This window comes from Streptomyces sp. NBC_01214, from assembly GCF_026340975.1.
Classification (GTDB): Bacteria; Actinomycetota; Actinomycetes; order Streptomycetales; family Streptomycetaceae; genus Streptomyces.
The window spans coordinates 1887291-2002006 of record NZ_JAPEOS010000002.1 but is presented as its reverse complement, the minus strand read 5'-3'; the positions used below and the strand labels follow the sequence as shown (position 1 = coordinate 2002006).

Sequence of the window (114716 nt, the reverse complement as noted above, 5' to 3'; positions counted from 1 at the left end):
GGAGGACCTGCACGCGCAGCCCGACCGGCTGTCCACCGCCGTCCTGGGAGCCGGCTTCGGCATGTCGGCCGCCCGGATCTCGCTGCCCGCCTGATCCCGCCGGCCGGGTCGGCGGCGGGCGGCACGCGGCACGCCCCGCCGACCCGGCCGTACGTCAGAACTCGTCGCCCGTGTGCGGCAGTACGGCCGTGCGCAGGGCCGCGTCCAGCGCCGCCGCCGCACCGGGCGTGTGCTCCCGTACCAGCCCGGCCGCGACGAGTTCCTCGACCCGGGTCCCACCGAGGTAGCAGGCGGCCAGTTCGCGCACGTCCAGGGCCAGGTCGGCGGCGGAGTCCGCGTGCTCGTACGCGGCCCCGCCCGGCCCGGCCGTCAGCCGGAACCGCCCGGCGTTGGCGGGCATCCGTACGTCGTGCACCTCCAGCACCACCTCCACCGGCGCGGCCCAGGACCGCCGCATCAGCGCCGCGCGCACGTCGACCAGGCGCAGCCAGAGCGCCGGGAACTGGGCGGTGATCCGCACCTGGTCCCGGTCCGCGGCGAAGTGCAGCAACGGGTCGTCGACCGGACGACCCCAGGCACGGACCGTGCCGGTGAGGTCGAGGGAGGCCACGCACTCCCACAGCGCGGCGGCGACCGCAGGGGTGTCGGCCTCCAGCTCGTCGACCCGGACCAGGCCCGGCACCCGGGTGCGTCCGGCCCCGGCGCCGCCGTCGTCCTCCGGCTTCGTGCGGTAGAGCACGTACCCGGCGATCGGCCTGTCCGCCTCGCCCAGGACGATGATCCGCGGCGGGCTCAGCTCCTCGTCCTCCTCGTCCTGTTCGGCCAGCCACTCCTCGGACCAGCGCTGCGCGCTGCGGGTGGGGCGGCCGGCCCGTCCGGCCCGGGCGGCCTCGTGGAAGGGCCCGATGACGCCGACGGCCTCCTCCGGGTCGACGAGCCGCAGCGGGCGCCGGTCCGGGTCGATGCGCAGGGCCAGCGGGCGGGTGGAGTCGATCTCGATCGTGACGCCGGTGGTGGCGCTGCCGTAGCCGAAGCGGCCGTAGATCGCGGCCTCGGAGGCCCAGAGGGCGGCGAGCGGGCTGCCCGCGTCGGCGGTCCGCCGCAGCATCTCGTCCATCAGCCCGGTGAGCACGCCGCGCCGGCGGTGGGTGGGGGCGACGCCGACGAAGGTGAGCCCGGGGCAGGGCAGGTCCGCCCCGGGCACCGAGAGCCGGAAGTCGTGCGCGGCCATGAAGCCGGCCAGGACCGTGCCGTCGTAGGCACCGATCCGGTCGCAACTCGCGAGGAGGGCATGGTGTTTCTCCCGGACCTCTTTCTCGGGCCGATCGTGGAAGACCAGGTACGCGAGCTCCAGAGCACGGTCGATGTCGGACTCGGGTACCTCGCGGATGTCCACCATGATCGCGAGACTAATCGGTCATCAGCGGACTGGTCACCTCATATTGGCCGGTTCGGCACGTCCGGCCGGAACGCGCGCCTCCTGGCCGGAACGCGAGCGCCCGGCCGGCACGCGGACCCCGGCCGGTACGCGGACCTCGTGCGGACTACCGCGCCGCGGGACCGGTCCAGCCGGCCGGGACGTGGCCGAGCCGGACGCGCTGCGGGTGGTCCCCGACGGGGACGGACACCCGCTTGGTGCCGGTGGCGAAGTCGATGGCCGTGACCCGGTCGGCGCCGCTCTCGGAGATCACGCAGGCGCTGCCGTCGCCGGAGACCGTGGCCCAGTACGGCTTGGCGGCGGGCACGAGCGGGCCTTCGGCGAGGGTGGCGCGGTCCACGACGGTCGCGTAGTCGTCCATGGTGCCCGCGATGCAGAGCTTCGCCCCGTCGGGGCTCATGGACATGCCGTGGTGGCGGGAGTCGTTGACCCAGGTGGTGCGGTCGGTGCTGGTGGCGGGGTTCATCGGGAGGGTCTTGAGGCGGGTGATCCGGTCGGAGGGGACGTCGTACTCCAGGAAGCCGTTGAAGAAGGACACCTGGAAGTAGAGCTTCGACTCGTCGGGGCTGAAGGACACCGGGCGGACGGCATCGGACAGGTCGCGGCGGCCGAAGGCGTCCAGCCGCTCCCGCATGTCGATCACCCGGACCGTGCGGAAGGTCTGCGCGTCGACCACGGTGATCTTGCGGTCGCCCTTCGTCCAGTCCAGCCAGGGCGCGTCGAGGGCGGTGTTCACCTCGCCGATGGAGCTGTTCCAGAGGAAGCGGCCGTCGCGGGTGAAGGTGTTCTCGTGCGGCTTGTCCCCGGTGCCGAAGGAGCCGACCTGCCGCCCGGTGGTGATGTCCAGGACGTGCACGGTGTTGGAGGTGGAGGCCGAGACGGCGACGCGGGTCCCGTCCGGCGAGACCGCCATGTGGTCGGAGCGGTACCCGGACACCGGGAAGCGCCAGTTGACGCGCCCGGAGGCCACGTCGATGGAGACGACGTCGGCGAAGCTGGGGCGGGAGACGACGACCGCGGAGCCGTCCGGTGTGGTGAACATGTCGTCGACGAACTGGTCGTGCCCCTCGCCCGCGCTCTCCCGGATGCCGAGGAAGAAGGCGAGCTTCACCGGGTTGAGGTAGATCTCCCACAGCCGCTCCGCCTTGTCGGGGACCACGTCGATCCGGCCGATCTTGGCGAGGTCGCCGGTGGAGGCGAGGACGTCGGCGGTCCCCTCCCAGTTGTTCCCGACGAAGAACACCTCGCGCAGGCCGCCGCCCGGAGCGGCGCCGGGAGCGGCACCCGACGGGGCCGGCGTGAAGGCGGTGAGCAAGGTGGCCGCGGCCAGCAGGCCCAGGGTTCGCACGGTACGCAACATCCGCTCAACTCCGGTACGGGGAAGGGATGGAGAGGGTGCCTCCTATTACCGGCGGGTAAAATAGGGGGAACGGCACGAGGGCGCAACCCCCACGGGGTGCGCCCTTTCCTCACGTCCGGCTTCTCACGTCCGGCTTCTCGCGTCCGGCCCGTCGGGCCGTCACGCCTTCAGGCGACGGAACCGATCCGGTCGAGCATCGTGTGCGCGATGTCCGGGTGGATCGGGATGTGCGCGCCGGTCAGGGCCGCGCCGGTGCCGCCGCGGCGGTTCGCGACGATCTCGGCGGCGATGGACAGCGCGGTCTCCTCCGGGGAGCGGGCGCCGAGGTCCAGGCCGATCGGGGAACGCAGCCGGGCCAGTTCGAGCTCGGTCACCCCGACCGCGCGCAGCCGCTCGTTGCGGTCCTCGTGGGTGCGGCGGGAGCCCATGGCACCGACGTAGGCGACGGGCAGCTTGAGCGCCAGTTCGAGGAGCGGGACGTCGAACTTGGCGTCGTGGGTGAGCACGCACAGGACGGTCCGGCCGTCCACGACCGTGGTCTCCAGGTAGCGGTGGGGCCAGTCGACGACGATCTCGTCCGCCTCGGGGAAACGGGTCTTCGTCGCGAAGACGGGCCGCGCGTCGCACACCGTCACCCGGTAGCCGAGGAACTTGCCGATCCGCACGAGGGCGGAGGCGAAGTCGATGGCACCGAAGACGATCATCCGCGGGGGCGGGACGCTGGACTCGACCAGCACCTTCAGCGGCTCTCCGCAGAGCCTGCCGTCGGCGCCGATCTCCAGCACGCCGGTCCGGCCGGCGTCGAGCATCGCGCGGGCCTCCTCGGCGATGGTGCGGTCGAGCTCGGGGTGGCCGCCGAAGCCGCCCTGGTGGGCGCCTTCGGTACGGACGAACACGGCGCGACCCATGAGCTCGGCCGGGCCCTGCGCGATCCTGGCCACGGCCGCGGCCTCGCCGCGAGCGGCGGCGGCCAGCCCGGCCGCGAACACCTCCCGGGCGGGAGAGCCCACGCGGACCGGGGTGACCAGGATGTCGATGATTCCGCCGCAGGTCAGACCCACGGCGAAGGCATCGTCGTCGCTGTACCCGAAGCGCTCGTGGACGGTCTCGCCGTCCTCCAGCGCCTGCCGGCACAGCTCGTACACCGCACCTTCCACGCATCCGCCGGAGACCGAGCCGATGGCCGTGCCCTCGCTGTCGACGGCGAGTGCGGCCCCGGGCTGCCGGGGCGCGCTCCCGCCGACCGCCACGACGGTGGCGACGGCGAAGTCACGCCCCTGCTCGACCCACCGGTTCAGCTCTTCGGCGATGTCCAGCATGGGGGCCTCCTCGGAGAGGTTCGGTTCCAGTATCTGATACGTCGATCTGATGCGTGCATCGGATACGTGGAGGTGCGGGTACGTGATGATCAGGCGGTTCGGGGTCAGCCGACCCCGAGCCAGTGCTCGATCGGGTTCAGGGCGAAGAACACCAGGAAGATCCCGGTCAGCGCCCACATGAAGCCACCGATCTCCCGGGCCTTGCCCTGAGCGATCTTGATGGCGACGTAGGAGATCACACCGGCGGCGACGCCGGCCGTGATCGAGTAGGTGAACGGCATGATCACGACGGTCAGGAAGACCGGGATCGCGGTCGCGCTGTCGGCCCAGTCCACGTGGCGGGCGTTCTGCATCATCATCGCGCCGATGACGACCAGGGCCGCGGAGGCGACCTCACCCGGGACGATCTGCGTGATCGGGGTGAAGAAGAGGCAGGCGGCGAAGAACAGGCCGGTGACCACGGAGGCGAGACCCGTGCGGGCACCCTCGCCGACGCCGGTCGCGGACTCGACGAAGACGGTCTGGCCGGAGCCGCCCGCGACGCCACCGATGGCGCCACCGGCGCCGTCGATGAAGAGCGCCTTGGACAGGCCCGGCATGCGGCCCTTGTCGTCGGCCAGCTTGGCCTCGGTGCCGACGCCGATGATGGTGGCCATGGCGTCGAAGAAGCCGGCGAGCACCAGCGTGAAGACGATCATGCCGATCGTCATGTAGCCGACGTCGCCCCAGCCGCCGAAGGAGACGTCACCGAAGAGCGAGAAGTTCGGCATCGAGACCGCGGAGCCGTCAAGCTCCGGCGGGCCGTTCTTCCAGGCCTTCGGGTCGATGTCCACGACGGCGTTGAGGATCGCGGCCAGGACGGTACCGCCGACGATGCCGATCAGGATGGCGCCGGGCACCTTGCGGGCCTGGAGCATGAAGATGGCGACGAGGGTGATGCAGAAGAGCAGCACGGGCCAGCCGGACAGCTCGCCGACCGCGCCGAGCTGGACGGGAGGACCGAACTCCGGACCCTTGCCGACGAAACCGGCCTTGAAGAAGCCGATCAGGGCGACGAAGAGGCCTATGCCCATGGTGATCGCGTGCTTGAGCGCGAGGGGGATCGCGTTCATGATCATCTCGCGGAGGCCGGTGACGACCAGGAGACAGATCACGACACCGTAGACCACACACATGCCCATGGCCTGCGGCCAGGTCATCTGGGGGGCCACCTGCGAGGCCAGCACGCCGGACACGGAGAGACCGGCGGCGAGGGCGAGCGGCACCTTGCCGACGAAGCCCATGAGGAGCGTGGTGACGGCCGCGGCGAACGCGGTGGCGGTGATGATCGCCGACCCGTCCATCACCGTGCCGGCGACGTCCTTGCCCGACAGGAGCAGGGGGTTGAGCAGGAGGATGTACGCCATCGCCATGAAGGTCGTGATACCGCCACGAACCTCGTTGCCGACGTTTGAGCCTCTGTGCGTTATATGGAAATAGCGGTCGAGCCAGGACCGTCCGGCGGGCGGCTGAGAGCCGTCGCCGGCCTCCTCCGCGGTGGTCTTGGGCTCTACTGACGACTGGGTCATGGTGCCTAACTCCCAAGGTTCAAAGGGGCACCCGCTTGGAGATTGGAGACGCGGGATTTGGGATGCTGCGTTTGGCTGCACGACCCGGGGTGACGGCCCGAGGCGACGCGAATGTTCACTGCGTTTACTGCGGGTAGTGCGGGGTGACCGCTGGTACCACGGGGGGGTTCTTGCAGGGGTACTGCCAGGTGAAGGGACCGCGAGCGGTGCGGTGCTTCGTACGTCCTCCGGACGGTGTGGCGCGAAGTGTGACGTTCCCATGCACACCGCCCGGAGAGTCTGAGGGGGTCCGGGGGCCTCGCGGCCCCCGGACCACGCCGTCCTAGAGGGTCCCGGTAAGGGCTTCCGGACGGATCGGCGTCTTGTTGATCTCCAGACCCGTCGCCTGCCGGATCGCCGCGATGACGGCCGGGGTGGACGAGAGGGTCGGGGCCTCGCCCATACCGCGCAGGCCGTAGGGGGCCTTCGGGTCGGCGAGCTCCAGGACGTCGACCGGGATGGTCGGGGTGTCCAGGATGGTCGGGATCAGATAGTCCGTGAAGGAGGGGTTGCGCACCTTCGCGGTCTTCGGGTCCACGATGATCTCTTCCATGATCGCGACGCCGAGGCCCTGGGTGGTACCACCCTGGATCTGGCCGACCACGGACAGCATGTTGAGGGCCTTGCCGACGTCCTGCGCGGTCGCCAGCTCGACGACCTTGACCAGGCCGAGCTCGGTGTCCACCTCGACGACCGCGCGGTGCGCGGCGAAGGTGTACTGGACGTGGCCGTTGCCCTGGCCGGTGACCAGGTCGAAGGGCTCGGTCGGCGCGTGACGGAACTCCAGCTCGAGGTCGATGGCCTCGTCGCCCAGGATGTCGGCGATGTCCGCGAGGACTTCGCCGCCGTCGGTGACGACCTTGCCGCCTTCGAGGAGCAGCTCGGCCGTGGCCCACGCCGGGTGGTACGAGCCGTTCTTGCGGCGGCCGATCTCCAGGAGGGCCTCGCGGACCGCCTCACAGGTGTTCTTCACGGCGCCACCGGTCATGTACGTCTGCCGGGAGGCGGACGTGGAACCGGCGGAGCCGACCTGCGTGTCGGCCGGGTGGATGGTCACCTGCGTGACGCCCAGCTCGGTACGGGCGATCTGCGTGTGGACGGTGATGCCGCCCTGGCCGACCTCCGCCATGGCCGTGTGGACCATCGCGACGGGCTCGCCGTTGATGACCTCCAGCCGTACGCGGGCGGTCGAGTAGTCGTCGAAGCCCTCGGAGAAGCCGACGTTCTTGATGCCGACCGCGTAGCCGACGCCGCGGACGACGCCCTCGCCGTGGGTGGTGTTCGAGAGGCCACCGGGCAGCGCGCGGACGTCCGCGCTCTCGCCGGCGGACTCCCACTGGCGCTCGGGCGGCAGCGGGCGGGCCTTGACCCGGCGCAGCAGCTCGGCGACCGGCGCCGGGGCGTCCACGACCTGGCCGGTGGGCATGATCGTGCCCTGCTCCATGGCGTTCAGCTGGCGGAACTCGACCGGGTCCATGCCCAGCTTCGCGGCGAGCTTGTCCATCTGGGCCTCGTAGGCGAAGCAGGCCTGGACGGCGCCGAAGCCGCGCATCGCGCCACAGGGCGGGTTGTTCGTGTAGAGCGCGATCGCCTCGATGTCCACGTCCTCCAGGACGTAGGGCCCCACCGAGAGGGAGGAGGCGTTGCCCACGACCGCCGGGGAGGCGGACGCGTACGCGCCGCCGTCCAGGACGATCTTGCACTTCATGTGCGTGAGCTTGCCGTCCTTGGTGGCGCCGTGCTCGTAGTAGAGCTTCGCCGGGTGGCGGTGCACATGGCCGAAGAAGGACTCGAACCGGTTGTAGACGATCTTGACCGGCTTGTTCGTGGCCAGGGCCAGCAGGCAGGCGTGGATCTGCATCGAGATGTCCTCGCGGCCGCCGAAGGCACCGCCGACGCCCGAGAGCGTCATGCGGACCTTCTCCGGCGGCAGGCCCAGGACCGGGGCGATCTGCTGGAGGTCCGAGTGCAGCCACTGGGTGGCGACGTAGAGCTCGACGCCGCCGTCCTCGGACGGCACGGCCAGACCGGACTCCGGGCCGAGGAAGGCCTGGTCCTGCATGCCGAAGGTGTACTCGCCCTCGACGATGACGTCGGCGCGCTTGCGGGCCTCTTCCACGTTGCCGCGGATGATCGGCTGGCGGTGCACGATGTTCGGGTGCGGGACGTGACCGATGTGGTGGTCGGTGCGGCCCTCGTGGATCAACGGCGCGTCGGGGGCGAGGGCGGAGGCCTCGTCGGTGACGAGCGGCAGCTCGCGGTAGTCGATCTTGATCTTGGCGGCCGCGCGGCGGGCGGTCTCCGGGTGGTCGGCGGCTACGAGGGCGACCGGCTCGCCGTGGTGGCGCACCCGGCCGTTGGCGAGGACCGGGGTGTCCTGGATCTCCAGGCCGTAGTTCTTCATCTCGGCCGGCAGGTCGTCGTAGGTCAGCACCGCGTACACGCCGGGCATGGCGAGCGCCTCGGAGATGTCGATGGAGACGATCTCGGCGTGGGCGACGGTGCTGCGCAGCGTCTGGCCCCAGAGCATGTCCTCGTGCCACATGTCCGAGGAGTACGCGAACTCACCGGTGACCTTGAGGGTGCCGTCCGGGCGGAGAATCGATTCGCCGATGCCGCCCTTGGTGTGCTCCTGGGTGACGTTCGTCGGCGTACCGGCGGGCACGGTGCGGGTGTTCTGCGCCATGGTCAGACCGCCTCTGACTGACGGGCGGCCGCGAGGCGGACCGCGTCGAGGATCTTCTCGTAACCCGTGCAGCGGCAGAGGTTGCCGGACAGGGCCTCACGGATGTCCTGGTCGGACGGGGAGGAGTTCTCCTCCAGGAGCGCGTCCGCCTGGATCAGCAGACCCGGGGTGCAGAAACCGCACTGGACGGCGCCGGCGTCGATGAACGCCTGCTGGATGGTGGAGAGCTCCACGCCCTCACCGGTCTGCGAGTCGCCCGCCCGCGGGCGGAGCTCGCTGTGGGGCCCGTGCGCCTGCCACTGCTTGGCCGCGTCCAAGGACACGCCCTTGCTACCGCAACCACCGCCGGTACCGCAGGCACCGCCGTGGCCGTGCTCGTCGCGCTGCTTGGCGAACTCCGCCAGGCCCTCGACGGTCACGACGTCGCGACCCTCGACCTGACCGGCCGCCACCAGACACGAACAGACCGGTACGCCGTCGAGACGGACGGTGCAGGAACCGCACTCGCCCTGCTCACAGGCGTTCTTGGAGCCCGGCAGGCCCAGGCGCTCGCGCAGGACGTAGAGGAGGGACTCGCCCTCCCAGACGTCGTCGGCTTCCTGCTGACGGCCGTTGACCGTGAAATTGACGCGCATGATTACGCAGCCCCTTCAAGCGAGCGGCCGTTGCCGGTACCGCGGTACTGCTCCCAGGTCCAGACGAGCTGGCGGCGAGCCATGATGCCGACCGCGTGACGGCGGTACTTCGCCGTGCCGCGGACGTCGTCGATCGGGTTGGCCGCACCGGAGGCGAGGTCACCGAACTGCTTGGCGATCGACGGGGTGATGACCTTGCCCGACTCCCAGAAACCGCCCTCTTCGAGCGCGGCGTTCAGGAACTCCTCGGCGGCCTTCGCCCGGATCGGGGTCGGCGCGGCCGAACCGATGCCGGTACGGACCGTGCGGGTCTCGGGGTGCAGCGCCAGACCGAACGCGCAGACCGCGATGACCATCGCGTTGCGGGAACCGACCTTGGAGTACTGCTGGGGGCCGTCCGCCTTCTTGACGTGAACGGTCTTGATGAGCTCGTCGGCGGCCAGCGCGTTGCGCTTCACACCCGTGTAGAACTCGTCGATCGGGATGAGGCGGGAGCCGCGTACGGACTCCACCTCGACCTCGGCGCCCGCCGCGAGCAGCGCGGGGTGGGAATCGCCGGCCGGCGAAGCGCAACCGAGGTTGCCGCCGACACCGCCGCGGTTGCGGATCTGCGGGGACGCGACCGTGTGCGAGGCGAGCGCGAGTCCCGGGAGCTCCGTACGGAGGTTCTCCATGATCTGGGTGTACGGGACGGAGGCGCCCAGGCGAACCACGTCCTCGCCGACCTCCCATTCCCGCAGCAGACCGATGCGGTTCAGGTCCAGGAGGTACTCCGGCCGACGGTGGTCGAAGTTGATCTCGACCATCACGTCGGTGCCACCCGCAATCGGCACAGCTGAGGGGAACTCGGCCTTAGCGGCGAGCGCCTCCTCCCAGCTGGCGGGGCGAAGGAAGTCCATGAGCGGCTCTCTTCTTCTTCATCGTGTCGTTTACTTCAAGCCAGGAGGCCCGAGAGTCCTCGACTGGTCGTTCACGTGCTGTTAACGCGGTGTGGACCCAGTACACAAGCCGCTCGCCGCCCGGTGCAGTCACTGAAACCATGAAGGAGTTGGCTGACGGCCTCCCCCGTCTTGTAGATTCGTATGAAAGGCAGGATGCGACGACCTGCCCGATTTCCAACGGCAACATTCGAGACAGATCGGCGGCGACATCATGCGGCTGCGCGCACTGCTGGAAACCGAGGCGCTGGGGCTGCGGCTGCTCGGCGGCGAGGGTGAACTCGACCGGACGGTCCGCGGGGTCATGACGACCGACCTACGGGATCCCAGCCGGTACCTGTCGGGGGGCGAACTCGTCCTGACCGGCCTGGCATGGAGACGAAATTCAGCCGACTCCGAGCCATTCGTACGAATCCTGGCGAGTGCGGGCGTCGCCGGGCTCGCTGCGGGTGAGGCGGAGCTGCAGGCCATTCCGGATGATCTCGTTTCGGCCTGTGTGCGCAATCGGCTGCCGCTGTTCGCCGTGAACGAAGACGTTGCATTCGCCACGATCACCGAGTACGTCGTCCGACAGGTTTCGGGCGAGCGCGCCGGAGACCTCGCGGCCGTCGTCGACCGACACCGTCGGCTGATGACCTCGGGTCCGGCCGGCGGCGGCCCCGACGTGGTGCTCGATCTGCTCACCACCGACCTCGATCTCCGGGCCTGGGTGCTGTCCCCCACCGGCCGGCAGATCGCCGGGGCGGGCGAGCCGCTGGCGCCGGGCGTGTGCGCAGCACTGGCGGGCGAGCACCTTGCGGCGGTCCGGACGGGCCGTAGGGGGCCGCATCGGATCTCCATCCAGGGTATTACCTACTCGCTCTTCCCGATCAGGGGACACGGGCGCGGGGCCGCCGGTCCGGGGGCCCGCGACGTGCGCGAGACCGTGCTCTCGGACTGGCTGCTGGCCGTCGAGGCGGACGCGGGCGACTGGCCCGCCGAACGCCTCGACCTGCTCCAGGGCGTCACCCAGCTGATCGCCGTGGAGCGGGACCGGCGCGACGCGGCCCGCACCGTGCGCCGCCGGCTCGCGCAGGAGGTCCTCGAACTGGTCCAGACGGGTGCCCCGCCCGCGGAGATCGCCGCCCGCCTGCGGGTCGCGGCCCCGGTGCTGCTGCCCGGACTGGGCGCCGCCCCGCACTGGCAGGTCGTCGTGGCCCGGGTCGACTGGGAGGGCGGGGACATCCCGGGCGGCCCGGTGGCCCAGTCGCTGCTGGAGGAGATCCTCGTCGACCCGTCCGTCTCCGGGCCCGAGCCCTCGGACCGGATCGCCGTGGCCCATGCGGGTGACGAGGCCATCGCCCTGGTACCGCTGCCCTCGCTCTCCGGGGACGCCGGGGAGGACAAGGGCCCCGACTCCGCCCTGCACGCCGACGAGCTGCTCGCGGCCGTACGGGACCCCCTGGCGGCCGGTCTGGCCGACGACGGCCGGCTCACGCTGGGCGTCAGCGCGGCCGTGCACTCCGCCGAGGGGCTGCGCGGGGCGCTGGAGGAGGCCCGGCACGCCCGCCGGGTGGCCGCGGCGCGCCCGGGCCGGGTCTGTGCGGCGGGCCACCACGAGCTGGCCTCGCACGTGCTGCTGCTGCCGTTCGTCCCGGACGACGTCCGCCGTGCCTTCACGGCCCGGCTGCTGGACCCGCTGCGGGACTACGACCGCCGCCACCGCGCGGAGCTCATCCCGACGCTGGAGGCGTTCTTGGACTGCGACGGTTCCTGGACCCGCTGCGCGACGCGGTTGCACCTGCACGTCAACACGTTGCGCTACCGCGTCGGGCGAATCGAGCAGTTGACGGGGCGGGACCTGTCCCGGCTGGAGGACAAGCTCGACTTCTTCCTGGCACTGCGGATGAGCTGAGGAGATCCGCCCCGGGGCCGCCGGGGTTCGGCGCGGGGCGGCTGATGATCCGTCCGGACTTTGTGAAAGAGTTCACCCAACCCCTTGGCCGATGCCGTAGATCCGTGCTCTCATTTCGCCCCAGGGCTCAACGATGTGCTGCTTGCTTGCTTTGGGGAGGGCAATGTGGCGGACACCGCCATGTCGGGTGCCGGAACAAGCGGAGGAGACGACCCCCTCCAGCGGGCGATATGGCGGCTGCGCTCGCGCGGCTGTTGGACGGATGCGGCGGCGCTGCTGACGCCGCACATCGGTAGGGCCGGCAGTGCCGGGGCGGCCGTGCAGCGGACCGCGCTGCTGGTGGAGCGGTGCCTGTTCACCGGACAGGGCTGGGCCGAGGCCGAGGACGCGCTGCGGATCGCCGAGGCGGTGTCCCAGGACGACGACGACCGGGGTGCGGCCGCGTGCGAACGGGGCCAGCTGGCGTACGCCGCCACCGTGCTCGGCGTGCGCGACCGGGCCGACGAGGCCCGCTCCGCGCTGGGCCGGGCCGCCGCCCTGCTGTCCCCGGAGTCCCGGACCCGTCCGCTGCTGGACTTCCGGCGGGGGCTCGTCGCCGAGCACCTGGCGGACGCCCCGCAATCGGCCCGGCCGGCGTACCACCGGGCCCACGCGGGGGCGGAGGCGCACGGGGACACCCTGCTGCTGTCCTTCACCTGGCGGCACCTGGCCGCGCTGGCCCTGCGGGACGGGGAGGTGGCCGAGGCCCGGAAGGGCTTCGCGGAGTCCCTGCGCATCCGGGAGGACCTGGGCTTCCTGATCGGCACGGCCCCGGCCCTGGCCGCCCTGGCCGAGGCCGAACCGGAACCGGAGGCCACCCGGCTGCGCGCGGAGGCCCGCCGCCTGTTCCACCTGCTGGGCGGCATCCCCACCTGGCTGGCGGACCAACTCCACCCGACCCCTTCGCCCGCGGCGTAGCTTCCGGTACCCACACGGCGCCCCCTCGCCTGCGGCGTGGCTTCCGGTACCTACACGGCGCCCCTCGCCTGCGGCGTGGCTTCCGGTACCTGTACCTACACGGCGCTCCGCGCCCGCGCCTCAAACGCCGGCGGGGCTGGGAGTACGCGGCGCAGCCGATTCCCGCCCCGTCGGCGACCAATCCAGCCCCGCCGGCGTTTGAGGCGCGGGGGCCGGGGCGGAGCCCCGGTCTTTCAGCCTCGCCGGCGATTGAGGCGCGGTCAGGCGGGGGAGCCTGCGAAGTGTTCGCGGACCAGCGACTCCACCACCGCGAGGTCCCGCCCGATCAGGGCCTCCAGCAGCGCCGAGTGCTCCGCCGCGTCAGCGACGAGATCCGCCCGCCGAACCCGCGGAGCGCCCGGCAGGGGCCACTGGGCCCGGCGGTGGAGCTCCTCCGCCACCTGCACCAGCTGCTCGTTGCCGGCCAGCCGCAGCACCGCCCGGTGGAAGTCCCGGTCCGCCGCCGCGTACCCCGGCAGGTCACCGGCCGCCGCCGCCTCGGCCGTGGCGGCGGCGGCCGGACGCAGGGCCTCCCAGGTGGCCGCCGGAACCGTGCGGGCCAGCCGGATCATCACGGGGACCTCGAGCAGCGCCCGTACCTCGGCCAGCTCGGCGAGCTCCTTCGGGGTGCGGGAGAGCACCCGGAAGCCCCGGTTCGGGAGGCACTCCACCGCCCCTTCCACGGCCAGCTGCTGCATCGCCTCGCGCACGGGGGTCGCGGAGACCCCGAAGCGCTCCCCGAGCGCCGGGCCCGAGTAGATCTCCCCCGGCACCAGCTCTCCGTCGATCAGGGCCGCGCGCAGCGCGTCGAGCACCTGACCGCGCACCGAATGGCGCAACACCTTCTGCCTTTGTGCCGGCACCCGGGCCTGGGCCGTTTCGTGCACGCGGTCCTCCTCCGGGTCTCGACCTGTCCTGAGAATAAGTGACGGGCGCGCGCGGGGAGGGGTGCGGATCGATCCGAATCAGGTAAGGTAAGGCTAACCTGTTAACGATCGTGTGATTCTGTGATTCGGTGGCCCGTCATGACCGTCACGCCCTTCCCGGCCGTCACATCCGCCCCGCCCGGCTCTGCGGTGACGGATGCGTTCGCCCGGCTGGCCGAGGCGTACGGCGGACTGCGGGTGGTCGAGCGAACCGCTGACGAACCCCTCCCCCGCGGTGTGGGATGGGTCGGCGCGGACGAGCTCGCGGCCGGCGGACCGGCCCTCGACGCCTTCCTCGCCTGGGACAACGCCCAGGTCCTGAGGGACTACGGCACCCAGGCCCGCCCCGACGTGATCGCGGGCTTCGGACTGCACCGGTACGCGTGGCCGGCCTGCCTGCTGATCACCCTCCCGTGGTTCCTGCACCGGCGGGTCCCCCGCCTCCCGGTCACCGAGGTGGCCTTCCACCGGACGCTGGGCCGGATGAGCGTGCACGTCGGCGAGTTCGCCTGCCTGCCGGACGATCCCGCGGCCGCACTCCCGGGGGCCCGTGTCGTGCCCGACGAGGAGGCGCTGCGCGAGGAGGTGCGGGCAGCGGTGGCCCAGCACCTCGGACCGCTGCTGGAAGGTTTCGGCCCGCGCATGCGGCGCGGCCGCCGCGCCCTGTGGGGCATGGTGACGGACGAGGTCGTCGAGGGCCTCTGGTACGTCGGCGACCTGCTCGGCGAGGAACAGCGGGCCATGGCCGAACTGGAGGCGCTCCTGCCGGGCTCCACCGCCCCGTACACCGGCGGCGCGGGGTTCCGTACGCTCACCGGCCCCGCCGGTGAGGAGCTGCCCACCCGGGACCGGGCCGGCTGCTGCTTCTTCTACACCATCCGCCCCGAGGACACCTGCGTCACCTGTCCCCGGACCTGTGACGCCGACCGGATCGCCCGCCTCGCGGCGACCGCCGCCTGAACCCACCCCGTACGACTGACCGTTTTCGAACACAACTCAGTCCGTACGGGCGTCAGTTCGAGCTACAACACCCTATCCGGCGGGCCCCGCCCCCCGATGGCGTCCACTTGCCCCGAAACCTGCGTGCACGGCTCACCGGCTACGCCACTATGGCGCCCGGAAAGCCGTACAGCCGCATGGCCGCACACGCGAGGCAAGGGACATTCGCATGAGACTGACCGACATATCGCTGGACTGGCTGCTGCCCGGCAGCCTGCTGATCCTGGGCGTACTTGCGGCAGTTGCGGTGCTGGCCCGTGGCAAGCGGGAGAGCGAGAAGGCCGCGGCCGAGGACAGCTGGGAGCGCAGCGAGGAACGGCGGCGGCGCAAGGAAGCCGTCTACGGGACCGCTTCGTACGTTCTGCTGTTCTGCTGCGCGGCGGTCGCCGCCGCGCTCTCCTTCCACGGGCTGGTCGGCTTCGGCCGGCAGAACCTCAACCTCACCGGAGGATGGGAGTACCTCGTCCCGTTCGGCCTCGACGGCGCCGCGATGTTCTGCTCGGTGCTCGCCGTGCGCGAGGCCAGCCACGGCGACGCGGCCCTCGGCTCGCGCATGCTCGTCTGGCTGTTCGCGGGCGCGGCCGCGTGGTTCAACTGGGTGCACGCCCCGCGGGGCCTGGGCCACGACGGGGCCCCGCAGTTCTTCGCGGGGATGTCGCTCTCGGCGGCCGTGCTCTTCGACCGCGCCCTCAAGCAGACCCGCCGGGCAGCGCTGCGCGAACAGGGCCTGATCCCGCGGCCGTTGCCCCAGATCCGGATGGTCCGCTGGCTGCGGGCCCCTCGGGAGACCTTCGGCGCCTGGTCGCTCATGCTGCTGGAGGGGGTACGCACCCTCGACGAGGCCGTGGACGAGGTGCGCGAGGACAAGAAGCAGCGGGAGCAGGACCGGCACCGCAGGCGCGATCAGAACCGGCTCGACCGGGCGCGCATCAAGGCGCTGGGCCGGCAGAACCGGGCGTTCGGGCGTTCCCGCGGCCGCCAGGTCGAGCTCCCGGAACTGACGCAGGGAGTGGGCTCCGCGCCGGTCGGCGCGGAGCCGGCCATACCGGAATCAGGACAACTGCCCCTGCGAGGCCGGCCCTCCCTGCAGGCCGTCACCCGAACCGAATCCCTTGACGTGACCGGCACCCGGACGGTGGACCTCACCGCCGAGGACGACACCCAGACCATTCCCCGGCTGGACTCGCTGGAGCGCAAACTGAAGGACCTGGAGCAGCAGTTCGGCTGACCCGGTCCGCTCGTACGGGAGAACCCCCACGGGGCCCGCCTGCTCAGGCGGGCCCTTCGTCGTGCAGCACGTCGTCCGGGCCCGCGCTACGACGCGTCGTGCCGTCCGTCGAGCTCGAACCACACCACCTTGCCGCTGCCCAGGGCGAGCGCGTCCACGCCCCAGTCGTCGGCGAGCGCCTGCACCAGCACGAGTCCCCGGCCGTGCGTACCGTCGTCGGCGGTCGGTACGTACGGCCGGGGCCGGCGTGCGGCGTAGTCCCGGACCTCCACCCGTAACCGGGTGGCGGCGAGGCTCGCGTGCACCTCCGCGCCGCGGTCAGTGTGGACGAGCGCGTTGGTCACGAGCTCGGTGATCAACAACTCGGCCACCTCGGCGGCATCGGTATGGCACCGGTGGCGCATCAACTCCCGCAAGTCCCGGCGGACTTCGCCGATCGCCTTCAGGTCGGCCCGACGTACGCTCCGGGTGATCCGCAGCGTGTCCGCCGCTTCCCCGTCCCCGTCGGCGGACGGCTCGCGCGGCACCGGCCTCCCTCTCCCCCACAGCTTTCCGGTCTTCGCCCCCACCCGCACGGCGATGTCCCTCCCGTGTCCTTGCTCTCGAACAGGTCTACGGGATGCATGCCCCCCGGGCGGTTCCGCACTCCTGCGGGCTCAGGGGCGGGGCGTGTCGGGGAGGTCGGATCGGGCCATCCGGATCACGCGGCCGACCACGCGGTCGCACACGATCTTGCTGGCGGACCGTGCGAATCCGGCCACGGTTTCGGTACTGGTCTTCGGAGGAACCCACAAGGCGGCCGGGTCCGTCGCCCCGCCCACCCGAACGGGTCCCCGATGCCGGAAAGCGTCCTGCACAGCCCCTGTGAGCTGCTTGGGCTTCGCCGAGCCGCCCTCGTACGCGCCCACCGCGCGCACGAGGGCGGCGACGTCGGGGGCCTGGTCCGTCGTCCCGTAGGAGGACAGGCCGGAAACCGACGCCTTCCACTCGGCCTTTCTGTAGGGCGAGTTGTCGAAGAGGACCATTTTGACGGGCAGGTCGTACTGCACGAGGGGGAGGAAATCTCCCCACAGCATTGAGGAACCACCATCGCCCGCCATCGACACCACTTGACGGTTCCGATCGGTGGACCGTGCGCCGCCCGTCGCTCGGGGAAGGAAAGATAGCGCGCCAGCCGCACCTTGCGCATGCCCCTCGGACACGGCGATCCGTCCGCCGCTCCCGCGGCGCTGAACGTGCGCGCGTGGGCCTGCTCCTCGGGGCGGCCCTCAGACCCCCTGACGGAGTGTCGAGACGCTGCACCGGCTGCGGTTCAACGGACTGGTCGACCGGCAGGCACACGCACCCTCACGGGTCGAGTACCAACTCACCGCCCTTGGGCAGAGCTTGCTCGTTCCCATCGACGCCATCGGCGCATGGGCCTTCGAGCACGGCGACGAGGTGATGACCGCCCAGGAAGCCTCGCCCCCCTCAATCGGACGCCGCCGCTGCACGTGACGGGCAGCCGTGGCTCGTCGGCCGGCAAAGGGAGTTGACGTCCCAGGAGTACTCGGGTCTCCTGCTTCGATGCCTGACCTTCGCTTCCGAGAGCCCGACTGCGATGCCGCTCTCAAAGACTGGCAGCACGTCCACAACGTGATCATCCCTACCCACGTCTTGTCGTTGGAGGAGGTGCGGGAACGTTCCGAGCGCCACTGCCTGGAGATCTTGTACCTCGGTGACACCCTCGTGGGCTGCAGCACCGTGCGCCCGCCGACTGATGACACGGCGACGGCGACGGTGATCGCCAGGGTGCTCGCCGCGCACCGTGGACGGGGATTCGGGGAAGCCCTTTATGCGCGCGGGCTCCACCGGGCGCGGGAGCTGGGCGCCCGGGTGATCGAGACCGTCGTCCTGTCATCGAACGATGACGGTCTGCGGTTCGCACTGAAGCACGGGTTCGTCGAGACCGAGCGCTACCTGCTGCCGGGGGACACCGTCCCCTGGATCGACTTGCGGCTTTCCTGACCGGTGGCGCCTCAGTCGCACAGGACTGCCGTCTGGGCCTGTTCCAGCGCACGGGTGAGCGGGACGGGCACCTCGTTCTTCAGTTCCGCGCCGAGGTCGTAGAGATTGGCGGCGAAGACCAGTTGGCGTCCGCCGTCGGCGGTGGTGAGGGACATGCTGGTGAAGCCGGGTCCGCTGCCGTCGGTTCCCCAGGCGCTGACCTGCTTGCTGCCCGGTCCCGAGCCGCACGTCACGTCGACGGAGCGCACACCGAGTCCGTACGCCGGCTTGCCGCGGCTCCCCGTCAGGAGTTCACGCTGCTGGGCGGGGCGCAGCAGCTTGCCGGTGAACAGGGCCCGGTGGAAACGGGCCAGGTCGCCGACCGTGGAGATCATGGCGCCGGCGGTCCAGTCGTACGACGGGCTGAACCGGGTGACATCGCGCCCCTTGAGGTCGTAGCCGTGCAGGTGGGGGCCGCGGATGTTCGGGTCGGTCACCGGGAAGGAGGTGTCCTTCAGACCGAGCGGAGCGATGATCCGCCGATGGATTTCGGAGGGTGCGCTGCGCTGCGTGACCGTCTCGATCACCAGACCCGCGAGGAGGTAGTTGGTGTTGGAGTACGCCCAGCCCTCCTTCTCCGTGAACGTCGGCCCGTTCCGTACCGCGCGGGCGATCACCTCGCGGGGCGTGTACACGTAGTCCCAGTCGTGGCGCTCCAGGTAGGGCGCGAAGAACTCCGGCTCGTTGGTGGGGTCGTAGATGGCCGAGGTGTGGTTGAGCAGCTGCCGGACGGTGATGGCCCTGCCGTCGATGCCCTTTCCCCGGACCACGCCGGGCAGCCACGTGTCCACGCTGTCGTCGAGCGAGAGCCGCCCTTCGCCCTCCAGCTGCAGGAGCACCGTCGACACGAACGACTTGGTGTTGCTCGCGATCCGGAACCGCTGGTCCGGCCGGGCCCGCTCGCCGGTCGCCGTGTCCGCGAGCCCGGCCGCCGTCCGCCACTCCCGCTCCCCGCGCCTGGCGTAGGCCACGGCACCGGGGAATCCGTCGGCGACCGTCTGCCCAACGGCCTCCTCAAGGCCGGCGGGCGGTGCGGCCGGCCCCCGCTCCGCCGCGGTCGCGGTCGCGGTCGCGGGGAGCATCCCCACCACCACCGCGCAGATCCCCATCCATAACCCCGCGGCCCGTGCCCGTGAATTCACCGATCAGTCCCGTTCCTGTCGCCTGTACCGTTCCCTCCCCAGCCTGCCGGGCCGCCGCACCACTCGCCCATCCTGCTGCCCCCCGGACCGGCACGGGGGCTGTCCCCACCCCTGGTCCGAGGCGGTCGTCAATCCGTGAAAGGGAAACCGCATGCGCATTCGACGGATCCTCGCCGCCGTCATCGCCACGGCAGCCCTCGCCGGACTCGGCCTCACAAGCGCCGCCACCACGACCGCCGCCGTCACCGGAGCCCTCACTCCGGGTGAGTGCGAGAAGGGCGGCGGAACGGTCGATTGGGCGACCAACACTTGCAAGGGCGGTACGGGCGACGGGCAGCCGGTCGACTGAACCCCACGGGGCGCCCCGCAGCCCCGCGCCGCGGGGCGCTCCGGCGGGAGCATGCTGCAACTTCACCGTTACACCGAAATACGTACCTTCTGCTTGGCCATGAGGGGGGCGCCTTCCCGGTCTCCGGTCCGGTTCTGCGACGCGTGTGCCTCCCATCCAGCCACGGGTGCGCCGGTTACGCCTCCCAGACCGCGGCGGCCGTGCGGTCATCGGCGTACCCCTTGAGGCGGAGCTGGGTGTCCGCGAGGAAGGCCGCGAGGCCCGGCGGCTCCCGCTCGGCCCAGCGGGCGGCGAGCTCCGCCGGGAGCGCGGCCTCCTCCCGCATGGGCTCGGCGAGGCCGCCGGAGCACAGGAGCAGGGTGTCCCCGGGCCGGGCCACGGCGGCGCGGAACCGGAAACTGCTCTCGGCCTCGTCGGCCGGGCCGGTGGCCCCGGTGGCCCCGGTGATCCCGGTCGCGTTCCCGGTCCCTCCGGCGCCGGGCGGTCCGGCCTGTTCCAGGTCCTGCCAGCTGCCCGACCGGAGCCGGAACAGGCCGCCCGCGCCCGCGCCGAAGCACACCCGGGTGCGGCACTGCGGGTCCACCGGGAGCAGGAGCCCGCGGAGCCCTGCGGTGTACGCCGCTTCCGCGTGCCCCAGCTCGGCGGCGCGGGCCCGCAGTCGCCCGTAGCCCCGGTCGGTGAGCCGTTGCAGGCCCGAGCGCAGGGCGTCGCGGCGCCCGGCGCGGATGTCGTCTGCCAGCCGCTCCTGGCTGCGCCCGACGGCGGAGGCGACGGTGCGGCACAGTTCGGCGGCGGCTTCGGCCGCCCCGGGGGCGGCCCGGTCCCCGCCCGCGAGGGCCACTAGGACCAGCGCGTCGTCGCCGCTGCCGAAGCGGGCGGTGAGCAGGAAGTCACGGCGGACCTCACCGCGGTAGCGGGCGGAGTCCCCGCGCAGGGAGGCGGCGCGCAGGGTGTAGGTGCCGTAGCGGGCCCCCTCCAGGACGGTGTCCGGGGTCAGTTCCCCGATGGCGGCCGGGTCGGCGGGCGGGAGGGCGCCCGGTTCGGCGGCGTAGGTCGGAGCGCGGTCGCCCAGGTGGGAGACCGCGGGCCGGACGGCCTCCGGTCCGGCCGCCACCGGCTCGTCCCCGGGCCCTGGCTCGGGCTCGGAACCCGGCCCGGACTCGGCCGCGGGCGCCGGCTGCGGCTGCGGGGCCGGATCGAACCAGGCGTCCGGGCTCGGTGCCTCCGGGTGCCGCACCGGCAGCTCGGGCCCGCGCACCGGTGGTACGGCCACGCCCCCGAGCGCGTACCCCGTGGCGTCGCCCGCCCGGGGATCCCGCGGCGGCGGGAAGTCGGGCAGGGTCGGGGTGGGCGCCGGCTCCCCCTGCCGGGGGCCGGGCAGCAGCGGCTCCGGGGCGCGCGCAGGTTCCGGCGGGCCCGGATCCGGCGCGACGTCCGGTGCCACGTCCGGCGCGGCGTCCGGCGCGAAGTCCGGTGCCGGTCCCGTGGCAGGAGCCGCGGCCGGTGCCGGCGCCGGGTCCGTCGTCACGCCCGCCGCCGAGCGGAACCGCTTGTCCAGGGTGTCCCCCGGGTCGGGTTCCGCTCCCGCGTCCGGGCCCTCGTAGAGCTTCTGCCACCAGTCGTCCGCACCCTGCTGACTCATGGCTCCATTCTCGGCCCCGCACGGGGGCGGAAAACGCCGAATGCACGAAAAGGGTCCGCCGGAGCACCGTCCGCCGGACCCCTCCCGTTCCAGCCGTACGGGTCAGCGCACGTCGTACGCCCGCACGACCGTCTGGGTGACCGTGGCACCCTTCGCGTCGGTCAGTTCGACCTTCAGCGAGACGGGCTTGCCGGAGGCACCGGCGTGGTCGACGACCGCGCTCCACCGGCCGCCGCGCTCGCTCACCTTCGCCCGGGTCCAGCTCTCACCACCGTCGTAGGAGTACGACAGCTCCGCCGACTTCAGGGCGCCCGGGGCGTAGCCCGCGTGGCCGGTGACGCCGAGCCCGATGCTCTGGCCGTCCGCCGCCGCGACCGTCTTCATCCCGTCCAACGGGACCGCGTACCGCGGGAAGAGGATCCCCAACCCCTGCGAGTACGCCGCGGCGTCGCGCTTCGAGGAGAAGCCCCAGGTGGTCCGCACCGCGGTGGAGCGCTGCCAGACCCGGGCGGGCGGGCCGATCTTCTCGATGGACTGGGTGAGTTCGTACCGGCCCTCCTCGGCGGGCACCTCGAAGACCCCGAACGGGTACCAGCTCTCCCCGACGACCTCGCCGCCCCGCTCGAGCACGAGCGAGCCGATGTCACCGAAGGAGCCCGGCTGCGCGGCGTGGCCGCTGTCGCCCCACAGGGCGGGGGCGAAGCCGATCAGGTCGCCCTGCCGCTCGGCGGCGAGGGTCTCCTTGCCCGCGGTGTCGCGCGGTGCGACCGGGCCGGTGATCCCGTCGTACCACGTGGCCTTGTTCTGCTGCCCCTTGGTGTACGTGCGCTGCTCGCCGACCATGAACTCGCCCCAGGGGAAGCTGCTGGAGAGCAACTGGTCCCAGGCGGTGTCCCCGGCGGAGTGGTACTCGGTGCGCGTGCCCGGAACGGCGACGGTCTCGATCCCGCCGAAGTACACGGCGGTGCCGATCGGCCGGTAGGCGCCAGCCATGTCGATGAAGTCGGCGGCCACGCCCATGGAGTGGTACGTGGACTCGGTCCGTCCGAGGTCGCGGTCGCGCACCCGGTGGGTGCGGCCGCCGCCCGTGACCTCACCGGTCTCGGGGAGGGCGAGGGAGTAGACGTACGGGCTCTGCGACTCTGCCTTCCAGGACAGGGTGACCCTGCCGGTCGCGAGCCCGGCCAGCAGCGCCTTCGCCTCCGCGGTCTCGATGGTCAGCGTGGGCAGCGCGCCGCCCGCGTACCCGGTGAAGGCGGTCCAGCGGCCCGGGGCCGCGCGGTGGGCGAGCACCGCCGTGGCGCCGGCGGCCCGTGCGTTCTGCGCGACCTCGTGCAGTGCCGCGTCGGCGGCCTTCACGAGGACGACCGCGCCCTCGGCGCCCGCCGCGGCGAGTTCGTCGGGGCTGCCGGAGCCCGCGTCGACCAGCGGTGCGCCGCCGGTCCCGTCGAGGTTGTCGCTGCCGGTGGCGCGGTGATCGGGTGGAGCACCGGGCCGCCGACGACCTTCAGCTCGGAGACGAGCGGGGCGGCCGCCCGCCAGTAGGAGGCGAACTCGAAGTCGCCGTCCTCGGCGCGGCCTTCGACGGAGGCGTAGAAGCCGCGGATGGTGCGGCCGCCCATGGCCGTGCCCGCGTGCAGCCACGCGTCGTCCCAGCTGCGGGCGAACCCGAGGGTGGTGTTGCGGGCCTCGACCGGCCGGTCGGCGGCGATGTCCAGGCGCCCGGCCCTACGGGCGTCCAGGACGACGGTGGTGTCCTTCTTGAGTTCGACCTGGGGGCGACCGAGGTAGGTGAGGGAGTCGAGCAGTCTGTCGCCCTCTCCCTCTCCCCCGTCGGGGGTGGCGACGAAGGCGGAGAGGAAGTACGCGCCCGGGCGCACCCGGTAGACCTGGTCCACGGAGCCCTCGTTGAAGCGGCGCTCGCCGGTGGCGTCGTCGGTACCGATCACGTCCAGCGAGGAGGGTCCGGCAGCGGGCCGGCCCGCGCGGTCGACGAGCTTGACGCGCAGGGTCACGGTCTCGGGCTCGACGTAGAGCGAGAAGGGGGTGGAGACGCGCACGCCGTTCGCGGTGGCGGCGGTGCGGCCGGCCGCGTCGGTGGACACCAGGATCCGGTCGCCGGTGACCAGGGTCACCGTGACGGGGGCCGCGGGCTGCTTCCGGCCGCCTCACCGCCGACGAGTGGTCTCTTCCCCGCTCCGGGCGCCCCGTCGGCCGGCTGCGCCGCCGTCGGGCCGATGGCGGTCACGGCCAGGACGGCCGCGCTGGCCGCCCCGAGTGCCGTACGCGATATCGGACGCATCGCTCTCCCCAGGTGAATTCCGGCCAACTGCTGCATTGCACGGCGAAAGCGCCGCGTAAATGGCTTCTGGCCGGCGGATGTTGGTGCTGCGGTGGCGTCACCTTGGCAGAGTGGCGTCGGGTGCGGCGATGATGTCCGCGGCGGGTTTGCGCCGTGGCCGCTTCCCGCCAGGCGCGTGTCGAAGGGTGGGTGGACGGGGTGCTGGGTGCCATAGGCCTGGACGAGGGCCAGGAGTCGGCGTACCGCGCGCTGGTCGCGCTGGGGGCCGCGGAGGTACCCGACCTCGCGCACCGGCTGACGCTGCCGGTGCCGCACACCGAACGGGCCCTGCGCCACCTTGAGCGGCACGGACTGGCGGCGCAGTCCTCGGCCCGGCCCGGACGCTGGGTGGCGGCCCCGCCGGGGGTGGCCCTCGGGGCGCTGCTGACCCAGCAGCGGCACGAGCTGGAGCAGGCGGAGCTGGCGGCGGCGCTGCTGGCCGAGGAGTACCGGGCGGAGGCCACCGAACCGGCGGTGCACGACCTCGTGGAGGTGGTGCAGGGCGCGAGCGCGGTGGCGCACCGCTTCCACCAGATCCAGCTGGGCGCGGAGAAGGAGGTCTGCGCGCTGGTCACCGGCCGGCCGCAGGTGGTGACGGGGACGGACAACGACGCGGAGGACCGGGCTTCGGTGCGCGGGGTCGACTACCGGGTGGTCATCGAGCGGGAGGTGCTGACCCTGCCGAGCGGGATCCGGGAGGCGTCGACGGCGCTGGCACGCGGCGAGCAGATCCGGGTGACGGCCGAGGTCCCGACGAAGCTGGTGATCGCGGACCGGACGCTGGCCATGGTCCCGCTGACGGCCCGCGGGGCGGAGCCGGCGGCGCTGGTGGTGCACGCGTCGGGGCTGTTGGAATCCCTGACCGGCCTGTTCGAGGCGGTGTGGCGGGAGTCGCTGCCGCTTCGGCTGGGGGCGACCGGTTCGGCCGAGGAGGCCGGGGGCAGCCCCGACGCCACGGACCTGGAGATCCTCTCGCTGCTCCTGGCGGGCATGACGGACGCGAGCGTGGCGAAGCACCTGGAGCTGGGGCTGCGGACGGTGCAGCGGCGGGTCAAGGGCCTGATGGAACTGTCCGGGGTGACGACGCGGCTGCAACTGGGCTGGCACGCGTACGAGCGGGGCTGGGTGGCCCGATAGCCCCTGGTCGGTCAGGCTGAGCGCATGGATCTGCCTCAGCTGCTGCTGGTGGGGCTGGTGCTGCTGCTCGGGGTGGTCGGAGTGCTGATCCCGGGTGTGCCGGGCACCTGGCTGGTGTGGGCGGGGCTGTTGTGGTGGGCACTGCACGTGCGCTCGGCGTCGGCGTGGACCCTGCTGGTCGCGGCGACGGCCCTGCTGTTGGTGGTCCAGGTGGTGAAGTGGCTGCTGCCGCCCCGGCGGGTGCGGGGTCTGGGCATCACCTCCCGGATGGTGGTGTTCGCGGGGGCCGGGGCGCTCCTGGGCTTCGTCCTGGTGCCGGTGGTGGGGGCGGTGCCGGGCTTCATGGGCGGCATCTACCTGTGCGAGCGGCTCCGCCTGGGCACCCACGGCGAGGCCTGGGCGTCGGTGCGGGCGGTGATGCGGGCGGTGGGGACGAGCGTGCTGGTGGAACTGTTCGCGTGCCTGGTCCTGGTGGGGGCGTGGGTGGGGGCGGTGGTGGCGCAGTAGGCGCCCGTCGGCCGGCGCGGGAATCCCGGGGTGCGGCCCGTCCGATCGGGGGATACGCTCTCAGCCCCTGACTCGCTCGGTCGTGGAGGCGCCATGGGCACGTCCGTTCCGGGCCCGCCGGCGTTCCCCGCCCCGCAGCCACCGGCGGAGGGCGGCGAGCCGGCCTGCCTCCTGCACCTCGTCTGCGACGCGTGCGGACGCCTGGACACCGCGCGCGGGGCGCACTGCTGCACCCGGTGCAACACCCCGCTCGATGACCCGGGTGCCGTACGCGGAACTCCTGGAGCGGGCCCGCCCGCCGTCCGTGGTGACCTAGGTCCGTAGCCCGATGCGGGGACCGGCCGCGGCTGCGAGGCTGGGCGGTATGACGGACTTCAAGGGTTTCAGCGAGGCCGAACTGGCTTACCTGCGTTCCCAGCACTTGGGCCGCCTGGCCACGGTGGACGCGGCCGGGCAGCCGCAGGCGAACCCGGTGGGTTTCTTCCCGCAGGAGGACGGGACGATCCTGGTGGGCGGAATGGCGATGGGCACGACGAAGAAGTGGCGCAACCTGCACGGGAACCCCCGGCTGTCGCTGGTCGTGGACGACCTGGTGAGCACCCGGCCGTGGCGGGTGCGCGGCATCGAGATCCGGGGCCGCGCCACGCTGGAGACGGGCCCGCACGGGTTGGGGCCCCATTTCAGCCCGGAGGTGATCCGGATCCACCCGGAACGCGTCCACGCGTGGGGGCTCTGACCGTCCCGGGAGCGCGCTCCGCCGGTGTGCGGGTGGCCGGCCGTCGCCGTCCGGCTCCCGGTGCTGACGCTCTGTTTAGGGGCTGAGCAGCGACAGTGGGGGTCGGGGCTTGTGACGCTGTGAGGGGGAGTACCGGTGCCGATCCGGATCAGGGGCCGCGTCATCGTCGATGCCTTGGGGAGTGCCGTTTCCGCGGCCTCGCACGCCATGGCGCCGCAGCGGCGGTCCGTGACCCGCTTACGTCTCACCTGCCTCTACGGCGGGGTGTTCATGGTGGCCGGGACGGCGCTGCTGGCCGTTGTCCACCTGCTCGCGGTGCAGGCCGTGAGCAGGGGCAACGATCCGGTCCTCGAAGTGCGTTCGGAGTACGCGATCGTACTGGCGCCCGCCGGCTGTCCGGAGCCGTCGGACGGCGGGCCGGCCCCCTGTCCGGCCCCCTCGCGGCAGCAGCCCCAGGACTCGCTGGTGGCGGCCACCGCGCTGGTCCTGGCCGCGCTCGTCCCCCTGTCGGCCACCGCGGGATACGTGACGGCGGGGTACGCCCTGTCGCCGCTCCGGCGGATCACCCGCAGCGCACGACGGGCCTCCTGCGAGTCCTCCTGAGGGGTGTCCGGGCGGGGGCGGGGTCCCGGGCCCGCGGCACCCCGCCCCGGCTGCGCGTCAGACGCGGCCGCCCCGCTTCGCGGCGTGGTTGGCCCGGCCCTCCGCCGACTTCAGGCGCCAGTCGCGGCGGATCTCCGACCGCAGCCGGGCGTCGGTCTTGGCGACGATGCGCTGGTTCTCCCGCAGGAGCTTGCGGTAGCTCTCCAGGCGGCGGTCCGCGAGCTCGCCGGATTCCAGTGCGGCCAGCACCGCGCACCCCGGCTCCGCCTCGTGCGCGCAGTCGTGGAAGCGGCAGTGCTCCGCGTACTCCTCGATCTCCGAGAAGACCTGGCCGACTCCGGTCTCGGCGTCCCAGAGCCCGACGCCGCGCAGTCCGGGGGTGTCGATCAGGACGCCGCCGCCCGGCAGGGCGAGCAGGTTGCGCGTGGTGGTCGTGTGCCGGCCCTTGCCGTCGACCTCGCGGGCCGCCTGCACCTCCATGACCTCGGCGCCGAGCAGCGCGTTGGCCAGGGTGGACTTGCCGGCGCCCGAGACGCCGAGCAGCACGCTGGTGCCGTCGCCGACGATCGCGGCCAGCACGTCCGTGCCCTCCCCCGTGAGGGAGGAGACGGTCAGTACCTGGACGCCGGGCGCGGTGGCCTCCACGTCCTGGACCAGGTGCCCGAGCGTCGCCGCGTCCGGGACCAGGTCCGCCTTGGTGAGGACGACCAGCGGCTGCGCGCCCGATTCCCAGGCCAGGGCCAGGAAGCGCTCGATGCGCCCGAGGTCCAGCTCGACGGCGAGGGAGACCGCGATGATGGCGTGGTCGACGTTGGCGGCGAGGATCTGCCCCTCGGACCGCTGGGAGGAGGTGGACCGTACGAAGGCGGTCCGGCGCGGCAGGTACGCCTTCACGTAGCGGGGGTTGCCGGCCGCCTCCACGGCGGCCCAGTCGCCGGTGCAGATGACCCGGAGCGGGTCGTGCGGGGTGACGAAGGCGGTGTCGGCGCGGACGATGCCGTCCGCGGTCATGACGTCGCACTGGCCGCGGTCGACGCGTACGACGCGGCCGGGCAGCAGGCCCTGCTCTGTGTACGGGGCGAACTCGGCCTCCCACGCATCGTCCCAGCCGAGGGGGGCGAGGGCGTGCTGTACGTCGGAGGGAGCGGACGTGTTGAGCGAAGCGTTGAACAAGGGGAACCCTTCGAAGGGTGGCCCCGGCGGCGCGCTCTGCGCGCGGAGGATTCGAGTGGGTGTCAGCCGGAGACCACAGGGGTGGGAACGATGAACTCCTGAATGCGGGCAGCGCCCGTCACCGTGACAGTCATCAATGTCCTCACCTCCTGCTTCTTCTCGACGACCAACACCGCTCGCTCCGGAACGGATGAGCAGAACAGTAGCCCCGCCCCGGGCACGGCGCCACCGATTAAATTCGGGTCCGCACCCCCGCGAGTCGTGCCCCAGTACGCGGGGCGGCTCGATTGGGTTTCGCACACGGGCGCCGTACGGTGACGGGGTGCACCGGCGTGAGGTGAACGGCATGTGGAGGAGCCATGGACCAGCGAGCCGAGGACCGCGGAACGGCGCACGAGACGGCCGGACCCGACCGGCTTCCCGACGGCGACTGTCCGTTCTGCCGCATCGTGGAAGGCGCCGCACCCGCGCACATCCTCCGTGACTGGGCAGGGGCACTGGCCATCAGCCCGCGGGGCGGAGGAGTCACGCCGGGACACGTTCTCGTGCTGCCCAAGACGCACGTCCCCGATGTTGCGGCCGATCCGGCCGTGTCGGCGATGACGATGCGGCACGCGGCCGAAGTCGCCGCGGAGGTGGGTGACTGCAACGTGATCACCTCGCGGGGTGCTGCCGCCACCCAGACGGTTGCCCACCTGCACGTGCACGTGGTGCCGCGCCGTCACGGAGACGGGATCGTGCTGCCGTGGACGAACTCGCCGGCCGGGAACGGCCCTCGGCGGCCGGGCCGGGAGGGGCAGCCCTGGACGGCCCCCCGCCCCGCCGGGCGCTGAGCGGGGCCGCAGGGGGTCAGCTGAGGAAGCTGATCAGCAGACTGGCGGCGGTGGCGAGCACCCCGTAGCAGAACAGCATCGGTCGGGACAGCAGCACGGGCAGCCAGGGTGTTTCGGCGCCGTAGCGGTGGGCGTCCATCGTGAACCGGGGCGGGGGGTCCTGCCCGCCGGCGGCGATCTTCTCGTACAGGCTGCGGAACAGCCGCTCCTGTCGCAGGTAGTAGCCGTCGAGCAGCCAGAACCCGATCGCCACGGCCACGACCACCGGAACCGTCCTCCAGTTCGGGCGGCCGTGCGCCACGGCGATGAGCACGCTGTTGAGCGTGATGCACCAGCCCTTGACCAAGAAGGAGTTGTTGCTGAGCCGGGAGATCACGCTCTGCACCAGCTCGAGGTGCTTGAGGTCCTGCTCGCTCAGGTCCGGCTGCCGGGTCATCCTTCGGGCGCCGTTCCCCGAGTGAGCGGTGCGGGCCCGCCCGGGATGTGGAACTGGCGGTGCAGCTCGCCGACGATGCCTTCCAGCACCTCTTCCAACAGGTGCGGGGAGTACCAGTCCAGCAGATCGGCGTAGTGGTCCAGGACGTGCAAACGCAGCCTGGGCGTGGCGCTTCCGCCGTGTTCCTCGTCGACGGGCAGGACGTACTCCCGTAGCGGCAGCTCCAAGGTACCGGCCAGCCCGGTGTCGGCCCGTTCGTCGATGATCGCGGCGCAGGCGTCGTCCACCACACGGCAGGCGTCGTCAGCGGTCTGCTCCATCGCGGCGAACAGCCGGCCCCAGGAGGCGCTGTGCGCGGTGATGAGCTTCCTCGCCGCCGGCACCACCTTCCGCACCTCGTCCTCGGCGTCGGACAGGGCGCCCTTCGACTCCTTGTGGCTCTCCGCGTACGGATTGTGCGCGAGGACCGTGGTGGTGAGGGTGGCGAGGCTGAGCGCGATGAGGACGAAGACCGCCATGAGGTAGCCGTTCTCCCCGAACGTCTCGGTGACCTGCCCGCTCTGCTTCGCACGGCTGTGGGCGGTCGCCGCGAGCAGGCCGATGAGCAGCGCGTTGGCGAGCGCAGGCAGGGCCAGGCCGGGCCAGGGAAGGGCGTCGGGCTGCCGGGTCTGCGCCTGCGGCCCGTCCAACCGCCACAGATGCCACCACGCCGCCCGGGGGCTGCGCCGGGTGCGCTCGGTGCGACGGCCCTGGCGCACCCGTCGTCGGAACAGCGAACGTGCGAGGACGGAAGCCAGGGCGAACTGCAGGCAGGACACCCCGATCGCAGCCAGGTAGCCGAACCCGCGGATCACGGTGGTCCAGAAGCCGTCCGAGTCCTGCAGGTCCAGGAGCCGGACCACGGCCTCCCCGACGAAGGGCAGCTCGAACAGCACGCTGAGCACGAGCATGACCCACTGGAGCCACACCCAGGGCTGCCGGCCGCCGCGCAGGCCCTCCGGCCCGTCCGCGGCGTGCCGGTCCTGCACCTTCTTGACGTCGTCCCGTGCCCGGCCCGCCGAGCGGTGGGCCGTGAACCGTTCGACGACGTCGATCGCTTCCAGCGCGGAGTGGAACGTTTCGTGGAGTGCGGTGCCCATGTCGCCGAGGGAGGGCTGGGCCGCGGCCAGGCCGGCGTTGCCCCGCGTGAAGGCGCGCGTCAGCGCCGCGCGCTCCTGGCTGTCCACGGGGTCCACCGGACGTCCGGCCGGGCGGTGCCCGTTGCGGTCGACGAGCGGGAGGAGGGGCCTGGAGCAGGGTATCGGCGACTCGCGCGGACCCGCCCGTCCAGAACCGTTGCTGCCGTTGACGTTCATGGCTGGAGGTCCGACCTCATTTCCAAAAGATGCGGATGTCCACGCGGCGGTCGCACTGCAACCGCTCGTGGGCGGACACGTCCCCGGTGGGACGGTCAGAGGGACACCCCGGGGACACGCCCCGGCCGTACGCCGCGACGCTCGACCGGGGTACCCCGCGCTCGACGAGCACCTCGGCCACGGCGTCCGCGCGGCTCTGGGAGAGCGACCGGTCGTTGCCGGATCCGCCGCGCAGGTCGACGTATCCGTCGACCTCGACGCGGTCGAGCCCCGGTGTGGTGCGGGCCCGGACGGCGATGTCGGTGAGCGGCTCCACGGCCGCCGGGCGCAGCCGTGCCGAGTCGGTGTCGAACAACGCGGCGCCCGGCAACGCATACGTCTGGGAGCGACCGTCGCGGTACGGCACCACGGGGTCGGCCGGGACCGGGCCGGTGGCGGCCGGAGCCGGCGCCGAGCCGACCGGGGCATCGCTGGTGGTGCAGGACGCCCCGGTGGCGCCCGCGCGCTCGCAGAGCGATGTCCACAGGCGACTGAGCCAGGCGCGCTGGGCCTGGTTCGCCGACGGCTGTGCTCCGGCCGAGTGGCCCAGGCCCACGAACGTGACGTTGACGCCGCCCAGGTCGGGCAGTTCGGAGAACTCTCCCTTGGTGGCGCACACCGACGCGATGGCCTTGACCTCGGTTTCGGAGTCGAAGGTTGCCTGACGCAGGTCGGCACAGCCGCCTGTGGACAGGCCGTCGCTCAGCACCACGAGCCGCCGCGGTCCCTCGACGTCCTGCAACAGGCCGGCGCCCGTCGTCAGGGCGGCCAGGACATCGGTGCCGCCGCGGGCGGGGACCACGCGCTGGGCGGTGGTGACGTCCTCGGCGAGGCAGCGGATCGCAGCGTCCCGGTTGGCCTTCTGGTTGCCGGAGTTCCGCGCGCTCTCCTTCCAGTTGGCGGACCGCTTCTGGACGGTCCAGTCGACGTCTCCGGGAGCGCCCGCGAAGGTGCCGACGGAGAAGGTGTCGCCCGCCTCGACCCTCTCCTCCAGCAGGGCGTCGACCGCTCGGGCGTAGTCGGGGCCCCCGGTGCCGGACGCGGCACCGCGCACGGACGCCGAGCCGTCGACGAGGATCACGGTGCTGCCCGCGCGGGGGGCGGGGTCCTGGTCCTCCATCCAGGTGCAGCCCGTCCTCGGGTCGTCCGTGCCGCAACCGGTGAGCAGGAGGGCGAGCAGGCCGACCGGGGCCAGGGATCCGACCGCGCGGGTGCCGGCGGACGTCCTCACAGCTCGGACCCCTCCGACATGACGACGTCCTCGACCCAGGAACCCGGGCTGAGCCCCATCTCCCTGCGGAAGGCGTTGATCGCCGTGTCGTACGCGGCGGCGAACTCGTACATGCCGGAACGCTGGTGCGCGCTGCTCGCGCCCTCGAGCGCGTGCAGCAGCGCCTCGACGCTGGTGAGCCGGTCCTTGCGCAGCGCCGACATCACCACATGGAACCCCTCGTCGGCGAAGGTGGCCGCGAACGGCACCAGCAGGCGCCGCTTGTGCGCGTCGAGTTCGCCGAGCAGCTCCAGGTCCCTGATCACTTCGAGCCAGGTCTCGGTGAGCTGCTGCGCGCGTTTCGCCCTGCGCTTACCGACCCGCAGCGTCTCCTTCAGCGTCAGCTCCTCCAGGTGGTGCTTCAGCATGTGCTCACGCACCTCCGGGTCCACCCGCACCCGGACCGACGGCGTACAGCGGATGAGGCCCTCCGCGTCGTCGAAGCACCAGTTGCCGTCCGTCGAGAGCTTGGTGTTGATCGCCTGCTCGGCCGCGACCGGGTCGTCAGGAGCGCAGGCACGCGCGGCCGTCCAGGCGACCCGGAGCAGCTCCTCCCGCGCCGTCGCCTCGTGCGGACCGACACGGGTCTTCAGGGTGTCCCGGGGCATCTCCCTGCTGCTCCACCGGAAGGTGGGAAAGACCTGGAAGGAGAACACGTCGCCGTGGGCCGCCATGGGGAGCGGCTTCTCCTGCGGCGACTGCACGGACACCCTCTTGCGGGGTCCCGCTCCGTCGGTGTCGTGGTCGGACCCGACGTCCTCCACCTCCGGCTCGCTGGTGTCGTCGTCCTTCGAACGCCACCACCTGCGTAGTGCTTCGCGCACGGTGGCGAGCAGGCCCTTGGACCGTCGTCGCATGGCTGATCCTCCTGTGATCGGTTCGAGTGCGGGATGGTGCCCGAGCGGGCGGTGGATCGGCGCTCAAGGTCGACGCCGGCGGATCGCGCGCAGTACGCGTCGTACGCACGGGGCGGCCGGGTTCCGCCGCGCCATGCGGGCGACGTGGAATCCGGCTCGGTGAAGGAGCTCGTCGGATGCGGCGCGCGGCACGAACCCCGCCAGGAACAGGCCCAGTTCCCCGTCCCTGTCGCCGGCCAGGAGCCACTGCTCCAGCAAGGCCCATGCCAGCCCCGAGTAGGCCGGGTCGACCAGCGCGTGCCGCCACAGGAGCAGCAGGGACGCCTCGCGTTCGGGGTTCTCCATCGCTTGGTGGGCGAGCTTCGGCCGGGACGGCAGCTCGGGCCCGACGGTGTACGGGCCGAGCACGATCAGGGTCCCCACGGCATGCCGGAGCGGGGACGCTTCGTTGTCCGGACGTCGGACCCACCGGCCGAGGGCGTCGGCGACCGGTTCGGCGCCGTCGGGCGTCAGGAAGAGCGCGGCGGTCGCGTAGGCGACGGAGGCGTAGCGGACGGGCGTGCGCCGGCTGCCCAGTGCCTCCAGCGCCTCCAGCGCGCCCGGAACGTCCCGGGTGCCCACCAGCGTGCCGTAGGCCCGGGCCGCGCTGTCCTGCAACTGCGGTGCGGGGCTGCGGGCCCAGTCGACGACCTGCCGGTCGATCCGCGCCGTCAACCAGGAGTCCCCGGACCCGACGGCCACGGCGAGGGCCAGGGCGGCGTACTGCCGGTCCCGTGCCGACCTGCTGCGGGCCCAGATCTGCACGAGGTCCCGGTAGACGCTGTCGAAGTCGAGGCGCAGGAGAAGGCCGGCGATCACCGCGGCCCGTGACCGGACCCGCTCCAGCCGGTCTTCGGCCAGCTTCTGCAGCCACCGCAGCAGCGGGGCCCGCAGCCACCCGGGCCCGTGCCAGACGACCTCGATCACGGTCGACATCAACTCCGGTTCCGCGAGCCGGACTCGGCGCGGATTGCTGGGCGGGCCGGCGTCCGGTGCCGCAGCGACGCCCGCTCCGGTCTCGACCAACTGGTCGAGGATCAGATCGAAGACCCGGCGTTCGGGAGCGGCTTCGCGGGTCTCGGCCCGCTGCACCTCGTCACAGAGCAGCGTCCCCACCCGGATGAAGTCGGACAGCGGCAGGCCGTCGCACAGGACGTAGGCGATGCGCAGGGGCTGCTGGTGGGGGTCGAGGACCGCGTCGGTGGCCGGGGCGGTCAGACCGATCAGGGTCCTGGCCATGGTGCGCAGCCGGTTGCGCCAGGCGCCGAAGGCCTGGCCCAGTTCCTCCGGGGGACGGTGCAGGAAAGTGGCCAGCGTGCCCGCCAGGGACACCGCCTCGCGAACCGGCAGGCCCGCACCGAGTTCGTCCTCCACGCGCGGGTCCCGGAGGACGTCCCGCAGGTACGCCTCCAGGGCGTGCTGCGGGCAGTCCCCCTCCTCGTGTCCCTGGGCACGGTGCTTCTGGAGCTCGTGCTCCAGATGCGCCTCGAGCACCTTCTTCAGGTCGGGCCCGGTGTGCCGGAACGCGTACGGTGACAGCGCGTCGAGCTCGGCTCCGAGGTTCTCCGCGATCAGTACCACGTGCGCCCCGATCGTGCCCGCCCGCAGCGCCAGGGCCTCCAGCGCGGCCGGTGCGGGCAGCTCGGTGCCCAGGTCCAGCACGATGCCGTGCCCCCGGGTGAGGTGTCGATCGGCCTGCTCGGCCAGGGCCTGTGCCAGCCCGGCACCCCCGCTGTACAGGACGGCGACCCGGTCACTGCCGCAGGCGTCGGCCAGGAGGACCCGGGCCGTGGTGTCCCGCCCGCTGCCCCGCGCCCCGATCAGGACGACGAGGTGATTCCTCGTCAGACAGTCGGCCATCGGCTGGTGATCGGGAACGGGGGCGCGCTGGTACAGACGGTGGCGCTGCTGGACGTCCCGGGCGTCCAGGGGGGTCTGCTGGAACTCGACGGGCTGCGGTCCGCCCAGGTTGAGTGACAGGGCGGTGTTGTGGTGCCCGCCGTAGGTGTTCGCGTTGCCGGTGGACTGGCGGATGAGGAAGGAGAACTGGTCACTGGAGATCAGCTCGGCCGCATCGCCCTCGTCCTGTCCGGCTCGGGGTGGACGCGGTCCCGAGGGCTGCGCGTCGTCGAAGTGCGGGACGCCCGTCGCCCCCTGGCGGTCGTCCCGGGCGCCGCCGCCCCCTTGAGGTCCGGGGGGCTCGCCGGGGTACGGACCCTCGGCAGGACCCCCCGGCGGGGCGGTCGGGGGCGCGCCCGGGACGGCGGGGCCGTCGTGCTGGTACGGGGCCTGCGCGGGGAAGTCCGTGTCGGAGGCGGCAGGGCCGGCACCGTCGTGGCGGTCCTCCGCCGGAGGGTCTGCTGTCGTGCTCACGGGCGCTCCTGGTCGTCGTCCTCGGGGTCGGGTGCCGGGACCGCGGCGGTGCCGCGATAGTCGTTGATCGTGTTCTGCCGGCCGCCGAAGACGGCGTTGACGCCGTTCATCCGATCGATGGTGAAGGTGGTTCCGCCGTCGGCCCCCGCGCCGCCGTCCTCGCGGCTGCGCCGCACGGGACGCAGCTCGGGGACCTCCGCGCGGATCGCGTCGAAGAGCGGCGGGAAGTCGATGTGCTCCTGGTGGGGGCGGAAGTAGACGGCCTGCTGATAGCTCAGGGACCGGATGTCGTCCGGCAGTTCATCGATGCCCGGGAGCTTCGCGCCGTCGACCAGAACGGGCATGACGGGCAGCTTGTACGCGAGGGCGAGGGCGATCTCCTTGCGGACCCAGTCTTCTTCGCGGTCGATGCAACGGCGGCCGGCGTCGTCCCGCACGGATGCCCAGTGGGCTCCCATGACCACGAGCAGGAGGTCGCACTTCCTGATGCCTCGTTCGAGCTGCTCGCGGTAGTCGCGGCCCGCGCGGAGGCTGCGCTGGTCCCGGAACGCCGCCTGCCCGCCGAACTCGTTGCGGAGGGCGGTGTCGATGTGCGGGCCGGTGGCACCGGTATCGGCGCGACGGAAATTGGTGAAGACGTAGGGGGCCATCTTGGTCCTCGTTCTGCGATGGAAGAGACGGGCGGTCCGCGCCTTCGCCCCGGGCGGGCGCAAGGGTCGCCGAGCGACTGGGAGCGGTGCGTAAACCTGACGTTTTCAGTCACCCGGAGGGTGGTCAACGGTGTTGCCTGGGGACACTTCTGCCGGCAACAGGACACGAGCGGTGCACGGAGGTGCGCACGGATGCGCGATGTTGTTGGCGTCCGGTGGCGTGCGGAACTTCCGCGTGCGGTGGACCTGTTGGGCTCTGAGCGGCGACGTCGTGCAGGTGGGTCAGTCTCCTGAGCTGCCGGATGCGTGCGGTACGAGGTTGCCGCTCAGGCTGGCGGCGATGACGGGAAGGACGTCGCGGACCACGGCGCGCCTGCTCCGGCTGGTGAGCACCGACCGGAGCTGTCTCACGTCGGTCCGTACGGTGGCCGAATCGGTCGTCACGACGTCGCGAGCGGCGGACTCGGCCACCGCACAGCCGCGCTCGACCTCGCCGGCATCGATCAGGGCGAGGGCCAGGCGCGCACTGTGGCGGGCCCTGGCGCGTGCCGCGTGCGGCGCGATGGCGTCCCGGCCGGTGTCGAGCAGGGCGACCGCCTGCTCCGGTCGGCCGAGTTCGCGCAGGCACCAGGCCGTAACGAAGGCGGTGAGGTCGGGAAGGTGCGTGCCGCCGAGGGCCGGAGCGCCGTCCGCCCGTGCCCACGGCTCGTGCACGAGGTCGGCGCCGCGGTCCAGAGCCCGGCGGCAGGCGTCCTCGTCACCGAGGAGTGCGTGCCCTTGAGCCTCGCGCTGCGCGGCCAGCGCTTTGATGCGCAGGCCCTGGGCCCGCGCCCCCGCCGCACGGGCGAGTGCGATGGTGGCGAGCGAGTCGTCCTGGTACAGGGCCAGTTCGGCCCTCCGCAGCAGCGCGTACGCCACGAGCTCCTGGTCCCCGCCGGCCTCGGCGAGCCCGGCCGCATGGTCAGTCCAGCACTGTGCGGCCCGATCGTCACCGGCTTCCTGCCACATCCAGCCGGTGTATTCGGCGAAACGCGCGGCGAGCCGCAGGGCGGCGCCCCGGTGCGCGCGCGGCGCGCCGCGCCCCAGACCCCGGAGGGTGGCGGTCGCCGCGGTGCTCAGCGGGATCACCGCGCCCGGACCGGAGAACTGGCCGAGCCGGCGGTACTCGCGGAAGAGGGTGTGGAACACCGGGAGCACCGATTCCTCCAGCGCGCCCTGCGAAGCGGGGGTGATGACGCTGCGCGCCACGACCGCGGGCGCTCCTGCCGGCGGCAGCTGGGTGAGCGAGCCGTGGGACGTGAAATCGCCTTCTCCGCCGTCGTGCAGGAGGAACGACCAGGGAACCGCGTCCAGGTGCGGTGAGGGGGGTAAGTCCCCGTTCCGCTCCTCGGCGGGTACGGGTGCCAGCAACGCGGCAAGCTCGCCCTGCGCGTGGAGCTTGACGTCGAGCGCTCGGGCGATCCTGCCCTTGGGCGTGGCGAGTCCGCGCTCGATCTTGCTCAAGTACGACTTCGAGATGTAGACCTCGCCGGCCAGTTGGTCCAGCGACTTCTCGGACTCGTGCCTTCTACGGCGCAGTTCTGCGCCGAAGTCCGACCGGGCTGGTGACATGGTGGCTCCCCGCCTTGCTCCGTTGCTGAGCGGATTTTGCCACACCTCGGATGAAGATCATCTATTTAATTGACATGTGCGATCATATGTCCGAATGAAGGTACTTCATTCGGCAATTGGTTCGATCGAGCCCTGCGCTATCCGCCGTCTCCCGCCCAGGGCCCGTCCGGGTACGCCGCCCGGGCGCGGCCGACGCCGGCCTCGATGTCCAGGCTGTGGGGCGACGTGGCGTCACGCAGGGCGTCCGGTACCTCGCAGCGGCCGGCTCCGGCCTCGCAGCGGACCTTGAAGCGGGTGGCCTCGGGCACGGTGAGGGCCAGGCGGCCGGAGCCGACGCGGGCCGTCACCTCGTCGGGCGGGGTGACGAAGGTGGCGACGGCCCGGCCCGAGCCGACCCGTATCTCCGCCTGGGGCGAGGCCAGGCCGGTGGCCTGCAGCTGGCCCGAGCCGACCTTGGCGCGCAGGGCGCCGCGCAGCCCGACGATCTCGACCCGGCCGGAGTCGACCTCCGCGTCGACGGCGCCGCCCAGCCCGCTGAGCGCGATCCGGCCGGAACGGGTCGTCACCTTCACGGGGATGTCCACGGGTACGGTCACCGCCAGCCGGACCGAGCAGCCGACCCCGGCGCCCGGCCAGAAGCCGTCGCCGGGGCAGTGCGGGGTCAGCCGCAGGGTGTCGCCGAGCCGGCTCTCCTCGATGGTGGGCGCCTTGAGGGACCAGCTGACCGTGGCCCGGTAGCCGACCTCGTGGTCCGCGCGGGGCGTGAGGGTGATGTCCGCGTCGCCCCCCACGATCTCCAGCGCTGTCACCGGGCGGCCGCCGCTCCCACCGCTCAGGGTGTCGCTCCGGGCGCCCGCGCTCCCCCAGGACCACACCTGCCAGGTTGCCGGTACCACCACGAGGACCGCGCTGAGCGCGGCGGCCGTGATCCAGGCCAGGCGGTGCCTGCGGCGGGACCCTTCGGCTGCGGCCGGGGTCACGGCGTACCGTCCAGGAAGCGCAGGACCGCGAGGACCCGGCGGTGGTCGCCGTCGGCCGGTGGCAGGTCGAGTTTGGCGAAGATGCTGTTGATGTGTTTGGCCACCGCGCTCTCGCTCACGACGAGTTCGGCCGCGATCCCGGCGTTCGAGCGACCTTCGGCCATCAGGGCCAGCACCTCGCGCTCGCGCGGGGTGAGCCGGCCCAGCGGGTCCGGGCCGCCGCCGCGGCGCAGCAGGAGCTGGGCGACGACCTGCGGATCGAGCGCGGTGCCGCCCGAGGCGACGCGGCGCAGGGCGTCGATGAACTCCTCGACGTCGGCGACCCGTTGCTTGAGCAGGTAGCCGATGCCGGCGCCGGTCTGGGTGGCCAGCAGATCGGCGGCGTAGCGTTCCTCCACGAACTGCGAGAGCAGCAGCACCGCCGTGCCGGGGCTCTCCTGGCGGATCATCAGGGCCGCCCGGACGCCCTCGTCGGTGAAGCTGGGCGGCATCCGTACGTCCACGAGGGCCAGTTGGGGGCGGTGTTCTGCGACGGCGGCGAGCAGGCCCTCGGCGTCGTCGGTTTCGGCGACCACCTCGAACCCGGCCATTTCGAGGACTTTGACGAGTCCTATGCGCAGCAGGACGGAGTCCTCGGCGATCACAGCCCGCACGGCAGCTCCACGGTGATGACGGTCGGGCCCCCGAGGGGGCTTTCGATCTTGATGGTTCCGTCGACCGACCCTACGCGTTTGTGCAGCCCCACCAGACCGGTGCCGCGGGCGGGGTCGGCGCCGCCCACCCCGTCGTCGGTGACGGTGATCCGCAGCAGGTCCCCGCCGCGGGCGGACGGGACCGGTGCCGGACCGCGGACGACGTGCACCCGGCAGTGGTCCGCCCGGGCGTGCTTGGCAACGTTGGCCAGGGTTTCGGAGACCACGAAGTAGGCGACGGCCTCCACGGTGGCCCCGGGCCGCTGCCCGATGTCCACGCTCAGTTCGACGGGGAACGGGGCCCGGGCGGCGATCCCGGAGAGCGCGGCGTCGAGCCCGCGGTCCTCCAACACGGCCGGATGCAGGCCCCGTACCAGGCTGTTCAGCTCCTCGATGGCCTCCTTCGCCTCGCGGTGCGCCTCGTCGATGACGGCCTTGGCCTCGGCCGGGAGGTCGGGGAGGGTGGCGCGGGCGATGCCGAGGTTCATGGCCAGGGCGACCAGCCGCTGCTGGGCTCCGTCGTGCAGGTCCCGTTCGATCCGTCGGCGTTCGAGGTCGGCGGCGTCCAGCACCCCGGCCCGGCTCTCCGCGAGGTCCTCGACCCGCCGCTCCAGTTCGCGGGCCCGGTTCGGTCCGAGGAGGGCGGCCGCGGCGGCAGCGTCCAGCCGGGCGAAGAGGGCGGCGAGCCAGGGCGCGGCGAGCAGCAGCAGGGCGCCGCCGCAGGTGATGGCGTCGTAGTCGTTGCTCCAGCCGGCGGTTCGGGTCTCCGTGGGCAGGATCCAGATCCAGCCGTAGATGCAGGCGGCGGCGACGCCGAAGGCCCAGGCGAGCACCACCAGCGCGCCGGCGACGGCGGCGAGCGGGCTGACCAGCAGGTGGTAGCCGTACTGCCGCCAGGTCGCCTCGGAGCGCATCCGCCGCACCAGTCCGAACGGGGTGAGCCGGCCGCCCTCCCGTTCGACCTTGGGGACCTCGAGGCCGAGCAAGGCCCGGAACCGGCTGCGTTGGAGCCGGGTGAGGAGCGGGCCGAGCAGCAGGACCAGCAGCGGCGGGATCGTGCCGGGCCCGGGACCGGGCGCCGTGACGGTGCACGTGAGGCCGAGGAGCACGGGCAGGGCGGCCGGGATCGCGGCCGCGGTGAAGGCCGTGTTGCGCCAGGCCCATGCCGACCACGGCGCGTGCGCCGTGATCCAGGTGTACGTACGCCTCGGCGCGCCCCCGCGAATTGCCATGTCCGTACGGTAATCGCACTGATCAGGGGCATGCCATCACGCGGGCACCCGTACGGGGGTGTACCTGGTGCCACCCCCGATCCGGATCATGGGGCTACTGATTCCGCGGGCCCGGCCGACGAGGCTGGTGGTGTGCCCGGGGACGGACCGCCGGGCCGGAAGGAGATCCTCGTCATGGCCCTCGTCACCCCGCAGGCCCGCGCCTGGCGCACCCCGCGAGCTCCCCGCGCCGCCCGCATCCTCCGCGCAGCACGCACGTCCCGCGCCCCCCTTACGGCCACCGTGCTCACCGGCGCCGGCCTGGTGTTACTGCCCTGGGTCGTGGTGCTGGCGAAGACGATGCCGCAGACCAGCGAGGTCTCCAACTGGTCCACCGCGTGGATCGGCCTGGACCTGATGCTGGCCGCCGGGCTGACCGGCACCGGGGCGCTGCTGCGCCGGCGGGATCCCCGCGCGTCCCCGGTCGCGGCGGCGACGGCCGCGCTGCTGGTGATGGACGCCTGGTTCGACGTCACGACCTCGGCCGGGACCGGTGGTCAGGGGATGGCGCTGCTGCTGGCGGCGGGCGCGGAGCTGCCGCTCGCGGTCGCCTGCGCGGTGGTGGCGGCGCGCCGGCCGCGCTGATGCCGGGGCGTGACACGGCGCGGCCGGTGTCCGATGCGTTCAAGACGGCCGCCCGGTGCCCGCCTAGCCTGTTGCCATGACTCCTCGATTCGACCTCATCGGCATGGTGGTCTCCGACATGGCCGCCTCGCTCGCCTTCTACCGCCGCCTCGGGCTGGACGTCCCGGCCGAGGCCGACGGCCTGCCGCACGTGGAGGCCGTCCTGCCCGGGGGCCTGCGGATCGCGTGGGACACGGAGGACACCGTCCGCTCCTTCGACCCGTCGTGGACCCCGCCCACCGGCGACGGCCGCCGGGACCTGGCCTTCCTGTGCGACTCCCCCGCCGAAGTGGACGCGCTCTACGCCGAACTGACCGCCGCCGGGCACACCGGACACCTGAAGCCCTGGGACGCCTTCTGGGGCCAGCGCTACGCCGTCGTCCTCGACCCGGACGGCTGCGGGGTCTCGCTCTTCGCCCCGTCGGCTCCGGCCGCGTAGGCCCGCAGGGTCTCACGGGCGAGGTGCGCCTGGTCGGCGTACCCGGCGACGCAGGCGAAGTCGGCGTACGGCAGGCCCCCGCGGGCCGGGGCCGGGGCGCGGCGCAGCCGCAGGATGCGGCCGGGCGTCCGGGGGCCGTACCCGAAGGCGTCCAGCGAGCGCCGGTGCAGCTGCCGCTCCCTGAGGAGGTGTCGTGTCGGTCGGGCCGGATCAGGGAGCGGTGTCCGGTGCCATGGGGTCTCCCCAGGCCCGCAGGGCCGAGGGGAAGCATCGCGAGGCGGACGAGGGAGGCGACGCGGAGCGTCGCCGACCGAGGACAGCGCGGCAAGGCGCGGTGCCGGGGCCCGCGAGCCCGGCCTGACCGGCAAGACACCCCCTGGGCCGACGGCGCGGGCGATCGCGGCCACCGCCTCCCCCGCGCGGCGCCGGGCCACGACCTCGGCGGTCAGCAGGTCGGGCGCACCGGCACCGGCATCGGCGGCGCGGGCGCGGGCCAGTGCCTCGAGTCTCGCGCGCACGTCCCCGTACCCCTCGTCCCCGTACCCCTCGACCAGGGCGGACGCCCGCCGGACCGCGCGGGCGCAGTGCCCGGCGCGCGCCGGATCCCCGCGAAGGCGCCGCCGGGGACCTCCCCGGCCGGATGCGGCCCGGTGTCGGGTCCGGCCACCAGCAGCCGCCCGTCGACCCACAGCAGGTCCGTGCAGCCGTCGGGCAGCGCCATCGAGCCGCCGCCCGCGGTGGCGCGCCACCGCACGGCTCCGGGGACGGCCCCGGACACCGCTTCCTCGTACACCGCTCCAGGTTACGGACCGGGCGTCTCTTTCGGATCAGGCCCGGCGCGCCTCGGTGGGGCGGGAGGGCGCCGGTGGAGGATCGGTGGGGCCGGCGGATGCGACCGATGCGGGCCGCATCCGCCGCGTCCGCCGCATCCCCTTTCCCCGCCCCCGTGAAGAGGTCCGGACGTGAACCTGCCCGACGACGACCCGCCGCCGCGTCCCGAGGCGGAGGCCGGCGGCCGCTACGGCGAGGCGGTGTTCCGGCCGGAGCTGGCGGGCGAGGACGACCGCATCGACCTCGGCGCGCTCGCCTACGACGACTTCACGCTGGCACGGCTGCGCGCGCTGGGTGCCGGGCCGGGCTGGCGCTGCCTGGACGTGGGCGCGGGCACGGGCACGGTCGCCCGGCTCCTGCTGGAGCGGGCCGGGGTCTCGGAGGTCCTCGCCGTCGACCGGGACACGGCGTTCCTCAGGGCGCACCCGGCGCCCGGGCTCACTCCGCTGGAGGCGGACGTCACCGCCCTGGACTTCAGTCCGGGACGGTTCCAGCTGGTGCACGCCCGGTTCGTGCTGATGCACCTGCGGAACTGGCCGCGGATGATCGGCAAGCTCGCCTCCCTGGTCGCCCCGGGCGGTGTCCTGGTCCTCGGCGACGCGGTCGACCTGACCACCCCCGCCGCGCCGACGACCACGTACGGGCGGGTGATGCGGGCGATGTGGCAGGGGCTCGGGGACAGCCTGGGCACCGACGTCTCCTGGGTACCGGAGTATCCCGAGCACCTGCGGGAGGCCGGTCTGCTGTCCGTGGGGGCCGAGATCCTCGTCCCCCCGCTGCTGCCCGGCAGCCCCATCAGCCGGTTCTGGGCCGGTACGTGGGAACGCGCGCGGGGGCCCATGACGGCCACCGGGCTGGTCGACGACGCGGCGATCGACGCGGCGATCCGCTACCTGGACTCGCCGGACTGCGCCGCGCTCTCCCCCGGCCTGCTCACCGCCTGGGGCGTGAAGGGCCCGGCGTAGCGTTTCCCCGCCGTCCCGCGGCCCCTCAGTGCTTGCGCAGCCGGGAGTGGTAGTCCTCGGGCGGCAAGAACTTCGACCACCGCTCCGGGAACTCCGACGGCATCCCGTCGTCCTCGTCGTCCTCCGACTCGCCCTCCGCCATCGCCCGCCAGGCGGCGGCCCGCGCGATCAGCTGGGCGGCCTCCGCCTCCCGGGCCCGCTCGTTCGCCTCGCGCGCCGCCGCCGTGGCCACGGAGGGCCAGACCCGGTCGATCGCGGCGTTGACGGCGGCCCCGACCAGCACCGCGAAGGCCGAGATGCCGATCCACAGGAGCACGGCCACGGGCGCGGCCAGTGACCCGTAGATCGTCGGCCCCTCCACCGTGTTGGTGAGGTAGATCCGCAGCAGGAACGAGCCCAGCACCCACATGGCGAGGGCCACCAGTGCCCCGGGCACGTCCTCGATCCACGGCGAGCGCACGGGCACGGACACGTGGTAGAGCGTCGTGAGGAAGGCGATGGACAGCAGGGTCACGGTCGGCCAGTACAGGACCGCGATCACTTCGGTGCCCCAGGGCACCAACCGGACGACCGCGTCCGGCCCCACCACCATCAGCGGCAGCACGATCGCGCCGATCAGCAGGGCGATGATGTAGAGCAGGAAGGCCAGCAGCCTGGTCTTGACGATGCCGCGCTGGCCGTCGAGCCCGTACATCACGGTGATGGTGTCGATGAAGACGTTGACGGCGCGCGATCCCGACCACAGGGCGAAGGCGAAACCGAGCGAGATCAGGTCGGGTCGGCCGCTGCGGGTGACGTCGTCGAGCAGGGGCCGCGCGATGTCGTTGACGCCCCGGTCGGACAGGACCGTGCCGACCGCCGCCAGGATGTTCTCCTCGATGCTTTCCACCGTACGGGTGTCCGTCCAGCCGTCCACGTAGCCGAGCAGACCGAGCAGGCCCAGGAAGAGCGGGGGCAGCGAGAGCAGCGTGAAGAACGCCGCCTCGGCCGCGAGCCCGAGGATCCGGTACTCGATGCACGAGTTGACGGTGTCCTTCAGTAGCAGCCAGCCCATCTTCCGCATCGAGACGTTGCGGTAGAGGGCGCGGGCCCGGTGGAGCCGTCCTGGGATCCGCTCGGGTGTTTCTTTTGCTGGCTGCACGTCCTTACGGTATCCGCATGGCAGCCACCACCCACACAGTCAGCAACCAGGCCCCGCCCCTGGTGGGGTACGACGTCTACGGCGGCGATCGGGCCCTCACCGAGGGCGTCGAGCGTCACCTCGCCTCCGCGGATCCCGAACTCCTCGGCGAGGTAAGGCAGGAGCTCACCGACCTCGGTCGGGCGGCCGGTTCCGCGCAGGCCCAGGAATGGGGTGTGCAGTCGAACGAGAATCCGCCCAAGTTGAGGACGCACGACCGGTACGGGAACCGGATCGACGAGGTCGATTTCCACCCGTCCTGGCACCGGCTGCTCGGGCACGCCGTGACGTCCGGGCTCACCGACGCCTGGGGGCGTCCGGCCGGCCATCTGCGCCGGGCCGCCGGTTTCTTCATCTGGTCGCAGGCCGAGGCGGGGCACGGCTGCCCGATCTCGATGACGCACGCCGCCGTGCCGGCGCTGCGCGCCGATCCGGAGCTGGCCGCGGAATGGGAGCCGCGGCTGACCTCGCACGTGTACGAGCAGGGGCTGCGGCCGGCCGCCGAGAAGGGCGGCGTCCTCTTCGGCATGGGGATGACGGAGAAGCAGGGCGGCAGCGACGTACGGGCGAACACGACGGCCGCGGTACCGCTGGACGCGTCCGGCGAATACCTGTTGACCGGGCACAAGTGGTTCTGCTCGGCGCCGATGTGCGACGGCTTCCTGGTGCTGGCGCAGGCCCCGGGCGGGCTGACGTGCTTCCTGGTGCCGCGGGTGCTGCCGGACGGTACGCGCAACGTCTTCGCGATCCAGCGGCTGAAGGACAAGCTGGGCAACAAGTCGAACGCGTCGAGCGAGGTGGAGTTCGACGGGACGTGGGCGCGGCGGGTCGGTGAGGAGGGCCGCGGGGTGCGGACCATCATCGAGATGGTCGCGGCGACCCGGCTGGACTGCGTCATCGGCTCGGCCTCGCTGATGCGGCAGGCCCTGACGCAGGCGGTGCACCACGCGGAGCACCGCTCTGCTTTCGGAGCACCGCTCATCGACCAGCCGCTGATGCGCAACGTGCTCGCCGATCTCGCCCTGGAGTCGGAGGCCGCCACCACCTTGACCCTGCGCCTGGCGGCCGCCAACGACGCCGCGACCGAGCAGGAGAAGGCCTTCCTGCGCCTCGCCGTGCCCGCCGCCAAGTACTGGGTGACCAAGCGCTGTACGCCGATGGTGGCGGAGGCTCTGGAATGTCTGGGGGGCAACGGCTACGTAGAGGAGTCGGGACTGCCCAGACTGCTGCGCGAATCCCCGCTGAACTCCATCTGGGAGGGCTCGGGCAACGTGCAGGCGCTGGACGTACTGCGCGCCCTCCAGCGCGAGCCGCAGGCGCTGAACGCCTTCCTCCAGGAGGTCGGCCTGGCCCGGGGCGCCGACCACCGGCTGGACTCGGCCATCAAGGACCTGCTGACGGATCTCGCCGATCTGGAGGGCATCGAGGCGCGCGCCCGCCGCGTGGTCGAGCGCATGGCGCTGGTGCTCCAGGGATCGTTGCTGGTGCGGTGGGCCCCGCCGGAGGTCGCGGACGCCTTCTGCGCCTCGCGGCTGGGCGGTGACTGGGGCGCGGCCTTTGGCACGCTGCCGCACAGCCTGGACCTGCGCGCGGTGGTGGAACGGGCGCGGATCGCGGGCTAGGAGAGAGCCCCCGTCGGGCTCCACGGCGGTCCCCAAACCGCTCCCAGCCGAGATCCGGGCCCATCACCGGTACAGGGGTGGCGCCGCGCCGACTCGGCACCACCCCTGATCCGAAGCCCCGAGGAGGAGCCGGCACGCCGCTCTGCGGCGTCCGGACAGTTTCGGTCGACCGACCGGGACTTGGCGAGAGTTGCATACCGTTGCAACCTTTGGAGTCGGCAGCCGTCCGCCGGGGTGCCGGGGGAAGCGGCACGCGCGGACCGCCCGGGCGGCTCGCGTCGTACGTCCTGTTCGCACGGGGAGGTTCCGGTGGCCGACACCACAGGCAGCACGGTCGATGCGGCACGCATCTCGGCCATGGACGCGCGGGCCGCGGCACGTCTGCTCAAGGGCGTGCGGGCGGCGGCTCTGGCCGGGGACCGGCCCCCGGCCGCGCCCCGGCCGGAGATCGCGGAGTCCTGGCGCCGGATGCTGGCCGGCGGGGTGCACCCGGACCGGGACGCGCGCTCGCGGGTGCTGTCGGCCACCGAGACCGAGGAACGGCGGCACGTGTCGCCGTTGCGGGAGGTCCTGCCGGTGCTGCGCGAGGGGCTGCTGCCGGCCCTGGACGAGGCCCTGCACATCATGGTCGTCGCCGACGCGGACGGACGGCTGCTGTGGCGCGAGGGCCACTCCTCCATCCTGCGCAAGGCCGACCGGCTCGGCTTCGCGGTCGGGGCGGACTGGGACGAGGCCGTCGTCGGCACGAACGGGGTGGGCACCGCCCTGGTGGCCCGGCGCCCGGTGCAGGTGTTCTCGGCTGAGCACTTCGTCTCCAGCCACCACGACTGGACCTGCGCCGGGGCGCCCGTACGGGATCCGCGCGACGGGCGGCTGCTGGGCGTGGTCGACGTCAGCGGTCCGCTGGCCACCATGCACCCGGCGACGCTGGCGTGGGTGAGCTCGGTGGCCCGGCTCGCGGAGCGGGAGCTGCGGCTGCGGCACCTGGAGTCGCTGGAGCGGCTGCGGACGGTGGCGGCCCCGCTGCTGGCCCGGCTGCCGGGGCGGGCCCTGGCCGTGGACGCCAACGGCTGGACGGCGGCGGTGACGGGGCTGGCCCCGGCGGAGCGGATCCCGCTGCCGAAGGACTTCGGACCGGGCCGGGTGTGGGTACCGCGGCTCGGGGAGTGCGTGGTGGAGCCGCTGCCCGGCGGCTGGCTGTTGCGGGTCACCCAGGACCGGCACAGCACGGCGGTGACCCGGATCGTCCTTGACCTCAGCCGGGCGGGATGCTGGTCGGTGACGGTGTACGGACCCTCCGGGAGCTGGTCGCAGGAGCTGAGCCCGCGCCACGCGGAGCTGCTGTTCCTGCTGGCGCAGAGCCCGCGGGGGCGCTCGGCGGCGGAGCTGGCCGGCGAGCTGTTCGGGGATCCGACGCGCACGGTGACGGTCCGCGCGGAGCTGTCCCGCGTACGCCGCCACCTCGCGGGCGTCCTCACCCACCGGCCGTACCGGTTCGCGGAGGACGTGGAGGTGGAGCTGATCCGCCCCGAGGACCCGGCCGCGCTGCTCCCGCACTCGACCGCGCCCGCGGTGGTCCGGGCCCGCCTGGGCCGCACGGGGCCCGGCATGATTCCCTGAGCTGCATGAGCACCATCACTCTCACCACCTGGTCGCTGGAGATGACCTCTCCGGCGGACCTCGTCCCGGCGGCTCCGACGGGCCCGGAGATATCCATCGCACGGGCGGAGGTCCCCTCCCCCGAGTTCAGCCGCTTCCTCTACGCCTCGGTGGGCGGCGACATCCACTGGACGGACCGGCTCTCCCTGACCCGCGCGCAGTGGGTGGAGCAGCTGGACCGGCCGGGGGTGGAGACCTGGGTCGCGTACGACCGGGGCACGCCGGCCGGGTACGTGGAGCTCGACCCGCAGGACGACGGCGTGGTGGAGATCATGTACTTCGGCCTCCTCCCCGACTTCCGCGGCCGCCGCATCGGCGGGCACCTGCTGTCGGTGGGCGTCGCCCGCGCGTGGTCCCTCGCGGAGCGCTGGCCGGAGCGGGAGCCGACGCGGCGGGTGTGGGTGCACACCTGTAGCCAGGACGGCCCGACGGCGATGAGCAACTACGAGCGGCGCGGCTTCAAGGTCTTCAAGACGGAGACGGAGTCCAAGGTGGACACCCCGACCCCCGGCCCCTGGCCCGGCGCGTAAGCCTGAGGCCCGGCTCCGCCGGCGAGGCTGTATTTTCCAGCCTCGCCGGACTTTCCAGCCTCGCCGGCGTTCGAGGCGCGGGGGTTCGGGGGCAGAGCCCCCGCAGCGGCGCCGCAGGCGGGCACGGAGGCAGCGCTCCCGCCGGCTTCGGCACGTGACCCCCGTCACGTCGTCCCATCATGCGGGACGAGTTCGTCCGGATCGTGGACAGTAGTGGACTCCTCCAATCGGCACATGACACGCTTCCGCCATGAATGGAGCTGGAATTGCCTTGGTGAGTCGGCGGCACGTCGACCTCGGCCGCATGTCCAGCGCCATCTGTCCGGCGCGCTGACGGAACCAGCCACGCCGCACATCGCCGTCGTCCCCGCCGCCGCGGACGCGCCGATCACCCGCTAGCCCCCTGAGGCCGTAGTACCGCCCTGCCCGCCGGCAACCCCGGCGCGGAGCGGGAATCAGCCACACCCGCTCGGAGCCGCCGAGCCCGCAGGGGAGCGCCGCTGCCTCCCCCTGCCCTTGCCTCGAGCCGCCGAAGAAGGACGTACCGCCATGGCCGCCACCCCCGAAACGCCCGCAGCCGCAGCCGCCGCGCGCCGCAAGACCGGCCGTCACCGCGGCGAGGGCCAGTGGGCCGTCGGACACCACACGCCCCTCAACGGCAACGAGCAGTTCAAGAAGGACGACGACGGTCTCAACGTGCGGACACGCATTGAGACGATCTACTCCAAGCGCGGCTTCGACTCGATCGACCCCAACGACCTGCGCGGCCGCATGCGCTGGTGGGGGCTCTACACCCAGCGCAAGCCCGGGATCGACGGCGGCAAGACCGCGATCTTGGAGCCGGAGGAGCTGGACGACGAGTACTTCATGCTGCGCGTCCGCATCGACGGCGGCCGGCTGACCACCGAGCAGCTCCGCGTGATCGGCGAGATCTCGCAGGAGTTCGCGCGCGGCACCGCCGACCTCACCGACCGCCAGAACGTGCAGTACCACTGGATCCGGATCGAGGACGTCCCGGAGATCTGGCGCCGGCTGGAGGCCGTGGGCCTGTCCACCACCGAGGCCTGCGGTGACACGCCCCGCGTCATCCTCGGCTCGCCCGTCGCCGGCATCGCCCAGGACGAGATCATCGACGGCACCCCCGCCATCGACGAGATCTACCGCCGCATCGTCGGCAACAAGGACTTCTCCAACCTGCCCCGCAAGTTCAAGTCCGCGATCTCCGGCTCGCCGCTGCTCGACGTGGCGCACGAGATCAACGACATCGCGTTCGTGGGCGTGGAGCACCCCGAGCACGGTCCCGGCTTCGACGTCTGGGTCGGCGGCGGCCTGTCCACCAACCCCAAGCTGGGTGTGCGCCTGGGCACCTGGGTCTCGCTCGACGAGGTCCCGGACGTCTACGAGGGCGTCATCTCGATCTTCCGCGACTACGGCTACCGCCGGCTGCGCAACCGCGCCCGCCTGAAGTTCCTCGTCGCCGACTGGGGCCCGGCCAAGTTCCGCCAGGTCCTGGAGGACGAGTACCTGAAGCGCAAGCTGACCGACGGCCCCGCGCCCGCGCAGCCGAGCGGCCAGTGGCGCGACCACGTGGGCGTCCACCAGCAGAAGGACGGCACGTTCTACGTCGGCTTCGCGCCCCGCGTCGGCCGCGTGGACGGCGCCACCCTCACCAAGATCGCGGACGTGGCCCAGCAGCACGGCTCCGGCCGCCTGCGCACCACGGCCGAGCAGAAGATGATCGTGCTCGACGTCGAGGCCGACCAGGTCGATTCGCTGGTCGGGGCGCTGGAGGCGCTGGACCTGCGGGTCAAGCCGTCCCCGTTCCGCCGCGGCACGATGGCCTGCACCGGCATCGAGTTCTGCAAGCTGGCCATCGTCGAGACGAAGGCGCGCGGCGCCTCGCTGATCGACGAGCTGGAGCGCCGCCTGCCGGACTTCGCCGAGCCGCTCACCATCAACATCAACGGCTGCCCGAACGCCTGCGCCCGTATCCAGGTGGCGGACATCGGTCTCAAGGGGCAGCTGGTCCTGGACGACGACGGCAACCAGGTGGAGGGCTACCAGGTCCACCTGGGCGGCGCCCTCGGCCTGGAGGCCGGCTTCGGCCGCAAGGTCCGCGGCCTCAAGGTCACCTCGGCCGGTCTGCCCGACTACGTCGAGCGGGTCGTCAAGCACTACGAGGAGCAGCGCGAGGACGGCGAGCGCTTCGCGGCGTGGGTCGCCCGCGCGGACGAGAAGAGCCTCTCGTGAGCGAGCGCGCCGCACCGTTCTACTGCCCCTACTGCGGCGACGAGGACCTGTTCCCCAACGAGACGGGGCACGGCGCGTGGGAATGCAGGGCCTGCAACCGGGCCTTCCAGCTGAAGTACCTCGGGCTGCTGGCCCGGGGCGTTCCGTCGGATTCAGCGGGAGGGGACGGGATATGACCACCACTCAAGACGCAGGTCTCACGACCGGAGAGCCCGAGGCTGCGGCACTCAAGGCTGCGACGCTCAAAGACCTGGCCGAGCGTGCGGGCCGGGACCTGGAGGACGCTTCGGCGCTGGACATCCTGCGCTGGGCGGTCGACACCTTCGGCAAGGAGTTCGCCGTGACCTCCTCCATGGAGGACGCGGTCGTCGCGCACCTGGCCTCGCGGGTCCTCCCCGGTGTGGACGTGGTCTTCCTCGACACGGGCTACCACTTCGAGGAGACCATCGGCACCCGTGACGCGGTCGAGGCCGTGATGGACGTCAACGTCATCACGCTGACCCCGCGTCAGAGCGTCGCCGAGCAGGACGCCGCGTACGGGCCGAAGCTGCACGACCGGGACCCCGACCTGTGCTGCGCACTGCGCAAGGTCAAGCCGCTGGAAGAGGGCCTGACCGGGTACACCGCGTGGGCGACGGGCCTGCGCCGCGACGAGTCCCCGACCCGGGCGAACACCCCGGTGGTCGGCTGGGACGAGAAGCGGCAGAAGGTCAAGGTCTCCCCGATCGCGCGCTGGACCCAGGACGACGTGGAGGCGTACGTCGCCGAGCACGGCGTGCTCACCAACCCGCTGCTGATGGACGGCTACGCCTCCGTCGGCTGCGCCCCATGCACCCGGCGCGTCGCCGAGGGCGAGGACGCGCGGGCCGGCCGGTGGGCCGGGCGGGGCAAGACCGAGTGCGGACTGCACGGCTGATGACGACCGTCGAAGAACTTGTCGAAGAACGTACGGAGACAGAGCAGATGAGCGTGAGCGACCAGGGCGCCACCGTGTGGCTGACCGGGCTGCCGAGCGCGGGCAAGACCACCATCGCCTACGCGCTGGCCGAGCGGCTGCGCGCCGAGGGCCACCGGGTGGAGGTGCTCGACGGGGACGAGATCCGCGCGTTCCTCTCCGCGGGCCTGGGCTTCACCCGCGAGGACCGGCACACCAACGTGCAGCGGATCGGCTTCGTCGCCGAGCTCCTCGCGAGCAACGGGGTCAAGGCGCTGGTGCCGGTGATCGCACCGTTCGCGGACAGCCGTGAGGCCGTCCGGGGGCGGCACGCCGCCGAGGGCACCTCGTACCTGGAGGTCCACGTGGCCACCCCGGTCGAGGTCTGCTCGGAGCGTGACGTCAAGGGCCTGTACGCCAAGCAGGCGGCGGGCGAGATCTCCGGTCTGACCGGGGTCGACGACCCGTACGAGGCGCCGGACTCCCCGGACCTGCGGATCGAGTCGCACACGCAGTCCGTGCAGGAGTCGGCTTCGGCCCTGCACGCGCTGCTCACCGAGAGGGGTCTGGCATGACGACGACCGTCGCACACGTCCACGACGAGACGGATGCGCCCTACGCGCTGTCGCACCTCGACGCCCTCGAGTCCGAGGCCGTGCACATCTTCCGTGAGGTGGCGGGCGAGTTCGAGAAGCCGGTGATCCTGTTCTCCGGCGGCAAGGACTCCATCGTCATGCTGCACCTGGCGCTGAAGGCGTTCGCGCCGGCGCCGGTGCCGTTCACGCTGCTGCACGTCGACACGGGCCACAACTTCCCCGAGGTGCTGGAGTACCGGGACCGCACGGTCGCCCGGCACGGCCTGCGCCTGCACGTGGCCTCCGTCCAGGAGTACATCGACGCGGGCAAGCTGCGCGAGCGTCCGGACGGCACCCGCAACCCGCTGCAGACCGTGCCGCTGACCGAGGCGATCCAGAGCCTGAAGTTCGACGCCGTCTTCGGTGGCGGCCGCCGCGACGAGGAGAAGGCCCGCGCCAAGGAGCGGGTGTTCAGCCTCCGCGACGAGTTCTCGCAGTGGGACCCGCGCCGCCAGCGCCCCGAGCTGTGGCAGCTCTACAACGGCCGCCACGCCCCCGGCGAGCACGTGCGGGTCTTCCCGCTCTCGAACTGGACCGAGCTGGACGTCTGGCAGTACATCGCCCGCGAGGGCATCGAGCTGCCGGAGATCTACTTCGCCCACGAGCGCGAGGTGTTCCTGCGGAGCGGCATGTGGCTGACGGCCGGCGAGTGGGGCGGCCCGAAGGAGGGCGAGACGCCCGAGACGCGTCTCATCCGCTACCGGACCGTCGGTGACATGTCCTGCACCGGCGCCGTCGACTCCGACGCCGCCACGCTCGACGCCGTGATCGCCGAGATCGCCGTCTCCCGCCTCACCGAGCGGGGCGCGACCCGCGCCGACGACAAGATGTCCGAGGCCGCGATGGAAGACCGCAAGCGCGAAGGGTACTTCTAGACATGAGCAGCACCACCGATCAGGTCGCCCATCTGGCCGACCTCGCAGCGACCACCCTGCTGCGCTTCGCGACCGCAGGTTCCGTCGACGACGGCAAGTCCACCCTGGTGGGCCGGCTGCTGCACGACTCCAAGTCGGTCCTGACCGACCAGATGGAGGCCGTCGAGGCCGTCTCCGCCCAGCGCGGCCAGGAGGCCCCCGACCTCGCGCTGCTGACCGACGGCCTGCGGGCCGAGCGGGAGCAGGGCATCACCATCGACGTCGCGTACCGCTACTTCGCCACCGCGCGCCGCCGGTTCATCCTCGCGGACACCCCCGGGCACGTGCAGTACACCCGGAACATGGTCACCGGCGCCTCCACCGCCGACCTGGCCGTGGTCCTCGTCGACGCCCGCAACGGCGTGATCGAGCAGACCCGCCGGCACGCGGCCGTGGCCGCGCTGCTGCGCGTCCCGCACGTGGTCCTGGCCGTCAACAAGATGGACCTGGTGGGCTACCAGGAGTCGGTCTTCGCGGCCATCGCCGAGGAGTTCACCGCGTACGCCTCCGACCTCGGCGTCCCGGAGATCACCGCGATCCCGATCTCGGCCCTGGCCGGCGACAACGTGGTCGACGCGTCCGCCAACATGGACTGGTACGGCGGCCCCACGGTGCTGGAGCACCTGGAGACCGTCCCGGTCAGCCACGACCTCACCGCCTGCCCGGCGCGTTTCCCGGTGCAGTACGTGATCCGTCCGCAGTCCGCCGAGCACCCCGACTACCGCGGCTACGCGGGCCAGATCGCCTCCGGCGTGCTGCGCGTCGGCGAGGCCGTGACCGTCCTGCCGTCGGGCCGGACCTCGGTCATCGAGGGCATCGACGCGCTCGGCGAGAGCGTGGACATCGCCTGGGCCCCGCAGTCGGTGACGCTGCGGCTGAGGGACGACATCGACATCTCGCGCGGCGACCTGATCGCGCCGTCCGCGAACGCGCCGGCCACCACGCAGGACGTCGAGGCGACGGTCTGCCACGTGGCCGACCAGCCGCTGGCCGTCGGCGCCCGGGTGCTGCTCAAGCACACCACGCGCACGGTCAAGGCGATCGTCAAGGAGATCCCCTCGCGGCTGACCCTGGACGACCTGTCCCAGCACCCGGACCCCGGGCAGCTGGTGGCCAACGACATCGGCCGCGTCGTCGTCCGTACCGCCGAGCCCCTCGCGCTCGACGCGTACGCCGACTCGCGCCGCACCGGGTCCTTCCTGCTGATCGACCCGGCGGACGGGACCACCCTGGCGGCGGGCATGGCGGGCGAGTCCTTCGCCTCCACGGCCGACACGACCGTCCAGGCCGACGAGGAAGGTTGGGACTTCTAACCATGCTCCCCGACGTCTACTCCACCTTCGCGAAGGAGGGCGGCCGCGTGGGCAGCGGCGCCCTCGGCAGCGGCCAGGGAGGGGTTGCGCGATGTGCGCGATGACGTACGCGCACCGCACGCGCGCCCACACCCCCCACCAGCCGTACCCGCCATCGCTCCACAAACGAAGACGTGCGTCATGAGATGACGCCGTCACGAGAGGAAGTCCTCCCGTGCCTGCCACCGGTAACCGCACCGCCTCCCGCTCCACCCTCCGCCGCGGCATCGTCGCCGCCGCCGCCCTGCCCCTCCTGATCGGTGCGCTCGCTTCCTGCGGCTACGGTTCCGAGGCCAAGAAGGACGAGCCGAAGGCCGCCGACGCGGCCGACGCCGGCAAGAAGCTCTCCGCCCCCGAGGTCCGCATCGGGTACTTCCCCAACCTGACGCACGCCACCGCGCTGGTCGGGCTCCAGGAAGGCCTGATCGAGAAGGAACTGAACGGCACCAAGATCAAGCCGCAGTCCTTCAACGCCGGCCCGTCCGAGATCGAAGCCCTCAACGGCGGCTCTCTCGACATCGGTTTCATCGGCCCCTCGCCCTCGATCAACGGCTACGTGAAGTCCAAGGGCTCGAACCTGCGGATCATCTCCGGTTCTGCCTCCGGCGGCGTCAAGCTCGTCGTGAACCCGGACAAGATCAAGACCCTGGACGACCTCAAGGGCAAGAAGATCGCCACCCCGCAGAAGGGGAACACGCAGGACGTCGCGTTCCTCAACTGGATCTCCGAGAAGGGCTGGAAGGTCGACCCGGAGTCCGGCAAGGGTGACGTCTCCGTCGTCCGCACCGACAACAAGGTGACCCCGGACGCGTTCAAGCAGGGCTCGATCGACGGCGCCTGGGTGCCGGAGCCCACGGCCTCCAAGCTCGTCTCCGACGGCGGCTCCGTCCTCCTCGACGAGACCAGCCTGTGGCCCGACAAGAAGTTCGTGATCACGAACATCATCGTGTCGCAGAAGTTCCTCAAGGAGCACCCGGACGTCGTCGAGGCCGTGCTGCGCGGCACGGTGAAGACCAACGAGTGGATCCACGCCAACCAGGACAAGGCGAAGGCCTCCGCGAACGCGCGGCTCGAGGCGGAGGGCGGCAAGCCGCTCGACGCGAAGGTCATCGACCCGGCGTGGCCCAGCATCGCCATCACCGACGACCCGCTGGCCTCCACGCTGAAGACGCAGTCGGAGTGGGCCGTCAAGGCCAAGCTCATCGAGCAGCCCGACCTGACCGGGATCTACGACCTGACGCTCCTGAACAAGGTGCTGAAGGCCGCCGGCAAGCCCGAGGTCTCCGACGCCGGTCTCGGCGCCAAGTAACCCCGCAATCCAGCAATCCCAGGAGGTGACGACCATGGCCACCACGCTTGCCAAGGCTGCCGAGGGCTCCGCTGCGGAGCGCACCCACGCCGCCCGCATCGAGCACGTCTCGAAGTCCTTCTCCGGCCCGGCCGGATCGCAGCTCGTCCTGGACGACATCAGCCTCGATGTCGCTCCGGGCGAGTTCGTCACCATCCTGGGTGCCTCGGGGTGCGGAAAGTCCACGCTGCTGAACCTGGTCGCGGGGCTGGACAAGCCGTCCGCGGGGTCCATCGAGACCCCCGGCGGCCGTCCGGCGCTGATGTTCCAGGAACACGCCCTCTTCCCGTGGCTGACCGCGGGCAAGAACATCGAACTCGCCCTGCGCCTGCGCGGGGTGGCCAAGGCCGACCGCCGCCTTGAGGCGGAGCGGCTGCTGGAGCTGGTCCGCCTCGGCGGCTCGTACGGCAAGCGCGTGCACGAGCTGTCCGGCGGCATGCGCCAGCGCGTGGCCCTGGCCCGGGCGCTGGCCCAGGACAGCCGACTGCTGCTGATGGACGAGCCGTTCGCCGCGCTCGACGCCATCACCCGGGACGTGCTGCACGGCGAACTCACCCGCATCTGGGCAGAGACGGGGCTGTCCGTCCTCTTCGTCACCCACAACGTGCGCGAGGCCGTCCGCCTCGCCCAGCGCGTGGTCCTGCTCTCTTCCCGGCCCGGCCGGGTCGCGAAGGAATGGACCGTGGACATCCCGCAGCCGCGCCGCATCGAGGACGCGGACGTCGCGGAACTGTCCCTGGAGATCACTGAACACCTGCGTGGGGAGATCCGCCGCCATGGCCAGCACTGACATCACTTCGAAGGCCACGGGCAAGACCGACGACCTGGCCGGCCTGGAGGCGGGCCTCGACGCCCTCGACGCGGTCCAGACCCACCGCACCCCGATCCGGGAGATCCTCGTCAAGAAGGTCTTCCCGCCGGTCCTGGCCGTGAGCCTGGTGCTCCTGGTCTGGCAGGTCCTCGTCGCGACGCACGTCACCGAAGAGACCAAGCTGCCCGCACTGTCCGCGGTGTGGGACAGCCTGTCCGACATGTGGCTCAAGGGCACGCTGCTGGAGGTCATCTGGACCAGCGTCTCCCGCGGTCTGCTCGGCTTCCTGCTGGCCCTGGCCATCGGTACGCCGCTCGGACTGCTCGTCGCCCGGGTGAAGTTCGTCCGCGCCGCGATCGGCCCGATCCTGCAGGGCCTGCAGTCGCTGCCGTCGGTGGCCTGGGTGCCGCCGGCCGTCCTGTGGTTCGGCCTGAACGACGCGATGATGTTCACGGTGATCCTGCTGGGCGCCGTCCCCTCCATCGCCAACGGCCTCGTCTCCGGCATCGACCAGATCCCGCCGCTGTACCTGCGGGCCGGCCGCACCCTCGGGGCCACCGGTCTGGCCGGCGCCCGGCACATCGTCATGCCGGCCGCGCTGCCCGGCTACCTGGCCGGTCTGAAGCAGGGCTGGGCCTTCTCCTGGCGCTCCCTGATGGCCGCCGAGATCATCGCCTCCTCGCCCGACCTGGGCCTGGGCCTGGGCCAGCTGCTGGAGAACGGCCGCAACAACATCGACCTGCCGGGCGTGTTCCTCGCGATCATCCTGATCCTGGTCGTCGGCATCGCCATCGACCTGCTGATCTTCAGCCCGGTCGAGCGGTGGGTGCTGCGCAGCCGCGGCCTGCTGGCGAAGAGCTGATCGCCGTGTCCCCGACACTCCTGGTCATCGCCCACGGCAGCCGCGACCCGCGGCACGCGGCGACCGTGCACGCCCTCACGGGGCGCGTGCGGGCGCTGCGGCCGGGACTGCGCGTGGAGACGGCCTTCCTGGACTTCAACACCCCGTCGGTGGCGCAGGCACTGTCCACGCTCTACCTGTCCGGCGTACGGGAGGTCGTGGCGCTCCCGCTGCTGCTGACCCGCGCCTTCCACGCGAAGTCCGACGTCCCGGCGGCGCTCGCCGAGTCGACCTCGCGCCTGCCGGGGCTGTCGGTGCGGGTGGCGGACGTCCTCGGGCCGTCCCCGCTCCTGCTGACCGCCCTGGAACGCCGGCTCACCGAAGCCGGCCTCACCCCGGCGGACCGCGCCACCACCGCCGTGGTGCTCGCGTCCGCCGGCTCCTCGGACCCGGAGGCGATCGCAGCGATCGCTGAAACCGCGCGGGAGTGGCGGCGCACCGGTTGGTGTGCCGTGCGGCCTGCGTTCGCCTCCGCCGCACTGCCCCGTACGGAGGACGCCGTACGGGCCCTGCGTGCCGAAGGCTTCGAGCGGGTGGCGGTGGCTCCGTACGTCATCGCCCCCGGCCGCCTCCCGGACCGCATCGCGGCCGGCGCCGGGGCCGCGGGCGCGGACGTCGTCGCGGACGTCCTGGGCGCGGCCCCGGAACTGGCCCGGCTGCTGCTGCGCCGCTTCGACGCGGCCGCGTCGGCGCCGGCCCGGCTGCCGGCCCTGACGGCTTAGCGCAGGCCGTCGCCGCACCGCCGGGTCAGGGCAGGGTCCAGATCTGGGTGGTCACCAGGTAGAAGACCACGACCCAGAAGGCCAGCAGGACGGCGACGATCCCGATGCCGACGAGGTTGGTCCTGGCCGGCGGTTCGTCCGGCGACGGGCGCAGCCACCGCCCCAGGAGCGGGTTCACGTAGTAGGGCATCGTGAAGAAGCTCATGACGAGGCTCGACAGCAGGTTGCCCACGAGCAGGCCCAGCCAGAGCGGCATCTTCAGCGGTGACGTGGCGAGCGCCAGGAGGACGACGGTCGGGTACAGGCCGACCCAGACCGCGATGGCGGTCTTGGTGACCGACGGCGGCGGCGCTTCCCTGCCGTTCTCCTCGAAGGCGAACCAGCTGCCGAAGGAGTTGTCGATCGTGCGCAGTTTGAAGTCGAAATCCTTCCCTTCGGCGAGGACCTTGTGCCTCCTGTCCGAGGTCAGCCAGGCGTCGAGGTGCTCGGCGTTGTCGAACCGGTACAGCGTGGTCCATTCTTCCTGGACCCCTTCGATGGGCGGGAAGAACTCGCTTCCGCGGAATCCCTCGAACTTGCTCTCCTCCTCGGTCATCCGGCGCTGCCACGCGAGGAAGTCCTCGACGTGCTCCGGGTGGACGCGGTGGGTGATCACCACGGTCACCAGCGGATCCTGTGCGGGTGCGTGGCCGCTGACGACCTGCTGGGTTCCGGGGCCGTCGAGGTACTCGTCGCCGACTTCGAGGAGTCCCTGCCGGGTCGAGCTGTTGATCCACGCCTGGAGGTGGGGTATCGAGTCGTACCGGTAGACCACGACCCATTCGGGTTGCAGGGGTGTCGGCGGGGCGACCTCGACGCCGAGGTACCCGTCGTACTCGGCGGCGGCGGCGTTGACGTCCTGCTGCCACGTCTCGTACTCCCGCTCCCGTCCGGGCAGTACCTTCTGGGCGATGATCGCCGTGGCCTCGGCGTCTTGTGGGTGCTTGTCGGTGTCCATGGGCTCAGGCCTTCGAGTGCGACCGCTTCTCGCCGATCCGGTCGTAGATCCGTTCCGGTGTCAGCGGCAGCGACCTGTAGCGGATTCCCGTGGCGTCCTGGAGCGCGTTCGCCAGTGCGGGGGCCACCGGGTTGACGCTGCACTCCGCCATGCCCTTCGCCCGCATCGGCCCGACGGAGTCCGCCGAGCCCACCAGGAGCACTTCGGTGCGCGGGACGTCGGCGAAGGTGGGGATGCGGTAGTTGCGCAGGTTCGGGTTGACCACGGCGCCGTTCGCGTCGAGCCGGTGGTTCTCGGTCAGGACGAAGCCGATTCCCTGGGCGACGGCGCCCTCCACCTGTCCCCGTACCTGCGCGGGGTTGATGACGACGCCGGCGTCGTCCGCCTGGATGCTGTTCAGGACGCGGATCTCACCGGTCACCCGGTGGACCGCGATCCGGAACCCGTGCGCGTTGGAGACGGCGCTGCGGGGCGATCCGTAGGCCTTGCGGGCGGCGGTGAAGCGGATGCCGCGCGCCCGTGCCAGCGCGACGAGTTCGGCCAGGGACACCCGGTGGTCCCCGCAGACAACGCCGTCGTCGTCCATCGAGCACATCACGGGGTGGATTCCCGTGTGGGCGGCGGCGAACTCCAGGATGCGGTCGCGCACGGCGTTGCTCGCCCGCAGCACCGCGTTGCCCGCCACGAAGAGGCCCGCGCTCGCGAAGGCTCCGGTGTCGAATCCCGTGCGGTCGGTGTCGGACTGCACGAGGCGGATCCGCGACGGTGTGGTGCCCAACTGGTGGGCGGCGATCTGGACGTGGGCGGTCGAGGTGCCCTCGCCGAATTCGACCGTGCCGACGGCGAGCTCGTAGACGAGGTCGTCGCCGAGCGTCACCCAGGCCTCCGAGATGTGTTCGGTCGGGGGTGCGGTCTCGTGCAGGGAGGCCGCGGCGCCCGCCCCGATGAGCCAGTCCGGGCCGAGGTGCGGGTCCCCGGCCGTCCGGGCCAGGGCCCGGTCCACCAGGTCGATGCACTGCGCGAGGCCGTCCTCGCTGAACGTCACGTCGTCGGGGCCGTCGTGCAGGGCGACGAGCGGGTCGCCCGGCCGCACGATGTTGCGGCGGCGCAGTTCGAGCGGGTCCATGTGGAGGGCGAGGGCCAGTTCGTGCATCGCCGATTCCACGGCGAAGGCCGGCTGGGTCATCCCGTACCCGCGCAGCGCGCCGCTCGGAACGGTGTTGGTGTAGACGGAGTAGGCGTCGTACTTCTTGTTGGGGCAGCGGTAGATCATGACGGCCGCGCCGCCCGCGAACAGGGTTTCGCCGCCGTGGTTCCCGTAGGCGCCCGTGTTCGACACGTTGCGGACCTGGAAGGCGGTGAGCGTGCCGTCCGCCTTCGCGCCCAGTTTGACCGTCAGCGTCATCGGATGCCGTGGCGAGGCCGTGGTGAACTCCTCCTCGCGGGTGTACTCGAAGCACACGGGCCGCCCGGTGTCCAGCGCCGCGAGCGCGGCCAGGTCCTCCGAGATGACCTCCTGTTTGCCGCCGAAACCGCCGCCGACGCGCATGCAGAACACGCGGAGCTGGTCCGGGCGCAGCGCGAACAGGTGGGCGAGTTTGACCTTGGCGATGGAGGGCGACTGCGAGCTGGTGCGGACGTGCAGGCGGCCGTCCTCCATCCAGGCGATCGAGCCGTGGGTCTCCAGGTGCGCGTGCTGCACGCGCGGTGAGGAGTACGTGCCTTCGTGGATCACGTCGGCCTCGGCGAAGCCCGCGTCCACGTCTCCGATGTGCGAGTGGATCTCGAGCAGGACGTTGTGGACGGGGTCGCGGACGAAGGGGTCGTCCGCCCCGTGGATCTGCGGGGCCCCCTCGGCCATGGCCTCCTCGGGATCGAACACGGCGGGCAGCGGCTCGTACTCGACGACGACGTTCCGGCAGCCCTCCTCAGCGGCGCCGGGCGTGTCGGCGACGACCGCGACGACGCGCTGGCCGGCGAAGCGGAGCGTCCGGTCGAGGATGAGGGTGTCGTCCGGGTCGACCAGGTGGTCGGTGTGGATCGCCGTGGTGAAGCGTCTGCGGGGCACGTCCTCCCAGGTGTAGACCCGCCGTACGCCGGGGACCGCGAGGGCCGCGCTCTTGTCGATCGACAGGATCCGGGCGTGGGCGTGCGGGGAGTGCAGCACCTTGAGGTGCAGCATGCCCTCCATGTGGGTGTCCATCGTGAACTCGGCGCGGCCCGTCACCACGTCGTTGGCCGCAGGGGCTCCGACGCTCGTTCCGACGGCCTTTCCCGGCCCGGCGCTCTCCACGCCGACGACGCCCCGCACGGCGTCCTCGATCCCCCGGTAGCCGGTGCAGCGGCAGAGGTTGCCCTTCAACGCCCGTGGCAGATCGGCCTTCTGGGACTCGGTGAAGGTCGCCGAGGTCATGATCATTCCGGCGGTGCAGAAGCCGCACTGGAATCCGGGGGCGTCGCGGAACTGCCGCTGCATCGGATGCAGGTTGCCGGGCGAGCCCAGCCCCTCGATGGTGGTCACCTCACGGCCGTCGGCGCGGAAGGCGGGGGTGATGCAGCTGTGCACGGGGCTGCCGTCCAGCCATACCGTGCAGGCGCCGCAGTCTCCCGCGTCACAGCCCTTCTTGACGCCGTAGTGGCCGAGCGAGCGGAGGAAGGTGCGCAGGCACTGTCCGGGCGCCGGCTCCTCGCCGAAGCTCCTGCCGTTCACGCGGTACGTCATGTCGGGCTCCCGGACGCGAGTTCACGGCGGATCTCCTCGGCGAAGTGCTTCGTGAGATGGCGGCGGTGGCCGGGAGTGCCGTTGGGGTCGTCGAACCAGACGTCGGTGGGGATGACGTCGATGCTCTGCTGCAAGGTCGGGGGGTCGGGCATGGTGTCGAAGACCATGCGCACGGGTCTGGTGGTGCCGGCGGTGACGGTGAGCAGCAGGTCGTCGTGCCCGGGCGTGCGGGTGCCGACGAGGAACACCGTCGAGCGGCCGAGTCGGGTCAGGGTGAACCGGCGGTGCACGGCGCGTTTGCGCAGGGCGTGCACCGGGATCTCGATGCGTCGCAGGATCTCCCCGGGGGCGAGGACGTTCTCGTGGTTGCCGGTCACGAAGTCGAGGGCGTCGACGGTGCGCGTCGTCCCGTCGGGGGCCCACAGTTCGTAGCGCGCTTCCAGCGCGACCGTCAGCGTGATCATCGGGCCGGCCGGCAGCGACATGCAGATGTTTCCGCCCACGGTGGCCGCGTTCCAGACCTTGAACGAGGACAGGAACGCCTCGCACGCCGTCCCGATCAGGGGGCCGGCGGTCCAGTCGGCCGGGGGCCGGAAGGCGTAGAACTCGCGGATGGTGCAGGTGGCACCGATCTCGAGGCCCTTGTCGGACGGGACGAGGGTGTCCCACCGCAGGGTGGTCAGGTCGACCAGGCGGCGCAGGTCCGGCTGTTCCACCGAGAACAGCCATGTCCCGCCCGCGAGCCAGGCATCGCCCTCGCGCCAGTCCGCGCCCGGCCGGTCGGAGGGACGCCGGACGACTTCGGTGATCGTGTTGAGGTCCACGGGGATCGCGCTCCCTCACGACGGCAGCCGTGTGACGGGCCGTCCACCGGCCTCCGGTGCGCGCGGGCGGCGTCACGACCTCGGGCGGCCGCATCGCATGCGCGTCGAAGCCCGGGGTCGGCCACGGGGCACCGCCGGTTCGGCCCCGGGTCACGTCCCGGTTCGGATCCGGTTCGACTCCGGCCGCTGCGGTCGGTCACTTCGACGAGGACCGGCGGACGTAGAGACTTCCTCTCAGCGTATCCCCGACCGGCCCGGCACCGCCAAGCGCAGCGACCGGGCGCCGCCACCGAAGGAGACGGCCCGGGCCGTCTCCTTCGGATCTCCCCGGGCCCGCAGGGCCGGGGGAAGCAGGGCGAGGCGGAGGAGCGCGCCGCGTACTGGACTTACTCGGGCGCCCCGACGACGCGGCCCGGTGCGGTGCCGGGCGTCGCGGGCCGGGCGGGACTTCGACGACGGGGCCCGCCCAAAGGTTGTTTCACGAGGCTGACCGGCTCTGCACCGGGTCCGCTATGCGCCGGTTTGGTCTCGGCGCTTGCCGGCCGGAAACATGGCCAAAGCCTCCCGAGTCGAGCTCGCGCTAGCCCATCGCCCAGGACCCGACCCCGTTGTGAAACAACCTTTAGGCGCGGGCCGCCGCCTCGTCGGCGAGTGCGGTCAGGTCCTCCACGGACATCGCGCCCGGCGGCAGGCCCTCCCGGGCGAAGATGTTCGCCGCGTGCCGCAGGACGTCGTTGACCGGGGTCGGCACCCCGTGCAGCCGGCCCAGCAGGGAGATCTCCCCGTTGAGGTAGTCCGCCTCCACCGATCCCGTGCCCCGCGCCAGGCTCTGCCAGGACGAGCCGCCCCGCACCCCTGCCGGTTGGTCCACCTTGCCCTCGCGCGCCAGCGCCTGCTCGGCGTCCGAGGCGTAGGCGATGCCCGCAGCGACGAAGGCGGCCTTGCCCTCGCGGACGGCGCGTAGGAGCAGCGCCGCCTTCGCCGGGTCCGGTTCCGGTCCGGTCGTCGCCTGGATCGCGTTGCCCAGGTTCCCGAGCAGCTTCGCGTACTTCCACCGCATCACGTCCTCGGTCTGCGGCGCCCCGAAGCCGGCCTTGCCGAGGTCCGCCGCGACGGCCCGCGATACGGCGTCGGTGCCGCCCGCCGCCCGGCCCACGTGCAGGACGCCGGTCAGCGGCGCGCACAGCGCCGAGACCACGCCCGGCTCCAGGAAGGTGGCGGGCAGCCATACGCACACCCCGTACACGCGCGCGAAGCGCCGTAGCGCCAACCGCTCGCTCTCCACCCCGTTCTGCGCGCACAGCACCGGGAGCCGCTGCGCGGCCGTGCCGCCGCCCGCGACCTCCGCGTCGCCCCACGCGTCGAGCGCGGCGATGGCGTCCTGGGTCTTCACGGACAGCAACAGCACGTCGTCGGGGCGCAGTTCACCCAGTTCGTCCGGTCCGGTGGCCACGGGCAGCCGGTGCACCCGGGTCCCGTCGGCCGTCGTGAGCCGCAGCCCCTCGGCCCGCAGGGCCTGCGCGTGTGCGCCGCGGGCGACGAGTACGACCTCGCCGCCCGCCTCCGCGAGCCGCCCGCCGATGGTGGCGCCGACCGCGCCCGCGCCGATGATGATGTAACGCATGCCACGAGCCTGGCACATCCGGCCCGTCGGGTTGCCGCCGGGTTGCCGTCGGGGCACGATGAACTGCCGCGCCGACGGGAAGGACCTAGGCGTATTGACCCGGGGCGCACATCTGTTCGCGCGATCCTGCGGGGGCCTCGGACCCGGGGTCAGACCGCGGTCAGCTCCACGAGCTTGGCGACGGTGTTCCAGTTGCGGGTGGTCACGTCGATGCCCTTGACGACGGCCGGCTTGGCGAGGGCCTCGGCGAGCTTGGAGCGCCCCAGGCCGTCGGGGACGTAGAGGTAGAGGACGCGCTCGCCGATCCGGTACTCCTCGGGGAGGTACGCCGCCCCGTCGAGCGCGGCGAACCGCTCCGGGCCGGGCTGTTCGGAGCAGAAGGTGACGTGCAGCTGCTTGCCCTCCAGCTCCGCGGCCGGGAACGGACAGGCCTCGGCGACGGCGCGCAGGTACGCCCCGTCCAGCACCAGGCACGCCACGCGGAAGCCGAAGTGGGCCTCGATGGCCGCCTCCAGCTCCCGGGCGAGGGCCGCCGGGTCCTGCTGTGCGCTGCTGAAGACGGCGTTGCCGCTCTGCAGGTACGTCGCCACGTCGCCGTGGCCGAGCCCCTCCAGCAGCGCGCGCAACTCCGCCATCGGGACCTTCTTGTTCCCGCCGACATTGATCCCGCGCAGCAGGGCCGCGTACTTCTTCGTCGTCGCCTTCTTCGTCATGGGCGCACCTTAGGACCCGCCTCCGACAATTCGGCCTCGATGAGGTCGGCCGCACCTCGCGTGCCGCCTTCGGTCGCCATCTGCGCGCGGACGGCCGCGGCGCGGGCGGCGACCTCGGGGTCGGCGACCAGGTGGAGGACCGCCTCGCGCAGGGTCGCGGCGTCGGCGTCCGCCATCGGGACGTGGCGGGCCACACCGAGCGAGACCAGCATGTCGGCATTGGCGAACTGGTCGACGGCCTGCGGGACGGCGACCATCGGGGTGGCGGTGGCGAGCCCCTCCTGGCTGCCGCCGGCCCCCGCGTGGGTGATGAAGGCGTCCGCCTGGCGCAGGACGTCCAGCTGGGGGACCCAGCGGTGGACCTCGACGCCGGCGGGGACCGGGCCCAGGTCGGCCTCGTCGGTGAACTTGCCGATCTGGAGGACGAGGTACCAGTCGGGAAGGTCCGCGAAGGCCTCGATGCAGGCGCGGTAGAAGGCCGGCTGCTTGGTGAAGGCGGAGCCGAGGGAGACGAGCGCGATCTTCTTGTCCTCGGCGGCCGGGGGCCGCTGCCAGGTGCCCTGGGTGGCGCTGCGGTCGCCCTGGCAGGCGCCGACGAAGGTGTACACGGACCCGTCGACGCGATCGGCGTGCGGCTGGAGCGCCCGGGGGATGAGGACGATGCTGCGCCGCGGGCGGCCCTGGAAGCGGTCGACGTCGTCGCCGAGGCCGTTCTCGGTGAGCCAGGCCGCGAACGCCGCGTAGTACGCCCGGCCGCGCTCGGACGCCTTCAGCTCGGCGAACATCGGCTCGGCCACCTCCTGCTCGTATCCGTCCCAGGCGACCAGGTTCGGGGAGAGGGAGACGGCGGGGACGCCCCAGCGGTGGGCGAGCACGGGCGCCGGGTAGGAGGTGATGTCGTGGAGCACGAGGTCCGGCTCGTCGCCCGCGAAGGCGGCGGCGAGCTGCGGGAGCGCCTGGACGGCGTCCTTCAGGAACGGCTCCAGGTGGTCGATGAGCTCGGTGCCCCAGGCCTCCGGCTCGTCGTCGGTCGGGAGGGTGGAGGTGTAGACGACGGGCGTGGCGCCGGTCTCCGCGACCCTTTCGGCGAAGGAGGCGGGGACGGCGTAGCTGACGCGGTGGCCCCGCGCCACGAGTTCGCGGATCACCTCGATGCTCGGGTTCACGTGCCCGTGGGCGGCGATGGAGAACATGGCGATGTGGGCGGGCTTCGCTGTGGTCATGATCGGACCTTAAGCGAGACGATACGTCTCGTGCAACCTGTTTGCCGCGGCTCAGGGCGGCCCGGCACCCGCGGCCCCACCGCCCGACCCGGCCGCACCCGAGGCCCCGTTCGGACCCGAGGCCCCGTTCGGGCCCGAGGCCGCGTTCGGACCCGAAGCCCCGTTCGGACCCGAGGCCGCACTCGGACCCGACGCCCCGTTCGCACCCGTGGGACCGGACGGGTGGTCCGATCCCGTCATGCGGTCGACGTCGACGTTCAGCGAGTCCAGCCAGGCCAGCGCGGCGAAGAACCGCGGCGAGGAGACCCCCGGCGGCTCGTCCGCAGCCGACCGGCCGGACGGTGGCTCGCCCAGCGGGTTCGCGGCCTCCGCCGGCGCCGCCCCCACCCGCTCGGCCGCCTCCCGCATCCGCGTGGCCACCCCGGCCGCCCGGCCGTCCAGCCGGACGCTGTTCGCCGGCCCCACCGCCGGACCTCCGCGGACGAACAGCCGGCGCGAGCCCCACAGCACGTGGTGGCCCGACATCATGGCCGCGTGCCAGTCCGTCCTGGGGTCCTCGGTCGTCCGGGGCTCGCTCTGGTGCTGCGCGAACGCGGACTCCGCCATCGTCAGCGCGTGCTGGAGCGGCCGGTCGTCGGGAACGCTCCCGGGCCCGCCCTCCACCACGGCCGCCGTGGTGCGCTCGACCGTGTCGGCCTCCGTCGCCAGGAGCAGGGCGACCGCCCGGTGCAGCTCCCGCTGCGCCCCGCGCGGCCAGGCGAGCACCCCGAACACGACCCCGATCAGGCTGCCGATGATCACGTCCAGGATCCTGACCTCGGCCAGCTGCCAGGTCACGGGCGCCAGCTGGGCGAAGACGAAGGCCACCGTGAGGGTGAACAGGCCCTGGGCCCAGCCCACGCCCCGGACCGGCCCCACCCGGAACGCGGTGAGCATCACGAACGGCAGCGCGATGGCGTAGACGGTGGTGTGGCTGCCGATCAGGGCCAGCAGCAGCCCGGTGACCACGGCGCCGAGCAGGGTGCCCGTGATCGCCACGCGTACGGTCGCCCGCGTCTGGGCGGCGGTGGTCCGGGTCAGGCTGAGGACGGCGAGCATCGCCCAGAAGCCGTGGGGCAGCGAGTCCACGCCCGCGATCGTGCGGGCGGCCGCCAGCGCGAGGCTGATCCGGACGGCGTTCTGGAAGTACACCGAGCGCGGCCCGGCGTGTCCCGCCAGTCGGTGCCACCACAGGCGCGGCGCGCGCTGGCCCGCGTACCAGAACCGGCCCGAATCGACGTCTTCGGGCACCCGCGCGCGCCGGCCCCGCACCGCCAGCTCGGCCGCCGTCGCCAGGGCCACGGCCGCGTCCATCACCTCCAGCACCGCCGCCCGGCGCCGCCCCCGCGCGGCGGTCGCGGGTGCCTCCCGCGCGGCCGACGCGGCGGCTTGCTCCCGTAGGCGCCGCAGGGCGTCGGCCGCTTCGGTCGCATCGGCGCGGCCGTCCAGCAGGGCGGCGCTCTCGCTGACGGCCCGGCCGACCGCGGTCAGCATCTCGGGCTCCTGCGCCATCGGCACCGGGCCCGGGGGCGGCGGTGGCGGCGGAAGGTTCACGAGGCGGGCGAGGAGCGTGCGGGCGGCCAGGCCCGCGTGGGACAGGGCGCGGTCCCTCAGGCCCGGCCCGGCGGGGCGCTCCGCCTCGTCGGTCCGGAAGGGGCGCAGCGACTCGCCGGCCGCCCGGGCCGCCTCCGCCGAGGCGGCGGACAGCGTGTACGGGGCGCGGCCCAGCTCGGCAACGCAGCGGGCGGCGGTGTCGCACACGCCGGCGGCCAGCCGGCGGTAGGTGGGTCCGGGCTCCTCGGGCAGGACGAAGACCTCGGCGAGGACGAGCAGCAGGAGTCCGAAGGTGGCCCCCAGCAGCCGTTCGCCCAGGGTGTCGGGGGCATAGGGCGGGAAGCACGGCAGGATGTAGAGCAGTTGCAGCCCGGGCGCGGCGCCCGCCGCACGGGGCCCGGCGGCCGCCACGAAGGCCAGGAAGAAGCCGATCAGGAGCATGCCGAGGACGGCGCTCCAGGTCCGGATCGCGAGGAAGGTGCCGAGCGTCAGCAGCACCCAGGCCGTGGGAGTCGCCCGGACCATGACGGCCGCCCGCTGGCGTCCGGTGCCGGGGATGTGGGAGAGCGCCGCCATCGACACCGCGGCGAACAGCGCGTACGTGGCGGCCACCGGCCGGTCCAGTGCGTACAGGCAGACGAAGAACGAGGCGCACGCGGAGAGGGTGGTGCGCAGGGCGCGCCGCGTCACGACCGAGGGGCCCCGGTCGGCGCGTCCGTCGTGTTCGGCGCACATGACTCCAGGATCGGGCCACCTGCCGGAAGCCACCACATACTGGCGGGCGGCAGCGGATCCATCGAGGGGCTGGAGCGACGACATGGACGAGGCACGGGCGCGGAACGTACTGGCGGCAGCGGGCCTGACCGGGGGCGCGCCCGGGGAGGCGGTCCTCCTCGCGCTCGGCGAGAACGCGGTCTTCGCCGTCGGCGACCTGGTGGTGAAGGTGGGCCGGGAGGCTGCGCTGCTGGAACGGGCCGAGCGGGAAATCGCGGTGTCCGGCTGGTTCGCCGCGTCCGGGATCCCGGCGGTCCGCGCGGCCGAGCCGAAGCCGCGGCTGGTGGACGGGCACCCGCTGACCCTGTGGCACCGGCTCCCGGACGCGGTGCGGCCCGCGGGGCCCGGGGACCTGGCGGCGCTGCTGCGCCTGGTGCACGCGCTGCCCGAGCCGCCGTTCGCCCTGCCCGCGCGGAACCTGCTGGACGGGGTCGAGCGCTGGCTGCGGCTGGCGGGGGGCGCCGTCGACCCGGCCGACGCGGCCTATCTGCGGGCCCGCCGGGACGCCTACGCAGGTGAGCTGGCGGCCCTGACGCCGCGGCTGCCCCCGGGCCCGGTCCACGGCGACGCCCTGCCCCGCAACGTCCACGTGGGCCCCGACGGCCCGGCCCTGGTCGATCTGGAGACCGTGTCGGCCGATCTGCGCGAGCACGACCTGGTGGTGATGGCGCTCACCCGCGACCGGTACGGCCTGCCCGCCGAGGAGTACGAGGCCTTCGTGACGGCGTACGGGTGGGACGTCCGCGACTGGGAGGGCTGCGCGGTCCTGCGCGGCGCCCGTGAAACGGCCAGCTGCGCCTGGGTCGCCCAGCACGCCCCGGCCAACCCGGCGGCGCGGGCCGAGTTCCGCCGCCGCGTCGCCTCCCTCAGGAACGGCGACCGGGAATCGCAGTGGCACTCCTTCTAGGGGGTGTCCTGCTCGGGGGTGTCGTGCCGATCGGGCACCGCCAGCCCGGCCTGATGGGCGGGGCGCTCCTACGCCGGGACCAGGCCCCGCAGCGGCCAGGCCCCGTCGATCACCGCGTCCGGGGTGCCCTGGCGGCGCAGGTACGACTGGAAGTCCCGGGCCCAGCGGGCGTGCCAGGTGCTCTGCCGCGCGTGCAGGTCGGTCGGGGTGAGCGCGGCCACCTCCGGATGCCGCTCGGCTATCGCGCGGGCCACCTGGACCGCGGCCAGCGCGTCCGCCCCGGCGTCGTGCGCGGCGTCGAGGGTGACCCCGTACACCCCGCAGACCGCCTCCAGGGTCCGCTTGCCCCGCCGGTAGCGGTCCACGGCCCGGTCGATGGTCAGCGGGTCCACCACCGGCCCGGTCGGTGCCCCGCCCAGCCGGTCGGCCAGCGAGGGCAGCCCGTGCCGGGCCAGCTCGGCGCTCAGCAGGGTCAGGTCGAAGGCCGCGTTGTACGCGACCACCACCGCGCCGGCGCGCCAGTGGCCCACCAGCGCTTCGGCGACCTCGTCCGCGACCTCCCGCACCGGGCGCCCCTCGGCGACCGCGCGCTCCGTGCTGATCCCGTGGATCGCCGAGGCCCCCTCCGGGATCGGTATCCCCGGGTCCGCGAGCCAGCCGCGCCGCTCGCGCACCGCTCCGGCCCGCACCTCGACCAGGGCCGCCGTCACGATCCGTGATTCTTCCGGCTCCGTGCCGGTCGTCTCCAGGTCGAATCCGATCAGCACACCGCCGTGCCAGTCCCCCATGCCGTGCCAGTCCTCCACCCCGTGCCCCTCCCCCGTACACCTTCGGTCAACGGGTTTCAGCCTGCCACGGGGCACTGACAGCCAGGCCGCCGGGGCCGCCGGGGCCGTCGGGCCTCGGGTCAGGACACCGGCCGGGAGTCCTCCCACATCGATTCGAACTCCTCGCGGTACGTCGTGAACAGTCCGTGCTCCGCGTCCTTCGGCACCCCGCGACCGCCGCCCCGCAGCACCAGGACGGGCGACTCCATGCCGCGCGCCCGCCGCAGGTAGGACTGGACCACCGCGATGCCCGAGGACTGCCCCTCCACCAGGTAGGCGGTGAACCGCGGGGTCTCGTCGAAGACGTGGATCTCGAAGCGGGAGGGGTCCCGCAGACCCGCCCGGACCCGGCGGACGTGCAGGATGTTCATCTCTACCGAGCGGCTCAGCTCCCCCTTGCGCAGCCCCAGTTCCCGCTCGCGCCGCTTCACGGCGCTGCTCGCCGGGTTCAGGAACAGCAGCCGCACCCGGCACCCGGCCTCCGTGAGCCGGACGAGTCTTCGTCCCGAGAAGTTCTGGACCAGCAGGTTGAGCCCTATGCCGATGGCGTCGAGCCGTCGTGCGCCCCCGAAGAGGTCCTCGGCCGGGAGCTGGCGCTGGAGCCGCACCCGGTCGGGGTGGACCGAGATGACGTCGGCGTACCGGTCGCCCACCAGGTCCTCGACGGCGTCGATCGGCAGCCGTTCCGCGGAGGGGCTGCCGGAGACCCCGCCCAGCACCTCCAGCAGGCGCGCCGAGGCCCGCTCGGCCTGCTCCAGCACGGGTCGGGACAGCGCCCGGTTGCGGGAGACGACGTTGCGGGTGACCTCCAGCTCGTCCAGGGCCAGCTCGATCTCGCGCCGGTCGTCGAAGTACGGCTCGAAGCACGGCCAGTGTTGGACCATCAGCTCCCGCAGTTGGGGCAGGGTCAGGAAGCTCAGCACGTTGTCGTCGGCCGAGTCGAGCAGGTAGCCCTTGCGCCGGCTGACCTCGCGCACGGCCACGGCCCGCTGCACCCATTCCTGCCCGGCGGGCCCGGCGGCCGCGACGACCCAGTCGTCCGTGCCGTGCACCGGTTCGTAGATCGGCCGGAGCACCGCCCCGACCACCGCGCGCAGCCGCTGTTCGATGAGGTTCAGCCAGATGTACGCACGGCCGGCCCGCTGTGCCCGGGTCCGGACCTCGCTCCAGGCCTCCGCGCCCCAGTCCAGCTCCACGCCGGTCCCCGCGCTCCCGGCCGCCGCCGGTCCGCCCGCCAGGGAGACCGCCCCGGCCGGGATCCCCGCGGGTGTCCCGCCGGGGACACCTCCTGGGGCGTCCGCCGGACCACCCTCGTGACTGCTGTCACCAGGGGGCAGCTCCAGACCTCCCGAGCTCACCCGTGCACCGCCTTCTGCGTCTGGACGCCCGTCTCCAGTGATCACGGAAGGGTACTCCGCGCGCACGTCCCGGTGCAGCCCGACGGCCCTTACCGGGGCCGTCCGTTGACCCATTATCCGATGCGCACACAGTCCGCTGACCCGCATATCAGCTCTGCGGGTCACCCGGTAGGACCCCTCCCAAGTCCGCGCTTGCGGCCCCTCTTTCGGGGAAGATCTGGCAGGGACTTGGGTCCACGCCGGGTCAGCCGGGACATCTTCGGGCAACGAGGGAAGAGTCGTTATCTATGCAGGTCTGGCCGGGACAGGCGTATCCGCTGGGTGCCACGTACGACGGCGCCGGCACCAACTTCGCGGTCTACTCGGAGGCCGCCCGACGCATCGAGCTGTGTCTCCTGCACGACGACGGGTCGGAATCGGCCGTGGAGCTGCGCGAGACGGACGCCTTCGTCCGGCACGCGTACCTGCCCGGCGTCATGCCGGGCCAGCGCTACGGGTTCCGGGTGCACGGCCCGTACGAGCCCGAGCGCGGCCGGCGCTGCAACGCGGCGAAACTGCTGCTGGACCCGTACGCGCGGGCCATCAGCGGCCGGGTCAGCTGGAACGAGGCGGTGTACGGCTACCACTTCGGCCGGCCGGACTCGCGCAACGACCTGGACTCCGCCCCGCACACGATGAGCTCGGTGGTGGTGAACCCGTACTTCGACTGGGCCAATGACCGGCCGCCGCGCCACGAGTACCACCACACCGTGCTGTACGAGGCCCACGTCAAGGGTCTGACCATGCACCACCCGGACCTCCCCGAGGAGCTGCGCGGCACCTACGGGGCGCTGGCGCACCCGGCGGTCATCGGCCACCTCGCCAAGCTCGGGGTGACGGCGCTGGAGCTGATGCCGGTCCACCAGTTCGTCAACGACCACCGGCTGGTCAACGACGGGCTGAGCAATTACTGGGGCTACAACACCATCGGGTTCTTCGCCCCGCACAACGGCTACGCCTCGGGCGACCGCGGCCAGCAGGTGCTGGAGTTCAAGTCGGCGGTCCGGGCCCTGCACGAGGCGGGCATCGAAGTGATCCTCGACGTGGTCTACAACCACACCGCCGAGGGGAACCACCTGGGCCCGACGCTGTCCTTCCGGGGGCTGGACAACGCCTCGTACTACCGGCTGGCGGACGATCCGCGCCACTACATGGACACCACCGGCACCGGGAACTCGCTGCTGATGCGTTCCCCGCACGTGCTCCAGCTGATCATGGACTCGTTGCGGTACTGGGTCACCGAGATGCACGTGGACGGCTTCCGCTTCGACCTGGCGGCGACGCTGGCCCGCCAGTTCCACGAGGTGGACCGGCTGTCCTCGTTCTTCGACCTGGTCCAGCAGGATCCGGTGGTCAGCCAGGTGAAGCTGATCGCGGAGCCCTGGGACCTGGGCGAGGGCGGCTACCAGGTGGGCAACTTCCCGCCGCTGTGGACCGAGTGGAACGGCAAGTACCGGGACACCGTACGGGACCTGTGGCGCGGGCAGCCGCGCACGCTCGCGGAGTTCGCGGGGCGACTGACGGGCTCCTCGGACCTCTACCAGGACGACGGGCGGCGCCCGCTGGCGTCGATCAACTTCACCACCTGCCACGACGGCTTCACCCTGAACGACCTGGTCTCGTACGACGAGAAGCACAACGAGGCCAACCGGGAGGGGAATCGGGACGGCGAGACCCACAACCGCTCGTGGAACTGCGGCGTGGAGGGGCCCACCGAGGATCCGGAGATCCTGGAGCTGCGCGAGCGCCAGATGCGCAACTTCACGGCCACCCTCATGCTGTCGCAGGGGGTGCCGATGCTCAGTCACGGCGACGAGTTCGGCCGTACCCAGCAGGGGAACAACAACGCCTACTGCCAGGACAACGAGTTGAGTTGGGTGTGCTGGCCGGAGCCCGGCAAACCGGCGCCGTCCCTGCTGGAGTTCACCCGGCGGATGGTGTGGCTGCGCCGTGACCACCCGGTCTTCCGGCGGCGCCGGTTCTTCCACGGGCGGCCGGTGGAGGGCACGCACGACGAGCTGTCCGACATCGCCTGGTTCACCCCGCACGGGGAGGAGATGCGGGCGCGGGACTGGCAGGCGCAGCACGCGAGGGCCCTGACCGTCTTCCTCAACGGGGAGGCGATCTCCGAGCCGGGCACCCGCGGGGAGCGGATCACGGACGATTCGTTCCTGCTGATGTTCAACGCGGGCGCGGAGCCGCAGGACTTCACCGTTCCGGCGGGGCACGGCGCGCAGTGGCGGCTGGTGGTGGACACGGCGCGGGCGGACGTACTGCCACCCGGTACCGGGCCGCAGTACGCGGCCGGTGACCGGGTGGCGCTGACGGGGCGGTGCCTGGTCGTGCTTCAGCGCCCGGCGTAGGCGGCGCCGCTCCCGTCCGCCACCGGGGCGGAGCCGGTCCGCGGGCCCGGGACGCGCACCTCGGCGGTGTGCGTCCGGGCGGCGGGCACCCGGGTGACGAGGGCGAGGAGCAGGCAGAGCGCGGCCGCCCCGACGGCCACGGCGAAGGCCCCGTCGGGGCCGTACGCCTCGGCGAGGCGCCCGCAGACGACGAGCGCCGTGGCCTGCCCGGCCACCAGGCAGCTGGCGGCGAAGGCCATCGAGGTGGAGAGGCGGGCCGGTTCCACGGCCCGCTCGGTGAGTGCGAACGCGGTGATCAGGTGGGGTGCGTAGGCGGCTCCCAGCACGGTGACGACGACGTACAGCGGCCACAGGCGGTCGGTGAAGAGCAGGGGCACCGAGAGCACCAGGGCCGCACCGGTCGCCGCCCGCCAGCGCAGCCGCAGCCCGAAGCGGGCGGGCAGCGCACCGAGGGAGATGCCGACGACCGCACTGACGACGCCCATGGCGGAGTAGACGACGGCGGCCTGGTCCGGGACGCCGAGCCGGATGGTGAGCGCGGTGATGCCCGCCTGGCAGGCGCCGAACATCGCGCCCTGGAGGGCGAGCGAGCCGCGGACGGCGTGGATCACGCCGGGCGGCCGGACCCGGCCCCCCGGGCCCCGGTCCCGCGCGGGCGGCCCTCCCCCGGACTCCGCCCGGGAGTGCCCCCCGGTGACGGCGGCGGTCGGGTGCAGCGCGAAGACGGTGCCGAAGACGGCGACGAGGCCGGCCGCACCGGCGAGGGCGACGGCCGGGTGCGCGACGAGCGCGGCGAGTCCGACGAGGGCGGGCCCGAAGACGAAGGAGACCTCGTCCAGGGTGCCTTCGAGCGCGTGGACGGCGCCGACGACGCCCTCGTCGGCCTCGGCCCGGTGCGCCAGCGCCACCGAGCGGGTGCGGGCGAGCGGTCCGATCAGCGGTACGGAGGCGCCGGTGAGGGCGCCGAGCGCGGCGAGCGGGACGGTGGCCAGGTGCGTGAGCGCCCCGGCGACGAGGGCGGCGGTGGCCACGGCGTTGACGGCGGCCGCGGCCAGGACGACCGGGCGCTGCCCGTGGCGGTCGGCGAGCCAGCCGAGGACGGGTCCGAAGAGGACCTGTCCGATGGAGAGGGCGCCGCCGACGGTGCCGGCGGTGGCGAGGGACCCGCTGGTCTGGGCGACCAGCAGGAAGCTGCCGAACTGGGACATCGCGACGGGCAGTCGGGCGAGGAAAGAGACGAGCGGGAGTAGGGGCCCGGTCAGGGCGATGACTCTTCGATAGGTGCTGACGGTTCCAACCACTTGATCGACACTAACCCGGTGCAGTCACTCGGATGCATTGGGTCATGGCACGGAATCCGGCAGGTTGGGTACGTACGTTCTCATGAGCCAGCCGCACGCGACCCCCGAATCGGAATCTGACGTTCCGACACCCGTCACTCCGACGTCGACCTACCGCCTCCAGCTGCGCCCGGAGTTCCCCTTCGCGGCGGCCGAGGCGGCCGTACCGCACATCGCCTCGCTCGGCGTGTCGCACCTGCACCTCTCCCCGGTCCTGGAGGCGGTGCCCGGCTCGACGCACGGCTACGACGTCACCGACCACTCCCGCGTGCGGGCCGAGCTCGGCGGCGAGCCGGGCCTGCGGTCCCTGGCCGGGGCCGCCCGGGCGCACGGGCTCGGGCTGGTCCTCGACATCGTGCCCAACCACATGGCGGTACCGACCCCGCTGCGGCTGAACCGGCCCCTGTGGGAGGTGCTGCGGGAGGGCCCCGCCTCGCCGTACGCCCGCTGGTTCGACATCGACTGGGAGGCGGGCGGCGGGCAGGTCCTGCTGCCGGTCCTGGCCGGCCCGGTGGAGTCCTGCGAGCTGCGGGCCGTCGGCGAGGTGCTGCACTACGGGGAGCAGCAGTTCCCGCTGCGGGAGGGGACCTCGCAGCTGGCGCTGCCCGAGCTGCTCGCCGCGCAGTGGTACCGCCCGGCCTGGTGGCGCGAAGCCCGCACCGCACTCAACTACCGTCGGTTCTTCACCATTTCGGACCTGATCGGGGTCCGGGTGGAGGACCCGGAAGTGTTCACGGCCACCCACGCCAAGGTGCTGGAGCTGGTCCGGGACGGGGTCGCGGACGGGCTGCGGATCGACCACGTGGACGGCCTCGCCGACCCGGAGGAGTACCTGCGGCGGCTGCGGGCGGCGGCGGGCGACGGCTGCTGGGTGGTGGTCGAGAAGATCCTGGCCCGCGAGGAGCGGCTGCCGTCCGGCTGGCCGGTGGCGGGGACCACCGGCTACGACGCCCTGCACCGGGTGGACGGGGTGTTCACCGACCCCGAGGGCGCCGCGGAGCTGGCGGCCCGGTACGGGGAGACCACCGGACTGCCCCGCTGGCCGGAGGCGGCCCGGGCGTCCGCCCGGGAGGTGCTGACCGGCGACCTGGCCGCCGAACTGGGGTCGCTGGAACGGCAGGCCGGTCCGGAACTCGCCCCAGCAGTAAGGGAGTTGCTGATCGCCTTCCCCGTCTATCGGCCCTATCCCGGCGAGCCGGACCTGCCGCCGCAGGCGCTGGAGCAGGCGGCCGCGGCGGCCGGTCCGGGCGCGGTGGCCGCCGTACGGGAGCTGCTGCTGCGGGATCCAGCCTTCGCCGCCCGCTTCGCCCAGACCTCGGCGGCCCTGCGCGCCAAGTCCCTGGAGGACCGGGCCTTCTACCGGTACGCGCCACTGTTGTCGGCCACCGAGGTCGGCGGGGAGCCGGGGCGGCCGGCCGTTTCGGCGGCGGAGTTCCACGCGTACTGCGCCGACCTGGCCCGGGAGTGGCCCGCGGCCGGGACGGTCCTGTCCACGCACGACACCAAGCGCAGCGCGGACGTCCGGGCCCGGATCGCGGCGCTGTCCCAGGCGCCGGAGCTGATGGGGCGCCCCGAGGGGCCCGACCCCCAGCTGGCCTGGGTGGCCCGGCAGACCGCGCTCGGGCTCGGCCGGGTCCCCGAGGCCGGGCCGCGGCTGGCCGACGCCCTGCTCAAGGCGGTCCGCGAGGCGGCCCTGCACACCAGTTGGACCGAGCGGGACGAGGAGTACGAGGCGGGCGTGGCCGGGTACGTCCGGGCTCCGCTCGACCTCCCGGCGGAACTGGCCGGGGCGGCCCGGGCGAACCTCCTCGGCATGACCGTGCTGCACCTGGCGATGCCGGGCGTCCCGGAGGTCTACCAGGGCGCGGAGACGGAGTACCGGGCCCTGGTGGACCCCGACAACCGGCGTCCGGCCCGCTTCCCCCACCAGGCACTGGCCCGGCTGGACGCGGGGGCCGCCCCCGGGGATCCGGCCGAGGAGAAGCTCGGGCTCACGGCCACCCTGCTGCGGCTGCGGCGGGACCGGCCGGAGCTCTTCCGGGGCTACGCGCCGGTCCTCGCGCGGGGCCCGGCCGCCGACCACCTGCTGGCCTTCACCCGGGCCCCCGGGCTACTGGTGGCGGCCACCCGGCTGTCCCACCGGCTGGCCGCGTCGGGCGGCTGGCGGGACACCCGCCTGCACCTGCCCCCCGGCACCTGGACCCGCCTCGCCCCCTGCTCCCCGCACGCGGACTCCACCGCGTCGCACAGCGGTCCGGCCGAGGTGTCCGCCCTGCTGGACGGCCACCCGGTGGGTGTCTGGCTGCGCCGGTGATCCGGCGCGGCCGGGGCCGTCCGCCGCTCAGTGCGGCGGACCGCCGGGACAGCCCGGATCCGGTGCGTCCCGGCCGCCGAACAGCTCCGCGAAAGCGGCCGCCGCACCGGTCAGCGGGACCCGGGAGAAGACCGCCAGGGGCCGGTGCCACGGAGGATCGAGGGAGAGCAGGACGCAGTCCTCGCCGACGGCGCCGCGCACCATGTGGGCCGGGGCCATGACGACGCCCACCCCGGCGGCCGCCATCCGTACCGCCGTCGAGGTGTGTTCCGTACGCAGCACCGTGTGCGGGGTGAACCCGAGCGCCCCGCACGCCCGGTCGAGGACGAGGACACCGTCGACCAGCGGTTCCATCGCGCAGCGGATCCAGTCGCGGTGGGCGAGTTCGGCGAGTCCCACGGCCGAGCGGCCGGCCAGCGGATCGTCGAAGGGGACGACGATGACCAGCTCCTCCCGGCCGATCCGCAGCAGCGGCCCCGGCCAGCCCGCGGGCTCCGGGCCCACCGCGAGGTCGGCGACGCCCCGTTCCAGCTGCTCCTCCAGGGCCTCCGTACTGCCGTACTCCCGCAGCACCAGGGACACCCCCGGATGCAAGGTCCGCCAGCGGGCGGCGACGCCCGGGAGCAGGCCCACGGCCAGCGCGTGCACGGTGGCGATGTGCAGTTCGCCGCCGGCCACCCCGGCGGCGGCGCGGGCGGCCCGCTCGGCCTGACGGGCGCTGCGGACGGCGAGCTGCGCGTGCGGGAGGAAGGCGCGGCCCATGGGGGTGAGCCGGACCCCGCGGGGCATCCGCTCCAGCAGCGCGCCGCCCACGGACCGCTCCAGGGCCTTGACCTGGTGGGACAGGGCGGGCTGCGTGACGTGCAGACCGTCCGCGGCGCGGGTGAAGGAGGACTCCTCCACGACGGCCAGGAAGTACTCCATCTGGCGCAGGCTCATGACCTCGAAGCATAAAGATCCTGCATGACCTCCAGAAGATCATTTCCTTGGACTTGATCCAACGGGCGGGGCAGGCTCGGGACATGACCAACGACAGCGCAGTGGATGTGATCGTGATCGGCGGCGGTACGGGCGGCTACAGCACCGCCCTGCGCGCCTCGGCCCTGGGCCTGAGCGTCCTGCTCGCGGAACGCGACAAGGTCGGCGGGACCTGCCTGCACCGGGGGTGCATCCCCAGCAAGGCCATGCTGCACGCGGCGGAACTCGTCGACGGCATAGCCGAGGCGCGCGAGCGCTGGGGGGTCCGGGCGAGCGTGGAGTCGGTCGACTGGTCGGCCCTGACCGCCACCCGCGACGACATCGTCTCCCGCAACCACAAGGGTGTGGAAGCCCACTTGGAACATGCGGGGGTGCGGGTGGTGCGCAGCGGGGCCCGGTTGACGGGTCCCCGGTCCGTACGGAGCGAGGACGGGCGGGAGTTCACCGCAGCCCGGGGGATCGTCTTGGCCACCGGATCCCGGCCGCGCACCCTGCCCGGCCTGGAGCCCGACGGCCACACGGTGGTGACCAGTGACGACGCGCTCTTCGCGCCGGGCCTGCCGGCTTCGGTGCTGGTGCTGGGCGGCGGGGCGATCGGGGTCGAGTACGCGTCCTTCCACCGTTCCATGGGCGCCGAGGTGACCCTGGTCGAGGCCGCGGACCGGCTGGTGCCGCTGGAGGACGCGGACGTGTCCCGGCACCTGGCGCGGGGCCTGAAGAAGCGCGGGATCGACGTGCAGACCGGGGCCCGGCTGGAGGGGGCCGAGCGGCTCGCCCCCAGCGGGGTCCGGGCCATCGTGCGCACCGCGCGGGGGGGGAGCTGCGGGAGATCGGGGCGGAGCGCCTGCTGGTGGCGGTCGGGCGGGTCCCGGTGACCGACGGACTGGACCTCGCGGCGGCCGGACTGGCCACCGACGGCAGGGGGTTCGTGGCCCCGGCCGACTGGTCCCGGCTGGAGACCGCCGTCCCGGGGATCCACGTGGTGGGCGACCTGCTGCCGCCGCCCTCGCTCGGGCTGGCGCACGCCTCCTTCGCGGAGGGCCTGCTGGTCGCGGAGACCCTGGCCGGGGTGGCGAGCGCACCGGTGGACTACGCGGCGGTGCCGCGGGTGACCTACTCGGCCCCGCAGACCGCCGCCGTCGGGCTGACGGAGGCACAGGCGCGCGGGGCGGCGTACGACGTGGTGGTGAACACGATGCCGCTGACCGCGGTCGCCAAGGGCATGGTGCACGGGCAGGGCGGCACGGTGAAGGTGGTCGCCGAGCGGGACGGGCGCGTGCTCGGCGTGCACCTGGTGGGACCGCACGTGTCGGAGATGATCGCGGAGAGCCAGCTGATCGTGGGTTGGGACGCGGAACCGGGCGATGTGGCGCGGCACGTCCACGCCCACCCGACGCTGTCGGAGGCGGTCGGGGAGGCCTTCCTCAGCCTGGCGGGCCGCGGACTGCACCAGCAGTAGCCCGAACCCCTGTGCCGTGCCCCCGGGCCTCGGCCAGGGGTTTCACCCGGAATTCGGGGAACTGCGGGGCCCGCGGAGCAGTAGCCGGCGGGCCCCGCGGGCATGGCATCCCTTGTGACTCTCCACCGTGACATGCGCTACCCCACACCGCGGGAACTCGGGCTCGCCGCCCGCGCTCTGGCGGACGAACACCCCGGCGAGGTACGGCTGCGGCAGGCCGGCACCTCCCGGGCCGGGCAGCCCCTGTGGGTGCTGTCCGTCGCCGCGACGGGCGGCGCCCCGGGCGGGGCCGACCGCAACGTCCTCGTCGTCGCCGGGGCACACGCCAACGAGCCCGTCGGCGGCGCCACCGCCCTCTCGCTCGCCCGGCGCGTCCTCGACGACCCGGCGCCGCGGGCCGGCTGCGGCTGGCACTTCCTGCTCTGTGCCGACCCGGACGGCGCGGACCTGCACCGCACCCCCCACCCGTACTCGCTGTTGGACTACCACCGGAACTTCTTCCGGCCGCCCGGCCCCGAACAGCCCGAGTGGGCGCCGTCCTTACTGCCCCCGGACCGGCTACCGCCCGAAACCCTCGCCCTGATGGCGCTCATCGACGAACTGCGGCCCGTCCTCCAGGCCTCCCTGCACGCCACGGACCTCGGCGGCTCCTGGGTGCAGCTCACCCGGGACGTACCCGGCCTCGCCGAGCCGTTCGGCACATCGGCCGCCGAGCTGCGCATCCCGGTGGAGAACGGGGCTTCGGACGCGGCGGGTTGGCCCTCCCCCGGACCCGGGATCTTCGTGATCCCGCAGCCGGGCAGCGAGGCCGCCGGGGCCTTCCACCCGGAGGACACCCGGCTGAGCACCTGGTACCACGCCCACCGCTACGCCGGCACGACCGCCATCGTCGAAGTCCCCATGTGGGCCTCCGACCTGGTGGACGATCCGACCCCGCACCCGGACCCGCGCGGCGCCCTACAGATGCTGGCCGAGCGGCTCACCGCGGACGCCGCGCTCGTCGCCGCGGTCCGGAGCCGCGACGGCGTACGGCCGGGTCCGCAGGCGTACGAGGACCCGGCCACGGCGCCCCTGCTGCGCGCGGTGGACTGGACGCTCGCGCTGATCCCCCGGATCGCCGCGGAGTGGACGGCCGGGGCTCCCGCGGAGGCCTCGGCGGCGTACATCGCCAGCATCGACGCCTTCGGGCGACGGCTATCGCTGCGCGCCGCCGCGATGCTGCTGCGGGTGCTGCGCGCCCAGGGTCATCCGGCGGCGCCCGGGCTGGACCGGCTGGTCACCTGGTGGTGCGAGGACTTCGCGGCCCGTTTCGGAGCCCGCTGGGTCCCGGTGGCCACCCAGGTGGAACACCAGTCCCGGATCGTCCTGGCCGCCTACGACCGCCTCGTCGCGGCCGACCGGGCCTAGGGCGTCTGCTTCGGATCTTGCCGGGCCCGCGGCGCCCGGCACCGCACCTCGCCGCGTGTCGGGGCGCCCGAGTACGTCCCGTACACGGCGCGCACCTCCGCCTCGCCCTGCTTCCCCTCGGCCCTGCGGGCCCGGGGAGACCCCAGGGCACCGGACGCCGCGGGCTCGGCCGACGAGATCCCAAAGAGACGGCCTCGGCCGGAGTGGCGGTACGGCGCCGTGAACCGTGCGACGCCGAGTGGAGCTCGCCCGGCCGGGGCGCACCAGGCAGGTCAGGGCGGCGGCCATGGCCAGGCCTCGGCTCTGCCGGTCGTTGCGGACCACGTACGGGATCTTGAGACCACGAGCAGCCCGTGGCAGGCTCTTGCCACATGATCGATGACTTCGCGAAGGACAACCTGCACGGGAGACTGCGGCGGGACCGCGAGGCGCTGCTCTGGAAACTCGACGGCTTGTCCGAATACGACGCCCGCCGACCTTTGACGGCGACCGGGACCAACCTCCTCGGCCTGGTCAAACACGTGGCCACCGTCGAGGCCAGGTACTTCGGGGAGGTCTTCGACCGGCCTTCCCCGGAACCGCTGCCCCGGTGGCAGGACTCCGACGGCAGCGATCAGTGGGCGACCGAGGACGAGACCCGCGATCAGATCATCGGGTTCTACCGGCGCACGTGGGAACACTCGGACGCGACGATCAACGAGCTCCCCCTCGACGCCCCCGGCCACGTGCCGTGGTGGCCGGATCCTCACGCCGACACGAACCTGTTCGCCATCATGGTCCACGTCCTCGGCGAATCCATCCGGCACGCCGGGCACGCCGACATCCTGCGCGAGGGCCTCGACGGCCGGACCGGGCTGCGCCCCGAACACGAGCAGCAGATCGACGAGGCAGCCCGTGCAGCCCACTGCGCGAAGATCGAGCAGGCCGCCAGGCGCTGGTAGCTGGTCGCCCCGTTGCCGCCGACGTTCGGCACGTCGCCCGCCACCGCGCATCGCCGCTTCACGGTACGGACGGGGCGGCTGTGCTCTGGCCGCTGCTCGGGGCAGCCTCGCGCAATGAGCTGTTCCGTGTCCCCGGCCGTGCACGCCCCACACACGCACCTCCTGCGCACGAGTTCGCTCGATCTGGAAGCGGCTCAGGAGCCTCCTCGAAGGTCAGGGGCTCGACCCGACCACGACCGTGCTGGTCAACCTCTTCCCGGACGGCGGCGTGCGCCAGTTCGGCCAGTGCATCGATGAGGACGGCCGTGCCTCCTGCTTCGACCTGGTCTACGACCCGGGGACGCCGAAGGCAGCGGGCGAGGCCGTCCTCCGCACCTGGTCCGGCATCGCCGATGCCTTCGTCCGGCGACCTCCGGCACGCAGGACCGTCCTACCTGAATGACCGCAGGTGCACGGGCCGACGAAGGCGAGGACGTGTTCGGCCTCGCCTTCGTCGCGGCGGTCCGGGCGTCGACAGCCGGCCGGCCACGACACGGCTCGTACGAGGGCCCGGCGGGCGGACTGAGGGGTGCTCAGGGCCTGGACGGGCCCAGGATGGCGTCGGGGCCGGGCTGCGGCAGCGCCACCGGCCTGGCGCCGTCGTGGTCCTCCTCTGCGTCGTGGAGGGGTCGGGTGCCCTCGGCCGCGTCCGCCAGCCACTGCCAGACGTGCGGCCGGCGGGCGTCCGGGCCCGCGGCGGGCTCCCCGCCGGAGATCCAGGTCGTGAGGGTGAACCGGTGGTCCGAGAACCGTCCGCTCGGGCAGGTGGACGGCACGACCTCGTGGAAGGCGCCGGAGGGGAAGAAGACGATGGTGTCGTGCTCGGGCTCGATCGTCCTGTAGGACTCCCCCGGCCGCGCCCTGCCGTCCTCCACCACGGTGTCGTACAGGCGGAGTTGGCCGCCGCCGAAGCCGCGCGGCCTGCGGTGCAGGTAGTACACGGCGGACAGTGCCGTGCTCACGTCCCGGACGCGTGAGGCGTCCGTGTGCATGCCGAAGTGCCCGCCTTCACCGTGCGCCGTCAGGACGGTCAACGACCGTGCGAGCGCGGACCGGTGACCGAGGACCTCCTGCACGAGCGGCAGACAGTCGGCCAGGTGTGCGCTGAACACCTCGCTGGTCACGGGAAGGACCAGCGAGTCCCGCCCCTTGCGGGACACCTGTCCGGTCAGGGGGTCCAGGACGGTGCCCGCCGTGAAGTCCTCCCCCCGCGATATCGCGTACTCCAGCAGGTCGGCGGCGCGCTCCGCCCCCAGGAAGTTCTCGAAACGGCAGACCGGCGCCGGTACCGAGAGCGCGGGGGACCACCGGTCGGCGTGCGGCAGGACTCGCGGGCTGATTTCCATCGGCGTGGCCGGTTCCATCGTGTATCCGCTCATAGCCCGGAACCGTACGACGGCGGCCGCCCGCGCCGAAGGAGCACGAGGGGGCGCACAGGAGTGCACGGCGCACGCCCGCGCCGGGGCGTCCGGCGCGGCGCGCTCAGTGGGAAGCGGAACCGGGCCCGGGGGGTGTCCCGTCCTGGCCCCGGGAGGGCTCCACCGCCAGGGAGTAGCGGTGCTTCGGCCGCCCGGTGGCACCGAGCCGGTCGTAGAAGCGGATCGCGCCGTCGTTCCCGGACTCTCCCTTGTACCGCTTCTGAGCGTATCGCGCGCCCCAAAGCAAGGGCCCCGTACAGCGGGTGCCGTACGGGGCTGTTGGCCTTGCTTGCTGGGCTAGTACAGCTCGCCCGGCATAGGGCCGGGGGTGACGCTAGGAGCATCCTCGGGACAGGCCCACAGCGTCGTTCCGGGCCCGCTGGTGCTCTCGATGTACTGCACTCGCACGGGGGCCGTGGTGGTCTCGTGACACACGATGCACAGGGCCACGTCACCGAGCGGGGGCGGGGTCGTCAGTCCGTCGACGGTCACGCTGCCACCCCTGCCATCTGTCGCGAGAAATCAGGCCCCGCAGCGTTGTGCCAGTAGTCGACTCCGATAGCCGCGAAGCCTGCCGCGTAGCGCCGTTCCAACTCCTCGGGCGAGCATGGACGGAGCTGCATCGTGGCGCCGCTCGGCCTGAAAATCTCGCGCCTGAGCTGCACTCGGACCGTAGGCGTCACTCCATTTCTTAGCCGAGTACTTACGGCGCTATAGCTTCCCGTACGGCCTCTCTGTCGTCTGTAGCGGAGTCCCCGCCATGCATCTCCCATTTTTCGGTGCAAACTGTCATAGGGCACACATACCGGCTATCGCCCCAGGGTGATGGAACGTCAGAACCACACACGCGAGCCACAGTTGGGCGCTAGCGTTTCCTCCGCGAAGCCGCATATGCGCGCGCCTTCGTCTAATCCAATCACTCAGGGCTGGTTCCTGTAGGTGCAACGAAAGATGACCAGCCCTCGATAGGAGAGAGAAAAATGCGCAACGGCCCGTAGTCCCGGGCTTGACAAGGGAGTTGGGCGGCCGATACCCCCAGCGCCGTCAGTCAAGGCAGGGACGTGATATATGGCAGAAATTTAACCAACTAGGAGCAGAACTTGAGCACAACAAATCCATCAGCTAGCGCTGTCAACAAACTGACGGCAGCTCTCATTTTCGTGCTGGCAGTTCTCATCGGCCTCGGTGCCGGGGTAATCGTGTCGGCAGCGGGAGCCACCCTCTTGGCGTCCCTCGGCGTAGGCGGGGTTGCATTTGTCGGCGCAGCCACAATTACGCAGGCCTTGGCCAAAGTGTGGGTGAGCGGACTGTAAGGTGCGCCGTCCCCCGGACCTCCAGTTCGGGGGGCATTTGACTAAGCACGCGCAGCGCGAGGGCGCTTGAGCGATTTGCGTACGCATCCGTCCAGCGGGGGCCCCCTGGTCAGAACGGCGGACGCTCGCCCGACTGGAGCCGCGAACAGGCTTCCGCAGCGCACCCGCCCGGTTGATTGCGTGCGGTCTCGCGGTTGTGGCACGCGACGCACAGCGGACGCAGATGCTTGAGAGCGTCTGGATTCGCCTCGCCTCGTGCGATCAACTCGCGTCGGGGCACCGGGTGATGGTCAGCCACGTTGGCCGGACGGCCGCACAGCACACACCACGGCTGCCGATACAGATGGGCCCTGCGGACGCGCTGCCACCGTGTGTCATAGACAGCACCGCCACGTGACGCACGGTCGCGTTGGCCTCGCGCTCATGAGCGGTACAGCGGCCACCACGGGCGGTCAGTTCGGGGCACCCGGGTACAGAGCAAGGGGGCGGGGTCGTCGCGGCACGGGGCTCCTCGCAATTGGGCGAAACGTCACATTTCGGTAAGGGTGGTAAGGGAGGTTTCAGCGTTCGCGGTTCGTTCGCCTCCACCAATGCCTAACCTGCCGAAATGGACTGGCTACCTCTAGCAAGTGCGGCTCTCGGCGGACTCATAGGCTCCGGCTCTACCCTCATGGCGGATAGGGTGCGCTGGCGGCGGGAAATTACTGAGCGTGCAGCAGAGCGGCAGCGAACAGAGGAACTCCAGCAGCGAGCTGCTCGCCATATTGTTTACGCTGAATATCTAACTGCGCTTTCGCGTATCAGGAACGGGCTTCGCGAGATGGCTCACGATCAGTTGCTGTCTCTGGATGAACGAACCGCCCGCCTCCAGCAGGTATTCTTGGATTCAGGGGCGTATGAGCTGCGATCTCAAATGCAGTTGATAGCCCCGGAGCCTGTCGGTGAACATGCAGAAGATGCCTATAAGGCACTGCGCCGCCTGCGTATGGCAATTGAGGGTGGCGCTTCCTTCCAGGACGCTTCGTATCTTGCCCAACGGGATCACTACCACGGCAAGCTAGCCACCTTGAAACAGGCATTACGTCATGATCTAGCCTCGATCTTTCGTGACGGTCCGTCGGCTTCTTCGGCGGGCCGTTTCGGTTGTTCGGGTCGGTGGCGGGCACGCTGATGGCCCGGCTGTCGCGTCGGGTGGGCGCCGGATTCCACGGCTCCGGTCGGGGTGATGCTGCTCGCAGGGACGGGAACGTGCTGGTCAGTCGGGGTTTGGGAGAGCTTCGAGCCGCGCCAGCGCGTCGGTGATCACGTCGGTCCAGGGCCAGTGGCGTGCGAACCTCAGGTGCCGGCGGCGGGCGGTCGTGACGATCTGGGCGGCGGCGGAGAGAAGGCGGAACCGGAGACGGCGGGGCTCCCACCTGCGGATTTCGCCGGTCAGAGCGAGCATCGGCATCCAGGCCAGCAGGTCCAGGGCGAGCTGGACGATCTCCAGCCAGATCTGGTTCTGTGCGGTGTCGTGCAGGGGCAGGTTGCGCAGGCCGGTGGCCCGCGCGGCCCGAATGCGGTCCTCGGCTCGCGCTCGCTGGCGGTGCCGCAGCTCCAGTGCCGCGATCGGCATGTCGGTGGTGTTGGTGGCGAAGCAGGTCAGCCGCAGTCCGTCAGCGTCGGTGATGCGCAACTGGGCGCCGGGATGGGGCCGTTCCTTGCGGACGATCAGCCGCATTCCCTTCGGCCAGCCCTTGAGGCAGTCGCCGGTGATCTCGGCGACCCAGGCCCCGTCCCGGATCTCGCCGCCGGGCTCGATCGCTGCCGTCCAGGCCGGGGCGGGGACCTTGAGTACGGCCTGGTGGATCTGTTCGGTGAGGGTCATGCCGACCGAGTACGACAGCCACCGTCCGCGCTGGGCGAGCCAGGCGACGAACTCGTGGGTGCCGCCGCCGGAGTCGGTACGGATCAGCGTCCGGCGTCCGCGCCGGTACTTCTTCGGCAGTTGCGCCAAGGCGAGCCCAGCCGTGGTGATGTGGTCGGCGGCGGTGTTACTGCCTGCGTTGCCCGGTCTGAGCAGGCTGGCGACCGGCTCACCGCTCCCGCCGCTTCCGTGATCGACGAAGCCCATCAGGGGGTGGTGTCCGAAGGTCTTCTTCCAGGTCGCGGTGGCGTCCTGCTTCTCGGAGTGGGCCAGCACGAGCACCCCGTCCAGGTCCACGATCACCTGCCCCGCGGCATCCGGCGCCGCAGCGCCGGCCAGCTTCCAGACGCGCTCACGCGCTTCGGCCCGAGCGGCCCTTATAGCGGACAGGGCCTTCGGCCCGGCTGCGGCGAGGGCGTCGACGAGCCGGGAGACCGTCGGGTCGGAGGCCACCGGCCCGAACACGCCGGGCTCGGCCCGCAGCGTCCCGACATCCGCGAGGCAGTCCCCGCCCAGCGCGACCGCGAGGGCCACGTCCAGCAGGATCTTGCCCGGATCGTGCACCGCCCGCGGCCGTCGCCACGGCGCGAGCGCCGCCGATATCGCCTGGTCCAGCCCGGCCTTGCGGACCGTCTCGACCAGCAGCACGGCCCCGGCCTGTGACACCACCCCACGGCCACCGCCCTCGATGCGGACGCGTGGGTAGGACCCGATACGCTTCTTCACCTGGGAAGTGCCTCCGGCGGTGGCAGGAACAAGGACCTCGACAATCCTCATTCTTGCTGGTCAGAGGCACTTCTCGCTTACCTGACCACCCGTCGGACAGCCCGCTTCATGAAAGCGCGAGGCTAGAGATTGAGTCCTAGTTAACTGCACCGAACTCCGTGCCTGCACCCGTCTGCGGAGCGGTGCAGCAGCGTCATACCGGGCCGCCCGTCGCCTCGCGCTCATGAGCGGCACAGCGTCCACCACGGGCGGTCAGCTCGGGGCACCCGGGTACAGAGCAAGGGGGGCGGGGGCGTCGGGGCATGGGGATACCTCCATCTAGCGTGCGTAGCGGTTTGGTGACTATTAGTAATGGGAAGATCCACGCGCGTCGGCAGCGAGCCGGCCAGTGAGGAGACGCCATGCCCGAGACCACGCCCAACTCAAAGGGCCCCGCCAAGACGCAAATGTCACCCGAGCAGATGACAAGCCTCGGACTGAGTCCCAACCCTGAGGCGGCAGCGCCCAAGAAACCCGTGCTCGTCCCGGCATCCGAGGTCAAGCCTGAGGATGCCGCGACCCTGTCGATCGAGTACCGCGACGGTCGGCCCGTGGTCGTCGTGAGCGATGGGAAGTACGTCCCGTCCGAGCTTCCCGTTGTGAACGGTTCTGGCGCGGTGTATGCGGCTCGATTCGCCTGGGTGAACGGCCATGCGGTCCTCCACACGCCCGATCCGGTGCCCGCCCCGGCGCCCAACAAGCCCCAAGACGCGCAGTGGGTCGCGCTAGGCGACAGTTACACGGCGGGTGCGTTCCTCGCTGTCGACAGGTACGAAGCAGACGACTTCACTCAACGCTGACAGTTGCCCGCCGCCCCGATACGGACCACTCAGAGCCCATGCCGGGGCGTCGCGCTGTCCAGCTCGGGGCACCCGGGTACAGAGCAAGGGAGGGCGGGGCTTTCGGGGCATGGGGTACCAAGAGTGCGCGAGGGCTCGGGCAATCCCTGGCTTTTCGGTCATCTGTACGTACTGATATCTGTAAATTTGACGGATTCCTCGCGACCCTGTCTCCTGCCCCCATGTCTGAGAACATGAGCGCTGATGGCGCGACCTCCACCCCAGGCGGCAACTTCAAACTTGACTGCGGAAACGTGCGCTTGAAGGCGGAGAACGTCACCGAGCGCGTGCAACTGGTGGTTGTCTCCACCCTCTCGCTCGCTTTCCTCGGGGCGCTGTCTTTCGGCGCATGGATGCTGGTACAGGACTCCCGCCATGACCGCGAGGAAGACAGCTAACCCGGCGCACACACCGCACGCCCAGGAGCGTCTGGGTGTAGGCCGTACCGGCGAGCGGGTTACGTACTGCGGTGGTCATGCCCTCTGTGGAGGGCGGGAGGTTCCCGGCATCGCCCCTGGTCAGCGTCGCGGCTACCACTTGTCTTACTCCAGAAGTAGAAGTCTGGAGCATCCGGATTCCAGTCCGGGGTCTGCCACTGGACCTGGTCGAGGTCGAGCTCGTGGGCCAGGCCCGTCACGGCGTCCATCAGGGCGGCGCCGAGACCGTGGCCGCGGGCCTCCGCCGCCACGTAGAGGCAGTCCATGTGCAGGTAGCGCCGGGCGTCCCAGAAGGAGAACTCGGCGGAGCAGGCGGCGTATCCGGCGACCGTGCCGTCCGGGGCTTCGGCGAGGAGCACCCGCAGTCGGGCGTCCTCGGCGAAGAGCTGTGGGCCGAGTCGCTCGGCGAGGTCCGGCGGGCGCGGCGCAGCCTTCTCGTACGCCACGTGCTCGTGGACGAGTTCGACCAGGCGGGGCAGGTCCCCGACGCGTGCGCGGCGGATGACGGGAGCGTGTTCGATGACCGCCATCCTGCGCGCCGGCTCCCGGCGGCGGACCGGCGGGCCCCCCGGGCGCCCCGGGGACCCCGGGGACCCCCTCAACTCGACGAGAGCCGGAAGGTCATGTTCCCGAAGCTGACCTGGTCCCCGTCGCGGACCACGGCGGAGCCGGTCACCCGGTGCCCGTTGACCGTGGTCCCGTTGGTGGAGCCGAGGTCCTTCAGCACCCACACCCCGCCCTGCAGCGTGAGCTCCGCGTGCGCCCGGGAGACCGTCTCGTGACTGAGCCGCAGCCCGTTGCCGGGGTCGCGGCCGATCCGCAGGGCCACCGCGCTCGGATGCGGCAGCAGCAGCTTGGGCAGGCGCTCGGCGTGCCAGGCGCGCCGGACGCCGACGGACACGGCTGAGACCCGGCCGACCCAGCCGAACAGCCGACGGGTCCAGGGGCTTTCGGCCGCCTGCCGGGACTGGAGGTCGGCCGTGAGCACGGCGAGGTCCTCGGAGCGGCGGGCGACCAGGGCGAGTTCCATCCGGCGCAGGAAGGTGTCGTGGGACAGCTTGCCGAGGGCCGCGCCCTCCCGGAGCTGGCCCAGCGCCCGGTCGCGCTCGGCGTCGGACAGCCGCGGCGCGGGGAAGGCGGGGATCTCGAAACTGGACGTCACAGGGTGATTGTCGGCCCGTCGGGGCCGGAGTGTCCAGAACTCCCCCGCCACGCCCGGAATGATGGGCACGATACGCATGCTGGACACCGCCGCCGACGAGGGGACCGTCCGTGCAGTTCGAGGTGTGGGCACCACTGACAGGTCACGTCGCCATGCTGCTGGACGGGGCGACGCACGACATGGCACGCGATCCGGACCGGGACGGCTGGTGGACCGTCGAGGCCCCGGCCGCCGACGGGAGCCGCTACGGATTCCTGCTCGACGGCGCCGGCCCGCGGCCGGATCCGCGCGGGCGCCGGCTGCCCGACGGGCCCGACGGCCTGTCGGCGGTGGTCGATCTACGGGCCCTCGCCCCGCGGCCGGTGCCGCCGCCGCACACCCGGCTCCAGGACGCGGTCCTGTACGAGCTGCACATCGGCACCTTCACCCCCGAGGGCACCTTCGACGCGGCCGCCGCCCGGCTCGGGCACCTCACCGCCCTCGGCATCACGCACGTGGAGCTGATGCCGGTCTGCTCCTTCTCCGGTCGGCACGGCTGGGGGTACGACGGGGTCGCGCCCTGGGCGGTGCACGAACCGTACGGCGGCCCGGCCGGTCTGGCCCGCTTCACGGCCGCCGCGCACGCGGCGGGGCTGGGCGTGGTGCTGGACGTGGTCCACAACCACCTCGGGCCCTCCGGCAACCACCTGCCCGCCTTCGGCCCGTACTTCACCGACACCCACCACACCCCGTGGGGCTCCGCGGTCAACCTGGACGCGCCCGGCTCCGACGAGGTGCGCGCGTACCTCATCGGCAGCGCGCTGGCCTGGCTGCGCGACTACGGGATCGACGGACTGCGGCTGGACGCCGTGCACGCGCTGGCCGACGACCGGGCGCTGACCTTCCTGGAGGAACTCTCCGCGGCCGTCGACGAACTGGCCGCGGACAGCGGCCGCCCGCTGTTCCTGATCGCCGAGTCCGACCGCTGCGACCCGCGCACCACCACCCCGCGCACCGCCGGGGGCCTGGGCCTGCACGCCCAGTGGAACGACGACTTCCACCACGCCCTGCACTGCGCGCTGACGGGCGAGTCCCAGGCCTACTACGCCGATTTCGCCGAAGCCCCGCTCGCCGCCCTCGCCAAGACCATGACCCGGGTCTTCTTCCACGACGGGACCTGGTCCTCCTTCCGCGGCCGTACCCACGGCCGCCCGGTGGACCACCGCCGGACCCCGGCCCACCGCTTCCTCGGCTACACCCAGACCCACGACCAGATCGGCAACCGGGCGCTCGGCGACCGGCTCTCCGCCTCGCTCTCGCCCGGGCTGCTGGCGTGCGCCGCGACCGTGGCCCTGACCGGGCCGTTCGTGCCGATGCTGTTCATGGGCGAGGAGTGGGGGGCGAAGACGCCCTGGCAGTACTTCACCGACCATCCGGACCCGGACCTCGCCGAGGCGGTACGGGCCGGTCGGCGCCGGGAGTTCGCGGCGCACGGCTGGAAGGCCGAGGAGGTCCCGGACCCGCAGGACCCGGCCACCCGGGACCGCTCCCGCCTGGACTGGGCGGAGCCCGAACAGGCCGTCCACGCCCGCCTGCTGGACTGGTACCGCACCCTGATCGCGCTCCGCCGCACCCATCACGACCTGCGCGACCCGGACCTGGCGTCGGTCCGGGTCGCCCACGACGAGGAGCGCCGCTGGCTCACCTTCCGGCGGGGCGACGTCCGGGTGGCCGTGAACCTCTCCCCGGACCCGGTGACGATCGCGCTGGGCCGCAACGGGGTACGGGTGCTGTCCTCTTGGGAACCGGTCGACCACCCGGGTCGCGACGGGCGGATCCACGTGCCCGGCGAAACGGCGGTCGTCCTGGCCCCGTGAGGCTCACTCCACGACGGCCAGCTCGTGCGGGGCGTGGTTCAGGCGGCGCCCGCCGTCCTCGGTGACGGTCACGATGTCCTCGATGCGGACGCCGAACCGGCCCGGCAGGTACACGCCCGGCTCCACGGAGAAGCACATGCCGGGGACCAGCGGCTGCTCCTCGCCCTCGACCATGTACGGGGGCTCGTGGGTGGTGACCCCGATGCCGTGGCCGGTGCGGTGGATGAAGCGGTCCCCGTAGCCGAACTCGGTGATCACCGCGCGGGCGGCCCGGTCGACCTCCTGGCAGGCGACCCCCGGCCGGACCGCGGCCACGCCGGCCTGCTGGGCCTCGCGGACGATGTCGTGGACCCGCTGCTCCTCGGCCGTGGGCTCGCCGACGTGCACGGTGCGGGAGATGTTGGAGCCGTAGCCGAAGCGCAGGCCGCCGAAGTCGAGGACCACCATGTCACCGCGGCGGATGACGCGGTCGCCGGCCTCGTGGTGCGGATTGGCCCCGTTGGGGCCGGAGCCGACGACCGTGAAGTCGACCTGGGAATGGCCGTGCGCGCGCAACAGGCCGGCCAGGTCGGCGGCGACGTCGCTCTCCCGCCGGTCGGCGAAGGGGAGGTGGAGGATCTGCGCGTAGGCGGCGTCGGCGGCGGCCGCCGCCGCGGCGAGTCGCTCCAGCTCCCGCTCGTCCTTGACCGCGCGGAGCATGGGCAGGCAGTCGGTGAGCGGCGCGTAGGAACTGTTCGGCAGTTCCCGCTGCAGGCCGAGGAGGTGCAGCGCCCAGGTGTTGTCGCTCACCCCGAAGCGCCCGCGGAAGTCCAGCAGCGGGGCGGTGACGGCGTACGGGTCCTTCCCGTCGGCCCAGTCCCGCAGGGTCAGCGCGGCGGCGCCCGGGGCCCGCTGCGCGTCGGGGGCCTCCAGCGCGGGCACGATCAGCACCGGGTCCTGCCCGGCGGCCAGTACGAGCAGGGTCAGCCGCTCGGTCTCGGCGGTGGGCCGGTATCCCGTGAGGTGCGTGAGGTCAGGTCCGGGAGCGATCAGCAGCCCGGCGAGTCCTGCGTCGGCGGCGGTCTGGGCGGCGGCGGCCATCCGGGCGGCGTAGTCATCGGCCGTGAAGGGTGCGGGGCCTTCGGATGTGGCGTCAGAAGTCATACGGGCGATCCTGCCTTGACATCCTCGCCTTCGCGAACGAGCGAAGGCGGTTCCTCCCTCACGCTGCGAGCATCGCTCGAGCGGAGTTCTCGTCCCGAGGAGCCACTGCTCCGCCGGGCGTGCCCGCCCTCTCCGACCTCCGCCCGTGCCGCCCGTGCCGCCCATGCCGCCCGTGCCGCCGTGGCGCACGTCTGGAGCCGTGGCTCACCCGGCCGCCTGGAACGCCTACACCCCACCCGAACGAGGGACCCTCCTCCGGTCGCCCCGCGAGCCGCGCGGCGAGGGCGGCGGCCACGCCGGTCGGGCGGCCCGGGGAGAGGAGCTCCGTGCGGTGCACCAGGCGCGGGGCCGACAGCGGTACGGCGACCCCCGCACCGGCGGCCCGCGCCACGCGGCGCGGCAGCAGCACGAGGCCGTGCCCGGCGGCGGCGAGGGCGCAGAGCGCGAGCAGGTCGGTGCCGTCGTAGCGCACGGAGGCGCGGGCGGCGGCGAGCGGCAGCCCGACGCCGGGGGCGTCGATCCGGCGCGCGTCGGCGAGGTCGTCGAGGCGGACGCCGGCCCGCCCGGCGAGCGGGTGCCCGGCGGGCAGCAGCACGGCCAGCTCCTCCTCCCCCGCGCCCGTCACGGTGAGCGGTGCCACGTCGGGCAGCCGCAGCGGGTCGCTCGGCGCCGCGAGCCCGGCCTGATCGGCAAGACACCTCTAGGGCGCATAGGGCGCAGCCCCCGGTGGCGGGCAACGCGGCGAGCAGCCGGGGGCCGACGGCGAGCGGAGAGGCGGCGGGGGTGACGCGCCCGGGCGGGGCGGCGGCGAGCCGCCGGGCTCGCTCGCCGAGGCAGCGCTCGGTGCGGAGCGGTCGATGGAGCGCTACCCCTGCTCGTACGGGCCGGCGCCCGCGCACCTGCCGGAGCTAGCCGCCGCGGCCTGCGGCGGTCGGGGCACGACGAGGACGGTCAGGTGCGCATCGCGGAGCTGCCCGGGCACCCGTTCTTCCCTGGCCACGCCGTTCCAGCCGGAGCAGCACGGCGACGGGTCGAGGCCGCACCCGATCGTCCGGGCGCTCGCCGCGGCCGCCGTCGCCCGCGCTTCGGGCCGGGCTTCCGCCTCCGCCGCCGCCCCCGCCGCAGGCCTGGCCGGAAGCGGCCCACCACCCGATAAGGCGTCGCGGGAGCACCCCTCTGATCGGCTATGCTGTGCTTGCACATCGAACGGGCGGTCCGCCGCCCTTCGTGGTGGGTGTAGCTCAGTTGGTAGAGCACCTGGTTGTGGTCCAGGTGGCCGCGGGTTCAAGTCCCGTCACTCACCCTGTCGATCCCGTGGGGTACGAGGTCTCCTCGTACCCCACGGGATTTTTCGTGTGCCCGGTTCGCTGTCCCGCTAGAACCGCAGGAAGGCCTCCACCTCGGTGACGAAGGCCACCGGGGTCTCGTGCGGCGGGTAGTGGCCGGAGCCCGGGACCGTCACGATCCGGCAGTCCGGGTAGGCGGCCCGCCAGGTGTCCCTCATCACATCCGGGGTGATCGCGAGGTCGTACTCCCCGACGAGGACGAGCACCGGGACGGTGTTGCCCTTCACGGCGGCGGACAGGTCGAGCGGCTGCCAGCTCGCGAGGTAGCCGGCGAAGGCCTCGGGGCGGGAGACGGCCAGCGAGTGGGCGACCATCCCGTCGAGCCAGTGCCGGCTCGCACGGTTGCCCGTGACCAGGTCGAGGATCACACGGCGCTTCTCGGGATCGGTCGCGGCGCCGTGGAAGAGGGCGTGGGTCGCGTCGTCCATCGCGTAGGGCGCGGCCGGGACCGGGGCGAGCCCGATCAGTTTCTCCACCCGCTCGGGGGCGCGGACGAGGACCTGCTGGACCGCCTTGCCGCCCATGGAGTGGCCGAGGAGGGAGAAGGTGTCCCAGCCGAGCTGGTCGGCGAGTTCGAGGACGTCGTCGGCGATCTCGGCCAGGGTGTAGCGGCCGGGGACGTCGCGGCGGTCGCCGTAGCCGCGGTAGTCGAGGAAGACGTAACTGAAGCCCTCGGGATCCAGGTGGTCCAGTACGGAGCCCCAGTTCGCGGAGGTGCCGAACCAGTCGTGCAGCACGATGACGCGGACGGGTCCGGTGCCGATCCTGCGGTGGGCGATGGCCATGCGTTCTCCCTGGATGACGGGCGGAGAAACCGACGCCGGAGGTTCTGCCCAACCGGCCTACGATCACACCGTGAAGCCGATATCCCGCACGGTCCGCATCGCCGTCACGCACCCCTTCGCCGAAAGGGACCACGCGGTCCACCCGGTCCACCCGGTCCACCCCACCGAGTACGAGATCGTCGACCGGAACGAGATCGCGGAGGTGCTCGCGGCCTGGCCCCCCGCGGCGCCGCACGACGACTTCGAATGCATGTGCCACGGGGACGGCAGGGTCTCGCTGTACGAGGCCGGCGGCGAACGCATCGGGTCCGTGGACCCGACCGGGCCGCTCCGGCCGCTGTTCGATTCCCGGGATCCCGCGGGGCTTCCCTCCCGGCACCGCGCCCGCTGGGTGGCCGCCGCGCCCGAGGGCCTGCGCGCGTACGCCGGCGCCTGCGCCCGCGGCGAGGAGCCCCCGCCGCCGCGCGGAGTACCGCTGAGCACGGTCTTCAGCTGGCTGGGCACCGTACGGGAGCACCCCGGCGACGCCGCGCGGCTGCTCGCCACCCTGGCCCCGCAGCGGCTGCTGGCTCCGGCGCCCGCGGACGAACTCGCATGGGGCGTGAGGCAGACGGACCGGGCCGGCCTCGACGGGGCCGTGCGGTTCTTCGCGAGCGAGGAGTTCACCACCCGGCACCCGAAGCGGCGCCGGGTGCCCGACACCGCGCGGGACCTCCTGCTGCGGCACGCCCGCAGCCACCGCCCCGCGGACCTCCCGGTCCTGGAACGGCGGCTGCTGCGCGCACCGGAGGACCGGATCAGGCGGTCCTGATCGCCGGGTCCGAAACGCCCGGGGCACCGGTCTCCACGTGTCCGGCGAAGCGGCGCAGGAAGGTGGCGTCGGCGTCGGAGACGACCTTCACGTCGTACCAGCGGCCCGAGGCGGAGAGGTCCACCGTGTGGGAGACCGTCGCGCCGGCCGCCACCCTGAAGGCCTGGGCCGCGCCGCCGTAGGAGTTGGTCACCGTGAGGTTGACGGCCGCCGTCCCGGAGTTGGTCAGCGTCAGGGCCAGGTTGCCGGTGGCCGCCAGGTGGCGGGCCGTGACCTCGGGGCCGGCCTTCTTCGCCGGTCCCTTCCAGCTGCGCAGGAAGCCGTTCGGGCCCCACACCGTGAGGTTGATCTGGTTGCCGGTGGAGCTGCTGGTGGACCAGGTGTCGACGAGCGTCTTGCCCGCCTCGACCGTGTAGGGCCAGGGGCCGTCCGTGCGGTTGCCCGAGGTGCTGTGGAAGTGGGCGCCCAGGGTCGGTCCGGAGGCGAAGGTGAGGGTGAACTTGCCGGTGGACGTGGTGCGGGCGCCGTCCACGTAGGGGCTGTAGCCGAGCGCGCGGGTCGGCTTGGCCCCGGCCTCCTGCGGGGGCAGGACGCCCGTCGCCGGCGGGGTCGGGTGGTAGGAGGGGTGGCGGTCCTTGTCCGGCGGGACGTACCCGGCCGTGGACGGCAGGGCGGCGGGCGCGGCATCGGCCCGGGTGAAGTCGAAGGCCGAGGTCAGGTCACCGCAGACGGCGCGGCGCCACGGGGAGATGTTGGGCTCCTGCACCCCGAAGCGCTTCTCCAGGAAGCGGATCACGGAGGTGTGGTCGAAGGTCTCGGAGCAGACGTAGCCGCCCTTGCTCCAGGGGGAGACCACGATCATCGGGACGCGCGGGCCGAGCCCGTACGGTCCGGCCGCGTAGCCGCCGCCACCGGCGTAGAGGTCCTTCGACACGTCGGCCGTGGACAGGCCCCAGGCGGAGGAGGCGGGCGGATACGGCGGGACCACGTGGTCGAAGAAGCCGTCGTTCTCGTCGTAGGTGATGAACAGGGCGGTCTTGGCCCAGACGGCCGGGTTCGCGGTCAGCGCGTCCAGGACCTGCGAGATGTACCAGGCGCCGAAGTTCGTCGGCCAGTTCGCGTGCTCGCTGAACGCCTCGGGGGCGGCGATCCAGGAGACGGAGGGCAGGGTGCCGGCCGTCACGTCGGCGCGCAGCCGGTCGAAGTAGCCGCCGCCCGCCTTGACGTTGGTGCCCGTGCGCGCCTTCTCGTACAGGGGGCTGCCGGGCTGCGCATTGCGGTAACTGTTGAAGTACAGCAGCGAGTTGTCGCCGTAGTTGCCGCGGAAGGCGTCGTTGATCCAGCCCCAGGAACCGGCGGCGTTCAGGCCGTCGCCGATGTCCTGGTAGACCTTCCAGGAGACGCCGGCCGCCTCCAGGCGCTCGGGGTAGGTCTTCCAGCCGTAGCCGGCCTCCTGGTTGCCGAGGACCGGTCCGCCGCCGACCCCGTCGTTGCCGGTGTAGCCCGTCCACAGGTAGTAGCGGTTCGGGTCCGTGGCGCCGATGAAGGAGCAGTGGTAGGCGTCGCACACCGTGAAGGCGTCGGCGAGGGCGTAGTGGAACGGGATGTCGTTCCGGGTCATGTACGACATGGTCGTGGCCGTCTTGGCCGGGACCCACTTGTCGTACTTGCCGTTGTTGTACGCCTGGTGGCCGCCGGCCCAGTCGTGGTTGAGCCCCTCCAGGAACTGCATGCCGAGGTCCTGGACCTGCGGGTTGAAGGGCAGGACGTCCTTCGTCCCGTTCGACTGGAAGAAGACCGGCTTGCCGTTGTCCTGGAGGACCGGCCGCGGGTCACCGAAGCCCCGGACACCCTTCATCGCGCCGAAGTAGTGGTCGAAGGACCGGTTCTCCTGCATCAGGACCACGACGTGCTCGATGTCCTGGATCGTTCCGGTGGTGCCCTGCGCCGAGATGGCGGCGGCCCGGGCGATGCTGTCGTTCAGCATCGTGAGGGCGGCGGCGCCACCGGCTATCTGCAGGAACCTGCGACGGTTGAGTTCTGCCATGGGGTGACGACCTCTGCGGGTGAGGGGGGAGTCGAGGGGCGCCCCAAGGACAGCGGTCCCGGGGTACCGGACAGAGATCGCTTCGTGACACTGCGCCGTACACCTGGAGAACGAAAAGAGCCCACGAACGACCTGCACATCTGCTGAAATGACCTCCCACACACTGCACGGGGGGCGCAGAGCGATGGCCGGGACCGACTTCGGGCACGCCATCGGGCTGCCCCGCGCGCTCCCCGGCCTCCCACTGTCGCCGCTCGTGGGAGCGTACGGGGAACTCCTCACTGAGCAACAGACCATCGGATTAAGTCACTTGGGCGAACTACTGGTCCCGCCCGGCGGCCGCTTACGGGTACTCGACGGGATCTTCGCCGTCACCGGGCCCGGTCGGCGCCGGCACGTCGGCGCCGGCGTGCTGCGGTCGCTGTGCCAGGACCGGCCGGAACCGGCCGCGGCCCGGCTGCTGGAGCGGCTGGCCGCGATCCAGGAGGCGGACCCCGCGGCCCTGCGCCGGATCCTGCTCTACCAGCTCACCCACCTGCTCCAGGACCATCCCGAGGGGGAACTGCCGGCCACCGCGGCCGGCTTCGGGGTCGACCCGGCCGAGGCCACCGCGCTGGTCCGCGCGGCGGCCCGGCGGGCCCGGCTGGACGGCGGACAGCGGGTCGCCGCCGAGAACCTGCTCGACGACGTGCGGGAGCACCGGATCCGCTCCGCGGCCCGCCGGGCCGCCCTGCTGCCGTCCGCGGGTGAGGACCGGCCGCTGGCGGCCCTCCTCGAGGATCTGGCCGCCCGGGTGAAGGCCGCCGACACCGAACTCGCGGTGGCCCGGCGGGCCGAGGAACAAGGGGATCCGGAGCGGGCCTGCGTCCACTACGAGGAGGCCGCGGCGCTGGCGGGCGATTGCCCGCGCGCGGTGCGCGGACTGGTCCGCACCTACCGGCCCGGTCCCGGGGACCCCGGCCCGATGGTGTCCGCCCTCGTCCCCGAAGGTGTCGAACTGCGCTGGCCCGTCGGTGACTTCGGTGACACGCGCTGGCGGGTGGTGCGGCTCACCCGCGGGGAGCCGGTCGACTCGCCGCTCGCCGAGGTGGCGGGGCGGCCGGTCGGGGGCGTGCTCGTGGACCGCGGCGCCGGGATCGGCGAGGAGGTCCGCCACGTGGCGCTGCCGCTGCGGGCCGACGGCGCCGTCGACGGGCCGGCGCTCATCGCAGCCCCGCTGGCGGTCGCCCCGGTGGTGACGGAGGCGGCCGCCGTCGACGGCAACGGGTGGATCGAGGGCGCGTGGACGGCGCCGGCGGGCGCGGCCCGCTGTGAAGTGACGCTGACCGGTCCGCAGGGCCCCGTCTCGGTGCCCCCGCCGGCGCGGGCGGGCCTGCGGGAGACCCTGCGCGCGCCGGGGCTCGCGCCCGGGAGGTACGAGCTGGCGGTGCGGGCCCGGTACGCCCCGGTGGGCCGCGCCGACCACGGCGCGGTGTCCGCCGCCGTGACCGTCGCGGTCACCGTGCACGCCTGGCCGGATCCCGTGCTCACCCTGACGGCCCGGGCCCGGGAGGCGGGCGGGGTGGAGTTCCGCCGGACCGGCGGCGACGGAGCCGAGGTGCGGCTGGTGGAGTGGCCCGGCGCCGCCCCCGCCGAGCGGACCGAACTGACGGCGGCCGAGCTGCCGCCGCCGCTGAACTGGATCGACCCGAACCCGTCGCGCCCGACCGGGAACGGTCCGGGCGGAAACGGCCCGACCGGAAACAATCCGACCGGGAACGGCCCGAGCGACAGCAGCCCGGCCGAAAGCGGCTCGGGCGGGAGCAGCCCGGCCGGGAACGGCTCGGGCGGGAACGGCCCGACCGGAAGCAGCCCGGCCGACAGCGGCTCGGGCGGGAGCAGCCCGGCCGACAGCGGCTCGGGCGGGAGCAGCCCGGCCGACAGCGGCTCGGGCGGGAACGGCCCGACCGGAAGCAGCCCGGCCGACAGCAGCCCGACCGGAAACGGCCCGGGCGGAAACGGCTCGGGCTTCGTAGGGCACCCGCCCCCGGGATCGCTCACCACCGTCTCCGCCGTGGCCGTGCTGGGTGCGCGGGCCCTGGCCGGGCCCTCCGTCCTGGTCGAGGCCCCCCTGCCGGTGACCGGGCTCGCGCTGCGGCGGGCCGCGCCCGACCTGGTCGAGGTCGGCTTCGACTGGCCCGGCACCGCCGGCACCGTCACCGCCGCCGTCATCCAGGACGGCCGGCGCACCGACTTCGCCGTGGCCCGCAGCGTGTTCCTGCGCGAGGGGCTGCGGCTGCCGGTCACCCCGGCCGCGCTGTCCGTCGAGGCCCACGCCGCACCGCGCAGCACCCGCTCCGTGCTCGCCCCGGCCGGGGGCGACGCGCGGGCCGAACTGCCCGCCGACGTGGCCATCGCCTACGAGGTGGTGCCCGGCCCCCGGCGCGGCCTGCGCCGCGGGCCCGCCGTCCTGCGGGTGACCGTACGGGCGCCGGGCGGCGCACCCGGCCCGGACCTCCCCGGATTCGTCCTCGTGGCCCGGGGGGACGGCAGCCGCAACCCGCCGCGTCCGGGCGGCCCGTCCGGCGGGACGGCCGTGTGCCGGGTGACCGGGGCCGAACTCGCGGCCGCGGGCACCGGCACCGGCACCGGCACCGGCACCGGCACCGTGGAGCGCCCGCTCGACACCGCCGTCGCGCCCGGCCGCCCGTACGCCCTGCGCGGTTTCCTCCTCGGCGGCGCCGCCGCCTCCGTCCGGCTCGAAGAGCCTCCTCTCCTCTCCCTGGTGGTCCGCTGACATGACCTCCGTCGTCTGCCCCTACTGCTTCGACCGGTCCCCGGCGGCCCGGCTGCCCTACCGCTGCCAGATGTCCGCCACGGGGGTGCGCGGGGCCAAGCCCTGTAGCGCCGAACTCGACACCACATGGGCCGACTTCATGGGCCCGAGCGTGCCTCCCGCACTGAAGATGCGCGGCCCGGTCTTCACCTCCCCCCGCGGCCTCGGGCTGCGCCTCACCCCGAACGGGGGCGGCTCGCGCGCGGACTGCCCCGCCTGCGGCGGGTCCACCCCGGTCCGGGTCTGCCGGCGCTGCCACAGCGACTTCCCGAGCGACTACTGCGACCAGGACACCCGGATCATCGCCCTGCTCGGTCCCAAGGCCTCCGGCAAGAGCACCTACGTCTCCGTCCTGCTCAACGAATTGCGCGGCAGGGTGGGTCGGGCGTACGGGGCCTCGGTGACCGCGATGGGCGGCGAGACCCAGCGCCGGGACCGCGAGCTGGCCGAGGACCTCTACGACCGGCTGCGGCTGCCGGAGGCCACCAGACCGGCGGCCCTCGGATTCAACGACCCGCTGCTGTACCGGCTGAGCCTGCCCCTGCGGCGCCGGCTCCGCGGGGACGGCAGCCGGCACACCGCGCTGGTGTTCTTCGACGCGGCGGGCGAGGACCTCGCCAACGCCGAGGCCATGGACCGCTACACCCACTACCTGGCCGCCGCCGACGGGATCATCCTGCTCGTGGACCCGCTGCAGATGCGGGCGGTGCGCGACCGGCTGCCGATGGACGTCGGGCCGCCGCTGCCGGTCATCGAGACCCCGCCGCAGCAGATCGCCGCCGATCTCGCGGCACAGCTGCGGGCGCACGGCCGGGGATCCTCGCGCGGCCGGGTCACCACTCCGGTGGCGGTGGCGGTGACCAAGACGGACTCGCTGGCGCCGCTGCTGGAGCCGCATTCGCCGCTGCTGCGCAATGCCGACCACGGCGCCGGCGCGCTCGACGAGGAGGACCGGCGGGCGGTGCACGAGGAGATGCGCTCGCTCCTCGACGGCTGGGACTCGGGTGCACTGCTACGGCAGTTGGAACGGGACTTCGCCCAGCTGTCGCTGTTCGGGCTCTCGGCGCTCGGCTCGCCGCCGCCCGCGCACGCCCCGGCCGACGCCCCGAAGTCGGGTCCCCGGCCGCTGCGCGTGGAGGATCCGCTGCTGTGGCTGCTGGGGCTGGGCGGGCTGCTGCCGCGCACCGGTGGCGCCGCCGGCCCGGGTGGCCGTGGCCCGGCTGGCCCTACCGGCTCCGAGGGGAACTCATGAATCTCGCCCAACTGCACTACACCTCGGCGCCGCCCGGTCCCGACGGCTCCGGATTCCGGTTCACGGCCGTCAGCCCCGGGGTGCCGGCCGCCCTGCTGCGCGAGGCGGAGCAGCTGATCGGCTACGAGCCGCCCCGGGACGCGCCGCCGCGCCCGGGACCGCAGGAGCTGGCCGGCTTCCCGCAGGCGCTCAGCCTGAACGTGCTGGCCGACGGGAGCCGGCTGCTGGCGCGCTCGGTGTACACGGGCGCCGACTACAGCGGCCGGTGGGGCAATTTCCACGCCCACGCGGTGCACCTGCCGCAGCCCGCCGGTTCCGGTCCGACCGTGGGCGAGCTGCCCATCACCGCCTGGGGCTCGCCGCAGTGGGCCGCCGCGACCCCGGAGGCCGGCGCTCCCGCGCTGGCCGCGGTGCCCGCTCCGGGCCGCCTCGACCGGGCCGCGCTGGCCGCCTTCGTCGCCGCCCGCGGGCCGTGGCTGGCCGCCTTCTTCGCCGATGTGCGCCGGCTCGGCGAGGACCCGGACGCCCCGCAGATCGTGCTCGTGGAGGCCGACAGCGAGGCCGTCGCCCGCTGGATCATGCTCGCGTGCAGTGTGCTGCCGCACCAGCGGGGGCAGTGGCTCACCTTCACCACCTACACCCGGCGGCCGCAGCTCGCCCGGCAGCAGATCATCGGGGTGGTGCCCGAGGACGGGCTCGGCCTCGCCGGGCAGGAACACCGCTACCGGGTCTACGACGCCGCGCGCGACGCCGCCCCCGCCGCCGGGGAGCCGGACGTGTGGGCCGATACCGCCGCCCGCATCTGGCAGGCGCAGCGCCAGGACCTGGTCGCCGAGGTGCGGCGGCTGGCCGCCGGGCCCTACGACGCGGGCCCGCTGGCCGCGCTCGCCCTGGCCTCGGGCATCGCCCTGCCCTCCCCCGGCCGGACCGCGGCCGCCGACTGGGCCGCCGGGCACCGGGACGCCCTGGAGGACGTACGGCTGCACGCGCTGGCCCTGGCGCTGGGCCGCCCGGCCGGGGACCGGGACCCGGCGGAGGTCGCCGCGGCCGGGCGGCTGCTCGCGGCCCTGGACGGCTGGGCCCCGCCCGCGGTGTGCGAGCCGCTGGTGGCCCTGACCCTGACCGAGGCGGTACGGACCGGCGCGCCGCCCGCGGCCCTGCCCACCGCGGGCGCCCTCGGCGCGGCCGTCCGCGGGCGGCTGGCGGCGGAGCTGGAACCGGGCCTGCGCGCGGCGCTGGGTGACCCCGCGACCGAACCGGCTCATTCCGCCGGGCTGTTGCGGGTGGCCTCGGTGCTCGGGGTGGACGTGGGCGACCTGCTGCCCGGTACGGCCCGGCAGTTGGCGCTCGCGCTGCTCACCGATCCGGAGCGGGTGTACGGGGCGGACGTGCGGGCCGCGCTGACCGAACTGCCCGGGCTGCGCGCCCTCGTGCTCGACCGGCTGGACTCGTTCACCGCGGGCGATCCGGCGGCCGGACGGCGGCTGTTCGAGCGGACCGGACTGCGGCTGACCGCGGCCGACGCGCGGCCGCACCTGCGGATGTGCGCCGAGGCCGCGGTGGCCGGGCCCGCCCCGGACCGGGTCGGCTCCCTGAACGCCCTGCTGACCCGCTCGGGCGTCTCGCTGTACGCGGAGCCGCTGGTGCTGCGGACCGCGATGCGGCTGGTGTGGGACGGGGACCCGCCGGGGGCGGGCGAGGCCGGGCTGGTGCTGATGGCTACCGGGGCGAAGGTCCACCGGGAGGCCGGGACCTGGGAACTGCTCGTACGGGCGGCCGTGCGGGCCCCGGCCGGGGACACCGAGGCCGCGGAGCTGGCTCCGGAGCTCCTCGGGCAGTTCCAGGAGGAGATCCCGGCCCGGCTGCGGCCGTCGCTGCTGTTGCTGGAGCTGGCCCGGAACCTGCGGTCGGGCTCGGCGGGCGGAGGCTGGGTCCGCCAGGTGCTGGACCTGCGGTCGCTGGATCCGGAGCCGGGCCCGCGGGAGAGCGCGTACGCGGCCCTGTGTACCCGGCTGCTGGCGGGGGACCGGCCGGACAGCGAGCTGCGGGCGCTGGTCGAGAGCAACGACACGGAGCTGCTGGCCGCCTACCGGGCGGCGGCGCGCACCCCGGCGGTGCGTGACCGGCTGCGGCTGGATCCGGGCTACGCCGCGGACTGCTTCACGGCGTGGTCCTCCCAGCCGCAGGCCGGCCCTGCTTGGCAGGAGGCCCGCACGGACCTGCTCGACGGGGTGCTGCGGCCGGCCGTACGGAGCCTGGCGGCGACGGAGCTGGCCGAGGTGGAGCAGTCACTGGCCCGACTGGGCGGGCGCTGGGCCGACGAGTTCCGCGGCTGGCAGCGGCCGAGTGCCTTCGGCCGCCTGCGCGAACGCTTCGCAGGGCGCCGCTCCGGCGGTGCCGGCGCCGGTGGGAACGGGGGCTGATCCGGTGGATCCGGAGCTGATCGCACGGGTCCTCGCCACCCTCATCGGGGTGATGGCGGTCGCCGTGTGCCTCGGGTACGGGCTGTGGCGGTTCCTGGCATTGGCCCTGTCGGCCGCCTGGGCCGCCTTCCGGACGCGTCCGCCGGGCGGCACCGACCCGCGGATCACCCCGTACGCCGGTCCCGAACCGGCGCGGCCCGCGTACTGGGCCGGACAGATGTGGCTGGACGCCCGGTTCGCCGGACAGGCCGCGGCCCTGACCGTCTGGTTCCTGCTGACCCGACACTGGCTGGGCGAGTTGGTGCGCCGCCGCCTGCTGCGCGGCCGGGGCGGCTGGAGCGGCGCACGCTCGGACAACGGCTTCGGCCGGCTGCTGCTGCGCCTGCTGGCTCCCGGCACGGCACTGGCCGCGCTGCTGTCCGCGCTGCTCGCCTCGGTCCTGCTGGCGGGCGTCGCGCTGTTCTTCGCGGTGGAGCTCGGCCTGGTCGCGCTCGCCGCCCTGACCGCCACCCTGGCCGGGCGCGTCGCGGAGCGGCTGTGGAAGCTGGCCCTGGGCATCCGGATGAAGTGCCCCTACCCCGGCTGCTACCGGCCGTTCCCGCTGGCCGTGCACCTCTGCCCGGCCTGCGGCGCCGCCCACCGCGAGCTGCGGCCGGGTGCCTTCGGTGCCCTGCGGCACGTCTGCCGGTGCGGCAAGGCCCTGCCGAACACCCTCATGACCGGGCGGCGGGGGCTCGCCGCCCGGTGCCCGCACTGCGACCGGAGCCTGCCGCCGGCCGTGGGCACCACCCGGGTCGTGCACCTGCCGCTGATCGGGGGCACTTCCGCCGGGAAGACGATGCTGCTGGCGGCCATGCTCGACGGACTGCGGTCCTGGTCGCACGAGTCCCGGCTGACGCTCGAGTACGCCTCTCCCGACGACCTCCGCGAGGCCAACGCCCTGGGGCAGCAGCTGAACCGGACCGGGTGGACCCTCAAGACCCAGGGCGGGCAGCCGCGCGCCCTGATGCTGCTGGTCGGGCACGGCCGCCGGCGCCGACTGCTCTACCTGTACGACCCGATGGGCGAGTCCCTCCGGGACGCCGACACGACCCGCGGCCAGGGCTACCTCGCGCACGCCGACGGGGTCCTGCTGGTGACCGACGTGCTCGCCGCGCCCGTCGTACGCCGGGCCCTGCACGCCGGCGACACCGAACGGGCCGAGGCCGCCCGGCCGGCCGACCTGGGCCCGGTGGAGACGTACGCGGGGTTCACCGGCGAGCTACAGGGACTCGGCGGCCGGCGCGGGCGCCTGCCCGTGGCCACGGTGGTGACCAAGCGGGACGCACTGGACCGGCTGGACTCGCTGCCGCGACCGACCGAGCCGGTCGAGGCGTGGCTGACCGGGATCGGGCTGGACGAGCTGGTCCGGGCCCTCGGCCACGACTTCGCGGCGGCCCGGTACTGGGTGGTCAGCGCCCGCGCCGCGACCGGGGCGGGCGCCCTGGACACCGAACGGCGGCGGGCGGCGGAGCCGGTGCTCTGGCTGCTGTCACGGACCGGGTTGCGCGTCGGACGGCTCGTACGGGACCGCGAGGAGCGGCCGGACGCGCGGACCGGGCCGGATCCGCAGGACCCGCAGGCCGCGCAGGGCCCGCAGGCCGCGCACGGTGAGGAAAGGAGCAACACCCCATGATGACACCGCAGATCACACGGGGCCGACGGATGACGGCGGCCCTGTTCGTGTCGGCGGTCGTGATGACGGCGGCCGCCGCGGTGGCGGCGTTGGTGCGGTACGTCCCGCAATGGACCGGAAGTTGAAGGAGACACGCGGTGAGTGACATCCCCGGCGGGCCGATGGCGAACCGGCCCGTCCATTTCATCTGGCTGCTCGACTGCTCGTACTCGATGCAGGGCGAGAAGATCGGCCAGCTCAACTACGCGATCAGGGAAGCCGTTCCGGAGATGCTCTCCGTCGCGCAGGACAATCCGGCGGCCCAGCTGCTGCTGCGCACGATGACGTTCTCCACGACGGCCCGCTGGCACCACAAGGACCCGGTGCCGGTCGAACAGTTCACCTGGCAGGACGTGCAGGTGGACGGCATGACCAATCTCGGTGAGGCCCTTCAGCTCGCGGCGCGCGAACTGGACACCCCGCCGATGCCGCAGCGGGCCCTGAAGCCGGTGCTGGCGCTGGTCTCCGACGGGGTGCCGACGGACGACTGGAAGTCGGGGCTGCGGGCGGTGGACGCGACCCCGTGGGGCCGCAAGGCGGTCCGGGTGGCCATCGCGATCGGCGCGGACGCCGACCGCAACGTGCTCCAGGAGTTCCTGGGCAATCCCGAGCTGCAGCCGCTGGACGCGAACAGCCCCAAGCAGCTGGCGGCGGCGATCCGCTGGGCCTCGACGGCCGCGGTGAAGGCGGCCTCCCAACCGGTGGCGGGCTTCGGGGACGCGACCGTGAAGCAGCCGCCGTACGCCCCGCCGGTGCTCGCCGACGACGATGACGACGTGTGGTGAGCGGGCCCGTGCGGATGATCCAGGGACCGCTGCCGCGCTGGGACACGATTCAGGGCAGCGTCCAGGGCGTGAACAAGGCGCGCAACCAGGACCACCACGACGCGGAGGGGCTCGGCACCGCCGCCCGGCCCCTGATCATGGCGGTGGCCGACGGCCACGGATCGGCGGTGCACGCGCGCAGTCATTTCGGGTCCCGCTTCGCCGTGGACCTGTTCGTCCAGCAGGCCCGGCAGTTCGCCGCGCTCGCCGAGCCCCGGGGCGAGCAACGGCCGCCCAGCCTGGCCTGGCTGATGAACTACGCCCAGTACACGCTGCCCCGCCAACTGGTCAGCGCCTGGCAGGAGAAGGCGCTCGGGCACTGGCAACGCAGCAGCTCGCCCGGCGAGGGCGGCCCGTCCCCGACGGACAAGCTGGTGCTGTACGGGAGCACGCTCGTCGGCGCCGTGCTCACCCCCCGGGTCTTCGCGGCCTGGCAGCTCGGGGACGGCGAGCTGACCGTGGTGACCGACGACGGGCAGGTGACCGTCCCGCTCGCGCCGGACGAGGCGGATCTGGGCGACGAGACGGAGTCCCTGTGCTCGCCGCAGGCCTGGCTGCGGGTCCGCACGCACTGGGCGCCGGTGACCGCCCCGGCGCGGGCGCCGCGGCTGGTGTCGCTCTCCACCGACGGGCTGTCCAAGAGCTTCGCCTCGGACGGCGGCTTCCGGCAGTTCATGGCCGGACTGGACGAGCGGCTGTCGGCGGAGGGCCCGGAGTGCGTCCGGGCCGTCCTGCCGGAGTGGCTGGCCAAGGCCTCCCGGCACTCGGGGGACGACACCACCCTGGTGGCGGCCTGGCACACCGCCACGGCCCTGACCGAACCCGGCGGGGCGGCGCCCGGCAGCACCGGCTCCGCCGACCCGGCCGACATGACAGACCCGTACAGGAGTGACGAATGAGCGGCATGCTCGACAGCGGTACCCGGCTGACGTCCGACAGCGGCCTGGGCGTGGAGGTGTCCGACCTGCTCGGCGCCGGCGGCCAGGGGGAGGTCTACCGGGTGCGCACCGCGGCCGGCGACCAGGCCCTCAAGTGGTACTACCCGGCCTGCGCGACACCGGAGCAGGAGGACATCGTCCGCCAGCTGGTGGACCGGGGCTTCGACGACGACCGCTTCCTGTGGCCCCGGGACTTCGTGGGCAACGGGCGGGGCGGCTTCGGCTATCTGATGGACATCCGCCCGGACCGCTTCAAGGGCCTGCCGCTGCTCTTCCGCCGCAAGCTGCGGACCACGATCCGTGCGCTGCTCACCGCCTGCCTGTACACGGTCGAGGCGTACCAGGCGCTGCATTCGCGCGGGATCGCCTACCGGGACATCTCCTGGGGGAACCTGCTCTTCGACCCCGCCACCGGTGAGGTGCTGGTCTGCGACAACGACAACGCGGTGGTCGAGGGCGACAGCACGGGCATCTCGGGGACCATGGCGTTCATGGCTCCCGAGCTGGTGCGCGGCGAGCCCGGGGTCTCCCCCGGTACCCAGAGCGATCTGCACTCCCTGTCCGTGCTGCTGTTCATGCTGCTGATGAACCACCATCCGCTGATGGGCAAGCGGGAGTTGGACATCCGCTGTTTCGACGAGGCCGCCGAGCGCAAGCTGTACGGGAAGGACCCGCTGTTCCTCTTCGACCCGCTGGACCGCTCCAACGCCCCCGACCCGGTGGAGCACGCGACGGTACTGGCCACGTGGGCGGTGGTGCCCGATTCCCTGCGCGCCCTGTTCACCCGGAACTTCACGCGGGGCCTGTGCGACCCGGCGGCCCGGGTGCGGGAGTCGCAGTGGCGCGACGCGCTCCGAGCGGTCCTCGACGCGGTCGTGGACTGCGCCCACTGCGGGAAGCAGAACATGACCGAGCCCCGGTCCGCCTCCCCGGGCACCTGCTGGAGCTGCGGGAACGCGCTGGTGCTGCCGCCCCGGCTGGTGCTGACCACGCCCCCGCCGCGCACCGAGCACCACATCCTGCTGCACCGGTCCTCGCGGGTGCAGGCGCACCACCTGGCGCCGGAACCGGCCCGGCACGACTACGGCGACGGCACGCTGGTGGCGCAGTTGACCGAGCATCCGCAACGGCCGGGGAAGTTCGGGCTGGCCAACCGTTCCGGGTCGGCGTGGACGGGTACCCGCGCGGACGGCAGCACGCAGGAGATCGCCCCGGGGCAGACCGTGCCGCTGCGTTCGGGGCTGGAGCTGGACTTCGGCGGCGCGCGGGCCGTCGTACGGGCGCGGTGAGACAGCCCGTGCGCGGCACGGAGGTCAGCCCAGCAGGCGGCTGATCTCCTGGGCGAGGGCGAGGCCGGTGCTGCCCGCGCCCAGCCCGAGGGTGATGGTTTCCAGCGACCGCCGGATCAGGCCCGGTTCGGCGGCGCGCCCCTCCTGTCCGGCCCGGTCCAGCTCGCCGTGCAGGGCCCGGGCCGCGTCGAGCCGCTCCGGCGCGGCCCCTTCCGCCCGCAGCCACTGGGCGAGTTCGGCGGCGAGGCGCAGGGTCTGCGCGGCGGTGTCCTGCTGCCCGATGTTGATGGTGCCGTTGTCCCCGATGTTGTTGGGGCCGGAGATGTTCCCGTGGAAGTTGTAGGTGCTCACGCGTGCTCCTCGTGCTCGCTCGGGGCTGCCCGGCCGGCTTCCGCTAAGGCTGGGCCTGACCGGCGTGGTTGACGGTGCCGTGGGCGCCGATGTTGCTGGAGTGGATGTCGCCCTGGAAGGTGTAGGTGTGGGTGTTGATCACCTGCTGCGCCTGGTCGTAGGAGCTGGTGTCGACGTGGTGGTCCTTCAGGAACCGTTCGGTCGCGATCAGCACGCCCTGCTGGAGCCGCTGGAGGAAGTCCTGGGAGTCCGTCCGCTCGGAGAAGCCCAGCTGCTTCCAGTCGGCGACCCGCTCGCGGAGGCTGTCCACGGCTCCGTAGTCGAAGCGCAGGTGCCGCCGGCCGATCTCGCGGCGCGTCCTCTCCAGTGCCCGGGCCCGCTCGCCCCGGGCCGAAGCCCGCCGGACCAGCCGTCCGGGGGCGCCGAGCAGCGCCGACGCGGTGGCGGCGGTGGCGACGCAGAAGAGGTCCCACCAGCGTTCCCAGCCGTCCAGCGGCAGCTGGTGCACCCGGTAGAAGCGCGCCTGGAGCGGAGGGATCCCGTACGCCGCCACCTCCCAGGTGAGACTGGGGTGCTGGAGCCGGGCCCGCAGGTGCATGGAGACGATGACGCGACCGCCCTCGCCGGTCCGCTCCAGGCTGAGATAGGTGCGCATGCCGGCGCCCGGCTGCACCACCCCGGCCTGCACCAGTTGCTTGGGGATCTGGGCGCGCGGGCGGCGCAGCCGGTCGGGAAGCAGGTCGGGCCCGACGTAGGAGACGTGATCTCCTTTCACGTAGAGCCGGTTGCGGGCCCGCAGGCCCTTCAGCCCGGCGATGTGCTCCATCTCGCGGGCGACGAAGCCGTGCAGGTCGACGGCGTCGAAGGGCTTGATGGCCAGCTTGCCGCCGCCCGCCGGATCGTCGACGGGCCGGCTGACGTCGATGGGCTGCCAGACCATCTCCTTGATCTTCGAGCCGCTGCCGACGAACGGAGTGGTGCGCTCGGCGCCCGCCGCGTACGGAACCACGTTGGCCCGCTCCTGCTCCAGCAGCCGGTCCTCCACCTGCGCCCCGACCGCCGGGGCGAGGTCCCCCGGCCGGCCGGCACCGTGCTCGACGCCGAGCGCCGCCGTCCGGGCCTCGTTCTCGGCCCCGCGGACCAGGGCCCAGGCGGTCGCGTAGGTGAGGACGAGGGCGGCGGCGGCTGCGAGGGCGAGCGCGCCCAGGTCCGCGACCATCCCGTACAGCCCGGCCGGTACCGCCGCCCACACGCCGACCGCGCAGAGCCGGGCGAGGCGCCGGTCGCGCCGGTCGGTCCGCCGTACGGAGGCCCGCGCGTGGCGGGCCAGGGCCACCAGGTCGATGCCGAGCGAGGGCCCGGTGGCGCGCAGCCGGTCCTCGGTGAGTTCCACGTCCACCTCGCGGGCGAAGCCCTCGTCGAGGTGTGCTCCCGCGCACAGCAGTCGGGTCACCGCGTCGTCCCGGTACTGCGCCAGTACCGGTAATCGGCGTGCTGCCATGTCGCGTCCTCCCCCGGGGCCGTGTCGTCTCACCCTACGTAAACGGGCCCTGGCTGTCCCGGGGTTGGACGGGACGCGGCCCGGGTGGTCCCCGTACTCAGACGGCCCGTGCGGTCGGTGGCGCCGAACTGAGCATCCGTACTCAGGCCCGGGCGCGGCCGGCTTGTCATCGTGTGTGCATGTTCATTCAGCCATCTGATCCGCTGCCGCGCGCCGCGATGCGCGCCGGGATAACCGCCGTCGGCAGCCTGCTGCCCGACGAGGTGCTGTCCTCCGACGCCCTTCAGCGGGAGGTGGCGCACCGCAGTGGACTGACGCTGCCGCCGAGGCTGCTGACCCAGGCCACCGGGATCGTCTCCCGCCGGGTCGCGGGCGAGGGCGTGTACGCCTCCACCCTCGCGGTGGGCGCGGCCCGCCGGGCCCTGGCGGCCGCCGGACTCGGTCCGCTCGACGTCGACCTGCTGCTGTTCGCGTCGGCCTCCCGCGACCTGGTCGAGCCGGCCACCGCGCACATCGTGCAGGCGGAACTGGGCTCGCGGGCCCACGCCCTGGACGTCACCAACGCCTGCAACAGCTTCGTCAACGGGATCGACCTCGCCCACTCCATGATCCTCGCCGGGCGGGCGCAGCGGGCCCTGGTGGTCACCGGCGAGACGCCGAGCCGGGCCGTGCGCAAGGACCCGGCCGATCTCGCCGAACTGCGCGACGGCTTCGCCGGATACACCTTCGGCGACGCGGGGGCGGCGGTGCTCGTGGAGGCCGTGGAGCGCGGCGGGATCGTCGACGTGGACACCGAGACCCATTCGGAGCACTGGGAGGTCGGGGGCATCCCGGGCGGCGGGTCACGGCACCCGCGCGGGGACGCGTACACGTACTTCCGCGGCGACGGGCACGAGTTGCGGGGCGTCTTCGAGAAGGTGGGCACCGCGGTCATCGACCGGACGCTGCACCGCACGGGCATGGACTGGGACGGCTTCGCCAAGGTACTGGTGCACCAGGTGACGGTGCCGTACCTGGAGCGGTTCGCGGAACTGACCGGGGTGCCCGCCGGGAAGCTGGTGGTGACGGTGCCCGAGCTCGGCAACGTCGCGAGCGCGAGCATCGGCCTCCAGCTGGACCGGGTCTTCGGGGAACTCGCGCCCGGAGAAAGGGTGTTGTTCGTGGGTCTCGGCGGCGGCATCAGCATCATGACGATGGTCTGGGAGAAGTCGTGACGGCCGCGACCGCGCCGATGTGGGTGGTCGTGCCCGCGCACGAGGAGGAGGCCCGGCTGGCCGACACCCTGCGGGCGCTCGCGGCGCAGCGGGACCGGGACTTCACCCTGCTGGTCGTCGACAACGCCTCGACGGACGGGACGGGCGCCGTCGCCCGCGCGTTCGCGGCCGGCGCGCCGTTCCCGGTGGAGGTGATCGAGGAGCCGGAGAAGGGGGTCGGCTCCGCCGTGGACACCGGCTTCCGGTACGCGATCGGCCGCGGTGCGGCCCTGCTCGCCCGTACGGACGCCGACTGCCTGCCCCGGGCCGGCTGGACCGGGGCCGCCCGCACCGCGCTGATCCGCAGTCCCGGGCTGGTGTGCGGGCGGATCGTGGCCCGCCGCGACGAGCACGGCCCGCTGGGCCGGGCCGGGTTCGGCGCGCTGGTGGCCCTCGCGGCGCTCTTCGGCCGACTGCGGCCCGAGCACGCCCGGCGGCGCGGCTACCGGGCGCCGTACCGCATGCACGCCGGGAACAACATGGCCATCACGGCCGAGCTGTACCTGGGTGTCGGCGGGATGCCCCGGCGCCCCTCACCGACCGACCGGCTCTTCCTCAACGCCGTACGCCGCCACACCGACCGGATCACGCACTGCCGGGAGATGGTCGTGGAGAACTCCACGCGGCGCCTGCGGGCCTACGGGATCGCCGGAACCGCCCGCTGGTACCTCGACCGGGGCAGCGGCACGCACGGAACGGACGACCCCCGCTGATGCTGGACCACCTCGACCACGCGCTGCGCAGCCGCCCCGAGCGGCCCGCCGTGCTCACCGCCACCCGCACCGGCGCGCCCCGGGTGCGCGCCACCCGCGGCGAACTCGCCGAGCTGGCCGACGCCTTCGCCGCGGCCCTGCACGCGCGCGGGCTGCGCGCCGGGGACACCGTCGGCGTCGCCGTGCGCCCCGGGCCGCGCGCCCTGGCCGTCCTGCTCGCGCTGTGGCGGCTCGGGCTGCGCGGGGCCGTACTGGACCCGGGCGCCGGGCCCGACGTGCTGCGCGCCCGCCTCGCGCTGGCCCGGCCCGCGCTGGTGCTGGCCGACGCGACCGCGCAGGCGGTGGCGGGCTGGGCCCGGCCGTTGGCCCGCCGGGCCCGGCTCGCGCTGCCGGACCTGGCCGGGCTGGGGCCGGTGGCCACGGTCGGGCCCCGGCTGCCGGGCTGCGCGCCCGCGCTGGACCTGGGCGCGTCCCGCCGGGGCGTGCCCGCGCCCGGCGCCGACCTGGACGCGGACGCCGACGCGGTGATCGTGTTCACTTCCGGGACCACGTCCCTGCCGCGGGCCGTCGTCCACACCCGGGCGAGCCTGGCCGCCGGCATGGCCACGGTCTCCGCCCTGTTCGACGCGCGCGGGGACCTGCCGGTGCTCGGCGGCACCTTCTTCGTCCTCGTCCCCTCGCTGGCGCGCGGCGCGGCCGTCGCCCTCCCCGCGGGCAACTCCCGGGTGCTGGCCCGTCAGCTGCACCGGCTGCGGCCCGAGGACACCTATCTGACCCCGCCCCGGCTGCGGGACGCGCTGGGCGCGGGCGCCCGCTTCCACGGCCGGGTGTGGACGGGCTCGGCCCCGGCCGGCGCCGGGCTGCTGGAACGCGTGCGCGCGGCGGGCGCGGCCGAGGCCTGGGGGGTGTACGCGCTGACCGAGCTGTTCCCGGCGGCCGCGGTCGAGGCGCGGGAGAAGTCCGCGTTCGAGGCGACCGGGGAGCACGGGGACCTGGTCGGGGCGCCGCTGCCCGGGGTGCGCGCCGAGCCGGACGGGAGCGGGCAGCTGTTGCTGTCCGGCCCCGCGGCCCGCCACCGCTACCTCGGGGAGGAGCCCGACCCGTGGGTGCGTACGGGCGACCGGGCGCGGCTGGACGGCGCGGGCCGCATCGTCCTCGAGGGCAGGAGCAAGGACATGGTGCTGCGCCGGGCCGAGAACATCTACCCGGGGCTGTACGAGCCCGCCCTGCACGTGCCGGGGGTGGAGCTGGCCGTGCTCGTCGGGATCCCGGCCGGCGACGGCGACGAACGGCTGGTCGCCGTCGTGCAGCCGCGGCGCGGCGCGGACGAACGGGCCCTGCGCGCCGCCCTGTCGGAGCCGGTCCGGCGGATGGGCACGGCCCGGCCCGACGCCCTGGTGCTCGCGCGGATCCCGCTGTCGGGGCGCTCGCGCAAACCGGACCGGGCGGCGACGGCCGCGCTGGCGGCGCGCCGGCTGGACCCCGCACGATGACGGCCCGCACCGCCGGGCCGGGGACCCGCGGCGCGGCCGCTTCCGGGGCCGCGCG

The 114716-nt window shown here is 73.0% G+C and carries 100 protein-coding genes, 1 tRNA gene and 4 pseudogenes (1 of these 105 only partly in view); 55 read left to right on the top strand and 50 right to left on the bottom strand.

Translation table 11 applies throughout. The annotated features are described in order from the left end of the window. Positions 1-94: the final stretch of a germacradienol/geosmin synthase gene (locus OG594_RS33875; protein ID WP_266606193.1), read on the top strand. 2123 nt of this gene lie to the left of the window's left edge; only the last 94 of its 2217 coding nucleotides appear in the window; the start codon falls outside the window, past its left edge; it ends in the stop codon at positions 92-94. 60 nt (positions 95-154) lie between these two features. Here OG594_RS33875 and OG594_RS33870 read toward each other — a convergent pair whose 3' ends face one another. From OG594_RS33870 to OG594_RS33840, 7 genes are all read right to left on the bottom strand, one after another. Beyond that, positions 155-1399, bottom strand: a complete 1245-nt coding sequence (locus tag OG594_RS33870) for a GNAT family N-acetyltransferase (RefSeq protein WP_266606192.1) — start codon at positions 1397-1399, stop codon at positions 155-157. A gap of 145 nt (positions 1400-1544) precedes the next feature. Continuing rightward, on the bottom strand, positions 1545-2798 hold the full coding sequence (locus OG594_RS33865) for a YncE family protein (protein ID WP_266606191.1): 1254 nt from the start codon (positions 2796-2798) through the stop codon (positions 1545-1547). Positions 2799-2965: 167 nt separating this feature from the next. Continuing rightward, positions 2966-4117 carry an XdhC family protein gene (locus OG594_RS33860; RefSeq protein WP_266606190.1) on the bottom strand — a complete coding sequence of 384 codons (1152 nt, stop codon included), beginning with the start codon at positions 4115-4117 and terminating at the stop codon, positions 2966-2968. A gap of 104 nt (positions 4118-4221) precedes the next feature. Then, positions 4222-5685, bottom strand: a complete 1464-nt coding sequence (locus OG594_RS33855) for an NCS2 family permease (RefSeq protein WP_266606189.1) — start codon at positions 5683-5685, stop codon at positions 4222-4224. 322 nt (positions 5686-6007) lie between these two features. Beyond that, positions 6008-8410 (bottom strand): xanthine dehydrogenase subunit D, encoded by a 2403-nt coding sequence (pucD, locus tag OG594_RS33850; protein ID WP_266606188.1) that lies wholly within the window; start codon positions 8408-8410, stop codon positions 6008-6010. Positions 8411-8412: 2 nt separating this feature from the next. Continuing rightward, the gene (locus OG594_RS33845) at positions 8413-9045 is read right to left on the bottom strand and encodes a (2Fe-2S)-binding protein (protein ID WP_266606187.1); all 633 of its coding nucleotides are present in this window, start codon (positions 9043-9045) and stop codon (positions 8413-8415) included. 2 nt (positions 9046-9047) lie between these two features. Continuing rightward, on the bottom strand, positions 9048-9944 hold the full coding sequence (locus OG594_RS33840; RefSeq protein ID WP_030715117.1) for a xanthine dehydrogenase family protein subunit M: 897 nt from the start codon (positions 9942-9944) through the stop codon (positions 9048-9050). A 253-nt stretch (positions 9945-10197) separates the two neighbouring features. Here OG594_RS33840 and OG594_RS33835 point away from each other — a divergent pair, with 253 nt between their 5' ends. Together OG594_RS33835 and OG594_RS33830 are read left to right on the top strand one after the other, a co-directional pair. Continuing rightward, on the top strand, positions 10198-11877 hold the full coding sequence (locus OG594_RS33835) for a PucR family transcriptional regulator (protein ID WP_266606186.1): 1680 nt from the start codon (positions 10198-10200) through the stop codon (positions 11875-11877). A 180-nt stretch (positions 11878-12057) separates the two neighbouring features. Beyond that, on the top strand, positions 12058-12834 hold the full coding sequence (locus OG594_RS33830) for a hypothetical protein (RefSeq protein ID WP_266606683.1): 777 nt from the start codon (positions 12058-12060) through the stop codon (positions 12832-12834). A 260-nt stretch (positions 12835-13094) separates the two neighbouring features. Here OG594_RS33830 and OG594_RS33825 read toward each other — a convergent pair whose 3' ends face one another. Continuing rightward, entirely contained in the window at positions 13095-13760 is a 666-nt protein-coding gene (locus OG594_RS33825; protein WP_266606185.1) for a GntR family transcriptional regulator, read from the bottom strand. Positions 13761-13898: 138 nt separating this feature from the next. Here OG594_RS33825 and OG594_RS33820 point away from each other — a divergent pair, with 138 nt between their 5' ends. Then, positions 13899-14759, top strand: coding sequence for a (2Fe-2S)-binding protein (locus tag OG594_RS33820; RefSeq protein ID WP_266606184.1), 861 nt, complete (start codon positions 13899-13901; stop codon positions 14757-14759). Between the two features lie 208 nt (positions 14760-14967). Beyond that, entirely contained in the window at positions 14968-16026 is a 1059-nt protein-coding gene (locus OG594_RS33815; protein WP_266606183.1) for a DUF2637 domain-containing protein, read from the top strand. 86 nt (positions 16027-16112) lie between these two features. Here the strand turns inward: OG594_RS33815 and OG594_RS33810 are convergent, their stop codons facing one another. Both OG594_RS33810 and OG594_RS33805 read right to left on the bottom strand, forming a co-directional pair. Next, a complete protein-coding gene (locus tag OG594_RS33810; RefSeq protein WP_266606182.1) occupies positions 16113-16553 on the bottom strand; it encodes an ATP-binding protein in 441 nt (146 codons plus the stop codon). Between the two features lie 129 nt (positions 16554-16682). Further along, positions 16683-17228, bottom strand: a complete 546-nt coding sequence (locus OG594_RS33805; RefSeq protein WP_266606181.1) for a thiamine pyrophosphate-dependent enzyme — start codon at positions 17226-17228, stop codon at positions 16683-16685. 88 nt (positions 17229-17316) lie between these two features. On the opposite strand from OG594_RS33805, the pseudogene OG594_RS33800 reads away from it, so the two are divergent. Together OG594_RS33800 and OG594_RS33795 are read left to right on the top strand one after the other, a co-directional pair. Continuing rightward, positions 17317-17523 (top strand): annotated as a pseudogene (locus OG594_RS33800) (winged helix-turn-helix transcriptional regulator); the annotation flags it as partial. Positions 17524-17592: 69 nt separating this feature from the next. Continuing rightward, positions 17593-18033, top strand: coding sequence for a GNAT family N-acetyltransferase (locus tag OG594_RS33795; protein WP_266606180.1), 441 nt, complete (start codon positions 17593-17595; stop codon positions 18031-18033). Between the two features lie 11 nt (positions 18034-18044). Here the strand turns inward: OG594_RS33795 and OG594_RS33790 are convergent, their stop codons facing one another. Continuing rightward, entirely contained in the window at positions 18045-19154 is a 1110-nt protein-coding gene (locus tag OG594_RS33790) for a serine hydrolase (protein WP_266606179.1), read from the bottom strand. Between the two features lie 211 nt (positions 19155-19365). Between OG594_RS33790 and OG594_RS33785 the strand changes: the two genes are divergently transcribed. Next, a complete protein-coding gene (locus OG594_RS33785; protein ID WP_266606178.1) occupies positions 19366-19563 on the top strand; it encodes a hypothetical protein in 198 nt (65 codons plus the stop codon). Between the two features lie 175 nt (positions 19564-19738). On the opposite strand, the gene OG594_RS33780 is transcribed toward OG594_RS33785, so the two are convergent. The 3 genes from OG594_RS33780 to OG594_RS33770 form a co-directional block, all read right to left on the bottom strand. Beyond that, entirely contained in the window at positions 19739-21205 is a 1467-nt protein-coding gene (locus OG594_RS33780) for a protein phosphatase 2C domain-containing protein (RefSeq protein ID WP_266606177.1), read from the bottom strand. A gap of 102 nt (positions 21206-21307) precedes the next feature. After that, positions 21308-22564, bottom strand: a complete 1257-nt coding sequence (locus OG594_RS33775) for a hypothetical protein (RefSeq protein ID WP_266606176.1) — start codon at positions 22562-22564, stop codon at positions 21308-21310. Then, the gene (locus OG594_RS33770; RefSeq protein WP_266606175.1) at positions 22561-23340 is read right to left on the bottom strand and encodes a hypothetical protein; all 780 of its coding nucleotides are present in this window, start codon (positions 23338-23340) and stop codon (positions 22561-22563) included. The genes OG594_RS33775 and OG594_RS33770 overlap by 4 nt, the downstream gene beginning before the upstream one ends. 365 nt (positions 23341-23705) lie before the next feature. Here OG594_RS33770 and OG594_RS33765 point away from each other — a divergent pair, with 365 nt between their 5' ends. The 4 genes from OG594_RS33765 (at position 23706) to OG594_RS33750 (ending at position 26529) form a co-directional block, all read left to right on the top strand. After that, positions 23706-24683 carry a helix-turn-helix domain-containing protein gene (locus OG594_RS33765; protein WP_266606682.1) on the top strand — a complete coding sequence of 326 codons (978 nt, stop codon included), beginning with the start codon at positions 23706-23708 and terminating at the stop codon, positions 24681-24683. A 24-nt stretch (positions 24684-24707) separates the two neighbouring features. Next, positions 24708-25190 carry a DUF456 domain-containing protein gene (locus OG594_RS33760; RefSeq protein ID WP_266606174.1) on the top strand — a complete coding sequence of 161 codons (483 nt, stop codon included), beginning with the start codon at positions 24708-24710 and terminating at the stop codon, positions 25188-25190. A gap of 364 nt (positions 25191-25554) precedes the next feature. Continuing rightward, the gene (locus OG594_RS33755; protein ID WP_266606173.1) at positions 25555-25926 is read left to right on the top strand and encodes a PPOX class F420-dependent oxidoreductase; all 372 of its coding nucleotides are present in this window, start codon (positions 25555-25557) and stop codon (positions 25924-25926) included. A gap of 228 nt (positions 25927-26154) precedes the next feature. After that, positions 26155-26529 carry a hypothetical protein gene (locus OG594_RS33750; RefSeq protein WP_266606172.1) on the top strand — a complete coding sequence of 125 codons (375 nt, stop codon included), beginning with the start codon at positions 26155-26157 and terminating at the stop codon, positions 26527-26529. Between the two features lie 57 nt (positions 26530-26586). Here the strand turns inward: OG594_RS33750 and rsgA are convergent, their stop codons facing one another. After that, on the bottom strand, positions 26587-27702 hold the full coding sequence (rsgA, locus tag OG594_RS33745) for a ribosome small subunit-dependent GTPase A (protein ID WP_266606171.1): 1116 nt from the start codon (positions 27700-27702) through the stop codon (positions 26587-26589). Between the two features lie 359 nt (positions 27703-28061). Between rsgA and OG594_RS33740 the strand changes: the two genes are divergently transcribed. Next, complete coding sequence (locus tag OG594_RS33740) at positions 28062-28535, top strand: HIT family protein (RefSeq protein WP_266606170.1); 474 nt, start codon at positions 28062-28064, stop codon at positions 28533-28535. 16 nt (positions 28536-28551) lie between these two features. Here OG594_RS33740 and OG594_RS33735 read toward each other — a convergent pair whose 3' ends face one another. The 10 genes from OG594_RS33735 to OG594_RS33690 all read right to left on the bottom strand — a co-directional run bounded on the left by OG594_RS33735 (position 28552) and on the right by OG594_RS33690 (position 40069). Next, positions 28552-28971: a hypothetical protein gene (locus OG594_RS33735; protein ID WP_266606169.1), complete on the bottom strand. Its 420-nt coding sequence runs from the start codon at positions 28969-28971 to the stop codon at positions 28552-28554. Continuing rightward, positions 28968-30197 carry a hypothetical protein gene (locus tag OG594_RS33730; protein ID WP_266606168.1) on the bottom strand — a complete coding sequence of 410 codons (1230 nt, stop codon included), beginning with the start codon at positions 30195-30197 and terminating at the stop codon, positions 28968-28970. Before OG594_RS33730 ends, OG594_RS33735 begins: the two co-directional genes overlap by 4 nt. Positions 30198-30342: 145 nt before the next feature. Beyond that, the gene (locus tag OG594_RS33725; protein ID WP_266606167.1) at positions 30343-31596 is read right to left on the bottom strand and encodes an OmpA family protein; all 1254 of its coding nucleotides are present in this window, start codon (positions 31594-31596) and stop codon (positions 30343-30345) included. Then, positions 31593-32492, bottom strand: a complete 900-nt coding sequence (locus OG594_RS33720; protein WP_266606166.1) for a hypothetical protein — start codon at positions 32490-32492, stop codon at positions 31593-31595. The genes OG594_RS33725 and OG594_RS33720 overlap by 4 nt, the downstream gene beginning before the upstream one ends. Positions 32493-32555: 63 nt before the next feature. Then, the gene (locus tag OG594_RS33715) at positions 32556-34904 is read right to left on the bottom strand and encodes a hypothetical protein (RefSeq protein WP_266606165.1); all 2349 of its coding nucleotides are present in this window, start codon (positions 34902-34904) and stop codon (positions 32556-32558) included. Continuing rightward, entirely contained in the window at positions 34901-35554 is a 654-nt protein-coding gene (locus OG594_RS33710; protein WP_266606164.1) for a toll/interleukin-1 receptor domain-containing protein, read from the bottom strand. The genes OG594_RS33715 and OG594_RS33710 overlap by 4 nt, the downstream gene beginning before the upstream one ends. Positions 35555-35836: 282 nt before the next feature. Further along, entirely contained in the window at positions 35837-37165 is a 1329-nt protein-coding gene (locus OG594_RS33705) for a helix-turn-helix domain-containing protein (RefSeq protein ID WP_266606163.1), read from the bottom strand. A gap of 137 nt (positions 37166-37302) precedes the next feature. Beyond that, a complete protein-coding gene (locus tag OG594_RS33700; RefSeq protein WP_266606162.1) occupies positions 37303-38145 on the bottom strand; it encodes a hypothetical protein in 843 nt (280 codons plus the stop codon). Then, entirely contained in the window at positions 38142-38798 is a 657-nt protein-coding gene (locus tag OG594_RS33695) for a response regulator transcription factor (protein ID WP_266606161.1), read from the bottom strand. The genes OG594_RS33700 and OG594_RS33695 overlap by 4 nt, the downstream gene beginning before the upstream one ends. Next, positions 38786-40069, bottom strand: a complete 1284-nt coding sequence (locus OG594_RS33690; RefSeq protein ID WP_266606160.1) for a histidine kinase — start codon at positions 40067-40069, stop codon at positions 38786-38788. The genes OG594_RS33695 and OG594_RS33690 overlap by 13 nt, the downstream gene beginning before the upstream one ends. A gap of 132 nt (positions 40070-40201) precedes the next feature. On the opposite strand from OG594_RS33690, the gene OG594_RS33685 reads away from it, so the two are divergent. Together OG594_RS33685 and OG594_RS33680 are read left to right on the top strand one after the other, a co-directional pair. Further along, on the top strand, positions 40202-40693 hold the full coding sequence (locus tag OG594_RS33685; RefSeq protein WP_266606159.1) for an LPXTG cell wall anchor domain-containing protein: 492 nt from the start codon (positions 40202-40204) through the stop codon (positions 40691-40693). A 76-nt stretch (positions 40694-40769) separates the two neighbouring features. Next, on the top strand, positions 40770-41171 hold the full coding sequence (locus OG594_RS33680; protein ID WP_266606158.1) for a VOC family protein: 402 nt from the start codon (positions 40770-40772) through the stop codon (positions 41169-41171). Here the strand turns inward: OG594_RS33680 and OG594_RS33675 are convergent. Continuing rightward, the gene (locus tag OG594_RS33675) at positions 41102-41689 is read right to left on the bottom strand and encodes a hypothetical protein (protein ID WP_266606157.1); all 588 of its coding nucleotides are present in this window, start codon (positions 41687-41689) and stop codon (positions 41102-41104) included. The two genes, OG594_RS33680 and OG594_RS33675, sit on opposite strands and share 70 nt — an antisense overlap. Positions 41690-41745: 56 nt before the next feature. Then, positions 41746-41892, bottom strand: a pseudogene (locus tag OG594_RS33670) (AraC family transcriptional regulator); the annotation flags it as partial. Between the two features lie 241 nt (positions 41893-42133). On the opposite strand from OG594_RS33670, the gene OG594_RS33665 reads away from it, so the two are divergent. Further along, positions 42134-42967, top strand: a complete 834-nt coding sequence (locus tag OG594_RS33665) for a class I SAM-dependent methyltransferase (RefSeq protein ID WP_266606156.1) — start codon at positions 42134-42136, stop codon at positions 42965-42967. Positions 42968-42992: 25 nt separating this feature from the next. Here OG594_RS33665 and OG594_RS33660 read toward each other — a convergent pair whose 3' ends face one another. After that, entirely contained in the window at positions 42993-44108 is a 1116-nt protein-coding gene (locus OG594_RS33660) for a YihY/virulence factor BrkB family protein (RefSeq protein WP_030011916.1), read from the bottom strand. Positions 44109-44125: 17 nt separating this feature from the next. On the opposite strand from OG594_RS33660, the gene OG594_RS33655 reads away from it, so the two are divergent. From OG594_RS33655 to OG594_RS33595, 14 genes are all read left to right on the top strand, one after another. Then, a complete protein-coding gene (locus OG594_RS33655; protein WP_266606155.1) occupies positions 44126-45769 on the top strand; it encodes an acyl-CoA dehydrogenase family protein in 1644 nt (547 codons plus the stop codon). Positions 45770-46126: 357 nt separating this feature from the next. Continuing rightward, the gene (locus OG594_RS33650) at positions 46127-47389 is read left to right on the top strand and encodes a GAF domain-containing protein (protein WP_266606681.1); all 1263 of its coding nucleotides are present in this window, start codon (positions 46127-46129) and stop codon (positions 47387-47389) included. 5 nt (positions 47390-47394) lie between these two features. After that, positions 47395-47958: a GNAT family N-acetyltransferase gene (locus OG594_RS33645; RefSeq protein ID WP_266606154.1), complete on the top strand. Its 564-nt coding sequence runs from the start codon at positions 47395-47397 to the stop codon at positions 47956-47958. Positions 47959-48208: 250 nt separating this feature from the next. After that, a complete protein-coding gene (locus tag OG594_RS47175; protein ID WP_312847410.1) occupies positions 48209-48292 on the top strand; it encodes a putative leader peptide in 84 nt (27 codons plus the stop codon). Between the two features lie 215 nt (positions 48293-48507). Beyond that, the gene (locus tag OG594_RS33640) at positions 48508-50208 is read left to right on the top strand and encodes a nitrite/sulfite reductase (protein ID WP_266606153.1); all 1701 of its coding nucleotides are present in this window, start codon (positions 48508-48510) and stop codon (positions 50206-50208) included. Then, positions 50205-50384: a hypothetical protein gene (locus OG594_RS33635; RefSeq protein ID WP_266606152.1), complete on the top strand. Its 180-nt coding sequence runs from the start codon at positions 50205-50207 to the stop codon at positions 50382-50384. Before OG594_RS33640 ends, OG594_RS33635 begins: the two co-directional genes overlap by 4 nt. Then, positions 50381-51124, top strand: a complete 744-nt coding sequence (locus OG594_RS33630; protein WP_266606151.1) for a phosphoadenylyl-sulfate reductase — start codon at positions 50381-50383, stop codon at positions 51122-51124. The genes OG594_RS33635 and OG594_RS33630 overlap by 4 nt, the downstream gene beginning before the upstream one ends. 47 nt (positions 51125-51171) lie before the next feature. Then, positions 51172-51717 carry an adenylyl-sulfate kinase gene (cysC, locus tag OG594_RS33625; RefSeq protein ID WP_266606150.1) on the top strand — a complete coding sequence of 182 codons (546 nt, stop codon included), beginning with the start codon at positions 51172-51174 and terminating at the stop codon, positions 51715-51717. Then, positions 51714-52652, top strand: a complete 939-nt coding sequence (gene cysD, locus OG594_RS33620) for a sulfate adenylyltransferase subunit CysD (RefSeq protein ID WP_266606149.1) — start codon at positions 51714-51716, stop codon at positions 52650-52652. The genes cysC and cysD overlap by 4 nt, the downstream gene beginning before the upstream one ends. A 2-nt stretch (positions 52653-52654) precedes the next feature. Further along, positions 52655-54004 (top strand): sulfate adenylyltransferase subunit 1, encoded by a 1350-nt coding sequence (locus tag OG594_RS33615; protein ID WP_266606148.1) that lies wholly within the window; start codon positions 52655-52657, stop codon positions 54002-54004. A gap of 214 nt (positions 54005-54218) precedes the next feature. After that, the gene (locus OG594_RS33610; RefSeq protein ID WP_266606147.1) at positions 54219-55352 is read left to right on the top strand and encodes an ABC transporter substrate-binding protein; all 1134 of its coding nucleotides are present in this window, start codon (positions 54219-54221) and stop codon (positions 55350-55352) included. 34 nt (positions 55353-55386) lie between these two features. Next, positions 55387-56181: an ABC transporter ATP-binding protein gene (locus OG594_RS33605; protein WP_266606146.1), complete on the top strand. Its 795-nt coding sequence runs from the start codon at positions 55387-55389 to the stop codon at positions 56179-56181. After that, positions 56168-57064, top strand: a complete 897-nt coding sequence (locus OG594_RS33600) for an ABC transporter permease (protein ID WP_266606145.1) — start codon at positions 56168-56170, stop codon at positions 57062-57064. Before OG594_RS33605 ends, OG594_RS33600 begins: the two co-directional genes overlap by 14 nt. Further along, entirely contained in the window at positions 57064-57825 is a 762-nt protein-coding gene (locus tag OG594_RS33595) for a sirohydrochlorin chelatase (RefSeq protein WP_266606680.1), read from the top strand. The genes OG594_RS33600 and OG594_RS33595 overlap by 1 nt, the downstream gene beginning before the upstream one ends. 25 nt (positions 57826-57850) lie before the next feature. Here OG594_RS33595 and OG594_RS33590 read toward each other — a convergent pair whose 3' ends face one another. The 7 genes from OG594_RS33590 to OG594_RS33560 all read right to left on the bottom strand — a co-directional run bounded on the left by OG594_RS33590 (position 57851) and on the right by OG594_RS33560 (position 68256). Continuing rightward, positions 57851-58822, bottom strand: coding sequence for an antibiotic biosynthesis monooxygenase (locus OG594_RS33590; RefSeq protein ID WP_266606144.1), 972 nt, complete (start codon positions 58820-58822; stop codon positions 57851-57853). Positions 58823-58826: 4 nt separating this feature from the next. After that, positions 58827-61544: a molybdopterin-dependent oxidoreductase gene (locus tag OG594_RS33585; protein ID WP_266606143.1), complete on the bottom strand. Its 2718-nt coding sequence runs from the start codon at positions 61542-61544 to the stop codon at positions 58827-58829. Beyond that, positions 61541-62368 (bottom strand): FAD binding domain-containing protein, encoded by an 828-nt coding sequence (locus OG594_RS33580; RefSeq protein ID WP_266606142.1) that lies wholly within the window; start codon positions 62366-62368, stop codon positions 61541-61543. Before OG594_RS33580 ends, OG594_RS33585 begins: the two co-directional genes overlap by 4 nt. 622 nt (positions 62369-62990) lie before the next feature. Next, the gene (locus tag OG594_RS33575) at positions 62991-63992 is read right to left on the bottom strand and encodes a ketopantoate reductase family protein (RefSeq protein ID WP_266606141.1); all 1002 of its coding nucleotides are present in this window, start codon (positions 63990-63992) and stop codon (positions 62991-62993) included. Positions 63993-64141: 149 nt separating this feature from the next. Beyond that, entirely contained in the window at positions 64142-64705 is a 564-nt protein-coding gene (locus tag OG594_RS33570; protein ID WP_266606140.1) for a DUF1697 domain-containing protein, read from the bottom strand. Then, positions 64702-65928 carry a macrolide-inactivating glycosyltransferase gene (gene mgt, locus OG594_RS33565; RefSeq protein ID WP_266606139.1) on the bottom strand — a complete coding sequence of 409 codons (1227 nt, stop codon included), beginning with the start codon at positions 65926-65928 and terminating at the stop codon, positions 64702-64704. The genes OG594_RS33570 and mgt overlap by 4 nt, the downstream gene beginning before the upstream one ends. 51 nt (positions 65929-65979) lie before the next feature. Continuing rightward, a complete protein-coding gene (locus OG594_RS33560) occupies positions 65980-68256 on the bottom strand; it encodes an FUSC family protein (RefSeq protein WP_266606138.1) in 2277 nt (758 codons plus the stop codon). 82 nt (positions 68257-68338) lie between these two features. Between OG594_RS33560 and OG594_RS33555 the strand changes: the two genes are divergently transcribed. Then, positions 68339-69202 (top strand): phosphotransferase enzyme family protein, encoded by an 864-nt coding sequence (locus OG594_RS33555; RefSeq protein WP_266606137.1) that lies wholly within the window; start codon positions 68339-68341, stop codon positions 69200-69202. A gap of 68 nt (positions 69203-69270) precedes the next feature. Here the strand turns inward: OG594_RS33555 and OG594_RS33550 are convergent, their stop codons facing one another. Then, positions 69271-69990, bottom strand: coding sequence for a 3'-5' exonuclease (locus tag OG594_RS33550; RefSeq protein WP_266606679.1), 720 nt, complete (start codon positions 69988-69990; stop codon positions 69271-69273). A 119-nt stretch (positions 69991-70109) separates the two neighbouring features. Beyond that, positions 70110-71387 carry an SAV2148 family HEPN domain-containing protein gene (locus OG594_RS33545; RefSeq protein ID WP_266606136.1) on the bottom strand — a complete coding sequence of 426 codons (1278 nt, stop codon included), beginning with the start codon at positions 71385-71387 and terminating at the stop codon, positions 70110-70112. 287 nt (positions 71388-71674) lie between these two features. On the opposite strand from OG594_RS33545, the gene glgX reads away from it, so the two are divergent. Beyond that, positions 71675-73789 (top strand): glycogen debranching protein GlgX, encoded by a 2115-nt coding sequence (gene glgX, locus OG594_RS33540; protein WP_266606135.1) that lies wholly within the window; start codon positions 71675-71677, stop codon positions 73787-73789. On the opposite strand, the gene OG594_RS33535 is transcribed toward glgX, so the two are convergent. Further along, positions 73774-75090, bottom strand: coding sequence for an MFS transporter (locus tag OG594_RS33535; protein ID WP_266606134.1), 1317 nt, complete (start codon positions 75088-75090; stop codon positions 73774-73776). The two genes, glgX and OG594_RS33535, sit on opposite strands and share 16 nt — an antisense overlap. 82 nt (positions 75091-75172) lie before the next feature. Between OG594_RS33535 and treY the strand changes: the two genes are divergently transcribed. Next, on the top strand, positions 75173-77443 hold the full coding sequence (gene treY / locus OG594_RS33530) for a malto-oligosyltrehalose synthase (protein WP_266606133.1): 2271 nt from the start codon (positions 75173-75175) through the stop codon (positions 77441-77443). A 27-nt stretch (positions 77444-77470) separates the two neighbouring features. On the opposite strand, the gene OG594_RS33525 is transcribed toward treY, so the two are convergent. Next, positions 77471-78382, bottom strand: coding sequence for a LysR family transcriptional regulator (locus tag OG594_RS33525; protein ID WP_266606132.1), 912 nt, complete (start codon positions 78380-78382; stop codon positions 77471-77473). An 83-nt stretch (positions 78383-78465) separates the two neighbouring features. On the opposite strand from OG594_RS33525, the pseudogene lpdA reads away from it, so the two are divergent. From lpdA to OG594_RS33505, 4 genes and pseudogenes are all read left to right on the top strand, one after another. Beyond that, positions 78466-79880, top strand: a pseudogene (lpdA, locus tag OG594_RS33520) (dihydrolipoyl dehydrogenase). A gap of 114 nt (positions 79881-79994) precedes the next feature. Next, complete coding sequence (locus OG594_RS33515; RefSeq protein WP_266606131.1) at positions 79995-81287, top strand: M14 family zinc carboxypeptidase; 1293 nt, start codon at positions 79995-79997, stop codon at positions 81285-81287. 371 nt (positions 81288-81658) lie between these two features. After that, positions 81659-82228 (top strand): DinB family protein, encoded by a 570-nt coding sequence (locus OG594_RS33510; RefSeq protein ID WP_266606130.1) that lies wholly within the window; start codon positions 81659-81661, stop codon positions 82226-82228. Positions 82229-82466: 238 nt separating this feature from the next. Then, positions 82467-82670, top strand: coding sequence for a hypothetical protein (locus OG594_RS33505; protein WP_266606129.1), 204 nt, complete (start codon positions 82467-82469; stop codon positions 82668-82670). A gap of 130 nt (positions 82671-82800) precedes the next feature. Here the strand turns inward: OG594_RS33505 and OG594_RS33500 are convergent, their stop codons facing one another. After that, the gene (locus OG594_RS33500) at positions 82801-83646 is read right to left on the bottom strand and encodes a 2OG-Fe(II) oxygenase (RefSeq protein WP_266606128.1); all 846 of its coding nucleotides are present in this window, start codon (positions 83644-83646) and stop codon (positions 82801-82803) included. A 336-nt stretch (positions 83647-83982) separates the two neighbouring features. Further along, positions 83983-84177 (bottom strand): hypothetical protein, encoded by a 195-nt coding sequence (locus tag OG594_RS33495; RefSeq protein ID WP_266606127.1) that lies wholly within the window; start codon positions 84175-84177, stop codon positions 83983-83985. Between the two features lie 1428 nt (positions 84178-85605). On the opposite strand from OG594_RS33495, the gene OG594_RS33485 reads away from it, so the two are divergent. Beyond that, positions 85606-86169 (top strand): hypothetical protein, encoded by a 564-nt coding sequence (locus OG594_RS33485; RefSeq protein ID WP_266606125.1) that lies wholly within the window; start codon positions 85606-85608, stop codon positions 86167-86169. Positions 86170-86253: 84 nt separating this feature from the next. Here the strand turns inward: OG594_RS33485 and OG594_RS33480 are convergent, their stop codons facing one another. After that, complete coding sequence (locus OG594_RS33480; RefSeq protein WP_266594891.1) at positions 86254-87630, bottom strand: IS1380 family transposase; 1377 nt, start codon at positions 87628-87630, stop codon at positions 86254-86256. Between the two features lie 401 nt (positions 87631-88031). On the opposite strand from OG594_RS33480, the gene OG594_RS33475 reads away from it, so the two are divergent. Both OG594_RS33475 and OG594_RS33470 read left to right on the top strand, forming a co-directional pair. Further along, positions 88032-88469 (top strand): hypothetical protein, encoded by a 438-nt coding sequence (locus OG594_RS33475; RefSeq protein ID WP_266606124.1) that lies wholly within the window; start codon positions 88032-88034, stop codon positions 88467-88469. A gap of 221 nt (positions 88470-88690) precedes the next feature. Then, entirely contained in the window at positions 88691-88906 is a 216-nt protein-coding gene (locus OG594_RS33470) for a hypothetical protein (RefSeq protein WP_266606123.1), read from the top strand. A 59-nt stretch (positions 88907-88965) separates the two neighbouring features. Here the strand turns inward: OG594_RS33470 and OG594_RS33465 are convergent, their stop codons facing one another. Together OG594_RS33465 and OG594_RS33460 are read right to left on the bottom strand one after the other, a co-directional pair. After that, on the bottom strand, positions 88966-89475 hold the full coding sequence (locus OG594_RS33465) for a GNAT family N-acetyltransferase (protein ID WP_266606122.1): 510 nt from the start codon (positions 89473-89475) through the stop codon (positions 88966-88968). 68 nt (positions 89476-89543) lie between these two features. After that, positions 89544-90107, bottom strand: a complete 564-nt coding sequence (locus OG594_RS33460; RefSeq protein WP_266606121.1) for a DUF1707 and FHA domain-containing protein — start codon at positions 90105-90107, stop codon at positions 89544-89546. 152 nt (positions 90108-90259) lie between these two features. Here OG594_RS33460 and treZ point away from each other — a divergent pair, with 152 nt between their 5' ends. Further along, the gene (gene treZ, locus OG594_RS33455; protein WP_266606678.1) at positions 90260-91963 is read left to right on the top strand and encodes a malto-oligosyltrehalose trehalohydrolase; all 1704 of its coding nucleotides are present in this window, start codon (positions 90260-90262) and stop codon (positions 91961-91963) included. Between the two features lie 3 nt (positions 91964-91966). On the opposite strand, the gene OG594_RS33450 is transcribed toward treZ, so the two are convergent. Together OG594_RS33450 and OG594_RS33445 are read right to left on the bottom strand one after the other, a co-directional pair. After that, the gene (locus tag OG594_RS33450) at positions 91967-93106 is read right to left on the bottom strand and encodes an aminopeptidase P family protein (RefSeq protein WP_266606120.1); all 1140 of its coding nucleotides are present in this window, start codon (positions 93104-93106) and stop codon (positions 91967-91969) included. Positions 93107-93164: 58 nt separating this feature from the next. Next, positions 93165-93746, bottom strand: a complete 582-nt coding sequence (locus OG594_RS33445) for a LysR substrate-binding domain-containing protein (RefSeq protein ID WP_266606119.1) — start codon at positions 93744-93746, stop codon at positions 93165-93167. Positions 93747-93921: 175 nt separating this feature from the next. Here OG594_RS33445 and OG594_RS33440 point away from each other — a divergent pair. Together OG594_RS33440 and OG594_RS33435 are read left to right on the top strand one after the other, a co-directional pair. Beyond that, positions 93922-94194, top strand: a pseudogene (locus OG594_RS33440) (hypothetical protein); the annotation flags it as partial. Positions 94195-94336: 142 nt separating this feature from the next. Next, positions 94337-94409, top strand: a tRNA-His gene (locus tag OG594_RS33435). 72 nt (positions 94410-94481) lie between these two features. On the opposite strand, the gene OG594_RS33430 is transcribed toward OG594_RS33435, so the two are convergent. Beyond that, a complete protein-coding gene (locus OG594_RS33430; protein ID WP_266606118.1) occupies positions 94482-95237 on the bottom strand; it encodes an alpha/beta fold hydrolase in 756 nt (251 codons plus the stop codon). A gap of 70 nt (positions 95238-95307) precedes the next feature. On the opposite strand from OG594_RS33430, the gene OG594_RS33425 reads away from it, so the two are divergent. Further along, the gene (locus OG594_RS33425; RefSeq protein ID WP_266606117.1) at positions 95308-96048 is read left to right on the top strand and encodes a hypothetical protein; all 741 of its coding nucleotides are present in this window, start codon (positions 95308-95310) and stop codon (positions 96046-96048) included. On the opposite strand, the gene OG594_RS33420 is transcribed toward OG594_RS33425, so the two are convergent. After that, positions 96035-98095, bottom strand: coding sequence for a phosphocholine-specific phospholipase C (locus tag OG594_RS33420; RefSeq protein ID WP_266606116.1), 2061 nt, complete (start codon positions 98093-98095; stop codon positions 96035-96037). The two genes, OG594_RS33425 and OG594_RS33420, sit on opposite strands and share 14 nt — an antisense overlap. 148 nt (positions 98096-98243) lie before the next feature. On the opposite strand from OG594_RS33420, the gene OG594_RS33415 reads away from it, so the two are divergent. The 8 genes from OG594_RS33415 to OG594_RS33380 are packed head-to-tail and all read left to right on the top strand — an operon-like array spanning position 98244 to position 109350. Next, complete coding sequence (locus OG594_RS33415; protein WP_266606115.1) at positions 98244-100871, top strand: hypothetical protein; 2628 nt, start codon at positions 98244-98246, stop codon at positions 100869-100871. 1 nt (position 100872) lies between these two features. Further along, positions 100873-102162 (top strand): hypothetical protein, encoded by a 1290-nt coding sequence (locus tag OG594_RS33410; protein ID WP_266606114.1) that lies wholly within the window; start codon positions 100873-100875, stop codon positions 102160-102162. Continuing rightward, on the top strand, positions 102159-104585 hold the full coding sequence (locus OG594_RS33405) for a GTPase-associated protein 1-related protein (RefSeq protein ID WP_266606113.1): 2427 nt from the start codon (positions 102159-102161) through the stop codon (positions 104583-104585). The genes OG594_RS33410 and OG594_RS33405 overlap by 4 nt, the downstream gene beginning before the upstream one ends. 4 nt (positions 104586-104589) lie before the next feature. Next, positions 104590-106260: a hypothetical protein gene (locus OG594_RS33400; protein ID WP_266606112.1), complete on the top strand. Its 1671-nt coding sequence runs from the start codon at positions 104590-104592 to the stop codon at positions 106258-106260. Continuing rightward, entirely contained in the window at positions 106257-106385 is a 129-nt protein-coding gene (locus OG594_RS33395) for a hypothetical protein (protein ID WP_266606111.1), read from the top strand. Before OG594_RS33400 ends, OG594_RS33395 begins: the two co-directional genes overlap by 4 nt. Positions 106386-106421: 36 nt before the next feature. Further along, positions 106422-107084, top strand: coding sequence for a VWA domain-containing protein (locus OG594_RS33390; protein WP_323185404.1), 663 nt, complete (start codon positions 106422-106424; stop codon positions 107082-107084). A gap of 14 nt (positions 107085-107098) precedes the next feature. After that, positions 107099-108022: a PP2C family serine/threonine-protein phosphatase gene (locus tag OG594_RS33385; RefSeq protein WP_266606677.1), complete on the top strand. Its 924-nt coding sequence runs from the start codon at positions 107099-107101 to the stop codon at positions 108020-108022. Next, a complete protein-coding gene (locus OG594_RS33380; RefSeq protein ID WP_266606109.1) occupies positions 108019-109350 on the top strand; it encodes a protein kinase in 1332 nt (443 codons plus the stop codon). The genes OG594_RS33385 and OG594_RS33380 overlap by 4 nt, the downstream gene beginning before the upstream one ends. A 24-nt stretch (positions 109351-109374) precedes the next feature. Here the strand turns inward: OG594_RS33380 and OG594_RS33375 are convergent, their stop codons facing one another. Then, the gene (locus OG594_RS33375; protein WP_266606108.1) at positions 109375-109701 is read right to left on the bottom strand and encodes a hypothetical protein; all 327 of its coding nucleotides are present in this window, start codon (positions 109699-109701) and stop codon (positions 109375-109377) included. A gap of 43 nt (positions 109702-109744) precedes the next feature. Next, complete coding sequence (locus OG594_RS33370) at positions 109745-111202, bottom strand: hypothetical protein (protein ID WP_266606107.1); 1458 nt, start codon at positions 111200-111202, stop codon at positions 109745-109747. 179 nt (positions 111203-111381) lie between these two features. Between OG594_RS33370 and OG594_RS33365 the strand changes: the two genes are divergently transcribed. Genes OG594_RS33365 through OG594_RS33355 form a run of 3 tightly spaced genes read left to right on the top strand, consistent with a single transcriptional unit; the run spans position 111382 to position 114661 of the window. Beyond that, positions 111382-112416 carry a 3-oxoacyl-ACP synthase III family protein gene (locus tag OG594_RS33365; protein ID WP_266606106.1) on the top strand — a complete coding sequence of 345 codons (1035 nt, stop codon included), beginning with the start codon at positions 111382-111384 and terminating at the stop codon, positions 112414-112416. Then, complete coding sequence (locus OG594_RS33360) at positions 112413-113168, top strand: glycosyltransferase family A protein (protein WP_266606105.1); 756 nt, start codon at positions 112413-112415, stop codon at positions 113166-113168. Before OG594_RS33365 ends, OG594_RS33360 begins: the two co-directional genes overlap by 4 nt. Next, positions 113168-114661, top strand: a complete 1494-nt coding sequence (locus OG594_RS33355; RefSeq protein WP_266606104.1) for a class I adenylate-forming enzyme family protein — start codon at positions 113168-113170, stop codon at positions 114659-114661. Before OG594_RS33360 ends, OG594_RS33355 begins: the two co-directional genes overlap by 1 nt. Positions 114662-114716 lie beyond the last annotated feature (55 nt).

Excerpts from the sequence above, each read along its gene's own strand:
- OG594_RS33630 (WP_266606151.1), top strand. The coding sequence starts at position 50,381 with ATGACCACCACTCAAGACGCAGGTCTCACGACCGGAGAGCCCGAGGCT.
- OG594_RS33550 (WP_266606679.1), bottom strand. The coding sequence starts at position 69,990 with ATGGGGGACTGGCACGGCGGTGTGCTGATCGGATTCGACCTGGAGACG.
- OG594_RS33395 (WP_266606111.1), top strand. The coding sequence starts at position 106,257 with ATGATGACACCGCAGATCACACGGGGCCGACGGATGACGGCGGCCCTG.
- OG594_RS33650 (WP_266606681.1), top strand. The coding sequence starts at position 46,127 with ATGGACGCGCGGGCCGCGGCACGTCTGCTCAAGGGCGTGCGGGCGGCG.
- OG594_RS33500 (WP_266606128.1), bottom strand. The coding sequence starts at position 83,646 with ATGAGCGGATACACGATGGAACCGGCCACGCCGATGGAAATCAGCCCG.
- OG594_RS33865 (WP_266606191.1), bottom strand. The coding sequence starts at position 2,798 with ATGTTGCGTACCGTGCGAACCCTGGGCCTGCTGGCCGCGGCCACCTTG.
- glgX (WP_266606135.1), top strand. The coding sequence starts at position 71,675 with ATGCAGGTCTGGCCGGGACAGGCGTATCCGCTGGGTGCCACGTACGAC.
- OG594_RS33420 (WP_266606116.1), bottom strand. The coding sequence starts at position 98,095 with ATGGCAGAACTCAACCGTCGCAGGTTCCTGCAGATAGCCGGTGGCGCC.
- OG594_RS33405 (WP_266606113.1), top strand. The coding sequence starts at position 102,159 with ATGAATCTCGCCCAACTGCACTACACCTCGGCGCCGCCCGGTCCCGAC.
- OG594_RS33590 (WP_266606144.1), bottom strand. The coding sequence starts at position 58,822 with ATGGACACCGACAAGCACCCACAAGACGCCGAGGCCACGGCGATCATC.
- OG594_RS33780 (WP_266606177.1), bottom strand. The coding sequence starts at position 21,205 with ATGAGTCAGCAGGGTGCGGACGACTGGTGGCAGAAGCTCTACGAGGGC.
- OG594_RS33380 (WP_266606109.1), top strand. The coding sequence starts at position 108,019 with ATGAGCGGCATGCTCGACAGCGGTACCCGGCTGACGTCCGACAGCGGC.
- OG594_RS33840 (WP_030715117.1), bottom strand. The coding sequence starts at position 9,944 with ATGGACTTCCTTCGCCCCGCCAGCTGGGAGGAGGCGCTCGCCGCTAAG.
- treZ (WP_266606678.1), top strand. The coding sequence starts at position 90,260 with ATGCTGCTGGACGGGGCGACGCACGACATGGCACGCGATCCGGACCGG.
- OG594_RS33450 (WP_266606120.1), bottom strand. The coding sequence starts at position 93,106 with ATGACTTCTGACGCCACATCCGAAGGCCCCGCACCCTTCACGGCCGAT.
- OG594_RS33645 (WP_266606154.1), top strand. The coding sequence starts at position 47,395 with ATGAGCACCATCACTCTCACCACCTGGTCGCTGGAGATGACCTCTCCG.
- OG594_RS33355 (WP_266606104.1), top strand. The coding sequence starts at position 113,168 with ATGCTGGACCACCTCGACCACGCGCTGCGCAGCCGCCCCGAGCGGCCC.
- OG594_RS33370 (WP_266606107.1), bottom strand. The coding sequence starts at position 111,202 with ATGGCAGCACGCCGATTACCGGTACTGGCGCAGTACCGGGACGACGCG.
- OG594_RS33860 (WP_266606190.1), bottom strand. The coding sequence starts at position 4,117 with ATGCTGGACATCGCCGAAGAGCTGAACCGGTGGGTCGAGCAGGGGCGT.
- OG594_RS33795 (WP_266606180.1), top strand. The coding sequence starts at position 17,593 with ATGCCTGACCTTCGCTTCCGAGAGCCCGACTGCGATGCCGCTCTCAAA.
- OG594_RS33605 (WP_266606146.1), top strand. The coding sequence starts at position 55,387 with ATGGCCACCACGCTTGCCAAGGCTGCCGAGGGCTCCGCTGCGGAGCGC.
- OG594_RS33655 (WP_266606155.1), top strand. The coding sequence starts at position 44,126 with ATGGCAGCCACCACCCACACAGTCAGCAACCAGGCCCCGCCCCTGGTG.
- OG594_RS33555 (WP_266606137.1), top strand. The coding sequence starts at position 68,339 with ATGGACGAGGCACGGGCGCGGAACGTACTGGCGGCAGCGGGCCTGACC.
- OG594_RS33600 (WP_266606145.1), top strand. The coding sequence starts at position 56,168 with ATGGCCAGCACTGACATCACTTCGAAGGCCACGGGCAAGACCGACGAC.
- OG594_RS33855 (WP_266606189.1), bottom strand. The coding sequence starts at position 5,685 with ATGACCCAGTCGTCAGTAGAGCCCAAGACCACCGCGGAGGAGGCCGGC.
- OG594_RS33830 (WP_266606683.1), top strand. The coding sequence starts at position 12,058 with ATGTCGGGTGCCGGAACAAGCGGAGGAGACGACCCCCTCCAGCGGGCG.
- OG594_RS33640 (WP_266606153.1), top strand. The coding sequence starts at position 48,508 with ATGGCCGCCACCCCCGAAACGCCCGCAGCCGCAGCCGCCGCGCGCCGC.
- OG594_RS33735 (WP_266606169.1), bottom strand. The coding sequence starts at position 28,971 with ATGACCCGGCAGCCGGACCTGAGCGAGCAGGACCTCAAGCACCTCGAG.
- OG594_RS33465 (WP_266606122.1), bottom strand. The coding sequence starts at position 89,475 with ATGGCGGTCATCGAACACGCTCCCGTCATCCGCCGCGCACGCGTCGGG.
- OG594_RS33785 (WP_266606178.1), top strand. The coding sequence starts at position 19,366 with ATGCGCATTCGACGGATCCTCGCCGCCGTCATCGCCACGGCAGCCCTC.
- cysD (WP_266606149.1), top strand. The coding sequence starts at position 51,714 with ATGACGACGACCGTCGCACACGTCCACGACGAGACGGATGCGCCCTAC.
- OG594_RS33845 (WP_266606187.1), bottom strand. The coding sequence starts at position 9,045 with ATGCGCGTCAATTTCACGGTCAACGGCCGTCAGCAGGAAGCCGACGAC.
- pucD (WP_266606188.1), bottom strand. The coding sequence starts at position 8,410 with ATGGCGCAGAACACCCGCACCGTGCCCGCCGGTACGCCGACGAACGTC.
- OG594_RS33680 (WP_266606158.1), top strand. The coding sequence starts at position 40,770 with ATGACTCCTCGATTCGACCTCATCGGCATGGTGGTCTCCGACATGGCC.
- OG594_RS33560 (WP_266606138.1), bottom strand. The coding sequence starts at position 68,256 with ATGTGCGCCGAACACGACGGACGCGCCGACCGGGGCCCCTCGGTCGTG.
- OG594_RS33705 (WP_266606163.1), bottom strand. The coding sequence starts at position 37,165 with ATGTCACCAGCCCGGTCGGACTTCGGCGCAGAACTGCGCCGTAGAAGG.
- treY (WP_266606133.1), top strand. The coding sequence starts at position 75,173 with ATGAGCCAGCCGCACGCGACCCCCGAATCGGAATCTGACGTTCCGACA.
- OG594_RS33720 (WP_266606166.1), bottom strand. The coding sequence starts at position 32,492 with ATGCGACGACGGTCCAAGGGCCTGCTCGCCACCGTGCGCGAAGCACTA.
- OG594_RS33870 (WP_266606192.1), bottom strand. The coding sequence starts at position 1,399 with ATGGTGGACATCCGCGAGGTACCCGAGTCCGACATCGACCGTGCTCTG.
- OG594_RS33585 (WP_266606143.1), bottom strand. The coding sequence starts at position 61,544 with ATGACGTACCGCGTGAACGGCAGGAGCTTCGGCGAGGAGCCGGCGCCC.
- OG594_RS33485 (WP_266606125.1), top strand. The coding sequence starts at position 85,606 with ATGGACTGGCTACCTCTAGCAAGTGCGGCTCTCGGCGGACTCATAGGC.
- OG594_RS33430 (WP_266606118.1), bottom strand. The coding sequence starts at position 95,237 with ATGGCCATCGCCCACCGCAGGATCGGCACCGGACCCGTCCGCGTCATC.
- OG594_RS33740 (WP_266606170.1), top strand. The coding sequence starts at position 28,062 with ATGGACCAGCGAGCCGAGGACCGCGGAACGGCGCACGAGACGGCCGGA.
- OG594_RS47175 (WP_312847410.1), top strand. The coding sequence starts at position 48,209 with ATGAATGGAGCTGGAATTGCCTTGGTGAGTCGGCGGCACGTCGACCTC.
- mgt (WP_266606139.1), bottom strand. The coding sequence starts at position 65,928 with ATGACCACAGCGAAGCCCGCCCACATCGCCATGTTCTCCATCGCCGCC.
- OG594_RS33510 (WP_266606130.1), top strand. The coding sequence starts at position 81,659 with ATGATCGATGACTTCGCGAAGGACAACCTGCACGGGAGACTGCGGCGG.
- OG594_RS33470 (WP_266606123.1), top strand. The coding sequence starts at position 88,691 with ATGTCTGAGAACATGAGCGCTGATGGCGCGACCTCCACCCCAGGCGGC.
- OG594_RS33820 (WP_266606184.1), top strand. The coding sequence starts at position 13,899 with ATGACCGTCACGCCCTTCCCGGCCGTCACATCCGCCCCGCCCGGCTCT.
- OG594_RS33475 (WP_266606124.1), top strand. The coding sequence starts at position 88,032 with ATGCCCGAGACCACGCCCAACTCAAAGGGCCCCGCCAAGACGCAAATG.
- cysC (WP_266606150.1), top strand. The coding sequence starts at position 51,172 with ATGAGCGTGAGCGACCAGGGCGCCACCGTGTGGCTGACCGGGCTGCCG.
- OG594_RS33755 (WP_266606173.1), top strand. The coding sequence starts at position 25,555 with ATGACGGACTTCAAGGGTTTCAGCGAGGCCGAACTGGCTTACCTGCGT.
- OG594_RS33390 (WP_323185404.1), top strand. The coding sequence starts at position 106,422 with ATGGCGAACCGGCCCGTCCATTTCATCTGGCTGCTCGACTGCTCGTAC.
- OG594_RS33835 (WP_266606186.1), top strand. The coding sequence starts at position 10,198 with ATGCGGCTGCGCGCACTGCTGGAAACCGAGGCGCTGGGGCTGCGGCTG.
- OG594_RS33710 (WP_266606164.1), bottom strand. The coding sequence starts at position 35,554 with ATGGCCCCCTACGTCTTCACCAATTTCCGTCGCGCCGATACCGGTGCC.
- OG594_RS33410 (WP_266606114.1), top strand. The coding sequence starts at position 100,873 with ATGACCTCCGTCGTCTGCCCCTACTGCTTCGACCGGTCCCCGGCGGCC.
- OG594_RS33415 (WP_266606115.1), top strand. The coding sequence starts at position 98,244 with ATGACCTCCCACACACTGCACGGGGGGCGCAGAGCGATGGCCGGGACC.
- OG594_RS33615 (WP_266606148.1), top strand. The coding sequence starts at position 52,655 with ATGAGCAGCACCACCGATCAGGTCGCCCATCTGGCCGACCTCGCAGCG.
- OG594_RS33570 (WP_266606140.1), bottom strand. The coding sequence starts at position 64,705 with ATGACGAAGAAGGCGACGACGAAGAAGTACGCGGCCCTGCTGCGCGGG.
- OG594_RS33525 (WP_266606132.1), bottom strand. The coding sequence starts at position 78,382 with ATGAGCCTGCGCCAGATGGAGTACTTCCTGGCCGTCGTGGAGGAGTCC.
- OG594_RS33760 (WP_266606174.1), top strand. The coding sequence starts at position 24,708 with ATGGATCTGCCTCAGCTGCTGCTGGTGGGGCTGGTGCTGCTGCTCGGG.
- OG594_RS33575 (WP_266606141.1), bottom strand. The coding sequence starts at position 63,992 with ATGCGTTACATCATCATCGGCGCGGGCGCGGTCGGCGCCACCATCGGC.
- OG594_RS33690 (WP_266606160.1), bottom strand. The coding sequence starts at position 40,069 with ATGGCAATTCGCGGGGGCGCGCCGAGGCGTACGTACACCTGGATCACG.
- OG594_RS33365 (WP_266606106.1), top strand. The coding sequence starts at position 111,382 with ATGTTCATTCAGCCATCTGATCCGCTGCCGCGCGCCGCGATGCGCGCC.
- OG594_RS33815 (WP_266606183.1), top strand. The coding sequence starts at position 14,968 with ATGAGACTGACCGACATATCGCTGGACTGGCTGCTGCCCGGCAGCCTG.
- OG594_RS33385 (WP_266606677.1), top strand. The coding sequence starts at position 107,099 with ATGATCCAGGGACCGCTGCCGCGCTGGGACACGATTCAGGGCAGCGTC.
- OG594_RS33790 (WP_266606179.1), bottom strand. The coding sequence starts at position 19,154 with ATGCTCCCCGCGACCGCGACCGCGACCGCGGCGGAGCGGGGGCCGGCC.